The organism is Streptomyces exfoliatus, from assembly GCF_000725545.1.
GTDB classification, from domain to species: domain Bacteria; phylum Actinomycetota; class Actinomycetes; order Streptomycetales; family Streptomycetaceae; genus Streptomyces; species Streptomyces exfoliatus.
The window spans coordinates 57245-172587 of sequence record NZ_JNZP01000008.1 but is presented as its reverse complement, the minus strand read 5'-3'; the positions used below and the strand labels follow the sequence as shown (position 1 = coordinate 172587).

At 71.6% G+C, this 115343-nt stretch carries 101 protein-coding genes and 1 tRNA gene (2 of these 102 running past the window's edge); 56 read left to right on the top strand and 46 right to left on the bottom strand.

The genetic code is table 11. The features are described 5' to 3' along the window. Window positions 1–574, top strand: the final stretch of a protein-coding gene (locus tag IO20_RS0111785) for an MFS transporter (protein ID WP_030549390.1). It extends 977 nt beyond the left edge of the window; the window shows 574 of its 1551 coding nt (coding positions 978–1551); its start codon lies off the left edge, out of view; its stop codon occupies window positions 572–574. Window positions 575–670: 96 nt separating this feature from the next. Here the strand turns inward: IO20_RS0111785 and IO20_RS0111780 are convergent, their stop codons facing one another. Both IO20_RS0111780 and IO20_RS0111775 read right to left on the bottom strand, forming a co-directional pair. After that, window positions 671–1768, bottom strand: a complete 1098-nt coding sequence (locus IO20_RS0111780; RefSeq protein WP_030549391.1) for a CU044_5270 family protein — start codon at window positions 1766–1768, stop codon at window positions 671–673. Continuing rightward, a complete protein-coding gene (locus tag IO20_RS0111775) occupies window positions 1765–2397 on the bottom strand; it encodes an RNA polymerase sigma factor (protein ID WP_030549393.1) in 633 nt (210 codons plus the stop codon). Before IO20_RS0111775 ends, IO20_RS0111780 begins: the two co-directional genes overlap by 4 nt. Before the next feature lie 274 nt (window positions 2398–2671). Between IO20_RS0111775 and IO20_RS0111770 the strand changes: the two genes are divergently transcribed. The 5 genes from IO20_RS0111770 to IO20_RS0111750 all read left to right on the top strand — a co-directional run bounded on the left by IO20_RS0111770 (window position 2672) and on the right by IO20_RS0111750 (window position 12106). Then, complete coding sequence (locus IO20_RS0111770; RefSeq protein WP_106978569.1) at window positions 2672–4864, top strand: discoidin domain-containing protein; 2193 nt, start codon at window positions 2672–2674, stop codon at window positions 4862–4864. Between the two features lie 244 nt (window positions 4865–5108). Next, complete coding sequence (locus IO20_RS0111765) at window positions 5109–7235, top strand: discoidin domain-containing protein (protein ID WP_106978570.1); 2127 nt, start codon at window positions 5109–5111, stop codon at window positions 7233–7235. A gap of 139 nt (window positions 7236–7374) precedes the next feature. Further along, window positions 7375–8463, top strand: coding sequence for a DUF1996 domain-containing protein (locus IO20_RS0111760; RefSeq protein WP_030549397.1), 1089 nt, complete (start codon window positions 7375–7377; stop codon window positions 8461–8463). A gap of 101 nt (window positions 8464–8564) precedes the next feature. After that, window positions 8565–11021: a beta-glucosidase family protein gene (locus IO20_RS0111755; RefSeq protein WP_051874414.1), complete on the top strand. Its 2457-nt coding sequence runs from the start codon at window positions 8565–8567 to the stop codon at window positions 11019–11021. A gap of 65 nt (window positions 11022–11086) precedes the next feature. Further along, window positions 11087–12106: a LacI family DNA-binding transcriptional regulator gene (locus tag IO20_RS0111750; RefSeq protein WP_030549400.1), complete on the top strand. Its 1020-nt coding sequence runs from the start codon at window positions 11087–11089 to the stop codon at window positions 12104–12106. Window positions 12107–12140: 34 nt separating this feature from the next. Here IO20_RS0111750 and IO20_RS0111745 read toward each other — a convergent pair whose 3' ends face one another. After that, window positions 12141–13451 carry an ROK family protein gene (locus IO20_RS0111745; RefSeq protein ID WP_030549402.1) on the bottom strand — a complete coding sequence of 437 codons (1311 nt, stop codon included), beginning with the start codon at window positions 13449–13451 and terminating at the stop codon, window positions 12141–12143. 180 nt (window positions 13452–13631) lie between these two features. On the opposite strand from IO20_RS0111745, the gene IO20_RS0111740 reads away from it, so the two are divergent. From IO20_RS0111740 to IO20_RS0111725, 4 genes are read left to right on the top strand one after another with little or no spacing between them, the layout of a single operon-like run. Beyond that, window positions 13632–14948, top strand: a complete 1317-nt coding sequence (locus IO20_RS0111740; protein ID WP_030549403.1) for an extracellular solute-binding protein — start codon at window positions 13632–13634, stop codon at window positions 14946–14948. Between the two features lie 11 nt (window positions 14949–14959). Next, window positions 14960–15952 (top strand): carbohydrate ABC transporter permease, encoded by a 993-nt coding sequence (locus IO20_RS0111735; RefSeq protein ID WP_030549405.1) that lies wholly within the window; start codon window positions 14960–14962, stop codon window positions 15950–15952. A 28-nt stretch (window positions 15953–15980) separates the two neighbouring features. Next, entirely contained in the window at window positions 15981–16820 is an 840-nt protein-coding gene (locus tag IO20_RS0111730; protein ID WP_030549406.1) for an ABC transporter permease subunit, read from the top strand. Window positions 16821–16852: 32 nt separating this feature from the next. Beyond that, complete coding sequence (locus IO20_RS0111725; RefSeq protein ID WP_030549408.1) at window positions 16853–18241, top strand: GH1 family beta-glucosidase; 1389 nt, start codon at window positions 16853–16855, stop codon at window positions 18239–18241. A 72-nt stretch (window positions 18242–18313) separates the two neighbouring features. Here IO20_RS0111725 and IO20_RS0111720 read toward each other — a convergent pair whose 3' ends face one another. The 3 genes from IO20_RS0111720 to IO20_RS0111710 form a co-directional block, all read right to left on the bottom strand. After that, window positions 18314–19843 carry a helix-turn-helix domain-containing protein gene (locus IO20_RS0111720; RefSeq protein ID WP_030549409.1) on the bottom strand — a complete coding sequence of 510 codons (1530 nt, stop codon included), beginning with the start codon at window positions 19841–19843 and terminating at the stop codon, window positions 18314–18316. Between the two features lie 51 nt (window positions 19844–19894). After that, window positions 19895–20254: a VOC family protein gene (locus tag IO20_RS0111715; protein ID WP_030549410.1), complete on the bottom strand. Its 360-nt coding sequence runs from the start codon at window positions 20252–20254 to the stop codon at window positions 19895–19897. Between the two features lie 79 nt (window positions 20255–20333). Beyond that, complete coding sequence (locus tag IO20_RS0111710; RefSeq protein WP_030549412.1) at window positions 20334–21386, bottom strand: saccharopine dehydrogenase NADP-binding domain-containing protein; 1053 nt, start codon at window positions 21384–21386, stop codon at window positions 20334–20336. Between the two features lie 113 nt (window positions 21387–21499). Between IO20_RS0111710 and IO20_RS0111705 the strand changes: the two genes are divergently transcribed. The 3 genes from IO20_RS0111705 to acnA all read left to right on the top strand — a co-directional run bounded on the left by IO20_RS0111705 (window position 21500) and on the right by acnA (window position 26448). After that, window positions 21500–22441 (top strand): helix-turn-helix domain-containing protein, encoded by a 942-nt coding sequence (locus IO20_RS0111705; protein ID WP_031127155.1) that lies wholly within the window; start codon window positions 21500–21502, stop codon window positions 22439–22441. Window positions 22442–22480: 39 nt separating this feature from the next. Further along, on the top strand, window positions 22481–23440 hold the full coding sequence (locus tag IO20_RS0111700) for a threonine/serine dehydratase family protein (protein WP_030549415.1): 960 nt from the start codon (window positions 22481–22483) through the stop codon (window positions 23438–23440). Window positions 23441–23730: 290 nt separating this feature from the next. Further along, a complete protein-coding gene (gene acnA, locus IO20_RS0111695) occupies window positions 23731–26448 on the top strand; it encodes an aconitate hydratase AcnA (RefSeq protein ID WP_030549416.1) in 2718 nt (905 codons plus the stop codon). A gap of 95 nt (window positions 26449–26543) precedes the next feature. Here acnA and IO20_RS0111690 read toward each other — a convergent pair whose 3' ends face one another. Beyond that, entirely contained in the window at window positions 26544–27473 is a 930-nt protein-coding gene (locus tag IO20_RS0111690; RefSeq protein ID WP_030549417.1) for an FG-GAP repeat domain-containing protein, read from the bottom strand. 530 nt (window positions 27474–28003) lie between these two features. Here IO20_RS0111690 and ngcE point away from each other — a divergent pair. The 10 genes from ngcE to IO20_RS0111640 all read left to right on the top strand — a co-directional run bounded on the left by ngcE (window position 28004) and on the right by IO20_RS0111640 (window position 41355). Continuing rightward, window positions 28004–29449: an N-acetylglucosamine/diacetylchitobiose ABC transporter substrate-binding protein gene (gene ngcE, locus IO20_RS0111685; protein WP_030549419.1), complete on the top strand. Its 1446-nt coding sequence runs from the start codon at window positions 28004–28006 to the stop codon at window positions 29447–29449. A gap of 101 nt (window positions 29450–29550) precedes the next feature. Next, a complete protein-coding gene (locus tag IO20_RS0111680; protein ID WP_030549423.1) occupies window positions 29551–30480 on the top strand; it encodes a carbohydrate ABC transporter permease in 930 nt (309 codons plus the stop codon). Then, the gene (locus tag IO20_RS0111675; protein WP_030549424.1) at window positions 30480–31418 is read left to right on the top strand and encodes a carbohydrate ABC transporter permease; all 939 of its coding nucleotides are present in this window, start codon (window positions 30480–30482) and stop codon (window positions 31416–31418) included. The genes IO20_RS0111680 and IO20_RS0111675 overlap by 1 nt, the downstream gene beginning before the upstream one ends. 160 nt (window positions 31419–31578) lie before the next feature. Further along, the gene (locus IO20_RS0111670; protein ID WP_030549426.1) at window positions 31579–32799 is read left to right on the top strand and encodes an ROK family transcriptional regulator; all 1221 of its coding nucleotides are present in this window, start codon (window positions 31579–31581) and stop codon (window positions 32797–32799) included. A gap of 122 nt (window positions 32800–32921) precedes the next feature. After that, entirely contained in the window at window positions 32922–33986 is a 1065-nt protein-coding gene (locus IO20_RS0111665; protein WP_030549427.1) for a sugar ABC transporter substrate-binding protein, read from the top strand. A gap of 321 nt (window positions 33987–34307) precedes the next feature. Then, window positions 34308–35087 (top strand): ATP-binding cassette domain-containing protein, encoded by a 780-nt coding sequence (locus IO20_RS0111660; RefSeq protein WP_030549428.1) that lies wholly within the window; start codon window positions 34308–34310, stop codon window positions 35085–35087. After that, window positions 35084–36385, top strand: coding sequence for a sugar ABC transporter permease (locus tag IO20_RS0111655; protein ID WP_030146841.1), 1302 nt, complete (start codon window positions 35084–35086; stop codon window positions 36383–36385). Before IO20_RS0111660 ends, IO20_RS0111655 begins: the two co-directional genes overlap by 4 nt. A gap of 231 nt (window positions 36386–36616) precedes the next feature. Next, on the top strand, window positions 36617–38536 hold the full coding sequence (gene dxs / locus IO20_RS0111650) for a 1-deoxy-D-xylulose-5-phosphate synthase (RefSeq protein ID WP_030549431.1): 1920 nt from the start codon (window positions 36617–36619) through the stop codon (window positions 38534–38536). A 158-nt stretch (window positions 38537–38694) separates the two neighbouring features. Continuing rightward, a complete protein-coding gene (locus IO20_RS0111645) occupies window positions 38695–40173 on the top strand; it encodes an amino acid permease (RefSeq protein WP_037635241.1) in 1479 nt (492 codons plus the stop codon). A 99-nt stretch (window positions 40174–40272) separates the two neighbouring features. Further along, window positions 40273–41355 (top strand): PLL family lectin, encoded by a 1083-nt coding sequence (locus tag IO20_RS0111640; protein WP_030549433.1) that lies wholly within the window; start codon window positions 40273–40275, stop codon window positions 41353–41355. A gap of 73 nt (window positions 41356–41428) precedes the next feature. On the opposite strand, the gene IO20_RS0111635 is transcribed toward IO20_RS0111640, so the two are convergent. After that, complete coding sequence (locus IO20_RS0111635) at window positions 41429–43567, bottom strand: 3-hydroxyacyl-CoA dehydrogenase NAD-binding domain-containing protein (RefSeq protein WP_030549434.1); 2139 nt, start codon at window positions 43565–43567, stop codon at window positions 41429–41431. Beyond that, a complete protein-coding gene (locus IO20_RS0111630; RefSeq protein WP_030146836.1) occupies window positions 43564–44778 on the bottom strand; it encodes a thiolase family protein in 1215 nt (404 codons plus the stop codon). Before IO20_RS0111630 ends, IO20_RS0111635 begins: the two co-directional genes overlap by 4 nt. Before the next feature lie 309 nt (window positions 44779–45087). Here IO20_RS0111630 and IO20_RS0111620 point away from each other — a divergent pair, with 309 nt between their 5' ends. After that, complete coding sequence (locus IO20_RS0111620) at window positions 45088–46206, top strand: alpha/beta fold hydrolase (RefSeq protein WP_030549436.1); 1119 nt, start codon at window positions 45088–45090, stop codon at window positions 46204–46206. A gap of 76 nt (window positions 46207–46282) precedes the next feature. Here IO20_RS0111620 and IO20_RS0111615 read toward each other — a convergent pair whose 3' ends face one another. The 3 genes from IO20_RS0111615 to IO20_RS0111605 all read right to left on the bottom strand — a co-directional run bounded on the left by IO20_RS0111615 (window position 46283) and on the right by IO20_RS0111605 (window position 49276). Further along, entirely contained in the window at window positions 46283–47566 is a 1284-nt protein-coding gene (locus IO20_RS0111615; RefSeq protein ID WP_030549438.1) for a ribonuclease D, read from the bottom strand. A gap of 82 nt (window positions 47567–47648) precedes the next feature. Next, window positions 47649–48314 (bottom strand): response regulator transcription factor, encoded by a 666-nt coding sequence (locus IO20_RS0111610; protein WP_030146833.1) that lies wholly within the window; start codon window positions 48312–48314, stop codon window positions 47649–47651. A gap of 260 nt (window positions 48315–48574) precedes the next feature. Beyond that, complete coding sequence (locus IO20_RS0111605) at window positions 48575–49276, bottom strand: DUF3000 domain-containing protein (RefSeq protein ID WP_030549439.1); 702 nt, start codon at window positions 49274–49276, stop codon at window positions 48575–48577. Between the two features lie 91 nt (window positions 49277–49367). Here IO20_RS0111605 and hemE point away from each other — a divergent pair, with 91 nt between their 5' ends. Further along, window positions 49368–50444, top strand: a complete 1077-nt coding sequence (gene hemE / locus IO20_RS0111600) for a uroporphyrinogen decarboxylase (RefSeq protein WP_030549440.1) — start codon at window positions 49368–49370, stop codon at window positions 50442–50444. 28 nt (window positions 50445–50472) lie between these two features. Here the strand turns inward: hemE and IO20_RS0111595 are convergent, their stop codons facing one another. The 3 genes from IO20_RS0111595 to IO20_RS36415 form a co-directional block, all read right to left on the bottom strand. Beyond that, the gene (locus IO20_RS0111595; protein ID WP_030549441.1) at window positions 50473–50970 is read right to left on the bottom strand and encodes a hypothetical protein; all 498 of its coding nucleotides are present in this window, start codon (window positions 50968–50970) and stop codon (window positions 50473–50475) included. A gap of 66 nt (window positions 50971–51036) precedes the next feature. Beyond that, entirely contained in the window at window positions 51037–52410 is a 1374-nt protein-coding gene (locus IO20_RS0111590; RefSeq protein WP_030549443.1) for an FAD-dependent oxidoreductase, read from the bottom strand. A 9-nt stretch (window positions 52411–52419) separates the two neighbouring features. Beyond that, window positions 52420–53436, bottom strand: coding sequence for a DUF4349 domain-containing protein (locus IO20_RS36415; RefSeq protein WP_051874415.1), 1017 nt, complete (start codon window positions 53434–53436; stop codon window positions 52420–52422). A gap of 138 nt (window positions 53437–53574) precedes the next feature. Here IO20_RS36415 and hemG point away from each other — a divergent pair, with 138 nt between their 5' ends. Continuing rightward, window positions 53575–55026, top strand: a complete 1452-nt coding sequence (hemG, locus tag IO20_RS0111580; protein WP_031127150.1) for a protoporphyrinogen oxidase — start codon at window positions 53575–53577, stop codon at window positions 55024–55026. Between the two features lie 17 nt (window positions 55027–55043). Then, on the top strand, window positions 55044–55757 hold the full coding sequence (hemQ, locus tag IO20_RS0111575; protein WP_030549446.1) for a hydrogen peroxide-dependent heme synthase: 714 nt from the start codon (window positions 55044–55046) through the stop codon (window positions 55755–55757). Between the two features lie 153 nt (window positions 55758–55910). Here the strand turns inward: hemQ and IO20_RS0111570 are convergent, their stop codons facing one another. The 4 genes from IO20_RS0111570 to IO20_RS0111555 form a co-directional block, all read right to left on the bottom strand. After that, window positions 55911–56666, bottom strand: coding sequence for a TIGR04222 domain-containing membrane protein (locus IO20_RS0111570; RefSeq protein WP_030549448.1), 756 nt, complete (start codon window positions 56664–56666; stop codon window positions 55911–55913). Window positions 56667–56726: 60 nt separating this feature from the next. Further along, the gene (locus tag IO20_RS0111565) at window positions 56727–57803 is read right to left on the bottom strand and encodes a TIGR04222 domain-containing membrane protein (protein WP_078945954.1); all 1077 of its coding nucleotides are present in this window, start codon (window positions 57801–57803) and stop codon (window positions 56727–56729) included. A gap of 2 nt (window positions 57804–57805) precedes the next feature. Beyond that, complete coding sequence (locus IO20_RS0111560) at window positions 57806–59266, bottom strand: MbnB/TglH/ChrH family RiPP precursor modification enzyme (RefSeq protein WP_030549451.1); 1461 nt, start codon at window positions 59264–59266, stop codon at window positions 57806–57808. An 82-nt stretch (window positions 59267–59348) separates the two neighbouring features. Further along, complete coding sequence (locus IO20_RS0111555; RefSeq protein WP_030549453.1) at window positions 59349–60050, bottom strand: aminoacyl-tRNA hydrolase; 702 nt, start codon at window positions 60048–60050, stop codon at window positions 59349–59351. Between the two features lie 71 nt (window positions 60051–60121). On the opposite strand from IO20_RS0111555, the gene IO20_RS0111550 reads away from it, so the two are divergent. From IO20_RS0111550 to IO20_RS0111535, 4 genes are read left to right on the top strand one after another with little or no spacing between them, the layout of a single operon-like run. Continuing rightward, window positions 60122–60799, top strand: a complete 678-nt coding sequence (locus IO20_RS0111550) for an AIM24 family protein (RefSeq protein WP_030549454.1) — start codon at window positions 60122–60124, stop codon at window positions 60797–60799. Further along, entirely contained in the window at window positions 60796–61671 is an 876-nt protein-coding gene (locus IO20_RS40955; protein WP_030549455.1) for an ATP-binding cassette domain-containing protein, read from the top strand. Before IO20_RS0111550 ends, IO20_RS40955 begins: the two co-directional genes overlap by 4 nt. Then, window positions 61668–62318 (top strand): hypothetical protein, encoded by a 651-nt coding sequence (locus tag IO20_RS40950; protein ID WP_030549457.1) that lies wholly within the window; start codon window positions 61668–61670, stop codon window positions 62316–62318. Before IO20_RS40955 ends, IO20_RS40950 begins: the two co-directional genes overlap by 4 nt. A 14-nt stretch (window positions 62319–62332) precedes the next feature. After that, window positions 62333–62518 (top strand): hypothetical protein, encoded by a 186-nt coding sequence (locus IO20_RS0111535; RefSeq protein ID WP_030549459.1) that lies wholly within the window; start codon window positions 62333–62335, stop codon window positions 62516–62518. Between the two features lie 79 nt (window positions 62519–62597). Here the strand turns inward: IO20_RS0111535 and IO20_RS0111530 are convergent, their stop codons facing one another. Then, a complete protein-coding gene (locus tag IO20_RS0111530; RefSeq protein ID WP_030549460.1) occupies window positions 62598–63464 on the bottom strand; it encodes a polysaccharide deacetylase family protein in 867 nt (288 codons plus the stop codon). Between the two features lie 47 nt (window positions 63465–63511). Beyond that, window positions 63512–63709, bottom strand: coding sequence for a hypothetical protein (locus tag IO20_RS0111525; RefSeq protein WP_030549461.1), 198 nt, complete (start codon window positions 63707–63709; stop codon window positions 63512–63514). Between the two features lie 108 nt (window positions 63710–63817). On the opposite strand from IO20_RS0111525, the gene IO20_RS0111520 reads away from it, so the two are divergent. Beyond that, window positions 63818–64306: a hypothetical protein gene (locus IO20_RS0111520; RefSeq protein WP_030549462.1), complete on the top strand. Its 489-nt coding sequence runs from the start codon at window positions 63818–63820 to the stop codon at window positions 64304–64306. Here the strand turns inward: IO20_RS0111520 and IO20_RS0111515 are convergent. The 5 genes from IO20_RS0111515 to zapE all read right to left on the bottom strand — a co-directional run bounded on the left by IO20_RS0111515 (window position 64292) and on the right by zapE (window position 69742). Next, window positions 64292–65182 (bottom strand): PPK2 family polyphosphate kinase, encoded by an 891-nt coding sequence (locus tag IO20_RS0111515; RefSeq protein ID WP_030549463.1) that lies wholly within the window; start codon window positions 65180–65182, stop codon window positions 64292–64294. The two genes, IO20_RS0111520 and IO20_RS0111515, sit on opposite strands and share 15 nt — an antisense overlap. Further along, window positions 65115–66551 carry a nucleobase:cation symporter-2 family protein gene (locus IO20_RS0111510; protein ID WP_063761393.1) on the bottom strand — a complete coding sequence of 479 codons (1437 nt, stop codon included), beginning with the start codon at window positions 66549–66551 and terminating at the stop codon, window positions 65115–65117. The genes IO20_RS0111515 and IO20_RS0111510 overlap by 68 nt, the downstream gene beginning before the upstream one ends. A gap of 137 nt (window positions 66552–66688) precedes the next feature. Continuing rightward, window positions 66689–68050, bottom strand: coding sequence for an alkaline phosphatase PhoX (locus IO20_RS0111505; RefSeq protein ID WP_030549465.1), 1362 nt, complete (start codon window positions 68048–68050; stop codon window positions 66689–66691). A gap of 147 nt (window positions 68051–68197) precedes the next feature. Then, window positions 68198–68623 (bottom strand): OsmC family protein, encoded by a 426-nt coding sequence (locus tag IO20_RS0111500; protein ID WP_030549466.1) that lies wholly within the window; start codon window positions 68621–68623, stop codon window positions 68198–68200. 33 nt (window positions 68624–68656) lie between these two features. Further along, window positions 68657–69742, bottom strand: a complete 1086-nt coding sequence (zapE, locus tag IO20_RS0111495) for a cell division protein ZapE (protein WP_030549468.1) — start codon at window positions 69740–69742, stop codon at window positions 68657–68659. 36 nt (window positions 69743–69778) lie between these two features. Between zapE and IO20_RS0111490 the strand changes: the two genes are divergently transcribed. From IO20_RS0111490 to msrB, 4 genes are all read left to right on the top strand, one after another. Continuing rightward, complete coding sequence (locus tag IO20_RS0111490) at window positions 69779–70558, top strand: pyrimidine reductase family protein (RefSeq protein ID WP_030549469.1); 780 nt, start codon at window positions 69779–69781, stop codon at window positions 70556–70558. Between the two features lie 106 nt (window positions 70559–70664). Next, the gene (locus IO20_RS0111485; RefSeq protein WP_063761394.1) at window positions 70665–71135 is read left to right on the top strand and encodes a hypothetical protein; all 471 of its coding nucleotides are present in this window, start codon (window positions 70665–70667) and stop codon (window positions 71133–71135) included. Window positions 71136–71321: 186 nt separating this feature from the next. Then, a complete protein-coding gene (gene murC / locus IO20_RS0111480; RefSeq protein ID WP_030549473.1) occupies window positions 71322–72722 on the top strand; it encodes a UDP-N-acetylmuramate--L-alanine ligase in 1401 nt (466 codons plus the stop codon). A 10-nt stretch (window positions 72723–72732) separates the two neighbouring features. Further along, complete coding sequence (msrB, locus tag IO20_RS0111475; RefSeq protein WP_030549474.1) at window positions 72733–73140, top strand: peptide-methionine (R)-S-oxide reductase MsrB; 408 nt, start codon at window positions 72733–72735, stop codon at window positions 73138–73140. Window positions 73141–73158: 18 nt separating this feature from the next. Here the strand turns inward: msrB and IO20_RS0111470 are convergent, their stop codons facing one another. From IO20_RS0111470 to IO20_RS0111460, 3 genes are all read right to left on the bottom strand, one after another. Continuing rightward, window positions 73159–73353: a hypothetical protein gene (locus IO20_RS0111470; protein WP_030549475.1), complete on the bottom strand. Its 195-nt coding sequence runs from the start codon at window positions 73351–73353 to the stop codon at window positions 73159–73161. A gap of 163 nt (window positions 73354–73516) precedes the next feature. Beyond that, window positions 73517–73589 (bottom strand) — tRNA-Ser (locus IO20_RS0111465). A 60-nt stretch (window positions 73590–73649) separates the two neighbouring features. Continuing rightward, window positions 73650–75023, bottom strand: a complete 1374-nt coding sequence (locus tag IO20_RS0111460) for a hypothetical protein (RefSeq protein ID WP_030549476.1) — start codon at window positions 75021–75023, stop codon at window positions 73650–73652. 231 nt (window positions 75024–75254) lie between these two features. On the opposite strand from IO20_RS0111460, the gene IO20_RS0111455 reads away from it, so the two are divergent. Further along, window positions 75255–76154, top strand: coding sequence for a GNAT family N-acetyltransferase (locus IO20_RS0111455; RefSeq protein ID WP_030549478.1), 900 nt, complete (start codon window positions 75255–75257; stop codon window positions 76152–76154). A gap of 114 nt (window positions 76155–76268) precedes the next feature. On the opposite strand, the gene IO20_RS0111450 is transcribed toward IO20_RS0111455, so the two are convergent. Then, window positions 76269–76484 (bottom strand): DUF6243 family protein, encoded by a 216-nt coding sequence (locus IO20_RS0111450; RefSeq protein ID WP_030549479.1) that lies wholly within the window; start codon window positions 76482–76484, stop codon window positions 76269–76271. A gap of 108 nt (window positions 76485–76592) precedes the next feature. Continuing rightward, entirely contained in the window at window positions 76593–77051 is a 459-nt protein-coding gene (locus IO20_RS37540) for a hypothetical protein (protein WP_051874417.1), read from the bottom strand. A gap of 231 nt (window positions 77052–77282) precedes the next feature. Between IO20_RS37540 and IO20_RS0111440 the strand changes: the two genes are divergently transcribed. Beyond that, window positions 77283–78791, top strand: a complete 1509-nt coding sequence (locus IO20_RS0111440) for a DUF4246 domain-containing protein (protein WP_030549482.1) — start codon at window positions 77283–77285, stop codon at window positions 78789–78791. A 9-nt stretch (window positions 78792–78800) separates the two neighbouring features. On the opposite strand, the gene IO20_RS42150 is transcribed toward IO20_RS0111440, so the two are convergent. The 5 genes from IO20_RS42150 to IO20_RS0111410 all read right to left on the bottom strand — a co-directional run bounded on the left by IO20_RS42150 (window position 78801) and on the right by IO20_RS0111410 (window position 84725). Beyond that, window positions 78801–81584 carry an MFS transporter gene (locus IO20_RS42150; RefSeq protein WP_051874418.1) on the bottom strand — a complete coding sequence of 928 codons (2784 nt, stop codon included), beginning with the start codon at window positions 81582–81584 and terminating at the stop codon, window positions 78801–78803. Between the two features lie 306 nt (window positions 81585–81890). Then, window positions 81891–82676 carry an SDR family NAD(P)-dependent oxidoreductase gene (locus IO20_RS0111430; RefSeq protein WP_030549484.1) on the bottom strand — a complete coding sequence of 262 codons (786 nt, stop codon included), beginning with the start codon at window positions 82674–82676 and terminating at the stop codon, window positions 81891–81893. Between the two features lie 117 nt (window positions 82677–82793). Further along, window positions 82794–83504, bottom strand: coding sequence for a DUF4232 domain-containing protein (locus IO20_RS38420; protein ID WP_030549486.1), 711 nt, complete (start codon window positions 83502–83504; stop codon window positions 82794–82796). Window positions 83505–83643: 139 nt separating this feature from the next. Beyond that, window positions 83644–83883 carry a DUF397 domain-containing protein gene (locus tag IO20_RS0111415; protein ID WP_030549487.1) on the bottom strand — a complete coding sequence of 80 codons (240 nt, stop codon included), beginning with the start codon at window positions 83881–83883 and terminating at the stop codon, window positions 83644–83646. Continuing rightward, entirely contained in the window at window positions 83880–84725 is an 846-nt protein-coding gene (locus tag IO20_RS0111410) for a helix-turn-helix domain-containing protein (protein ID WP_030549489.1), read from the bottom strand. Before IO20_RS0111410 ends, IO20_RS0111415 begins: the two co-directional genes overlap by 4 nt. 152 nt (window positions 84726–84877) lie before the next feature. On the opposite strand from IO20_RS0111410, the gene IO20_RS0111405 reads away from it, so the two are divergent. Together IO20_RS0111405 and IO20_RS0111400 are read left to right on the top strand one after the other, a co-directional pair. Then, on the top strand, window positions 84878–85363 hold the full coding sequence (locus IO20_RS0111405; RefSeq protein WP_051874419.1) for an ATP-binding protein: 486 nt from the start codon (window positions 84878–84880) through the stop codon (window positions 85361–85363). A gap of 25 nt (window positions 85364–85388) precedes the next feature. Further along, window positions 85389–85823: a VOC family protein gene (locus tag IO20_RS0111400; RefSeq protein WP_030549492.1), complete on the top strand. Its 435-nt coding sequence runs from the start codon at window positions 85389–85391 to the stop codon at window positions 85821–85823. A gap of 65 nt (window positions 85824–85888) precedes the next feature. Here the strand turns inward: IO20_RS0111400 and IO20_RS0111395 are convergent, their stop codons facing one another. Beyond that, window positions 85889–87049 (bottom strand): endonuclease/exonuclease/phosphatase family protein, encoded by a 1161-nt coding sequence (locus IO20_RS0111395; RefSeq protein WP_051874420.1) that lies wholly within the window; start codon window positions 87047–87049, stop codon window positions 85889–85891. A 269-nt stretch (window positions 87050–87318) separates the two neighbouring features. Further along, a complete protein-coding gene (fusA, locus tag IO20_RS0111390; protein WP_030549495.1) occupies window positions 87319–89322 on the bottom strand; it encodes an elongation factor G in 2004 nt (667 codons plus the stop codon). A gap of 392 nt (window positions 89323–89714) precedes the next feature. On the opposite strand from fusA, the gene IO20_RS0111380 reads away from it, so the two are divergent. Next, window positions 89715–90569, top strand: a complete 855-nt coding sequence (locus tag IO20_RS0111380) for an aldo/keto reductase (protein WP_030549496.1) — start codon at window positions 89715–89717, stop codon at window positions 90567–90569. A gap of 17 nt (window positions 90570–90586) precedes the next feature. On the opposite strand, the gene IO20_RS0111375 is transcribed toward IO20_RS0111380, so the two are convergent. After that, a complete protein-coding gene (locus IO20_RS0111375; RefSeq protein ID WP_030549498.1) occupies window positions 90587–91009 on the bottom strand; it encodes a VOC family protein in 423 nt (140 codons plus the stop codon). Window positions 91010–91214: 205 nt separating this feature from the next. Here IO20_RS0111375 and IO20_RS0111370 point away from each other — a divergent pair, with 205 nt between their 5' ends. Further along, the gene (locus IO20_RS0111370) at window positions 91215–91850 is read left to right on the top strand and encodes a nucleoside/nucleotide kinase family protein (RefSeq protein ID WP_425423714.1); all 636 of its coding nucleotides are present in this window, start codon (window positions 91215–91217) and stop codon (window positions 91848–91850) included. On the opposite strand, the gene IO20_RS0111365 is transcribed toward IO20_RS0111370, so the two are convergent. Continuing rightward, window positions 91847–92608, bottom strand: coding sequence for a CTP synthase C-terminal region-related (seleno)protein (locus IO20_RS0111365; protein WP_031127132.1), 762 nt, complete (start codon window positions 92606–92608; stop codon window positions 91847–91849). The genes IO20_RS0111370 and IO20_RS0111365 overlap by 4 nt on opposite strands. Window positions 92609–92704: 96 nt before the next feature. Between IO20_RS0111365 and IO20_RS0111360 the strand changes: the two genes are divergently transcribed. The 4 genes from IO20_RS0111360 to IO20_RS0111345 all read left to right on the top strand — a co-directional run bounded on the left by IO20_RS0111360 (window position 92705) and on the right by IO20_RS0111345 (window position 96376). Beyond that, window positions 92705–93253, top strand: a complete 549-nt coding sequence (locus tag IO20_RS0111360; protein WP_030549501.1) for a tetratricopeptide repeat protein — start codon at window positions 92705–92707, stop codon at window positions 93251–93253. Between the two features lie 12 nt (window positions 93254–93265). Further along, entirely contained in the window at window positions 93266–94147 is an 882-nt protein-coding gene (locus tag IO20_RS0111355) for a LysR family transcriptional regulator (protein ID WP_031127129.1), read from the top strand. Window positions 94148–94196: 49 nt separating this feature from the next. Further along, window positions 94197–95156, top strand: coding sequence for a DUF1444 domain-containing protein (locus IO20_RS0111350; RefSeq protein WP_030549503.1), 960 nt, complete (start codon window positions 94197–94199; stop codon window positions 95154–95156). A gap of 77 nt (window positions 95157–95233) precedes the next feature. Beyond that, window positions 95234–96376: an aminopeptidase P family protein gene (locus IO20_RS0111345; protein ID WP_030549504.1), complete on the top strand. Its 1143-nt coding sequence runs from the start codon at window positions 95234–95236 to the stop codon at window positions 96374–96376. A gap of 17 nt (window positions 96377–96393) precedes the next feature. Here the strand turns inward: IO20_RS0111345 and treZ are convergent, their stop codons facing one another. Both treZ and IO20_RS0111335 read right to left on the bottom strand, forming a co-directional pair. Then, window positions 96394–98145, bottom strand: coding sequence for a malto-oligosyltrehalose trehalohydrolase (treZ, locus tag IO20_RS0111340; RefSeq protein WP_030549505.1), 1752 nt, complete (start codon window positions 98143–98145; stop codon window positions 96394–96396). An 80-nt stretch (window positions 98146–98225) separates the two neighbouring features. Further along, entirely contained in the window at window positions 98226–99212 is a 987-nt protein-coding gene (locus IO20_RS0111335) for a GNAT family N-acetyltransferase (protein WP_030549506.1), read from the bottom strand. 162 nt (window positions 99213–99374) lie between these two features. Here IO20_RS0111335 and IO20_RS0111330 point away from each other — a divergent pair, with 162 nt between their 5' ends. The 3 genes from IO20_RS0111330 to IO20_RS0111320 all read left to right on the top strand — a co-directional run bounded on the left by IO20_RS0111330 (window position 99375) and on the right by IO20_RS0111320 (window position 101879). Then, window positions 99375–99923 (top strand): FHA domain-containing protein, encoded by a 549-nt coding sequence (locus IO20_RS0111330; RefSeq protein ID WP_030549507.1) that lies wholly within the window; start codon window positions 99375–99377, stop codon window positions 99921–99923. A 247-nt stretch (window positions 99924–100170) separates the two neighbouring features. Continuing rightward, window positions 100171–101286, top strand: a complete 1116-nt coding sequence (locus tag IO20_RS0111325; RefSeq protein WP_030549508.1) for a cytochrome P450 — start codon at window positions 100171–100173, stop codon at window positions 101284–101286. 95 nt (window positions 101287–101381) lie between these two features. After that, window positions 101382–101879: a hypothetical protein gene (locus IO20_RS0111320; protein ID WP_030549510.1), complete on the top strand. Its 498-nt coding sequence runs from the start codon at window positions 101382–101384 to the stop codon at window positions 101877–101879. 30 nt (window positions 101880–101909) lie between these two features. Here IO20_RS0111320 and IO20_RS0111315 read toward each other — a convergent pair whose 3' ends face one another. From IO20_RS0111315 to glgX, 3 genes are all read right to left on the bottom strand, one after another. Beyond that, on the bottom strand, window positions 101910–102140 hold the full coding sequence (locus tag IO20_RS0111315) for a hypothetical protein (protein ID WP_030549511.1): 231 nt from the start codon (window positions 102138–102140) through the stop codon (window positions 101910–101912). A gap of 59 nt (window positions 102141–102199) precedes the next feature. After that, window positions 102200–104536 (bottom strand): malto-oligosyltrehalose synthase, encoded by a 2337-nt coding sequence (gene treY, locus IO20_RS0111310; RefSeq protein ID WP_030549513.1) that lies wholly within the window; start codon window positions 104534–104536, stop codon window positions 102200–102202. Window positions 104537–104838: 302 nt separating this feature from the next. Further along, the gene (gene glgX, locus IO20_RS0111305) at window positions 104839–106959 is read right to left on the bottom strand and encodes a glycogen debranching protein GlgX (RefSeq protein WP_030549514.1); all 2121 of its coding nucleotides are present in this window, start codon (window positions 106957–106959) and stop codon (window positions 104839–104841) included. Between the two features lie 138 nt (window positions 106960–107097). Here glgX and IO20_RS0111300 point away from each other — a divergent pair, with 138 nt between their 5' ends. The 4 genes from IO20_RS0111300 to IO20_RS0111285 all read left to right on the top strand — a co-directional run bounded on the left by IO20_RS0111300 (window position 107098) and on the right by IO20_RS0111285 (window position 111543). After that, complete coding sequence (locus tag IO20_RS0111300; RefSeq protein ID WP_030549515.1) at window positions 107098–107967, top strand: hypothetical protein; 870 nt, start codon at window positions 107098–107100, stop codon at window positions 107965–107967. 55 nt (window positions 107968–108022) lie between these two features. Beyond that, the gene (locus IO20_RS0111295; protein ID WP_030549516.1) at window positions 108023–109360 is read left to right on the top strand and encodes a copper amine oxidase; all 1338 of its coding nucleotides are present in this window, start codon (window positions 108023–108025) and stop codon (window positions 109358–109360) included. A 110-nt stretch (window positions 109361–109470) separates the two neighbouring features. Beyond that, window positions 109471–110754: a DUF5919 domain-containing protein gene (locus IO20_RS0111290; protein ID WP_030549517.1), complete on the top strand. Its 1284-nt coding sequence runs from the start codon at window positions 109471–109473 to the stop codon at window positions 110752–110754. A 66-nt stretch (window positions 110755–110820) separates the two neighbouring features. After that, window positions 110821–111543, top strand: a complete 723-nt coding sequence (locus tag IO20_RS0111285; protein ID WP_030549519.1) for a 3'-5' exonuclease — start codon at window positions 110821–110823, stop codon at window positions 111541–111543. A 67-nt stretch (window positions 111544–111610) separates the two neighbouring features. On the opposite strand, the gene IO20_RS0111280 is transcribed toward IO20_RS0111285, so the two are convergent. Continuing rightward, on the bottom strand, window positions 111611–112468 hold the full coding sequence (locus IO20_RS0111280) for a phosphotransferase enzyme family protein (protein WP_030549520.1): 858 nt from the start codon (window positions 112466–112468) through the stop codon (window positions 111611–111613). A 143-nt stretch (window positions 112469–112611) separates the two neighbouring features. Between IO20_RS0111280 and IO20_RS0111275 the strand changes: the two genes are divergently transcribed. The 3 genes in view from IO20_RS0111275 to IO20_RS0111265 are tightly spaced (each overlapping or abutting the next) and all read left to right on the top strand, a layout consistent with a single transcriptional unit that may run on beyond the window. Then, window positions 112612–113556 (top strand): carbohydrate ABC transporter permease, encoded by a 945-nt coding sequence (locus tag IO20_RS0111275; RefSeq protein ID WP_030549521.1) that lies wholly within the window; start codon window positions 112612–112614, stop codon window positions 113554–113556. Beyond that, complete coding sequence (locus IO20_RS0111270) at window positions 113553–114395, top strand: carbohydrate ABC transporter permease (RefSeq protein ID WP_030549522.1); 843 nt, start codon at window positions 113553–113555, stop codon at window positions 114393–114395. Before IO20_RS0111275 ends, IO20_RS0111270 begins: the two co-directional genes overlap by 4 nt. After that, window positions 114392–115343, top strand: partial view of an ABC transporter substrate-binding protein gene (locus IO20_RS0111265; protein ID WP_030549523.1) — the 5' portion only. 347 nt of this gene lie beyond the right edge of the window; the window shows 952 of its 1299 coding nt (coding positions 1–952); it begins with the start codon at window positions 114392–114394; its stop codon lies off the right edge, out of view. The genes IO20_RS0111270 and IO20_RS0111265 overlap by 4 nt, the downstream gene beginning before the upstream one ends.

Sequence of the window (115343 nt, the reverse complement as noted above, 5' to 3'; positions counted from 1 at the left end):
GGTCGGCGCGGGGCTCACGTCCAACCTGCTGCCCCGGTACGGGCCGAAACCGTTCATGGTGACGGGCTCGGTCCTCGCCGCGGCGGGCCTCTCCTGGCTGACCCTGACCGATGTGAACTCCACCTACCTGGGCAGCATCCTCGGGCCGATCCTCGTCTTCGGCTTCGGCATGGGCCTGATGTTCGTCTCGCTGACCATCATGGCGCTGTCGAACGTCGAGCCGAAGGACTCGGGCGCCGCGTCCGGCCTGCTCAACGCCACACAGCAGGTGGGCGGTTCGCTGGGTCTCTCGATCCTCGTCACCGTCTTCGGCACGGCCAGCCGCACCGAGGCGGACACACAGGTCCCGGCCTTCCTCTCCCAGGCGGGCCCGCTGGAGAAGGCGCAGTTCGCCAAGACCGGTGAGCTGCCGCCGCCCTGGGGTGACGAGGTCCTGACGGCAGGCGTGTCGGCGGGCTTCATCACGGCCGCGATCTTCGCCGTGGTCAGCGCCCTGATCGCCCTCTTCGTCATCCAGGTCCGCCCCTCCGACATCGAACGCCTCAAGGGCGGGGTGCCGCCGCCGGGAGCCTGAGACGAGACGCCTGCGGACCGTGGAGACGTGAGGACTCCACGGTCCGCAGGCGTCCGGGCCGATTCAGCGTCTGAGTCGATTCCGTGCCTGGTCGCTTCAGTTCGCGCGCTGGGAGGACTCCCCGGCCTTGTCGCTGATTCCGCGGTTCAGGACGGCGGTCGTCGCGGTGATCTGGCCGGCCTTGGCCCAGGCGGTGTCCTCGACCATCACGCCGCGCTCCCCGAGGAACTCCAGGGTGTTCTTGTCGAAGATCCACTCGGTGCGCTCGCCCGCGTGCGTACGGGCGACCGCGACGCCGTGGCGGCCGGCGGCGTCGACCGAGTCCTCGACGACGGTGACGCCCGGGATCCGGGCGGCGGCCCGGTACAGCGCGGCGCTGACCTCCGGCGGGGCGAGCTGCTCGCGCAGCAGGTCGCCGATGGTCACGAACGCCTGCTCGTCGGGCCCGGGTCCGCTGCCGGCGGTCTCCCGGTAGATCCGCTCCAGGAGCGCTTCCGGGTCGGTGGGCAGCGACTCCAGGTAGCGGTAGGTCGGACTGTTGAGGGTGGGGGAGGCGTTCTCGGGGCGGTGGTTCTTCCCGCCGCTCCGGCTCTGCGGGGGGAGGTCCTCCGGGTGGGTGACCAGCTCGACGTCCTGTCCCTTCACCCGCAGCAGCCCGGGCCGGCCGCCGTCGACGGAGTGCCAGATCTCCCGCCGGTGGGGCGCCTCCAGACGCATCACGGGGTCGGTGTCGCTCTGGGAGGAGTACGCGACGGTGCTGACGACGTACACGTACTGGCCGTCCCGTACGACGGGCGCCGGCCGGGACGCGGCGACGGTGGCGATGCGGTCCAGGAGCACGGTGGCGGGCGTCGACGCGGTGCCGCCGCCGGCCCGGCCGGAGGCGACGGCGTCGGGGGCCGCGGCGGCCGGGGACGCGACGGCCCTGGATGGCCGGTCGAGCAGACCGCCGGTCGCGACGGTCACGGCCGCCACGGCGCCCGCGGCCAGCGGAACGGCGGCGAGGACGAGGCGGCGGCGGGGGAGGGCACGGAGCCCGGCGCCTTCCCCGCCGGCCCGCCGGCTCTCGCGCAGCAGGTGGTCCTTCAGGATCTGGTGGCGGCGTCCGGGCAGGTCCCGTTCGGAGGGGACCCGGAGCAGTTGGACCAGCTCCTCGTGTTCGGCCGGGGTGGGCCGGGACTGCTTGGCGCTCATCGGGTTTCCTCCTGGACGGTGGGGACGGCGCGAACGTGGTCACCCTTTACCTGTCCGCGACCGGGGTCCGAGTTCCCGTCCCGGGCGGGCAGTTCGGTACCGACGTACGCGTGCAGCTTCTTGCGGGCGCGGAAGAGCCGGGAGCGGACGGTGCCGACCGGAATGCCCAGCGCCTCCGCCGCAGCCGCGTAGTCCAGACCGGACCAGACGCAGAGCGCGACCACCTCACGCTCCGGCCGACGCAGGGAGGCGAGCGCCGCCTGCAGCACGGCGATCCGGCCCGCGTCGTCGATCCGCTCGACCAGGTCCTCGGCGAAGTCCGGAAGCGCCTCCGCACGCGGCAGCCGGTTCACGGCCGCCTCGTGCCGCCGGCCCGCCCGGCGGGTGTTCCGCGCGACGTTCGTGGCGATCCCGAGGAGCCAGGGCCGCAGCGAACCCCCGTCGGGATCGACCGACCTCCGCAACCGCCAGGCCTCCAGAAAGGTCAGCTGGAGCACGTCCTCGGCCACCGACCAGTCCCCGGTCAGCCGGAAGGCGTGGTTGTACACCGCCCGGGCACTGTCGTCGAAGAGCGACCCGAACGCATCGGTGTCGCCCGCCCGTATCCGGGCACGCACACTCATCTCCATTCCCCGCACTGTCCGCCCACCCCGAACGAGTTCCCGGAACGTGACGCACGCCACAAGGCTCGCACGGCTGCGGACCGGTGCCCGGACGAGAACGCGCAGGTCGCGCGCCTTCTTGCGTCGGCTAGCGCGATCTGCCCCTGGAGGCACCTCCGTTGACACTTAAGTCAAGCAAAAAGAAAAGCCTTGTCCGAGATATTGACCGTGTCTGTGGGGGCGGGCATGGTTCCGGAGAGCGCTCTCCCGGGCGCCTTCCTCGCTTCAAGGAGACCCCTTTATGTCCACATTCGGCATGCCTCTGGCGGCCTCACCACCAGCCCGCGGACGCGTGCGGCGCGGTCTCGCGGCCGGCGTCGTCACCGCACTGGCCGCCACGCTCCTCGCGGTGGTCCCGACGACGGCGGCGCAGGCGGCACCGGTGCTCCTGTCCCAGGGGAAGCCGGTGACGGCCTCCAGTCAGGAGCACTACGGGACGCCGGCCGGCGACGCGGTCGACGGGAATCTCGGTACGCGCTGGTCGAGCGCCGCCTCGGACGGGCAGTGGCTGCAAGTGGACCTCGGCAGCTCCGTCGCGCTCAGCCAGGTGGTGCTGCGCTGGGAGACGGCTTACGCCAAGGCGTACCGGATCGAACTGTCGACGGACGGCACCACCTGGTCGACGGCCTACTCGACCGCGACCGGCGCGGGTGGCACCGAGACCATCGCCGTATCCGGCACGGCCCGGTACGTGCGCATGCAGGGCGTGACGCGAGCCACCGGCTACGGCTACTCCCTCTGGGAGTTCCAGGTGTACGGCGGTGGCGACAGCGGCCCGGCCCTGCCCGGCGGCGGCGACCTCGGCCCCAACGTCCACGTCATCGACCCTTCGACCCCGAACATCCAGGGCAAGCTGGACCAGGTCTTCCAGGAGCAGGAGTCGGCCCAGTTCGGCTCCGGCCGACACGCCTTCCTCTTCAAGCCCGGCACGTACGACAACCTCAACGCGCAGATCGGCTTCTACACCCAGATCGCCGGCCTTGGCCTGCGCCCCGGCGACACCACCATCAACGGTGACGTGACCGTCGACGCGGGCTGGTTCAACGGCAACGCCACCCAGAACTTCTGGCGCGGTGCGGAGGGTCTGACCCTCAACCCGGTCAACGGCACGAACCGGTGGGCGGTCTCGCAGGCGTCCTCCTTCCGCCGCATGCACGTCAAGGGCGGTCTCAACCTCGCGCCGAACGGCTACGGATGGGCCTCCGGCGGGTACATCGCCGACTCCAAGGTCGACGGCCAGATCGGCAACTACTCGCAGCAGCAGTGGTACACGCGGGACAGTTCCATCGGCGGCTGGTCCAACAGCGTCTGGAACCAGACCTTCTCAGGTGTGGAGGGCGCCCCGGCCACCTCCTTCCCGGAGCCCCGCTACACCACGCTCGACACGACGCCGATCTCCCGCGAGAAGCCCTACCTCTACCTCGACGGCGGCGAGTACAAGGTCTTCGCGCCCGCCAAGCGCGTCAACGCCCGCGGCACCAGTTGGGCGAACGGCACCCCTCAGGGGCAGTCCATCCCGCTCAGCCAGTTCTACGTGGTCAAGCCCGGCGCCACCGCCGCCACCATCAACCAGGCCCTCGCGCAGGGTCTGAACCTGCTCTTCACCCCGGGCGTCTACCACGTCGACCGGACGATCAACGTGAACCGCGCCAACACCATCGTGCTCGGCCTCGGCCTCGCGACGATCATCCCGGACAACGGCGTCACCGCGATGAGGGTCGCCGACGTCGACGGTGTCCGGCTCGCCGGCTTCCTGATCGACGCCGGTCCGGTCAACTCGCCGACGCTGCTCGAGATCGGGCCTCAGGGCGCCGGCGCCGACCACGCCGCCAACCCCACCACCGTGCAGGACGTGTACATCCGCATCGGCGGCGCCGGCGCCGGCAAGGCCACCACCAGCATGGTCGTGAACAGCGACGACGCGATCATCGACCACACCTGGGTCTGGCGCGCCGACCACGGCGAGGGCTGGGGCTGGGAGACCAACCGCGCCGACTACGGCGTCCGGGTCAACGGCGACGACGTGCTCGCCACCGGCCTGTTCGTCGAGCACTTCAACAAGTACGACGTGGAGTGGTACGGCGAGCGCGGCCGCACGATCTTCTACCAGAACGAGAAGGCGTACGACGCCCCCAACCAGGCCGCCATCCAGAACGGCACCACGAAGGGGTACGCCGCCTACCGCGTCGACGACTCGGTGAACGCCCACGAGGCATGGGGCCTCGGCAGCTACTGCAACTACAACGTGGACCCGACCATCGTCCAGGGCCACGGCTTCAAGGCACCCGTCAAGCCGGGGGTGAAGTTCCACAGCCTCCTGGTGGTGTCCCTCGGCGGCATGGGCCACTACAACCACGTCATCAACGACACCGGGGCGTCCACCATCCCTGCCGGCACCTCGACCGTGCCGTCCACCGTCGTCTCCTTCCCCTGAGGCGTCTCTTCTCGCCGCCGTACGGCGGTGAGGGCCTCGATTCCCTTCCGGGCCGGGTGACCACGTCCCCGCGCCCCGGCCCGGAAGGGCTCGTACGGCAGCACCGTGCATCCCCCTCCACGCGAAGCGCCGCACGCGAGCCGGCCCGACGGGACGGCCCCATGCGCCCGGCGTCATGAATCAGCCAGGAGCACACGTGTCCAGTCCCCCCTCCACGCCCCCTCGTTCCTCGGTCCGCAACGGAATGTCCCTCGTGACGCTCGGCGCCCTTCTGGCGTCCTCGCTCACCCTGAGCCTGGCCCCACGGGCGCAGGCCGCGGAAACACTTCTCTCCCAGGGCAGGACCGCCACCGCCTCGTCGATCGAGGGCGACGCCTACAGTGCGGCCGCCGCGTTCGACGGCAACCTGACCGGAACCCGCTGGGCGAGCCAGTGGACCGACGCCCAGTGGATCCAGGTCGACCTCGGCGCGAGCAAGGACCTGAGCCGCACCGTCCTGACCTGGGAAGGCGCCTACGGCAGGAACTACGAGATCCAGGCATCCGACAACGGCACCGACTGGCGCACCCTGAAGACCGTGACGGCCGGCGACGGCGGCACGGACGACCTCGCCGTCTCCGGCTCGGGTCGGTACGTCCGCATGCAGGGCCTCGCGCGCTCCGGCGGTTACGGCTACTCCCTGTGGGAGTTCCAGGTCTACGGCACCGACGGCGGAACCAATCCTCCACCGGCGGGCGCGGTCAGGGTCACCGGCTCGCAGGGCGACTGGCAGCTGACCGTCGGCGGGCGGCCGTACACGGTCAAGGGCCTCACCTGGGGCCCGGCGATGGCCGACGCCCCCCGCTACATGCCGGACCTCAAGTCCATGGGCGTCAACACCGTCAGGACCTGGGGGACGGACGCCTCCAGCAAGCCCCTGCTCGACGCCGCGGCCGCCCAGGGGCTGAAGGTCGTCAACGGCTTCTGGCTCCAGCCCGGCGGCGGCCCCGGCTCCGGCGGCTGCGTCAACTACGTCACCGACACGACGTACAAGAGCACCATGCTCACCGAGTTCGCCAAGTGGGTCGACACCTACAAGTCCCACCCGGCGACGCTGATGTGGAACGTCGGCAACGAGTCCGTCCTCGGCCTGCAGAACTGTTACGGCGGCACCGAGCTGGAGGCCCAGCGCAACGCCTACACGACCTTCGTCAACGACGTCGCCAAGAAGATCCACTCCATCGACCCCGACCACCCCGTGACCTCGACGGACGCGTGGACCGGCGCCTGGCCGTACTACAAGCGCAACGCCCCGGACCTCGACCTGTACTCGATGAACTCCTACGGCAACCTCTGCAAGGTGCGCCAGGACTGGATCGACGGAGGCTACGACAAGCCGTACATCATCACCGAGGGCGGCCCCGCCGGCGAGTGGGAGGTCCCCGACGACGTCAACGGCATCCCCGACGAGCCCACCGACGTCCAGAAGGCCGACGGCTACACCACGGCCTGGGGCTGCGTCACCGGCCATCGGGGCGTCGCCCTCGGCGCCACCCTCTTCCACTACGGCCTGGAGCACGACTTCGGCGGCGTCTGGTTCAACCTGCTGCCCGACGGTCTGAAGCGACTGTCGTACTACGCCGTGAAGAAGGCGTACACCGGCTCCACCACGGGCGACAACACTCCGCCGGTGATCACGAACATGACCGTCAGCCCGGCCTCCGCGGCCCCGGCGGGGCGTGAGTTCACCGTCCGCGCCGACATCCGCGACCCCGACGGCGACCCGATCACACCCAAGATCTACCTGAGCGGAAACCACGTCAACGGCGACAAGCGTCTCGTCGACGCGCAGTACCGCTCCCTGGGCGACAACACCTTCGCCGTCACCGCGCCCGAGAAGCTGGGCGTGTGGAAGGTCTACATCCAGGCCGAGGACGGCCGCGGCAACGCCGGCATCGAGACGAAGTCCCTCAAGGTCGTAGCCCCGCCCGTCAGCGGCACGAACATCGCCCTGAACAGGCCCGCCACCGCCTCCTCCGCCCAGGCCTCCTACGGCGACTGCCCCTGCCCCGCCGCCAACGCCTTCGACGGCGACACCGGGACGCGCTGGGCCAGCGACTGGAGCGACCCGCAGTGGATCCAGGTCGACCTGGGCTCGGCCAAGCCCATCCGCACGCTCCAGCTCGTCTGGGACCCCGCCTACGCCAAGTCCTACGAGGTTGTGGTCTCCGACAACGGCACGACCTGGCGGACCGTCCACACCACCACCACCGGCAACGGTGACATCGACACCATCGAGACCGCCACCACCGCCCGGTACGTCAAGCTCCAGCTCACCGCCCGCGGCACCGGATGGGGCTACTCCCTCCACGAGTTCGGCGTCCACAGCTGACGACGCCGGACCCCCATGACGGGAGGCGGGGCCTGCCGCTCGGCTCCGCCACCCCGGCACCACCGCACGGGAACCCAGCACACCAGTCGCGTGGCGTGTTCGCGTCCACGCGAACCACCCCCATGGGCAGGAGATCCCCATGAGATCGAGTCCTCAGCGGCTCCCCGCACTCCTCCTCGGCACGGCCCTCATCGCCGGCGTGCTCGGCATCGGCACCATCGCCTCCGCCGCGGACACGGACAACAGCCCCCCGCCCGCCGTCGCGGCCGACGCACACAGCGGACACGTCATGGCCGCCTCCACCCAGGCCTCGGGCGACGACGCCGACGGAGACGGCTACATCCCGGCCATACCCCAGGTCACCGGTGTGACACCGTCCACAGCCACCCCGCCCCCGGCCTACCACCACGAGTTCCAGGCCGGCTGCTCCGTCACCCACACAGCGCCGGACGACCCGATCGTCTACCCGGGCCAGTTCGGCAAGTCCCACGACCACACCTTCATGGGCAACACCTCCACCGACGCCGCCAGCACCACCGGATCGCTCTACGGCGGGAACACCACCTGCAAGGCGCCCGCGGACGCCTCCGCGTACTGGATGCCCTCGCTGTACAAGGGCGACCAGAAGATCCTGCCCGTGGGCCCGCAGGTCATCTACTACAAGGCGGGCGTGACCGACTACCGGAGCGTGCGACCCTTCCCCAAGGGTCTGCGGTTCGTCGTCGGCAACCCGATGCAGACCGCCGCGGAGTTCCGCGCCCACAAGGGCTTCGTCGAGGGCTGGGAATGCGGTGACAGCTTCTTCAACACCGACATCCCGGCGAGCTGTCCGAGCCGGCCCGACGTTCAGCTCAACCTGCGCATGCAGGCCCCCAGTTGCTGGAACGGCCTGTACCTCGACACTCCCGACCACAAGAGCCACATGGCCTACCCGGTGGTCAAGCCCGGCACCAACGACAACATGTGCCCGGCCTCCCACCCGGTCGCCCTGCCGATGATCGAGTTCAAGATGGCGTGGCCGGTCAACGGCGACATGTCCCAGGTCCGCCTGGCCAGCGGCCGCGGCTACTCCTTCCACTACGACTTCTTCAACGCGTGGGAGGAGCGCACCCTCAAGGCCCTGGTCGACCACTGCGTCGTCGACGGCCTGCAGTGCGACACACGGGGCTTCGACCTCTACCGCCCAGAACGCGGTGCCGTGCTGAACGCGGACCACCGACTGCCCTGACCGGGCCGACGTTTCCGCCGAGCCCGGCCGCCCCGCTCGTCCCGGGGGCGGCCGGGCCCTCGATGGAGAGCGCGCTCTCCCGGAGAGAAGCAGGGAAAGCCATGCGTGAAGACATGCTGGACCGGTTGGTCGAGAAGCTGAGCCTGGAGCAGAAGGTCCGCCTGCTCACCGGCTCCACGACCTGGAGGACAGCCGCCGAGAAGGCGATCGGACTCAGGGAGCTGGTCTGCTCCGACGGACCGGCGGGCGTGCGAGGGGAGGCATGGGACGAGCGGCGCACCTCCGCGCTGCTCCCCTCCGCCTCGGCCCTCGGCGCGGCCTGGGACGAACAGCTCCTGTCGGACCTGGGAGGACTGCTCGCCTCCGAGGCCGTCCGCAAAGGCGTCGACGTCGTCCTCGCACCCAATCTGAACCTGCACCGCACTCCGCTGGCCGGGCGCCACTTCGAGTGCTTCTCGGAAGACCCCGAGCTGACCGCCCGTACCGGAGCCGCGCTGATCAGAGGAATCCAGGACCACGGAGTAGCCGCCACCGCCAAACACTTCGTCGCCAACGACTCCGAGTCCGACAGGCTCCACGCCGACGTCCGCGTCTCCGAACGGGCCCTGCGCGAGGTCTACCTCGCGCCCTTCGAAGCAGCGGTGGAAGCCGGTGTCTGGCTGGTCATGGCCGGCTACAACGGCGTCGACGGCACGACGATGACGGCGCACCCCCTCTTGTCCGAACCGCTCAAGGGCGAATGGGGCTTCGACGGAGTCGCCGTCTCGGACTGGGCCGCCGTCCGTACCACCGAGGAGCCGGCCCGGGCGGCCCTCGACCTGGCGATGCCGGGGCCTCAGGGGCCCTGGGCCACAGGCCTCGTCCGAGCCGTGGACGACGGCCGTGTCCCTCTGGAGGCCATCGACGACAAGGTACGGCGACTCCTCCGGCTCGCGGCCCGCGTCGGCGCGTTCGAGGAGCACCGTCGCCGCCCTCCGGGGCCGCGGAACGACCGGCCGCTGCTGCGGCGTGCGGTCGTGGCGGGGACGGTGCTGGTGCGCAACGAGGGCATCCTGCCTCTCGACGTCGGCGCCCTCTCGACGGTCGCGGTCATCGGTGAACACGCCGCGTCACCCCGTGTACAGGGGGGCGGCAGTGCCGGTGTGTTCCCCTCGGCGGTGGTCACACCGCTCGACGGCATCCGCGCACGACTGCGCGGGCGGAGCCGTGTGGTGTACGCCCCGGGCCCCACCTCGAACGTGCCCCCGTCGCCGCTGGACACCGGTCGGTGCACCGATCCGAGGTCGGGGGAGCCCGGTGTGCTGCTGCGCTGTCTGGACGTCGAAGGACGTGAACTGTACGCCGAGCGGCGCCTGTCGGGCAGGCAGCTCGAACCCGAGGCGGTTCCCGGCGCGCACACGGTGGAGATCAGCGCGCTGCTCCAGCCCGAGACCACCGGAACGTGGACCTTCGGCATGGGCGGCTTCGGCCGGATGACGCTCACCGTCGACGGGCGTGCCGTCCTCGACGGAACCTACCCCTGTGAGACCGACGATCCGGCGATCGTGCATGTCACCCCGCCCCTGCACACCGCGCGGGCGCACCTGGAACGGACGCGCCCCGTTCTCCTCGTGGCACGTCGCGAACTCGCCTCCGGCACCGGCCGTGCCACGGTCGTCGCCGCCGCGCCACCGGCCCGCGACTCGGCGGCCGCCCTCGCCGAGGCCGTGGACGCGGCCCGCGGCGCGGACGCCGTGATCGTCTTCGTCGGCACGACCGAGCACAGCGAGACGGAAGGGTACGACCGCACGGACCTCTCCCTCGGCCGCCCTCAGGACGACCTCGTACGCGCGGTCGCCGCCGCCAACCCCCGAACCGTCGCGGTGGTCAACAGCGGAGGCCCGGTCGAACTGCCCTGGCGCAGCGAGGTGGGCGCGCTGCTGCTCGCCTGGTTCCCCGGCCAGGAGGCCGGTGCCGGCCTGGCCGACATCCTCTTCGGCCGCAGCGAGCCGGGCGGCAGGCTCCCCACCACGTGGGCGGCCTCCCTCGCAGACGCGCCCGTCACCCGCACCCGTCCCGTCGACGGCCGGCTCGACTACGCGGAGGGCCTGCACATCGGGTACCGCGCGTGGATCCGCGCAGCACGCGAACCCGCCTACTGGTTCGGGCACGGTCTGGGCTACACCACCTGGACCTACGAGCACGTGGAAGCACCGGCACGGGTCGAGATCGGAGCTCCGTTCACCGTCCGGGTCGGATTGCGCAACACCGGAAGGCGTCCCGGACGTGAGGTCGTCCAGGTGTACATGGCTCGACCGGAATCGAGCGTGGAGCGCCCCGCCCGATGGCTCGTCGGCTATGCGGCGGTCCACGCCGACGCGGACCGGACGGTGACGGCCGAGGTGACCGTCGGGCCGCGCGCGCTGCGGCACTGGTCTTCCGCGGAGCGGGCGTGGCGGACCGAATCGGGGCTTTACCAGATCATGGTGGGACGTTCGGCGGGAGCCATGGAGTGGAAGGCGGACATCATCGCGGGCGGCTCAGCGGTGGTCGGCGCCGAAGGTTCGCACCAGGAATAGCGGGGTGCGCCGGAACGGAACCGGGGAGCCGCCGGTGAGTGGGCACCGCACGTTACAGTGCCCGAATGACCAAGCGGGGGCCCACTCTGGAGGACGTCGCCCGGGAAGCAGGCGTCTCCCGGGCGACGGTGTCGCGAGTCGTGAACGGGGTCCGCAACGTGGATCCCGGGCTCCAGGACGTGGTCCGCCAGGCCATCGAAACCACCGGGTACAGCCCGAACGGCGCGGCGAGGTCCCTGGTGACGCGACGCGCGGAGACCGTGGCCCTGCTGGTCTCCGGCGCGGGAGACGGCTTCGCCGCCCGTGTCTTCGCCGACCCGTTCTTCGGCCGCATCGTCAGCGGCGCCGTGACGTACCTGCGGGGCCGGGCCATGCATCCGGTGCTGATGTTCGCCGAATCGGACGAGGCCAGAACGCAGGTGGTCGACTACCTCCGCCGGGGAAGCGCGGACGGTGCCCTCGTCGTCTCCCTCCAAGCCGATGACCCGCTGCCGCAGATGCTTCTCCACGCCCGGGTCCCGGTCGTGCTGTTCGCCCGCCCTCCGCAGCCGTTGCCGGTGAGCTACGTGGACATCGACCACTACCAGGGCGGCCGGCTGGCCGCCGAGCACCTGCTCGCGCGGGGGAGCCGCCGCCTCGCGGTGATCAGCGCGCCGCAGGACCTCCCGGCCGGCCGTGACCGACTCGCCGGCTTCCGTGACGCCCTCGATCACGCCGGCCGAGGCCCGGTGCCGGTCGTCGAGGGCGCCTTCACCCTGGACAGCGGCGCTGCGGCGATGATCCGCATCCTCGAGGAACATCCCGGGGTCGACGGTGTCTTCGCGGCCAATGACCTGATGGCCCAGGGCGCCTGCCAGATCCTGCGCGAGCAGGGGCGACGCGTACCCGATGACGTGGCCGTGGTGGGTTTCGACGATTCCAGCATCGCGGTCACGTGTCGGCCACCGCTGACGACGGTGCGTCAGCCGGTCGAGAAGATGGCCGCCGCGATGGCGGAGGCGCTGGCAGGCCATCTTCAGGGGTCGGCGAGCGGACGGACGTGCGTGGTCTTCGATCCTGAACTCGTCGTGCGTGAGTCGGCCTGAGAACGAGCTGTCACCACAGGGTCCTACGATTCCTTCACTGTGCCGCCCGTTCCCGGAGCGAGGTCTTCCACGCCGGCGTCGTCTCCTCGGGCTCCGCCGCCTCCCGGCGGCCTCCCTGGGCGAAGAAGTCGGCGAGCGGCAGGATCGCCGCGCCGACCGTGACGGCGTCCGGTCCGAGGGTGCCGAGTTCGATGCTCGCGTGGGAGGCGGGGTAGGAAAGGGCGCAGAGGGTGGCGTAGTCCCTGACGCTGTCGAGGAACCGGGTACCGAGCTGAAGGCCCGCCCATCCTCCGACGAGGATCCGCTCGGGTTGGAAGAGGTTGATCAGATCGGCGAACCCGGCGCCCAGGTACTCGGCGGTCTCGTCCAGGACGGCGAGTGCGGTCGTATCGGCCTCCGCCCCGGGGGCTGACGGGTGGGCGGCGGCGAGGAGCGCTGTCAGGGCCGTCTCCTCATCCGCGTCGATCGGAGGGCAGCCGCCTGCCTCGCGCCAGCGCTCCAGGAGCGCCTCCGCGCCCGCGTAGGCCTCCAGACAGCCCTGGGCGCCGCAGCGGCAACGGCGCCCCCGCACCTGGACCTTCAGGTGTCCCCACTCGACGGCCCGGGCGGAGCGCAGGTCGTCGCCGACGACGCACGCGCCGACCCCGGAGCCGAAGAGCACCACGACGGCGCTGCTCGCTCCGCGTCCGGCGCCGAACCACATCTCGGCCTGCCCGAGCGTCTTGGCCCCGTTGTCGATGAAGTACGGCACCTCCTGCGGCAGCGGCACGGACTCGCGCAACAACCGTTCCAGGGGCACGGCATCCCAACCGATCGTCTGCCCGTGGACCACCGCGCCGTCCTCCGGTGTCCTCGCGACGATGCCGGGGACGCCGACGCCCACGCCCAGCAGCTGCGCGGGTTCGATCCCCGCCCTCCGGACGACCTCCTCGACGGAGTCACGGACGTGCGCGACCACGACGGCGACGTCGTAACGGTCCTCTCGGCGCGGCCCGTTCGCGGCGAGCGGCTTCTCCACGCGCGCCAGTTCGGTGAGGGCCATGTCGAAGAGCTCGACCCGGACCCGCGTCTCACCGACATCGACGCCGATCATGTAGGCGCTGCCCTGGCGGATGCGCAGGAGCGTGCGGGGCCGGCCGCCGGCGGAGTCCACGCTGCCGGCCTCCTCCACCAGGCCGTCCGCGACCAGTTCCGCGACCACGTTGCTGACGGACCCCGAGCTGAGGCCCGTGACCGGCCCGAGTGAGAAGCGGCTCAGGGGTCCGTCGAAATACAACCGTTGCAGAACCGCCGTGCGGTTCTCCCTCCGCAGGTCACGCACGGTACGACCGCTGTGCACTCTCACCGGACACCCTCTTCCCTAGGCCCTATGCGCAACATACCTCTGCGGCACCCCTTGACGCGACCTTCTCCCGAGGTTTAACTCACATCCTAAATTAAGTCGAGAGGCCGGTAGGGGCCCCTGCGGGACGCGGCTTCCCCCTCCCTCGGCTTTCACCTTCCCCTGATAAGGACTCGAGGACCCATGCGCAGAATCAGAGTCGCAGCCGTCGGTGCCGTCACCCTCTCCCTCGTCCTCACGGCGGCTGCCTGCGGCGGCGGTTCGACCGGCGGATCGGGATCCAACGAGCAGCCCAGGACCCTCACCTACTGGGCCTCCAACCAGGGCGCCAGCATCGAGGTCGACAAGAAGGTCCTCCAGCCCGAACTCGACAAGTTCGAGAAGCAGACCGGCATCAAGGTGAAGCTCGAGGTCGTCCCCTGGGCGGACCTGCTCAACCGGATCCTCACCGCCACCACCTCCGGCCAGGGCCCCGACATCCTCAACATCGGCAACACCTGGAGCGCCTCGCTGCAGTCCACCGGCGCCCTGCTGCCCTGGGACGCGAAGAACCTCGAGGCCATCGGCGGCAAGGACCGCTTCGTCGAATCGGCCCTCGGCTCCACCGGGGCGCCCGGCCAGGACCCGGCCGCCGTGCCCCTCTACTCCATGGCCTACGCGCTCTACTACAACAAGAAGATGTTCAAGGACGCCGGCATCACGAAGCCGCCGGCCACCTGGGACGAGCTGATCGCCACCGGCAAGAAGATCAGCAAGGACGGGAAGTGGGGCATCGGCGTCGAGGGCTCCAACCTCTCCAACAACATCCACCAGGTTTTCGTCCTCGGCAAGCAGCACGGCGCCGACTTCTTCACCGCCGACGGCAAGGCGGACTTCACCTCCGACGGGGCCGTCGCCGCCGTCAAGCAGTACGTCGACCTCATGGCCGCGCAGAAGATCACCGGCCCCGGCAACGCCGAGTACGCCCAGAACCAGTCCCTCAGCGACTTCGCCAAGAACAAGACCGGCATGGTGCTGTGGCAGACCGCCTCCGCCACGTTCAAGGCACAGGGCATGAAGGACGACGAGTGGGGAGTCGCCCCCGCGCCGGTCCCGTCGGGCCAGCCCGGCGCGGGCAGGCAGACCAACTCCATGGTCGCCGGCATCAACCTGGCCGTCTTCAAGAACACCAAGAACATCGACGGCGCGCTGAAGTTCGTGAAGTTCATGACCAGCGACGACGAGCAGAAGACCCTCAACAAGGCCTACGGCTCCATCCCGCCGGTCAAGACCGCCCAGCAGGACCCCGCGTTCAGCGATCCGGCCCTGGCGGTCCTCCGCGACACGCTCGCCACCAGCGCCGCCGCGCTGCCGCAGGTCCCCGAGGAGTCGCAGTTCGAGACGGTCGTCGGCACCGCGGTCAAGGAGCTGTTCGCCGACGCCGCGGCCGGCCGCGCCGTCACCACCGAGTCCGTGCGGGCCAAGCTCGAAAAGGCCCAGCAGCAGATGCCCAAGAAGTAGGCCGCCCCACCATGACCGAGACCGTCCTCACTCCGCCGAGTGAGCGGGCGGCGCGCAAGGCCGCACCCGGAGAGGCGCGCGCACCACGCCGCTCCGGGCGTCGCCGCATCGCACTGCCGTACCTCCTGCTCCTGCCCGCCCTGCTCCTCGAACTCCTCGTCCACCTCGTCCCGATGCTCATGGGCATCACCATGAGCTTCCGCGAGCTCACCCAGTTCTACATCCGGAACTGGTCCGAGGCGCCCTGGTCGGGACTGGACAACTTCACCGTCGCCATCGACTTCGACGCCCCCGTCGGCCAGGCGCTGTTCAAGTCCTTCCTGACCACGTGCCTGTTCACCGTGCTCTCCGTGGGGCTGTGCTGGCTGCTCGGCACGGCCGCGGCGGTCTTCCTCCAGGAGAACTTCCGGGGCCGGGGCTTCCTCCGGACCCTGTTCCTCGTCCCGTACGCGCTGCCCGTCTACGCCGCCGTCATCACCTGGGCGTTCATGTTCCAGCGGGACAACGGCATCATCAACCACGTCCTGCACGACCAGCTCGGCATCGGCGACAGCCCCGCCTTCTGGCTCATCGGGGACAACAGTTTCTGGGCCCTGCTCGTCGTCTCCGTGTGGAAGGGCTGGCCGTTCGCCTTCCTCACCGTCATGGCGGGCCTCCAGAACATCCCCCGGGACATGTACGAGGCGGCCGCCCTCGACGGCGCCGGCGTGTGGAAGCAGATCCGCCACATCACCCTGCCGTCGCTGCGGCCGGTCAACCAGGTCCTCGTGCTCGTCCTCTTCCTCTGGACGTTCAACGACTTCAACACGCCGTTCGTGCTCTTCGGCAAGGCCGCGCCCGAAGCCGCCGACCTGATCTCCCTCCACATCTACCAGTCGTCCTTCCAGACGTGGAACTTCGGCACCGGCTCGGCCATGTCCGTGCTGCTCCTGCTCTTCCTCCTCGTCGTCACGGGCGTCTACCTGCTGCTCACCACCCGTGGAAGGAAGGCCACCGATGTCTAGGCACGTCCAGCCGGTTCCGCGCTCCCCGATGGCCGCGCCCCGGTCGTTCCTCTGGACCCGGCGGATCTTCCTCACCCTGCTCACCACCTTCGTGGTGCTGCCGGTGTACGTGATGATCTCCAGCTCCCTCAAGCCCCTCGAGGACGTCTCGGGGAAGTTCGAGTGGATCCCCAGCGCGATCACGCTGCGGCCGTACGTCGACATCTGGGAGACCGTCCCGCTCGCCGACTACTTCGTGAACTCGATCGTCGTCGCGGGCGCGGCCACGGTGTTCTCGGTGGCCGTGGCGATCTTCGCCGCGTACGCCGTCAGCCGCTACTCCTTCCGCGGCAAGCGGGTCTTCACGGTGACGGTCCTGTCGACGCAGATGTTCCCCGGCATCCTCTTCCTGCTGCCGCTCTTCCTCATCTACGTCAACCTCGGCAACGCCACCGGCATCGCGCTCTTCGGTTCCCGCGAGGGTCTGATCCTCACCTATCTGACCTTCTCGCTGCCGTTCTCCATCTGGATGCTGACCGGCTACTTCGACTCGATCCCGCGCGAACTCGACGAAGCGGCCAAGGTCGACGGCTGCGGGCCGGTCAAGGCGCTGTTCCGCGTGATCATCCCGGCCGCGAAGCCCGGCATCGTCGCCGTCGCGATCTACGCCTTCATGACGGCCTGGGGCGAGGTCCTCTTCGCCTCGGTCATGACCACCGACACCACCCGCACCCTCGCCGTCGGTCTCCAGGGGTACGCCACCCTGAACGACGTCTACTGGAACCAGGTGATGGCCGCCTCCCTCGTGGTGAGCGTCCCCGTCGTCGTCGGCTTCCTGCTCCTCCAGCGCTACCTCGTCGCCGGCCTCACCGCGGGTGCGGTCAAGTGACGCCCTCCCCACCGACAACGAAGAGGTTCTCCATGTCCGAATCCAACGACTGCCACCCGCTCGATCTGGAGGCGTTTCCCGCGGACTTCTCCTGGGGCACGGCCACCTCCGCCTACCAGATCGAGGGAGCCGTCGCCGAGGACGGCAGGGCTCCGTCCATCTGGGACACCTTCTCCCGCGTCCCCGGCGCGATCGACAACGGCGACCACGGCGACACCGCCTGTGACCACTACCACCGCTGGCCCGAGGACATCGCCCTGATGAAGGGCCTCGGCACCGACGCCTACCGGCTCTCCGTCGCCTGGCCGCGCGTCGTCCCCGGCGGCGAAGGGGCCGTCAACAAGGCCGGGCTCGACTTCTACGACCGGCTCGTCGACGGCCTCCTCGACGCCGGCATCGACCCGTCCGTCACCCTCTACCACTGGGACCTGCCGCAGGCCCTCCAGGACCGGGTCCAGGACAGTCACGGCGGCTGGACCGAGCGGGCCACCGCCGAACACCTCGCCGCCTACGCCTCCGCCGTCGCCGAACGCCTCGGCGACCGCGTCACCCGGTGGGCCACCCTCAACGAACCCCTCTGCTCCGGCTGGATCGGCCACCTGGAGGGCCGCATGGCCCCGGGCCTGACCGACCTCACGGCCGCCGTGCGCGCCTCCTACCACCTGCTCCTCGGCCACGGCCTCGCCACCCAGGCCATCCGCGCCGCCGTCCCCGGCGCCCAGGTCGGCCTGGTCACCAACCACTCGACCGTCGCGCCCGCCTCCACCCGGCCCGAGGACATCGCCGCCGCCGCCCGCATGGACGGCCACACCAACCGCTGGTGGCTGGACCCGGTGTACGGCCGCGGCTTCCCCACCGACATGCGCGAGCTGTACGGCGTCGAACTCCCGGAGCGCCAGGGGGACATGGAGGTCATCGCCGCCCCGCTCGACTGGCACGGCCTCAACTACTACTTCCCGGTCACGGTCGCCGACGACCCGGCCGGCCCCGTCCCGTACGCCCGCGAGGTCCGCCTCCCCGAGGTGCCCCGCACCGGCATGGACTGGCAGATCGACGCCGGCGGCCTGGAGGCCTTCCTGCTGCGGCTCACCGAGGACTACGGCATCCGGAAGCTGTACGTCACCGAGAACGGCTCGGCCTTCCCCGACACCGTCGGCCCCGACGGCGCGGTCCACGACCCGGAGCGCGCCCGCTACCTGGAACAGCACCTCGCGGCCTGCGCCCGCGCCCTGCGCAAGGGCGCCCCGCTCGCCGGGTACTACGCCTGGTCCCTGCTCGACAACTTCGAGTGGGCCTACGGCTACGACAAGCGCTTCGGCCTCGTCCACGTCGACTACACCACCCAGAAGCGGACCCTGAAGACGAGCGGCCGCCGATACGCGGACATCATCCGCACCCACCGCGAGCCGACCACGAACTGACCGCAAACCCCGTGATGAGCCGGAGGAAGGCCGCCCCGGCACGACCGGGGCGGCCTTCCTCCGGAGGGGACGTCAGATGTCCCGGAAGATCTCGATCTGTGCGCCGATCGAGTTCAGGCGCTCCGCGAGGTCCTCGTAACCGCGGTTGATGACGTACACGTTCCGGAGGACCGACGTGCCCTCGGCCGCCATCATCGCGAGGAGGACGACCACCGCGGGGCGCAGGGCCGGCGGGCACATCATCTCGGCGGCGCGCCAGCGGGTGGGGCCCTCCACCAGGACGCGGTGGGGGTCCAGGAGCTGGAGGCGACCGCCGAGGCGGTTGAGGTCCGTGAGGTAGATGGCGCGGTTGTCGTAGACCCAGTCGTGGATGAGGGTCTTGCCCTGGGCCGTGGCCGCGATGGCCGCGAAGAAGGGGACGTTGTCGATGTTCAGGCCCGGGAAGGGCATCGGGTGGATCTTGTCGATCGGCGCCTCCAGTTTGGAGGGACGGACCGTCAGGTCGACCAGGCGGGTGCGGCCGTTGTCCGCCGGGTACTCGGCCGAGCGGTCGTGGTCGAGGCCCATCTCCTCCAGGACCGCGAGCTCGATCTCCATGAACTCGATGGGGACCCGGCGGATCGTCAGCTCCGACTCGGTGACGACCGCGGCGGCGAGGAGGCTCATCGCCTCGACCGGGTCCTCGGAGGGGGAGTAGTCGACGTCCACGTCGATCTGCGGCACGCCGTGCACGGTCAGGGTGGTGGTGCCGACGCCGTCGACCCGCACCCCGAGGGCCTCCAGGAAGAAGCACAGGTCCTGGACCATGTAGTTGGAGGAGGCGTTGCGGATGACGGTGACGCCGTCGTGGCGGGCCGCGGCGAGGAGCGCGTTCTCCGTCACGGTGTCGCCGCGTTCGGTCAGTACGATCGGGCGGTCGGGGGAGACGGAGCGCTCGACCTGGGCGTGGTAGATGCCCTCGGTGGCCGTGATGTCGAGGCCGAAGCGGCGCAGCGCGATCATGTGCGGCTCGATCGTGCGCGTACCGAGGTCGCAGCCGCCGGCGTACGGCAGCTTGAAGCTGTCCATGCGGTGCAGCAGCGGGCCGAGGAACATGATGATCGAGCGGGTGCGGATCGCGGCCTCGGCGTCCATGGAGTCCATGTCGAGGTCGGCCGGCGGCACGATCTCCAGGTCGACGCCCTCGTTGATCCAGCGGGTGCGCACGCCGATGGAGTTGAGGACCTCCAGGAGCCGGAAGACCTCCTCGATGCGGGCGACCCGGCGCAGGACCGTGCGGCCCTTGTTGAGGAGGGAGGCGCAGAGCAGCGCGACGCAGGCGTTCTTGCTCGTCTTGACGTCGATGGCGCCGGACAGCCGGCGTCGGCCGACGACCCTGAGGTGCATCGGTCCCGCGTACCCCAGGGACACGATTTCGCTGTCGAGGGCTTCGCCGATCCGGGCGATCATCTCAAGGCTGATGTTCTGGTTGCCGCGCTCGATCCGGTTGACGGCGCTCTGGCTCGTGGCCAGTGCTTCGGCGAGCTGCGTCTGCGTCCAGCCGCGGTGCTGCCGGGCGTCACGGATGAGCTTGCCGATGCGTACGAGGTAGTCGTCTGCCATGGCGTCACGTTATCTCAGATATGAGATGTGGCCTGACGTGGGGGTGGGTCGTCAGGGTGAAAGGCCGCCGTGCGCGGTCGGGTGGCGCGGCTCGTAGAGGGGGAGTTCGGTGCCGCTCGGCAGCCGGACGGCGGCGAGCAGGCCCCAGCCCTGGTCGGTGATGGCGCGTGAGATCTCGGCGCCCCGGTCCTCCAGGGTCGTCAGGGTCTCGGTGAGGTCCTCGCACATGAGGTAGACCTCGTGTTTCGGCTCGTCCTCCGTGGGATGCACCGCGACCTCGGCGGGCGGCAGCTTGAAGATGAGCCAGCCGCCGCCGGCGTCCACGTGCTCGAAGCCGAACACGTCCTTGAGGAAGGCCCGGTCCGCCTCCGCGTCCCGGGTGTACAGAATCACATGCGCGCCGCTGAACATGGTCCGATCCTCGGCCCGCCGTGCGACCCGGGCAATCGGACCGCGCCCGTACGGGGTGCCCCGGAGTGCCCCGGAGCCGTTACGGCAATTCCACCGAAAGGTGGGCGGAAAGGGCGCGGAGGAAGTCCGGCGCGTCGAAGAGGGCGCCGGCGGAGGCGACCCCCACCGTCCTGGTCCGCCCCGTGAGGGCACGGTCGACGGCCTCCACCGCGAGCGGTGCGCTGACCGCGTAGATGTCCTGGCCGCTCGCCACGGCACGCCGCTCCTCCCCTCCGGAGCGCACGACGACGTCGACGAGGAAGGTCTGCGCGGACCGGCCGCGCTCGTCGACCGCGGCCGGTGCCGGGGTGTCCGACGAGGCCAGGTCCCGGGCCGCCGTGGCCGCCATGTAGGTGCGGACCTCCGGGATGGCGAGATGACTGGGGACGGTGACGACGTCGGCCATGGTGAAGTCGCCGATCACGGGGCTGACCCCCAGCGGCTCCGGGAAGGGCCACTTCTCGGTGCCGGACGGCGCCTCGTCGCGGTACTCCAGGCGTCCCCCGGTGAAGCGGACGTGCCTGCCGTCCCTGCGCTCCCGCGAGACCGCGCCCGCCGTGCGGGTGCCTGCCGTCGGGTGCCAACTGCTCAGCCCGTACGCCACATGAGCCTCGTCCGCCGCCGTCCAGTCGCCCATCGCCGCGGTGACGAGCAGGTCGCCGAGACCGCCGAAGAAGGCCATCGCCGGGACCACCACGGTGCCCGCCGCACGGGCCGGCTCCGCGAAGCGGGCGAACGTGTCGACGTTGGCCTCGATCTCGGCCGCCACGTCCACGTACGGGATCCGGGCGCGCAGCGCCGCCTCGATCACCGGGGCGGCCGTCGAGGCGAAGGGCCCGGCGGCGTTGACGACGGCGGCGGCGCCGGCCAGCGCGCGGTCCAGCGAGGCCGGATCGTCGACCGTGGCCGGCCGGACGTCGAGCCCGGAGAGCTCCGGACGGGACGCGGCGAACTCCGCCAGCTTTCCGGCGTCGCGTCCGGACAGCACGGGGACGAAGCCGCGCTCGAGCAACTCCGCCACCACGAAGCGCCCGGTGTGCCCGTAGGCGCCGAACACCGCGACGGTCCGTCCCGCAACCGATTCCGATCCCATGTTTTCCTCCGCCGTCCGCTGCTGCTCACTGCCCTGTTCCGATGCGAAGAGCCTGTCAGCGGCGGCCGGGCCGAGCCAGTGTCCGGAACGACATGCCCCGTACAATTACGGACATGGAATCCGTCGCACTGGCCGTCACCGACGGCATGCTGCACTTCGAACTCTCCGTGGCCTACGAGGTGTTCGGCGACACCGCGTACGACCTCACCGTCTGCGGTCCCGGCCCGGTGCGGTTCGGCAGGTTCGCCCTGGAGCCCGACGCGGGGCTCGACCGGCTCGCGCACGCCGACACGGTGATCGTCCCCGGATGGGCCGACGTCGACGTGGCCCCGCCCGCCGAACTGATCGACGCGGTGCGCGCCGCTCACGAGGCGGGCGCCCGGGTGGCCTCGCTGTGCACGGGCGCGTTCGTGCTGGCGGCCGCGGGGCTGCTCGACGGCCGGCGGGCGACCACGCACTGGGCGCACACCGACGACCTGGCGGCCCGTCACCCGCTGGTGGAGGTCGACCCGGACGTGCTCTACGTCGACAACGGCAGCGTGCTCACGTCCGCGGGCAAGGCCGCCGCGATGGACCTGTGCCTGCACCTCGTCCGCCTCGACCACGGCTCGGCGTACGCCAACACCATCGCCCGCCGCCTGGTCGTGCCCCCGCACCGGTCCGGCGGGCAGGCCCAGTTCGTCACCGCCCCCGTACCGGCCCAGGACGACCACCCGCTCGCCGACCTGTTCCCCTGGGCGATCGAGCGGCTCGACCAGGCGCTGACCGTGGAGGACCTGGCCCGGCGCGCGAACATGAGCTCGCGCCACCTCGGCCGCCACTTCCGGACGGTGACCGGGTCGACCCCGCTGCAGTGGCTCCTGATCCAGCGGATCCGGCGCGCCCAGGAACTCCTGGAGTCCAGCGGCGACAGCCTCGACACCATCGCCGCGGCCACCGGCATGGGAACGGCCACGACCCTGCGCCGTCACTTCAACCGCACCCTCGGCGTGCCCCCGGACACCTACCGCCGCACCTTCCGCCGCTCGACCGCGCGCCACCCGGCACCGGCATAGGATGATCGAACTGCTGAGCGAGCGACGGAGGCGAACGTGCTGATCACTGTCGAGGACGTGGAAGCCGCGGCCGAGCGGATCACCGGACATGTCATACGGACTCCGACGGTGCCGAGCCCCGGGCTCTCCGCGCTCCTGGGCGCGCCCGTCACCACGAAACTGGAGCTGCTGCAGCGCACCGGCTCCTTCAAGGCCCGCGGCGCGACGGCGAAACTGCTCGCGCTCGACGACGCCGAACGCGCCGCCGGGGTCGTGGCGGTCAGCGGTGGCAACCACGGCATCGCGGTCGCGGTCATGGCCGGCGCGCTGGGCATCAGGGCGACCGTCGTGATGCCGCGCTCCGCGCCCGGCCGCGCGGTGGAGATCGCCGAGGCCGCCGGGGCGAGCGTCGTCCTCGCCGACGGCATGGACGCCGCTTTCGCCCTCGTGGACGAACTCCGCCTCAAGGGGCTGACCCTGGTCCACCCCTTCGACGACCCCGTCGTCATCGCCGCCCAGGGCACGGTCGGCCTGGAGTTCGCCGAGGACGCGGGCGAGCTCACCGACGTCCTCGTCAGCATCGGCGGCGGAGGCCTGATCGCGGGCGTCGCCACCGCGCTCCGCGCCCGCCGTCCCGGGGTACGGATCTGGGGCGTGGAGACGGAGGGCGCGCATGCCATGTCGGCCGCCCTCGCCTCCGGCGGGCCCGTGCCGGTCGAGCTGTCCTCGATCGTCTCGACGCTGAGCGCCCCCAGCGCCTCGCCGCTCACCTACGAGCACGTCGGCGCGCTCGTGACCGATGTCCTCACGGTGACCGACGCGGAGGCGGTGCGGGGCACCCTCGACCTGGCCGAGCACGCGAAGGTCTGGGCCGAACCGGCCGCGGGCTGCCTGCTGCCCGCGGCGCGCCGGGTGCTGGAGCGGGTCGGCGCGGACGCCAGGCTCGGCCTGGTGGTGTGCGGCGGCAACGCGACGACCGCCGACGTGGCCGCCTGGGCGAAGGGCTTCGGGCTGCGCTGACCGCCCGGGGTGCTTCCCCGGTCGGCTTCGGCTCGAAAGGCGTGCGACGGCGCGTGAACGCACCGGAAGGCATGCGAAGGCATGCCGGGCATGACCGAGCGGCGGGGATGCACTAGAGTTATCTCGACATCGAGATAACTGCTTACGGCGCACCGTGGCCGCCCACCCGGTAAGGGTTACCTAACCAAGCCTTACCTTAGCGGATCGGCGGGGAGTCGGGCGGCACCACGCGGCGGCAGCCGCATATTGTCGCTGCGCGGTATACGCGCACACTGATGAAGGAGACTGTCGTGTCGGCGAACAGCTTCGACGCCCGCAGCACGCTGCGCGTGGGCGACGAGTCGTACGAGATCTTCAAGCTGGACAAGGTCGAGGGCTCCGCGCGCCTCCCTTACAGCCTGAAGGTCCTCCTGGAGAACCTGCTCCGCACCGAGGACGGCGCGAACATCACCGCCGACCACATCCGGGCCCTCGGTGGCTGGGACTCGCAGGCCCAGCCGAGCCAGGAGATCCAGTTCACGCCGGCCCGCGTGATCATGCAGGACTTCACCGGCGTTCCCTGTGTCGTCGACCTCGCCACCATGCGCGAGGCCGTCAAGGAGCTCGGCGGCGACCCGGCGAAGGTCAACCCGCTCTCCCCGGCCGAGCTGGTCATCGACCACTCGGTCATCGCCGACAAGTTCGGCACCGCGGACGCCTTCGGCCAGAACGTCGAGCTGGAGTACGGCCGCAACAAGGAGCGCTACCAGTTCCTGCGCTGGGGCCAGACCGCGTTCGACGACTTCAAGGTCGTCCCGCCGGGCACCGGCATCGTCCACCAGGTGAACATCGAGCACCTGGCGCGTACGGTCATGGTCCGCAACGGCCAGGCGTACCCCGACACCCTCGTCGGCACCGACTCCCACACCACCATGGTCAACGGCCTCGGTGTGCTCGGCTGGGGCGTCGGCGGCATCGAGGCCGAGGCCGCGATGCTCGGCCAGCCGGTCTCCATGCTCATCCCGCGCGTCGTGGGCTTCAAGCTGACCGGCGAGCTCCCGGCCGGCACCACCGCCACCGACCTGGTCCTCACGATCACCGAGATGCTGCGCAAGCACGGCGTCGTCGGCAAGTTCGTCGAGTTCTACGGTGAGGGCGTCGCCGCGACCTCCCTCGCGAACCGCGCCACCATCGGCAACATGTCGCCGGAGTTCGGCTCCACCGCCGCGATCTTCCCGATCGACGGCGAGACGCTGAAGTACCTCAAGCTCACCGGCCGCTCCGAGCAGCAGGTCGCGCTCGTCGAGGCGTACGCCAAGGAGCAGGGCCTCTGGCTCGACCCGGCCGCCGAGCCCGACTTCTCCGAGAAGCTGGAGCTCGACCTCTCCACGGTCGTCCCCTCCATCGCCGGCCCGAAGCGCCCGCAGGACCGCATCGTCCTCGCGAACGCCGCCCAGCAGTTCGCGCTCGACGTCCGCAACTACGTCGACGACGTCGACGAGGCGGGCAAGGAGTCCTTCCCGGCCTCCGACGCCCCGGCCAACACGCCGAACGGCGCCCCGTCGAAGCCGGTCCTCGTGACCGCCCCCGACGGCTCGACCTACGAGATCGACCACGGTGCGGTGACGGTCGCGGCCATCACCTCCTGCACCAACACCTCGAACCCGTACGTCATGGTCGCCGCCGCGCTCGTCGCGAAGAAGGCCGTGGAGAAGGGTCTGACCCGCAAGCCGTGGGTCAAGACCACCCTCGCCCCGGGCTCGAAGGTCGTCACCGACTACTTCGACAAGGCGGGTCTCACCCCGTACCTCGACAAGGTCGGCTTCAACCTCGTCGGCTACGGCTGCACCACCTGCATCGGCAACTCCGGCCCGCTGCCGGAGGAGGTCTCCAAGGCCGTCAACGAGCACGACCTGGCCGTGACCTCGGTGCTCTCGGGCAACCGCAACTTCGAGGGTCGCATCAACCCCGACGTCAAGATGAACTACCTGGCCTCGCCGCCGCTGGTCGTCGCGTACGCCCTCGCCGGCTCCATGAAGGTGGACATCACCAAGGACGCCCTCGGCGTCGACCAGGACGGCAAGCCCGTCTACCTGGCCGACATCTGGCCGACGGAGGCCGAGGTCAACGACGTCGTCGCCAACGCCATCGGCGAGGACATGTTCAACAAGTCCTACCAGGACGTCTTCGCGGGCGACGCCCAGTGGCAGGCGCTGCCGATCCCGACCGGCAACACCTTCGAGTGGGACACCGAGTCCACCTACGTCCGCAAGCCCCCGTACTTCGAGGGCATGACGATGGAGACCACCCCGGTCACCGACATCGTCGGCGCCCGCGTCCTGGCCAAGCTGGGCGACTCGGTCACCACCGACCACATCTCCCCGGCCGGCGCCATCAAGGCCGACACCCCGGCCGGCAAGTACCTCACCGAGCACGGTGTGGAGCGTCGTGACTTCAACTCCTACGGCTCGCGCCGAGGCAACCACGAGGTCATGATCCGCGGCACCTTCGCCAACATCCGCCTGCGCAACCAGATCGCGCCGGGCACCGAGGGCGGCTTCACCCGCGACTTCACCGTCGACGGCGCGCCGGTGTCGTTCATCTACGACGCCTCCCGCAACTACATCGAGCAGGGCATCCCGCTCGCGATCCTGGCGGGCAAGGAGTACGGCTCCGGCTCGTCCCGCGACTGGGCCGCCAAGGGCACCGCGCTGCTCGGCGTCAAGGCCGTCATCGCCGAGTCGTACGAGCGCATCCACCGCTCGAACCTCATCGGCATGGGCGTCCTGCCGCTCCAGTTCCCGGAGGGCCAGTCGGCCGCGACCCTGGGCCTGACCGGCGAGGAGACCTTCTCCTTCACCGGCGTCGAGGAGCTCAACAACGGCACGACCCCGCGGACGGTCAAGGTCACCACCGACACCGGTGTCGAGTTCGACGCGGTCGTCCGCATCGACACCCCCGGTGAGGCGGACTACTACCGCAACGGCGGCATCATGCAGTACGTGCTCCGCAACCTGATCCGCGGCTGACGCCACCGGATCCGGTAACGGCAAGGGCCCCGCTCCTCGGAAGAGGAGCGGGGCCCTTTCGTTCGTCACACGACCGTCCGGGGACGGGGCGTGGATCAGAACATGAGGCGGTAGGTGTTCCAGCCGCTGGTGCCGATCACGGCGCGCGGCTTGAAGGGCGCGGCGGCGACGCCGGTGCCCGAGTAGCGGTAGAGCTTGCCCGACGTGTCACGGGCGAGCAGGTCGCTGCGGCCGTCCCAGTCGAGGTCGCCGATGCCGAGGAGGGTGTTGTAGATGCCCCAGCCGCCACCGATCTTGGTGCGGCCGGTGAACGGGGCCTTGTAGTCGCCCGTGCCCTTGTACAGCCACAGGACGCCCGAGCCGTCGCGCGCGACGATGTCGGCCTTGCCGTCACCGCTCAGGTCGCCGACGCCGGCGATCTGGTTGTACGCGTTCCAGCCACCGCCGACCTTGTAGCGGCTGGTGACCTTGCCGTTGCCGTAGCCGAGGTAGATCCACAGGACGCCGGCCGAGTCGCGGGCGATGAGGTCCGCACCCGTGCCGCCGCCGAGCTGACCGGGCGAGATCACCTTGTTGTAGATGTTCCAGCCGGTGCCGACGGTGGTGAACTCGGAGGTCTCCGACTCGCCCGCGGCGTACGCCATGGTTCCGTCGGTGTACCAGATCCAGACGTCGTCGGCGATGCCGTCGACGTCGTTGTCCGCCTGCTGCGCGTTCTTGACGCTGCCCCAGGTGTTCGTGGCGTAGTTGCGCGCCTCGAAGCCGCCGGAGCCGTTCGGCTCGTACCAGTACAGCGTGGAGCTGGACACGCCGTTGAGGAAGCGGAGCTCGCCGTCGACCGAGGCGGCCGTGGTGCCCGCGTCGGCGGTGACCGATGCGGTGGCGGAGGGCTTCGCGGCGCGCGGGGCGACCGGCGCCTCGGCCGCCACGGCGGCGGTGGTGGTGCCCACGAGGGCGGCCGTTATCGCGGCGACCGTGACACGGGACAGGACGCCCGTGCGGTTCAGGCCAGAAGAGTTGGCCACGTAGTACTCCAGATTCGAGAGGAAAACAGTCAGACCCCGCGTCGGTCCGTCCGTGAGGACGGAGACGGCGGGACCCCCATGATCCCGGATCGTCCTTACGGAATCTTCACCGGACAGCGGGTTTGTGACACAACTGTTTCGATCCCGGCCTTATGTACCTTTTGCTCCTCGCTTGCTCGGGGTGGCGGCCGCAGGGCGGCGCGCCATCACCCCGGTACGGGCACCCCTGAGGCGCTGTCAAGGGTGTTACGCAGCCAATGGTTGGACGAAACGCCGCAGATCCAGCGTGCTTATCCCGGAGGTCTCAACTCGGGAAAGATGGCAGCCAAAACCTGCTTTCGATCTTGCTCCCACGAAGGGAAGTGGACTATACCTGTCGGCGTCCAGCCAGTCGTATCCATCACACGACGGCCCGACGCCTGCACGACCCGGCTGCAAATGACCGCGGTGGCGGGGCCCTTCGCCTGTGGCGAGTGAGTACGGGCGACCGGTACACCGCCTGAGTCCTGAATGAAGGCGAGGACTTGAGCATGGGATCCACCTCCGCACACGACAATGAGGGCCTTGGCCGTCGCGATCTGATCAAGCGTTCTGCCGCTATCGGTCTGATCTCCGTACCGACGATGGGCTTCCTCTCCGCCTGTGCGAGCAGTGACAGCGGCGGCAACGGAACGGTCGAGAAGGGCACGAAGTCCGAAAAGAACCCCCTCGCGGTGAACGAGTCGGCACCGCTCGATTTCGTCCTCTTCGACGGTGGATTCGGACAGCAGTACGCCAAGGACGCGGTCAAGATCTACGAGACCAATTTCCCCAAGGCGAAGGTCAAGTTCACCCCCACCCAGAAGATCACCACCACGCTCCAGCCGCGCTTCAACGGCGGCAACCCGCCGGACCTCATCGACAACTCCGGCGCCGAGCAGATGGACATGGGCGTCCTCGTCGGCCAGAAGCAGCTGGCGGACCTCACCCCGCTCCTCGACGCGCCCTCCATCGACGACCCGAGCAAGAAGGTCCGCGACACCCTGCGGCCCGGCATCGTCGAGATGGGCCAGTTCGACGGCGACCCGGTGTGGATCATGTACTACGCCTACACGATCTACGGCGTCTGGTACTCGCAGAAGCTGCTCGACTCGCTCGACGCGAAGTACCCCGAGACGTGGGACGAGATGCTGGCCGTCTGTGAGAAGGCCAAGAAGAAGGGCATCGCGGGCTGGACGTACGCCGGCAAGCACCCGTACTACGTCCCCTTCTCGCTCTACCCGATGATCGGCAAGGTCGGCGGCCGCGAGGTCCTGGACGCCATCGACAACCTCGAGCCCAAGGCGTGGGAGCACCCCGCGGTCAAGGCCTGCTTCGAGGCGTACTACGAGCTGGTCAGGAAGGGCTACATCCTCAAGGGCACGCCCGGCCTGGACCACATCCAGTCGCAGACCGCCTGGACCGAGGGCAAGGCGCTGTTCATCCCGAACGGCTCCTGGGTCGAGAACGAGGCCGCGAAGACCATGCCGGCCGACTTCGACCTGGCCGTCTCGGCCCCGACCGGCATCGACTCCTCGGACAAGATGCCGTTCGGCACCATCTGGGCCTCCGGCGGCGAGCCCTTCATCGTCCCGGCGAAGGCGACGAACCCCGCGGGCGGCATGGAGCAGCTGCGCATCATGCTCAGCGAGGCGTCCTCCAAGAACTTCACCCAGTCGGTGAAGTCCCTGACGGCCCTCAACGGCGGCACGGACGGCATCGACCTGACCCCGGGCCTCAAGTCCGGTGTCGCGGCTCTGGAGAAGGCCGGCCAGAACGTGGTCAACCCGCGCCTCCAGGACTGGTACGTCGCCCTCCAGAAGGAGAAGATCGGTGTCGCCGGCATCGGCGAGATGATGGCCGGCCGCGCGACCCCGGCCGAGACGATCAAGAAGATCCAGAAGTACGCCGACGAGGCGGCCAAGGACTCCTCGATCAAGCACTACAAGCACCAGTGAGCAGTGCCGGGGCCCCTTCCCGCCGACCGGGAGCGGGCCCCGGGCCCTTCGCGCGCCACAGCAGCGGCGCGCCTCCGCGGGAAGATCGGGGTCGGTAGGAAATGCAACACGGCAAGTACCGTTTCATCGTGGGGTTCCTGGCGGCCCCCCTCGCGCTCTACGCGCTGTTCGTCATCTGGCCGTTCATCCAGTCCATCTATTACTCGTTCACGGACTGGACGGGACTGAGCCCCGAATTCGGAATGGTCGGATTCGACAACTACAGCAGGATGCTGGACGACGAGATCTTCTGGAAGTCGCTCCAGCACAGCCTGACCTTCGCGGTGGTGCTGCCGCTGGTGACCGTCGGACTCGCGCTGTTCTTCGCTTTCATGCTGAACGTCGGCGGTCGGCGCCGTAGGGGCGCGGCCATCGCCGGTGTGCGCGGTTCGTCCTTCTACAAGATCGTCTATTTCTTCCCGCAGGTGCTGTCGATCGCGATCGTGGCGCTGCTCTTCCAGTTCGCGTACAACCCGAACAGCGGAGCCATCAATTCCGTTTTGAAGGGTGTCGGTCTCGGCAGCGTCCAGCCGGACTGGCTCGGCGATCCGGACCTCGCCCTCATCTGCGTGATGGTCGTCCTCGTCTGGTCCACCGTCGGATTCTTCGTCGTCCTCTTCTCGGCCGGCATGGCGTCCATTCCGCGGGACTTCTACGAGGCCGCCCTGCTCGACGGCGCGAACCGCTTCACCACCTTCTTCAAGATCACCCTGCCGCTGCTCTGGGACACCGTGCAGTCGGGCTGGATCTACATGGGCATCCTCGCGCTCGGCGCGGAGTCCTTCGCCGTCGTCCAGATCATGACCGTCGGCCCCAGTGGCGGAGGGCCCGACTACTCGACCATCGTCCTCCCCCTGTACGTGTACCAGAAGGCGTTCCGGGACGGTCAGGCCGCCTACGCCACGACCATCGGCGTCGCGCTCCTCCTCCTCACGCTGGCCTTCGCGGCCGTCGTGATGAAGGTCGGCCGGCGCGAGCGGCTGGAGTTCTGATGAAGACGACCGACACTGTCCCCACCGGCGTCGAGAACCCCGGCTCCCCGGGCGGCCCCGGTGCCGGGGTCACCAAGACGGCGCCGCCCGTGCCCCGGAGGACCGCCAAGGCCGAGGGCGCGACCCTCAACGTCTTCTCGCACGGCGTCCTGATCATCTGGGCGATCATGGTCGTGACGCCGCTGCTCTGGGCGGTCATGACCTCGTTCAAGACCGACCGGGCGATCTTCACCTCGCCGTGGGCGCTGCCCGACAAGCTGCACTTCGAGAACTGGTCGCGCGCCTGGACCGAAGCGCACATGAGCGACTACTTCCTGAACACCATCCTGGTGGTCGGCGGATCGCTCTTCGGGACCCTGCTCCTCGGCTCGATGGCGGCCTACGTCCTGGCCCGCTTCGACTTCCCGGGCAGCCGCTTCATCTACTTCCTCTTCATCGGCGGGATGAGCTTCCCGATCATCCTGGCGCTCGTGCCGCTGTTCTACGTGATGCAGAACATGGCCCTGCTCAACACGCTGCACGGCCTGATCCTCGTCTACATCGCGTACTCGCTGCCGTTCACCGTCTTCTTCCTCACCGCCTTCTTCCGCACCCTGCCGTCCTCGGTGGCGGAAGCGGCCTTCGTGGACGGCGCCTCGCACACCCGGACCTTCTTCCAGGTCATGCTGCCGATGGCCAAGCCCGGCCTCATCAGCGTCGGCATCTTCAACTTCCTCGGCCAGTGGAACCAGTACCTGCTGCCGACCGTGCTCAATACCGAGCCGGAGGGGAAGGTGCTCTCGCAGGGCCTCGTCCAGCTCGCCGTCAGCCAGGGCTACAAGGGCGACTGGTCCGGGCTCTTCGCCGGACTCGTCATGGCGATGCTCCCGGTCCTCGCCGCGTACATCATCTTCCAGCGGCAGGTGGTGGCCGGTCTGACCGCCGGCGCCGTGAAGTAGCCGCGACCCCCTCCGGAGGGCCCCCGACGCACCTCGCGTCGGGGGCCCTCCGTGTCGTGTGACGCGCACCCGCCGCCACTCAAGGTCTTGACGGGAGACGAGCCGAAAGCGTCCCCTTAGGGTTCACATGTTGGAGAAAACGGTGGGAGTGAGTGAGTCGATGGAGACTCCGGGGTCGCAGACGTCTCTGCACAGGGCCAATCTCGAACGGGTCGTCCGGGCGGTACGCATGGCCGGCTCGCTCACCCAGGCGGAGATCGCCCGGGCGACGGGCCTGTCCGCCGCCACGGTCTCCAACATCGTGAGAGAGCTGAAGGACGGCGGCACCGTCGACGTCACGCCCACCTCCGCCGGGGGCCGCAGGGCCCGCAGCGTCTCGCTCTCCGGCGACGCCGGCATCGTGATCGGCGTCGACTTCGGCCACACCCACCTCAGGGTCGCCGTGGGCAACCTCGCCCACCAGGTGCTCGCGGAGGAGGCCGAGCCGCTGGACGTGGACGCCTCCGCCGCCGAGGGCTTCGACCGGGCGGAACAGCTGGTAAAACGCCTGATCCGGGCCACCGGGATCGGCCAGGACAAGGTGATCGGCGTCGGGCTCGGCGTGCCGGGCCCCATCGACGTCTCCTCCGGGACCCTCGGATCGACCTCGATCCTGCCGGGCTGGAGCGGGATCAACCCCGCGGAGGAGCTCTCCGGCCGCCTCGGCGTCCCCGTGCACGTCGACAACGACGCCAACCTCGGCGCGCTCGGCGAGCTGGTCTGGGGCAGCGGGCGGGGCGTCAAGGACCTGGCGTACATCAAGGTGGCCAGCGGCGTCGGCGCCGGCCTCGTCATCGACGGGCGGGTCTACCGGGGGCCCGGCGGCACCGCGGGCGAGATCGGGCACATCACGCTCGACGAGTCGGGCCCGGTCTGCCGCTGCGGCAACCGGGGCTGCCTGGAGACCTTCACCGCCGCCCGGTACGTGCTGCCGCTGCTCCAGCCCAGCCACGGCCCGGATCTGACGATGGAGCGGGTGGTCCAGCTGGCCCGGGAGGGCGACCCCGGCTGCCGCCGGGTCATCGCCGACGTCGGTCGGCACATCGGCAGCGGCATCGCCAACCTCTGCAACCTCCTGAACCCCAGCCGGGTGGTGCTCGGCGGCGACCTCGCGGAGGCCGGTGAGCTGGTCCTGGCGCCCATCAGGGACTCCGTCTCGCGGTACGCGATCCCCAGTGCCGCCCGGCAGCTCTCGCTGACCCAGGGGGCCCTGGGCGGACGGGCGGAGGTGCTCGGCGCGCTCGCCCTCGCGCTGAACGAAATGGGTGATTCAACGCTTTTCCAGGGCTTTGAGAGTGCGCTGCCCGCAGCCGCTCCGGCGTCACGGCTTGCGTTCACTTAGATAACGAACACCACCGTTGTCATCTCGTTAAGAATTTACTTCTTGACGTCAACGTTTCGGCCGAGTTGACTTCGTGCAACCTCGGCCGCAACGTCGCGGCCTCGTCAGGGAGGCAACCCCACATGAACGCAGTGACGCGTCGTGCCGTCATAGCCACGGCCGCGGTCTCGATGGCCCTCTCGCTCGCCGCCTGCGGCCAGGCCGGCGGCGACGACAGCGCAGACAAGGGCAGCTCGACCAAGATCGGTCTGCTCCTTCCGGAGAACAAGACCTCGCGCTACGAGGCCCTGGACAAGCCCCAGTTCGAGAAGGCCGTCAAGGCCGCCTGCGGCGACTGCGAGGTCGTCTACAACAACGCGGTCTCCGACGTCGTCAAGCAGAAGCAGCAGTTCGACCAGCTGATCGCCGACGGCGTCAAGGTCATCGCGCTCGACCCGGTCGACGCCACCAAGGCCGAGGGCTGGATCGGCGAGGCCAAGGCCAAGGGCGTCAAGGTCGTCGCGTACGACCGTGCCGTCAAGGGTGCCGACGCCTACGTCAGCCACGACAACAACAAGGTCGGCGAGCTCCAGGGCCAGGCGCTCCTCGCCGCCCTCGGTGACAAGGCCGCCACCGCCAACGTCGTGATGATCAACGGCGACGAGAAGGACCCGAACGCCGGTCTCTTCAAGAAGGGCGCCCACACCGCGCTCGACGGCAAGGTCGGCAAGATCGCCTACGAGGCCTCCGGCGAGTGGGACCCGAAGATCGCCGGCGAGAAGATGTCCGCCGCGATCTCCTCGGTCGGCAAGGACAAGATCGGCGCGGTCTACTCCGCCAACGACGGCATGGCCGGCGGCGTGATCACCTCCCTCGAGAACGCCGGCATCAAGGGCATCCCGGTCGGCGGCCAGGACGCCGAGGTCGCGGGCATCCAGCGGATCATCGCCGGTACGCAGACCTTCACCATCTACAAGTCCCCGCTCCAGCTGGCCCCCGAGGCCGCCAAGTTCGCGGTGAACCTGCTCCAGGGCAAGGAGCTCGGCGCCCAGGGCAACACCGACGGCGTGCCGTCCACGCTGTTCGCCCCGGTCGTGGTCGACAAGACCAACATCCAGACCACGGTCATCAAGGACGGCATCTACAAGGCCGCCGACCTCTGCACCGCGGACCTCGCCGCCAAGTGCACCGAGCTGGGCGTCAAGTAACCCCTGCCCCACCCCCGCCGGGCTCCCTCAGGGGGCCCGGCCCACGGATCCCGCAGCCGACCGCGTACGCGGACGGTCGGCCCCCTCGGACGGGGCCGCCCCAGGGCCGCCGCCACGGCCCGCGTACAGAGGGTGAAGACCCCCGGTAACAACGGTCGGCGAACGACGACCGGATCCGTCCCCCCGCCCGTCCGGCCCCCGGCCGACCCAGACCCCGCTGTCGGTCCGGGGGCCGGACGAGCTCACCCCCCCCTCGAACTTTGGCGCTGCACCGGCGGCGCGACATGCCGCCGCCCGCGGGCGGCGAAGGAGTTGGTTCACGTGTCCCAGACGCCCGTGCTGGCGTTGCGCGGGATCTTCAAGCGGTTCGGAGCGGTTCAGGTCCTCTCCGGTGTCGATCTCGAAGTCCACGCAGGAGAGGTCGTCGCGCTCGTCGGCGACAACGGAGCGGGTAAGTCCACGCTCGTCAAGACGATCGCCGGTGTGCACCCCATCGACGAGGGCGTCATCGAGTGGGAGGGCGAGCAGGTCGAGATCAACCGCCCGCAGGACTCCCAGAGCCTCGGTGTCGCGACCGTCTACCAGGACCTCGCGCTCTGCGACAACCTCGACGTCGTCGCCAACCTGTTCCTCGGCCGCGAGATCAAGAAGGGCAGCGTCCTCGACGAGGTCGCCATGGAGAAGCGGGCCAAGGACCTCCTCTCCACGCTCTCCATCCGCATCCCCAGCGTCCGCATCCCCGTCGCCGCCCTCTCCGGCGGCCAGCGGCAGGTCGTCGCCATCGCGCGCGCCCTGGTCGGCAACCCCAAGATCGTGATCCTGGACGAGCCCACCGCTGCCCTCGGCGTCGAGCAGACCGCGCAGGTCCTCGACCTGGTCGAGCGGCTGCGCGAGCAGGGCCTCGGCGTCATCCTCATCAGCCACAACATGGCCGACGTGAAGGCCGTCGCCGACACCGTCGCGGTGCTGCGCCTCGGCCGCAACAACGGCACCTTCCCGGTCGCCACCACCACGCACGAAGAGATCATCGCCGCGATCACCGGAGCCACGGACAACGCCGTGACCCGCCGCCAGGCCCGCAACGCGGAGGTAGCGAAGTGAGCAACACCCCTTCCACCGCGAGCGACCAGGCCGCCGTGCCCGACCCGCGTACGAGCGAGGAAGCGCCGGCCGCCGCCGCGATCCCCGCCGTCGACCCCCGCCTCCTCGTGCGCGAGCAGGGCTTCAAGGGCTACGTCGACGAGTTCAAGCGCAAGATCCGCTCCGGCGAGATCGGCTCGCTGCCCGTCGTCGTCGGCCTCGTCGTCATCGGCATCGTCTTCCAGGCCCTGACCGGCAACTTCATCACCTCGTACAACCTCGACCAGATCACGCTGTACGCGGTCGGCCCCGGCATCATGGCCGTCGGCATCGTCTTCGTCCTGCTGCTCGGCGAGATCGACCTCGCCGTCGGCTCCGTGGCGGGTCTGGGCGGCTCGGTCTGGGGCGTCCTCGCCACCGACATGCCGGACTCCCTCGCCATCCTCCTCGGCATCCTGTCCGGCACCCTGCTCGGCGCCTTCCACGGCCTGGTCTTCGCCAAGATCGGCGTCCCCGCCTTCGTCGTCACCCTCGCGGGCTTCCTCGGCTGGGCCGGTCTGCAGACCTGGGTGATGGGCGAGCGGTCCACCATCCCCACCCCGATCGGCAGCTTCGTCGGCGACCTCACCAAGTACTACTTCTCCGACGTCGCCGCCGCCTACGGCCTCGCCGTGGCCGTCGTCGCCGCCTTCTACCTCGCCCAGCTGCGCGACGCCCGCCGCCGCAAGGCCGCCGAGCTGCCGCACCGCCCGCAGAGCGAGATCATCCTGCGCACCGCCGTCCTCGCGGTCCTGGTCCTCGTCGCCGCGTACGGCTTCAACCAGGAGCAGGGCCTGCCCCTCTCCCTGGTGATCTTCCTGGTGATCCTGCTCGTCACCGACTTCGTGCTGCGCCGCACCACCTACGGCCGTCAGGTCTTCGCGGTCGGCGGCGGCATCGAGGCCGCCCGCCGCGCGGGCATCAACGTCTCGTGGATCCGGATCTCGGTGTTCATGATCTCCGGCACCATGGGCGCGATCGGCGGCCTGTTCCTCGCCTCCGCGACCGGCGGCGCCGACCGCTCCCTCGGTGGCGGCAACCAGCTGATGATGTGCATCGCGGCGGCGGTCATCGGCGGTACGTCCCTGTTCGGCGGCCGCGGCAAGGTCTGGTCGGCGCTCCTCGGCATCCTGGTCATCCAGTCGATCGTCCAGGGCCTGAACCAGATGAACCTGTCCTCGAACGCCATCCAGTACATGATCACCGGAGCCGTGCTGCTCATCGCGGTGATCATCGACTCGGTCTCCCGCAAGACGCAGAAGACGGCCGGACGCGCCTAGCGTGCTCCACGCGCGCGCGTAACGCCCGCCACACCGCCCGGCGCCGTGAAACCGGCGCCGGGCACTGCTGCGTCCGGACCAGTGTCCGGGCCGTACAGAGCCGTACAGATCAGCGGGATGTAGGCCGTGCGGGTGACGCCTCATCCACCGGCCCGATGCCCACGATCCAAGACGGAACATTAGACTCGACAAATCGGCAAGCTCGACCAGCTCAAACGCAAGGAGGAACGGGTGGCTCTGCTGACCCGTATCAGGGGACCGCGAGATCTGGACCGGCTCTCCCCGGAACAGCTGGACCAGCTGGCCGACGAGATCAGGACGTTCCTCGTGGACGCCGTCTCCAAGACCGGCGGGCACCTCGGGCCCAACCTCGGTGTGGTCGAGCTGACCATCGCCCTGCACCGGGTGTTCGACTCCCCGAAGGACAAGGTCCTCTGGGACACCGGCCACCAGAGCTACGTCCACAAGCTCCTCACCGGACGCCAGGACTTCTCGAAGCTCAAGATGAAGGGCGGCCTCTCCGGCTACCCCTCGCAGGCCGAGTCCGAGCACGACGTCATCGAGAACTCGCACGCCTCCACGGTCCTCGGCTGGGCCGACGGCCTCGCCAAGGCCAACGAGGTCCTGAAGAAGGACGACCACGTCGTCGCCGTCATCGGCGACGGGGCGCTCACCGGCGGCATGGCCTGGGAGGCGCTGAACAACATCGCCGCCGCCAAGGACCGCCCGCTCGTCATCGTCGTCAACGACAACGAGCGCTCCTACGCGCCCACCATCGGCGGCCTCGCCAACCACCTGGCGACCCTGCGCACCACCGACGGCTACGAGCGCTTCCTCGCCCGCGGCAAGGACATCCTGGAGCGCACCCCCGTCGTCGGGAAGCCGCTCTACGAGACCCTGCACGGCGCCAAGAAGGGCCTCAAGGACTTCATCGCCCCGCAGGGCATGTTCGAGGACCTCGGCCTCAAGTACGTCGGCCCCATCGACGGCCACGACATCGAGGCCCTGGAGTCCGCCCTGACGCGCGCCAAGCGCTTCGGCGGCCCCGTGATCGTCCACTGCCTCACCGAGAAGGGCCGCGGCTACCAGCCCGCCCTCCAGGACGAGGCCGACCGCTTCCACGCCGTCGGCAAGATCCACCCCGACACGGGTCTGCCCATCGCCTCCTCCGGCGCCGACTGGACCTCGGTCTTCGGCGAGGAGATGGTGAAGCTCGGCAAGGAGCGCGAGGACATCGTCGCGATCACCGCGGCCATGCTCCAGCCCGTCGGCCTCGACAAGTTCGCCAAGGCCTTCCCCGAGCGGGTGTACGACGTCGGCATCGCCGAGCAGCACGCCGCCGTCTCCGCCGCCGGCCTCGCCACCGGCGGAGTACACCCCGTCTTCGCCGTCTACGCGACCTTCCTCAACCGCGCCTTCGACCAGGTCCTCATGGACGTGGCCCTGCACAAGTGCGGGGTCACCTTCGTCCTGGACCGGGCCGGCGTCACCGGCACCGACGGCGCCTCCCACAACGGCATGTGGGACATGTCGATCCTCCAGGTCGTCCCCGGCCTGCGGCTCGCCGCGCCGCGCGACGCCGACCAGGTCCGCGCCCAGCTGCGCGAGGCCGTCGAGGTCACCGACGCCCCGACCGTGGTCCGCTTCTCCAAGGGCGCGGTCGGCCCGGCCGTCCCCGCCCTGCGCAGGGTCGGCGGCATGGACGTGCTCCGCGAGCCCGGCTCCGACCGGCCGGACGTCCTCCTGGTCTCCGTGGGTGCCCTCGCGCCCATGTGCCTGGAGATCGCGAACCTCCTCGACAACCACGGCATCTCCACCACCGTCGTCGACCCCCGCTGGGTCAAGCCCGTCGACGAGGCCCTCGCCCCGCTCGCCGAGCGCCACCGGGTCGTCGTCACCGTCGAGGACAACAGCCGCGTCGGCGGCGTCGGCTCGGCCGTCGCCCAGGCGCTTCGCGACGCCGGCGTCGACGTGCCGCTGCGTGACTTCGGCATCCCGCCGCGCTTCCTCGACCACGCCTCGCGCGCCGAGGTCATGGCCGAGATCGGGCTGACCGCCCCGGACATCGCCCGCCAGGTCACCGGTCTGGTCTCACGGCTCGACGGCAGGTTCGAGAGCAGCGCGCAGGCCGTGGAGCCTGCCCGCGACTGACGATCCACCGTCACCCGGCGTCACCCTTGGGCCGGTCGGCTCACTCTTCGGAGTGCCGACCGGCCCTTTCGCGTGCATCCTGTCGACAGGGCGGGCAGCCCTATGCCAGGGAGGTTACGACGGTGAGCACGGACCAGCAGCCACGGGCGAACTCCGGTTTGTTCCGCACCAAAACGGTCGAGCAGTCGATCCGCGACACGGAGGAACCGGAGCACGCGCTCCGGAAATCCCTGTCGGCCTGGGATCTGACGGTCTTCGGCGTCGGTGTCATCATCGGCACCGGCATCTTCGTCCTGACGGGCAAGGTCGCCAAGGAGAACGCGGGCCCGGCCACCGCCCTCGCGTTCGTCGCGGCGGGCATCGTCTGCGCCCTCGCCGCCCTGTGCTACGCCGAGTTCGCCTCGACGGTACCGGTGGCGGGATCGGCGTACACCTTCGCGTACGCCTCGATCGGCGAGCTGCCGGCCTGGATCATCGGCTGGGACCTCGTCCTGGAGTTCGCCCTCGGTACGGCGGTGGTGGCGGTCGGCTGGTCCGGCTACGTCCGCTCGCTGATGGACAACGTCGACTGGCATCTACCCGCGGCGCTGCAAGGACCGGACGCGCCCGGCGGCACCTTCGACGTCCTGGCGTTCCTCCTCGTCCTGGTGCTGACCGTCGTCCTCGTCCTCGGCATGAAGCTCTCCGCCCGGATCACCGCGGTCGTCGTGGCCATCAAGGTGACCGTGGTCATGATCGTGATCGTCGCGGGCCTGTTCTTCATCGTCGGCGACAACTACAAGCCCTTCATCCCGCCGGCCGTCACCCCCGAGGGCGGCGGCTCCAGTTGGGACTCCCCGCTGGTCCAGACGATCTTCGGCTACGAGCCGACCAACTTCGGCGTCATGGGCATCTTCACCGCCGCCTCGGTCGTCTTCTTCGCCTTCATCGGCTTCGACGTGGTCGCCACCGCGGCCGAGGAGACCAAGCTGCCGCAGCGGGACATGCCCCGCGGCATCCTGGGCTCGCTCCTCATCTGCACCGTGCTCTACGTGGCCGTCGCGCTGGTCGTCACCGGCATGCAGCACTACAGCGAGCTGTCCGTGAGCGCCCCGCTCGCCGACGCCTTCAAAGCCGCCGGACATCCCTTCTACGCGGGCGTGATCAGCTTCGGCGCCGCCGTCGGCCTCACCACGGTCTGTCTCATCCTGCTCCTCGGCCAGACCCGGGTGTTCTTCGCGATGAGCCGCGACGGCCTGCTGCCGCGCTTCTTCTCCGTCACCCACCCGCGCTTCAGGACCCCGTACCGGCCCACCATCCTGCTCGGTGTGGTCATCGCCATCGTCGCCGGCTTCACCAGCATCAACGAGCTCGCGACCCTGGTGAACATCGGCACCCTCTTCGCCTTCGTCGTGGTCGCCGTCGGCGTCATGGTGCTCCGCAGGACCCGCCCCGACCTGCCCCGCGCCTTCCGCACGCCCTGGGTGCCGGTGCTGCCGATCCTCTCCATCGCCGCCTCGTTCTGGCTGATGCTCAACCTGCCGGGCGAGACCTGGTTCCGGTTCGCCGTGTGGATGGCGATCGGCGTCGTCGTGTACTTCCTGTACGGGCGCGGTCACAGTCGGCTCGGGCGGGAGGGTCAGAGCGCCCGCTACTGAGCGGACGATCCCGCAGCCGCGGAAAGGGCCCTCGGGCAGGGCGACTACAGTCGGTTCGTACCCGAACTCCTTCCGACGACCGGAGTGCTGGATCCCCCCATGGCGAATCGATCCCAGGCCCCCACTGACCGTTCTCCCGGCTCCACCACCGCCCCCGTGCTCCAGGGCGGCTGGCTGACCAGAGGGGTGGAGGGCCGGTTCAGCGCCTATCTCCCCAGGGACGGAGAGGTGGTGCGCTGGACCGAGGAGCCCGACGGCCGCTGGAGCGGGCCCGTGTCGCTCGGCGGCGACGGTCTGACGCCCTTCCTCGCGGTCGGCCAGGGCGCCGACCGGTACGTCCACCTCGTCGGCCTGCGGCCGTCGAAGGGCGGAGAGGGACACGTCGAGCTGGTTCACAGCGTCCAGTTCCAGACGGGCCGCCCGGCCGTCGCCTGGCGGCCGATCGGGCACTCCAACGGCAAGGGGCCCTGGACCGGCAACCCGGCCGTCACGGTGGACGCCCAGGGCCGCGCGTACGTCTTCATGCGCAACGGCGGCGGCGGGCTGAGCGTACGGGCGCAGAAGGACGCCGGCGGCTGGCACCCCTGGTGGGACCTGCACGGCTGGGGCACCGACCCCTCGCCGGTCGCCGTCTGCAACGGCGAGGGGCGTGTCGAACTCCTCACGGCGACCGACAAGGGCCTGCTGCGCTACGTCCAGGAGGAGGCGGGAGGCCGTCCGGTCCGCAAGGACGTCCTGCCCGCCGAGGTGACCTTCGGCACCCTCGCGGCGGTCACCGGCCCCTCCGGTCACGTGACCCTGTTCTACGTAGACAAGGCGGGACAGGTCCGCGCCTGGTCGCAGGGCCGCGACCTGGAGCCGACGGTCCTCGGCGAGGCGGTCGGCACCGGACGGCTCGCCGCCACCCGCTGTCTCATCGACGGCTACGACTGCACGGTCCTCGCACAGCAGTCCGCCGACGGCCGGCTCGCCCTCGCCGCCTACCCGAGCGAGCAGGAGACCGAGGGCATCCAGTGGTCGGAGACCGGGGACGCGCAGGGCGACCTCGACACCGTCCTCACCCGGGGACTCGACGGGCGTCTCGTCGTGATGTCCCGGCTCGGCGGCGGCTCGCTGCTCACCACCCGTCAGAAGGCGGCCGCGGACGGACTCCTTCTGGAGGGCTGGCGCTCCATAGGGTGACGCCCGCCCCGTGACACGACGAACGGCCCCGGCACCTGGAGAAGGTGCCGGGGCCGTCACACGTGCCGGGGTGTTACGCCGGGACGCTCGCCACGCCCTGCGCCAGGAAACGCTTGCCGTTGACGCGCTCGGACACGCCCTCACGGTCCAGGTACGGCGTGATGCCGCCCAGGTGGAAGGGCCAGCCCGCGCCGGTGATCAGGCAGAGGTCGATGTCCTGCGCCTCGGCGACGACACCCTCCTCCAGCATCAGGCCGATCTCCTGCGCGACCGCGTCCAGGACACGGTCGCGGACCTGCTCCTCGGTCAGGACGGAGTCGCCCTGGACGAGGAGGGCGGCGACCTCCGGGTCGAGCTCCGGCTTGAAGCCGTTCTCGGGCTTGTAGACGTAGAAGCCGCGCTTGCCGGCCTCGACGACGGCCTTCAGGTTGGGGGAGACCGTGAAGCGCTCCGGGAAGGCGCGGTTCAGGGTCTCGGAGACGTGCAGACCGATGGCCGGGCCGACGAGCTCCAGGAGGACCAGCGGGGACATCGGCAGACCGAGCGGCTCGATGGCCTTCTCGGCCGTCTCGACCGAGGTGCCCTCGTCGATGACGTTCTGGATCTCGCCCATGAAGCGGGTCAGGATGCGGTTCACGACGAACGCCGGGGCGTCCTTCGTGAGGACCGCGGTCTTCTTCAGCTTCTTCGCCACGCCGAAGGCGGTGGCGAGGGAGGCGTCGTCCGTCTGCTCGCCGCGGACGATCTCCAGGAGCGGGAGGATCGCGACCGGGTTGAAGAAGTGGAAGCCGACCACGCGCTCCGGGTGCTGGAGCTTCGACGCCATCTCGGAGACCGAGAGCGAGGAGGTGTTGGTGGCGAGGATCGCGTGCGCCGGGGCGACCGCCTCGACCTCCGCGAACACCTTCTGCTTGACCGACATCTCCTCGAACACGGCCTCGATGATGAAGTCCGCGTCGGCGAAGCCCGCGGCCTTGTCGAGGACACCGGAGACCAGGCCCTTGAGGCGGTTGGCCTTGTCCTGGTTGATGCGGCCCTTGCCGAGCAGCTTCTCGATCTCGGCGTGGACGTAGCCCACGCCCTTGTCGACGCGCTCCTGGTCGATGTCGGTCAGGACGACCGGCACCTCCAGGCGGCGCAGGAAGAGCAGGGCCAGCTGGGAGGCCATCAGACCGGCGCCGACGACACCGACCTTGGTGACCGGGCGGGCCAGCGACTTGTCCGGGGCACCGGCGGGGCGCTTGGCGCGCTTCTGCACCAGGTTGAAGGCGTAGATGCCGGAGCGCAGCTCGCCGCCCATGATCAGGTCCGCGAGGGCCTGGTCCTCGGCGTCGAAGCCCTTCTGCAGGTCCCCGTCCTTGGCGGCCTCGATGATGTCGAGGGCGCGGTAGGCGGCCGGGGCGGCGCCGTGCACCTTGGAGTCGGCGATGGCACGGCCCTTGGCGACGGCCTGGTCCCAGCTCTCGCCGCGGTCGATCTCGGGGCGCTCCACGGTCAGCGAGCCGTTCAGGACGGAGGCCGTCCAGATCAGCGACTGCTCCAGGAAGTCGGCGCCCTCGAAGAGCGCGTCGGCGATGCCGAGCTCGAAGACCTGCTTGCCCTTGAGCTGGCGGTTCTGGTTCAGCGAGTTCTCGATGATGACCGAGACGGCCTTCTCGGCGCCGATCAGGTTCGGCAGGATGGCGCAGCCGCCCCAGCCGGGCACCAGGCCGAGGAAGACCTCGGGCAGCGAGAAGGCCGGCAGGGCCTTCGACACGGTGCGGTAGGTGCAGTGCAGACCGACCTCGACGCCGCCGCCCATGGCCGCGCCGTTGTAGTACGCGAAGGTCGGCACGGCGAGCGCGGACAGACGCTTGAAGACGTCGTGGCCGCCCTTGCCGATGGCGAGCGCCTCGTCGTGCTTCTTCAGCAGTTCGACGCCCTTGAGATCGGCGCCGACGGCGAAGATGAACGGCTTGCCGGTGATGCCGACGCCGGTGATCTCACCGTTGGCGGCCTCCGCCTCGACCTGGTCGATCGCCGTGTTCAGGTTGGCGAGCGACTGCGGGCCGAAGGTGGTCGGCTTCGTGTGGTCGAAGCCGTTGTCCAGCGTGATCAGCGCGAACCGGCCCGCACCCGCGGGAAGTTCGAAGTGGCGGACGTGGGCGCTGGTGACGACCTCGTCCGGGAAGAGCTCCGCGGCGCCCTTCAGAAGCTCGGCGGTGGTGCTCACTTGCCCTCCCAGTGGGGGTTTTCCCAGATGACCGTGGCGCCCATGCCGAAGCCGACGCACATCGTGTTGAGGCCGTAGCGGACCTGCGGGTTCTCCTCGAACTGGCGGGCCAGCTGCGTCATGAGACGGACGCCGGAGGAGGCGAGCGGGTGACCGTAGGCGATGGCGCCGCCGTACTGGTTGACGCGGGCGTCGTCGTCGGCGATGCCGTAGTGCTCCAGGAAGGCGAGGACCTGGACCGCGAAGGCCTCGTTGATCTCGAAGAGGTCGATGTCCTCGATCGAGAGACCGGCCTTGGCCAGCGCCTTCTCGGTCGCGGGGATCGGGCCGTAGCCCATGACCTCGGGCTCGACGCCGGCGAAGGCGTACGAGACCAGGCGCATCTTCACCGGGAGGTCGTGCTCGCGGGCGAAGTCCTCGGAGGCGATGATCGAGGCGGTGGCGCCGTCGTTGAGACCGGCCGCGTTGCCCGCGGTCACGTTGCCGTGGACGCGGAACGGCGTCTTCAGGTTGGCGAGCGACTCCAGGGTGGTGCCCGGACGCATCGGCTCGTCGGCGGTGACCAGGCCCCAGCCCGTCTCGCCGGTGGAGGCGTCGGTGCGGCGCACCGAGATCGGCACCAGGTCCTGCTGGATCTTGCCGTCGGCGTACGCCTTGGCGGCCTTCTCCTGCGAGCGCACGGCGTACTCGTCGGCGCGCTGCTTGGTGATGCTCGGGTAGCGGTCGTGCAGGTTCTCGGCGGTCATGCCCATGAACAGGGCGGACTCGTCGACGAGCTTCTCCGACACGAAGCGCGGGTTCGGGTCGACGCCCTCGCCCATGGGGTGACGGCCCATGTGCTCGACGCCACCGGCGATGACGGCGTCGTACGCGCCGAACGCGATGGAGCCGGCGACGCTCGTCACGGCGGTGAGGGCACCGGCGCACATGCGGTCGATCGAGTAGCCCGGCACCGACTGCGGCAGCCCGGCCAGGATGCCCGCCGTGCGGCCGAGGGTCAGACCCTGGTCACCGATCTGCGTGGTCGCGGCGATGGCGACCTCGTCGATCTTCGCGGGGTCGAGGCCGGGGTTGCGGCGCAGCAGCTCCCGGATGGCCTTGACGACGAGGTCGTCGGCGCGGGTCTCGTGGTAGATGCCCTTCGGGCCCGCCTTGCCGAACGGGGTGCGGACGCCGTCGACGAAGACGACGTCCCTGACGCTACGAGGCACGATGGCTCTCCTCCAGGGTGCGGGGTGGCACTGCTGCTGCGGCACACGCCTAAGCGTGCGCTTGCTTCTCCCATGCTACTTGTGAGTAACCGGGCTGCCCAGCCCCTGAGGGGCAAGCGGCGAAGGTCACACCCCGAGGATCCCACCGGCCGGGCCGCGCGCCCCCCGCGTACGCCCGACCGTTGGAACGGTCCCGCCCGCCGATGGCCCAGAGCGGCGGCCGCGTCGCGGTGTCGGCCCGCACCGGTGGGCGCAGTCTGGCCGGGCCGGGGCGCGAGGTCCCGGCCCCAGCGCGCAGAAGGGATCCCCGTGCCGATCGTCACCACCGATCACCAGGTCACCCATACATCCACAGTGCCGGCGAACAAGGACGAGGTCGTCAAGCTCTTCGTACGGGAGCGGAACGGCACGCCACCGGGACAGCCGCGCAAGCCGGTCCTGATGCTCCACGGCCGGAGCGTCCCGGTGCTCCCGGGCTTCGACCTCCAGTACAAGTCGTACAGCTGGGCCGAGGAACTGGCGAAGGCCGGCTACGACGTCTTCCTCATGGACCTCCAGGGCTCGGGACTCTCGCCGCGCCCCAAGATGGACGACCCCCACAACGTCAACCCCGCCCAGCAGCACCTGCTGACCCCGAGGCCGCCGGGATTCGTGCCGGGCCCGCCGAGCTACCCGTACCAGCTGACCAACTCGAACAGCGACCGCGACGAGCTGAACACCGTCGTGGAGTTCGTCCTGAACGAGTGCGGGACGGCGAAGCTCGCCTTCGTCGGCTGGTCCGCCGCCGCCTTCCACATGGGGCCGTACGCGATCGACAACCCCGGCAAGGTCGAGAGCCTGTTCCTGCTGGCCCCGATCTTCCCGGCCAACGGCTCCTCCACCCCGCCGTCCCCGCTGCCGCAGCCGGGCTTCCCGACCTTCATCGGGGGGAAGACGGGGTTCGTCAGGGGCATGGACAACGAGACGCACTGCGTGGACCAGCGCGAACCCGGCATCACCGACGTGGCCTGGGACGCGATCATGAAGTGCGACCCGATCGGCAGCGCCTGGGGGCCGCCCACCGGGTTCAACAGGATCAGGAACTTCGTCCGGTGGGGATGGAACAAGACCACGGCGCAGAGCGGAGTGCTCGGCGGAAGCGTGCCGGTGCTCATCGTGTACGGGGACAGCGACACCCAGGTGAACACCTCACCGCCCAACCCCGACCCGGAACTCAACTTCTCGGTCCTCGAGCTCTACGACGCCATCGCGGGCCCCCACAAGCTCATGGTCAAGCTGGCCTGCGCGGGGCACTCGGTGGTGTGGGAGGCGCAGCACAAGAACGTGCACCACCTCTCGAAGCACTGGCTGAAGCACCTCAAGGTCGACGGCAAGACCCAGGGCGTCTTCGACATGGACACCGACGGCATCCTCAGTCCGGCCCCGTAGGGCCGGTCCGACAAGCCCTGGGACCGACGGAAGCCCCCGGCGCCCTCTCGGGCGTCGGGGGCTTCTCCGGACGGGCTCACGCCGTCACTGTCAGCGCTTCCACCAGCAGGGGGGTCACCAGTTCGACCTGCCACGGGCGGGCACCGTGGCCCGCCAGGGCCTCGGCCACACCCGCCGCGTCGGCCGGAACCGGCGGCTCCCAGCAGACCCGCCGCACCGTGTCCGGCGTGATCAGGTTCTCCTGCGGAAGGTTCAGCTCCTCGGCGAGCGCCGAGACCGCCGCACGGGCCGCCGACAGACGGGCCGCCGCGACCGGGTCCTTGTCCGCCCAGGCGCGCGGCGGGGGAGGCCCCGCCACCTGCTGGCCGGGCTGCGGCAGCTCGTTCTCCGGCAGGGCCCTGGCCCGGTCCACCGCCGCCTGCCACTGCTCCAGCTGACGGCGGCCCATCCGGTGGCCGAAACCGGGCAGCGCCGTGAGCGCTGCCAGGTTCACCGGCACCGCGAGCGCCGCCTCCACGATCGCCGCGTCGCTCAGCACCTTGCCGGGGGAGACGTCCCGCCGCTGGGCGACCTGGTCACGGGCCGTCCACAGCTCCCGTACGACCGCCATCTGCCGCCGGCGCCGCACCTTGTGCATGCCGGAGGTCCGCCGCCAGGGGTCCTTGCGCGGCGGGGCGGGCGGGGCGGAGGCGATGGCGTCGAACTCCTGGTGCGCCCACTCCAGCTTCCCCTGGCGGTCGAGCTCCTTCTCCAGGGCGTCCCGCAGGTCGACGAGGAGTTCGACGTCGAGGGCCGCGTACCGCAGCCAGGGCTCGGGCAGCGGGCGGGTGGACCAGTCCACCGCGGAGTGGCCCTTCTCCAGGGCGTAGCCGAGGACGGACTCGACCATCGCGCCGAGGCCGACCCGCGGGAAGCCCGCGAGGCGCCCGGCCAGCTCGGTGTCGAACAGCGAGGTCGGCAGCATGCCTATGTCGCGCAGGCACGGCAGGTCCTGGGTCGCGGCGTGCAGGATCCACTCGGTTCCGGCGAGCGCCTCGCCGAGCCCCGAGAGGTCGGGGCAGCCCACCGGGTCGATGAGCGCGGTGCCCGCGCCCTCGCGGCGGAGCTGGACGAGATAGGCGCGCTGCCCGTAGCGGTAGCCGGAGGCGCGCTCGGCGTCCACGGCGACGGGGCCGCTGCCGGCGGCGAAGGCGGCGATCACCTCGGCGAGGGCGTCCTCGGTCTCGACTACGGGCGGAATCCCCTCGCGGGGCTCCAGCAACGGGATCGGAAGCCCATTCGCAGGGACATCGTCGTCCGGGGGGCCGCCCCCGGTGGTGCGCAGTGCTGTGTCTGCTGCGGTCTCTTGGGCGTCGGTCACCTGTCAAGGGTATCGGTCAACGGCAAGCGCCTGTCGACGGAACGTTCCGTCGACAGGCGCTCGCCGTTCGTCAACCCGTCTGTCAGTGGATGATCCCCGTCCGCAGGGCCACCGCGACCATGCCGGCGCGGTCGCCGGTGCCCAGCTTGCGGGCGATGCGGGCGAGGTGGCTCTTCACGGTGAGGGCCGAGAGGCCCATGGAGACGCCGATCGCCTTGTTCGACTGGCCCTCCGCGACGAGCCGGAGCACCTCGACCTCTCGGCCGGAGAGCTCGCGGTAGCCGCCCGGGTGGCTCGGGGCACCCGGGGGGCGGCGGTGGCCGAGACGGGAGGCCGCGGCGCCGATGGGGGCTGCGCCGGGCCGGGTCGGGTGACCGATGTTGTTCCGGGTGCCGGTGACGACATAGCCCTTCACACCGCCGGCCAGGGCGTTGCGCACGGCGCCGATGTCGTCGGCGGCCGAGAGGGCGAGGCCGTTGGGCCAGCCCGCGGCGCGGGTCTCGGACAGCAGGGTCAGACCACTGCCGTCGGGCAGGTGGACGTCGGCAACGCAGATGTCGCGCGGGTTGCCGACGCGGGGACGTGCCTCCGCGATGGACGAAGCCTCGATCACGTCGCGTACTCCGAGGGCCCACAGGTGGCGGGTCACGGTGGAGCGGACGCGCGGGTCGGCCACGACAACCATGGCCGTCGGCTTGTTCGGGCGGTAGGCGACCAGGCTTGCGGGCTGCTCGAGGAGAACGGACACCAGGCCTCCTGGGGGGAAGGGTGCGGGACGGAGCCGGCTCGGGGAAGAAGCCGGGGGCGAACCCGTGCTGAGAAGGGGTCACTGACTCCTTCGGCAGCTGGGCCGCCCGCCTTTAGGGAAAGATCACGATTTGGTGAGTAACAATTAGGGCAATTCGGACGCGTGATCGATCATCCTACGAGTGGCCCCCGCTCCGTCACCCCTGCGAGCGAGCGTCGGAGCCCCGTTCGGACCCCGCGGAAGTGGCCTGATCTCGTCCCTCAGGGCTGCTGGGGCCCCCGCCGCTGAGGCAACGAGACGATCCCCGCACCGGACACCGTGCCGGCCGCTCCCGCCGTCGGCTCGGCCGGCGCGGGCGGCAGCCCCGCGATCTGGCAGAGCAGATCGCACCAGGCCGCCAGATGCGCCCCCGTGTCCGGCACCCCGCCCAGACCCTCACGCGGTGTCCAGGACGCCCGGATCTCGATCTGGGTCGCCGGCCTGCGGTCCGCGAGCCCGCCGAAGTAGTGCGAGCCCGCCATCGTGACGGTCCCGCTCGCCTCCCCGTACGCGAGCCCCCGCGCCTCCATCGCCCCGGTCAGCCAGGACCAGCAGACCTCCGGCAGCAGCGGATCCGCCGCCATCTCCGGCTCCAGCTCCGCCCTCACCAGCGTCACGAGCCGGAACGTGCCCTTCCAGGCCTCGTGACCGTCCGGATCGTGCAGCAGCACGAGACGGCCGTCCGCCAGGTCCTCCTCACCGTCCACGACGGCCGCCTCCACCGCGTACGCGTACGGGGCGAGGCGCTGCGGGGGCCTCGTCGGATCGATCTCGATCTCGGGCCGCAACCGCGCCGAGCGCAACGCCTCGACCGCCCGCCGGAACGCCGGTGGCACCGGGTTCGACTCCGTACTGTCCGCCGTTTCGTCCGTCCCTCGATCGCCGTCGGAATGATCGGAAAAATGTCCCTGAGCCGCAGCCATGCGGGGAAGAGTAGGCGGAACGGGGCCTTCGCGCAGGGAGGGACACCCGGCCCGGACGAGCGGCTTCCCGCCACATGCGAAGATTCTGGGCGTGAGTGCCAATGACCGCCCGCAGGGCCAGCAGACGAAGCAGCAGTCGCGGACGTACGACTCCGCGTTCCTCAAGGCATGCAGGCGCGAGCCGGTGCCGCACACGCCCGTCTGGTTCATGCGGCAGGCCGGGCGCTCCCTCCCCGAGTACCTGAAGGTCCGCGAGGGCATCCCCATGCTCGAGTCGTGCATGCGCCCCGAGCTGGTCAAGGAGATCACGCTCCAGCCGGTACGGCGCCACAAGGTCGACGCCGCCATCTACTTCAGCGACATCGTCGTCCCCCTCAAGGCCATCGGGATCGACCTCGACATCAAGCCCGGCGTCGGCCCGGTCGTCGCCGACCCGATCCGCACCCGCGCCGACCTGGCCCGGCTGCGCGACCTGACCCCCGAGGACGTCCACTACGTCACCGAGGCCATCGGCATGCTCACCGAGGAGCTCGGCGAGACCCCGCTCATCGGCTTCGCGGGCGCGCCCTTCACCCTCGCGAGCTACCTCGTCGAGGGCGGCCCCTCGCGCAGCCACGAGCACACCAAGGCGCTCATGTACGGCGACCCGCAGCTCTGGGCCGACCTGCTCGACCGCCTCGCCGAGATCACCTCGGCCTTCCTCAAGGTCCAGATCGAGGCCGGCGCCTCCGCCGTCCAGCTCTTCGACTCCTGGGTCGGCGCCCTCGCCCCCGCCGACTACCGCCGCTCGGTGATGCCGGCCTCCGTGAAGGTCTTCGACGCCGTCGCGGGCTACGGCGTCCCGCGCATCCACTTCGGCGTGGGTACGGGCGAGCTGCTCGGCCTCATGGGCGAGGCCGGCGCGGACGTCGTCGGCGTCGACTGGCGCGTCCCGCTCGACGAGGCCGCCCGCCGCGTCGGCCCCGGCAAGGCGCTCCAGGGCAACCTGGACCCCGCCGTGCTCTTCGCCTCGCGGGAGGTCGTGGAGGCCAAGACGGACGAGGTCCTGGCCGCCGCGCGCGATCTCGAGGGGCACGTCTTCAACCTGGGCCACGGCGTCATGCCGGCGATGGACCCGGACGCCCTGAGCCGCCTCGTCGAGTACGTGCACACGCGGACGGCCGTCTGAGAGCCGTCCGCGTGCGCGGCGGGCGAGGTCAGTACTCGCAGTTGACCGGCGGGTTGCCCGTGTTCACCTGGCAGGCGTCGAAGCCGTCGCCGCCGTTGGCGGTGCCGTTGTTGACGTTGACCCTGAGGTAGTCGTTGCCGGCGTTGCCGCGGACGGCGCCGCTCGAGGTGAGCAGGCCGTCGACGACGAGGTAGTCCGACTCCTCGTTGCCCGCGATGACACCGCTGACCACGACGTTCGAGCGCGACGTGATGTAGTCGCGGCCCAGGCCGCCGGTGACGGTGCCGGCGGTCGGGCCGGTCAGGACGATGTAGTCGTTGCCGCCGAGACCGTTGACCTGGTGGCCGGGGTCGACCGACGAACACACGATGTAGTCGCTGCCCGGTGTGCCGTTCACGACCGGTCCCGACCGCGGGATCCCGTTGACGCTGCAGGAGGTCACCGCGTGCGCGGGGGCTGCGGACAGGGCGAGCGGGGCGATGACGAGGGAGGCGGCGCAGAGCGCACGCGCGGTGTGTCTGATCATGTGACCAGACACTCACGGTGACGAGGAACGTGCAAATCGTCACCACCCGTCACGCCGCCGCTCGGGTCATCCCGCCGCCCGAACGGCCGCCGTCGCCTTCCGCGCCGCGACCAGGACCGGGTCCCACACCGGCGAGAACGGCGGCGCGTACCCCAGGTCCAGGGCCGTCATCGCGTCCACCGTCATCCCCGCCGTCAGCGCCACCGCCGCGATGTCCACCCGCTTCGCCGCGCCCTCACGGCCCACGATCTGCACCCCCAGCAGCCGTCCCGTACGCCGCTCGGCCAGCATCTTCACCGTCATCGGCGCGGCCCCCGGGTAGTACCCCGCCCGGCTCGTCGACTCGATCGTCACCGTCACGTACCGCAGCCCCACCTCCCGGGCGTCCTTCTCCCGCAGGCCCGTCCGCGCGATCTCCAGGTCGCACACCTTCGACACCGCCGTCCCCACCACCCCCGGGAACGTCGCGTAGTCACCGCCCACGTTCGTGCCGATGACCTGGCCGTGCTTGTTCGCGTGCGTCCCCAGCGGCACGTACCGCTCCCGGCCCGAGACCAGGTCCAGGACCTCCACGCAGTCGCCGCCCGCCCAGATGTTCCCCTGCCCCCTGACCCGCATCGCCAGATCCGTGAGCAGTCCGCCGTGCGCCCCGAGCGGCAGCCCCGCCGCCCGCGCGAGCGAGGTCTCCGGCACCACACCCATACCGAGGACCACCACGTCCGCCGGATACTCGGCGTCCTCCGTCGCCACCGCAAGGACCCGGCCGTCCTCCCCGGTCAGGATCTTCGTGACCTCCGCGGAGGCGACCGTCGTGATCCCCAGGCCGTCCATCGCCCGGTGCACCAGACGGCCCATGTCCGGGTCCAGCGTCGCCATCGGCTGCTCGCCCCGGTGCAGGACCGTCACCTCGTAGCCCCGGCCGAGCAGCGCCTCCGCCATCTCCACGCCGATGTAACCCGCGCCGACCACGACCGCCCGCCGCCCCGGAGTCCGGTCGAGCGTGTCGAGCAGCGCCTGCCCGTCGTCCAGGGTCTGCACCCCGTGCACCCCCGGCGCGTCGATCCCCGGCAGCGCCGGGCGCTTCGGCCGCGCCCCCGTCGCGATCACCAGCTTGTCGAAACCCGTCCAGGCCTCCGTACCCGCCTCCAGATCCCGCGCACGGACCCGCTGACCGGGCACGTCGATCGCCGTCACCTCCGTCCGCATCCGCAGATCGATCGCACGCTCCCGGTGCTCACCGGGGGAACGGGCGATCAGCTCGTCGAGGGCGGAGACGTCGCCACCGACCCAGTACGGGATGCCACAGGCCGAGTACGAGGAGAAGTGACCGCGCTCGAAGGCGACGATCTCCAACTCCTCGGGGCCCTTGAGCCTGCGCGCCTGCGACGCGGCGGACATCCCCGCCGCGTCGCCACCGATGACCACCAGTCGTTCGCTCATGAGAAGAAACTACTTCTCGGGGGTCTCCGTGGGCTCGGAAGCCGTGGGAGCCCCTGCGGCGTTGCGGGCGACGGCCGGCAGGTCGGACGCGGCCGTCGTCCGGACGGTGCCGGCCGCGCGGCGCGGGCGGATGAGACGGGCCCAGAGCACGTAGCCGATCAACGCCACCGCGAGCCACGGGGCCAGGGCCGCCAGGACCACGCCGATCCAGGCCACCGCGCCGACCAGCGCGTTCCACCCGCCGCTCAGGGCGTCGCCGAAACCGGGACGGCCGTCCTCGGGCTTCTCCTCGGCGAGCGGCTTCTCCTTCTGCGTCAGTTCGAGGGTGATCGTCGCCAGGGACGTCTTGTCCTTCAGCGAGGACTGCTGGGCGAGCAGCGCCTCCAGATCCGCCTGACGACGGCTCAGCTCGCCCTCCAGGGTCACGATGTCGGCCAGCTTCTCCGCCCGCTGCATCAGCGCCCGCACCCGCGCCACGCTCGCGCGCTGGGTGGCGATCCGGCTCTCCACGTCCACCACCTGCTCGGTGACGTCCTTGGCGTCCGCCTTGCGGGCGAGCAGCTTCCCGGTCCCCGCGAGGTCGTTCAGGACGGAGTCGTACCGCTCCTGCGGCACCCGCAGCACGAGGTGGGAGGTGACGTGGTGATCGTCGACCCGTTCCGTCGTCTCGTTCTCCACGCGCCCGCCCGCCGTCGCCGCCACCCGGCGGGCCGTGGCCAGGGCCTTCGTGACGTCGCCGACCTCCACGGTGAGGGAGGCGGTACGGATGACGTGCTGCTGCTGTGCGGGGGCCTTCGACTGCGACCCGGCCTGCTCGCTCCCCGAGGAACCGTCGGCGGCGCCCTGGCCCGGGGCCTCCGCCATGCCGCCCTTGTCCGCGTCGGCGGGCCCCGCCGCGCTCAGGCCGGACTTCCCCGAGCCCGCGTCCGCGCCTCCGGCGCCGCAGCCGGTCAGGACCAGTGCGGCCGTCAGCAGTGCCGCGGCCGCCGCGGCCCGCGTTCTCGCCGGCGTTCGTGCGTTTCGCATCGCGTCCCCCCCAGGGGTGGTGGTGAGTGTCGCTCCTTCGACGAACGGGCCCCCGGGCGGGTTGCCGTCCGGCGGTAGCGATGCGGTCACGGTCAGGCCTCGAAACGGGAGGCGCGGGCGATTTGAGAGAGTGGTCCCATGAACGCGGACACCACGGGACCCCATGTCGTCGTCGCCGGAGGCGGGATCGCCGGGCTCGCGGCCGCCCACCGGCTGGCGCTCGCCGGCCACCGGGTGACCCTCCTCGAAGCGGGACCCCGGCTCGGCGGCAAGCTCCTCGCAGGGGAGATCGCGGGCGCACCCGTCGACCTCGGCGCCGAGTCGCTGCTCGCCCGCCGCCCCGAGGCGGTCGCCCTCGCCAGGGCCGTCGGCCTCGGCGACCGGCTCCAGGCGCCCGTCACGACCACCGCGTCCGTCTGGTCCAGGGGCTCACTCGTCCCCATGCCCAAGGGGCACGTCATGGGCGTCCCGGCCGACGCCCACGCGGTCGCCGGGCTCCTCTCAGAGGAGGGCGTGCGCCGCATCGGCCGCGACGGCGAGCTGCCCCCGGCCGACATCGGCGAGGACATCGCCATCGGCGCGTACGTCGCCGACCGCATGGGCCACGAGGTCGTCGACCGGCTCGTGGAGCCCCTCCTCGGCGGGGTGTACGCCGGTGACGCCTACCGCATCTCGATGCGGGCCGCCGTTCCCGCCCTCTTCGAGGCCGCCCGCCGCCACCCCACGCTCACCGCCGCCGTCCGCGCCGTCCAGCAGGCCGGGGCGACCGTCCCCGCCGACACGGCGGGCGCCGCCACCGGCCTCGGCGGCTCCGTCTTCCTCGGCATCGACGGCGGCGTCGGCACCCTGCCCGGTGCGGTCGCCGACGCGATCCGTACCGCGGGCGGCACGATCCTGACCGACGCCCCCGTGACGGAACTGCGCCGCACCGGCCCCACCGGCTGGCAGGTGGTGAGCGGCGACCGGGTCCTCACCGCCGACGCCGTCGTCCTCGCCACCCCCGCGGGACCCGCGGCGGCGCTCCTCGCCCCGCACGCGCCCGCCGCGTCCGCGGAGCTCGACACGGTCGCGTACGCCTCCATGGCCCTGGTCACCCTCGCCTTCCGCCGCTCCGACATGCCCGCCCTGCCGGGCTCCGGGTTCCTCGTGCCGCCCGTCGACGGGCACACGATCAAGGCCTCCACCTTCTCCTCGCAGAAGTGGGGCTGGGTCGCCGACGGCGCCCCCGACCTGTTCGTGCTGCGCACCTCCGTCGGCCGCCACGGCGAGGAGGAGCAGGTCCACCGCGAGGACGCCGACCTCGTCGCCGCCTCCCTGAAGGACCTCGCCGCCGCCACCGGGCTCGCCGTCCGCCCCGTGGCCACCACGGTCACCCGCTGGACGGGCGGCCTGCCCCAGTACCCCGTCGGCCATCTCGACCGGGTCGCGCGGGTCCGCGAGGCCGTCGCCGCCCTTCCCGGACTGCGGGTCGCGGGCGCCGCGTACGACGGTGTCGGCATCCCCGCGTGCGTCGCCTCGGCCCATCGGGCGGCCGACGAGATCATCACCACGTCGAAAAGGACCGACCCCGGTGCGGGGCACTCCCTGTGACGGGCGAGAATAGGCGTATGAGTGCGCCCGAAAAGATCCCGAACGCCGGTAAGAAGGCGAAGGACCTCAACGAGGTCATCCGCTACACCCTGTGGTCCGTGTTCAAGCTGCGCGATGTTCTGCCCGAGGACCGGAGCGGCTACGCCGACGAGGTCCAGGAGCTGTTCGACCAGCTCGCGGCCAAGGACATCACCGTCCGCGGCACGTACGACCTGTCCGGTCTGCGCGCCGACGCCGACGTCATGATCTGGTGGCACGCCGAGACGAGCGACGAGCTCCAGGAGGCGTACAACCTCTTCCGCCGTACCCGCCTGGGCCGCGCCCTCGTGCCGGTCTGGTCGAACATGGCGCTGCACCGCCCCGCCGAGTTCAACAAGTCGCACATCCCGGCCTTCCTGGCCGACGAGAACCCCCGCGACTACGTCTCGGTCTACCCCTTCGTGCGCTCCTACGACTGGTACCTGCTGCCGGACGAGGACCGCCGCCGGATGCTCGCCGACCACGGCAAGATGGCCCGCGGCTACCCGGACGTGCGCGCCAACACGGTCGCGTCCTTCTCGCTCGGCGACTACGAGTGGCTCCTCGCCTTCGAGGCCGACGAGCTGCACCGCATCGTGGACCTCATGCGTCACCTGCGTGCCTCCGAGGCGCGGATGCACGTCCGCGAGGAGGTCCCGTTCTACACCGGTCGTCGCAAGAGCGTCGCCGAGCTGGTGGCGGGCCTGGCCTGACGGCCTTGCGAAACCTGGTGGCGGCCCGGCTCCGGCCGGGCACGCCACCCCTCGACCCGGAAGATCAGACGGCAGGCGGGAACATCGCCTGCCGCTCCAGCGACACCGGGTCCGGCTCCGGGTGCGGCGCGCGTGATGCGCGCCGCACCGGCGTCATTTCCGGGCCCTTCCCACTCCCAGGGCCGCCCGCAGCTCGGGCTCCAGGACCACCGGCCCGCGCGTCGCGAAGGCCGTCAGCGGGTCGGTGGGCGAGAGTCCCGCGAGCAGCCGCTGCCCGGCGGGGGACGCCCAGCGGGTGTACGGGTAGACCTCGATCCGCCCGATCAGCAGACACAGCCCCGACGCGACCAGCGGCAGGGTGAACCCGGCGATGACCGGGGCCCGTTCGGCGGCGGGCACCAGAAGGGCCGACACCGTGCCGAGCGCGAGACTCAGCAGCAGTCCGGCCCGTACCGTCCGCAGCCCCGCGTCGATCTCCCGGCGGCCCGACTCCGGCACGGCGAGCCCCCGTTCGACGAGCCGCTCCGCGAGGACGCGTACGCAGTCCGCCGCGGCGACCGCCGGCCGTACGGCGGGAATCGGCGACTGCCCGCCCGGCCCGATGGCGCCGATCACGGCCCGCTCCACGCCGTCCCCGTCCGCCGGGTGCGCGACGTCCACGACCGTGGCCCACCCGGTGTGGGCGAGCAGCAGCCGGCGCTCCCGGTGCATCGACACGAGGGTCAGATCGGTGACCCGCAGCGGGCCGCCGGCGAGGTAGGCCGCCTCGCCGACGGTGAGTTCCGGCGTGGTTCCGGCGGGCAGGCCACCGAGGCCCGGCCGGGCGGCGGTCAGCGTGGCCCGACAGAGCCGCGCACAGCCGACACCGGCCACGGCGCACGCCACGAGCAGCAGGGGAACCCAGATCATCCCCGAGTTGTACGGGAGGCGGGGCGCGCCCGCCACCCGAATCCGTCAGCCGCCGCCCGGTCAGCCGCTGGAGCTGGAGCACGAACTCCCGCTGGAACTGGAGCTGGAGCACGAGCTGCCGCTGGAGCTGGAGCACGAACTGCCGCCGGAGCCGGAGCCGGAGCACGAGCTGCCTCCCCAGCCCCCGCCGCCGCCCCCGCAGGCGGACCCTCCGCCGGAGCAGGACCCGGAGGAACAGGAACCACCGGAACCAACGGAACCACCGGAACCGCCCGACCCGCCTCCGCCGTAGGAGGGGCTGTCCCACGCGCACCACACGGCCGCCGCTCCGAGGGCCGCCCCCGAGGAGGAGTGCGTGGAGACGTGCGACGAAGGACGTCTGCCGCGTCCGGGCGCCGGCCGGTAGACCCGGGCGGCGGCGAGGAGTTGCTCCCGCAGCACCGGGTCCGGCAGGGCCCGCAGCCCGTACAGGGCCACGAGATGGCCGGCGTCCGCGAGATGGCCGTACGCCCGCCCGTACGCGGCGACCGCGTTCCGGCCGGCGCCGGTGAGCTGCCCGGAGGCGATCGAGCCGCAGACGGCGCCGGTGATGCCCGCGGCGAACAGCACCGGCAGCACCGTGATGACGAAGGGGAGCGCGAACTCCGCGTCCGAGGCGAGGTCGATCATCGTGAGGAGCACCGAGACGGGGAAGAGGAGAAGGGCCGTGAGGCCGAGGGCGGCACACCAGCGGACCGTGGTCCGCCGCGTCGCGGGGTCGACGACGAGCCCGCGCGCCGCGAGGCCGTCGCCGATCTCCTGCACCGCCGGGTGCTGCATCACGGAGAGCCGCAGGTGGTGCAGGGCCCCGTGCGGGGCGGCGGCGCACTCCTGGAGCACGGCGCGCTCCACCGGGTCGTGCGCGGTGGGGCGGACGACGGCCACGATCCCGGGGCCGCCGACGGCGAGCCTGCCGTCCGCCTGGAGGGCGGCGAGGGCGGTGTCGACGACCCTGGCGGGCCCTCCGTTGAGGAACGCGACCTCGTACCGGTCGTGGACGGGCCCACCGGGGCCGCGGCGGGTCCGGACGACCCGGGTGATGACCAGGGCGATGCCCGCGGCGCCCGCGAGGTAGTAGACGACGGTCAGGACGTTCATGGTCATCTCCTCACCAGGGCGTGGCGGGCGGCCCGCGCGAGCCGGGTGGCGCGGTTCGGCGGGCGACTGCCGGAACGGTCCTGCCACCACTCCGTGAGCCCGCGCCGTGCCACCGGATCCTCCGGCCGCCCCGCCAGCAGCAGGTGCTCGGCGAAGTCGAGGGCGTCCCGGCGGTAACCGCCGGTCATGGGGCGGGTCCTCGCGTACGCGAGGAACGCGGGCCGGAAGCCCGTACCGAGGATCTCCGGCAGCTCGGGCGCGACCTTCGCGACGACCCCGGCCCGCTTGGCCGCGAGGGCCCGGCTCTGCACCCCGAGCCGTCGACTGTCGAACCCCTCGGGCGCGGGCGTCCCGGCGACGAGCGCGGAGAGGAGCGAGGCCTGCGCGAGGCCGAGGCGCTGACGGGCGCCGTCGCGCGATTCCTGCTCGGGGGCGGGGGCGGGGACGGGGACGGCGACCGGGACGGGGACCGGGACCGGGACGGGGCCGCTGGGCATAGGGCCCCCCGAGACGCGGGCCCCGGCACCGATCAGCAAGGGCCGCGCCGGGTCGGCGACGGCCCGACGGCGCGCGGGCCCGAGCGAACGGGCACCGTGCTGGTGAGCCGTAGCCACCTCTTCCGTACCGGCGGAACGTACGCCCGCGGCCGCCACCGTCGAACGGATCACGTCCAGCTCGACGGACAGCTCCTCCGCCGGAGGGAAGTCGTCGTCCCGCTCAAGCAGCACTCCCGGCGGCGACACCCGTGACGCCAGATCCGCCAGAACGTCGAGGACCGCCCGTGACACGGGATGCGCGTGCGTGTCGTGCCAGACCCCGTCCCGCTCGACACCCCCCGCCACATGCACGTACGCGATGGCCTCGACCGGCAGTTCGGACAGCGCCCGCGCCGGGTCCTCGCCCCGGTTGACGTGGTTGGTGTGCAGATTGGCGACGTCGATGAGAAGCCGTACCCCCGTACGCTCCACCAGCTCCGCCAGGAACCGCCCCTCCGACATCTCCTCGCCCGGCCAGGCGACGAGCGCCGCGATGTTCTCCAGGGCGAGCGGCACGGGCAGCGCGTCCTGGGCGATCCGCACGTTCTCGCAGAGCACGTCGAGGGCGTCCCGGGTGCGGGGCACCGGAAGCAGATGGCCCGCTTCCAGCAGCGGGGACGCCGTGAGCGGGCCCCCGGCCCGTACGAACGCGATGTGCTCCGTGACCAGCGGCGCGCCGAGCGCCACCGCCTTCTCGCCGAGCGCCGCGAGCCGCGCCGGGTCGGGCCGGTCCGCGCCCCCGAGCCCCAGCGAGACGCCGTGCGGGACGACCGTGACGCCGCGCTCGCGCAGCCCGGTCAGTGAGTCGGGCAGATGGTCCGCGCAGATGTTCTCCGCGACGACCTCCACCCAGTCGACGCCGGACAGTCCCTCCACCGCCTCAGCGATCTCGGGGCGCCAGCCGATGCCGATGCCGAGTTCCGTCATGTCCCCCTCCTTCGGTCCTCAGTTCCCCACGTGATGACCCGGAAGGAAACGGTCGAACCCCGAGAGGGGAACGTTCAGAGCTTCATTTGAGGTTCGGGAACGCCGACACCACCGTGCACGAGCCCGGTGCGATCTCCGTGAACCCCGCGTCCCGCACCACCGGAAGACCGCTCTCCGTCAGGGCGGCCCAGTCGCCCGTCGGCGCCGTCCGTACCGCGAGCGGGAACCCGGCCTCGCGCCAGGCCTCGCGCTCGTCCTCCGTCATCGCCCACCACAGCAGCTGCGCCCCGTGTCCGGTCTGCGCCATCGCCTTGCCCGCCGACATGTCGAGCGCGGGACTGAGCCACAGCACCGCCGCCCCCTCGGGGACGGGTCCCGGCGCTGTCGGGTCGTCGAGGTCGGTGCCGGAGACCTGGAGCTTCGCCAGCTCCTTGGGCCAGCCGTCGAGCGGGACCGGCGGGAAGACGCGTACCTCCGCCTCCTTGCCGGTGACCGTGATCCCCGGGAGGGCCTCCGCCCGCCGCCACTCCCCGCCGCGCGCCCGCCGCACCACCTTGCGGATCCTGGCGTCCTGCCAGTCGGTCATCACCCGCGCCCACTCGCCCTCGCCGAGGGAGCGGTCGTCGGTCAGGATCTCCAGGACCGCGCGGGCGGCGGTCTCCAGGGCGTCGGTACGGGCCGGCGGGGCGTCCCGCTCGATGCGGACGACCAGGGGGAGGACGAACTGGGGCTTCTCGTCGCGGAGATCGGCGGGGGCGCGGGGATCGGTCACGTTGCTGCTCACCCGGCAAGTCTGCCACTGCCCTGACGAGCCGTTCTTGTGGGAATCGTCCCTTCCGGGCCAGGATGCCCCCTATGAAGAGCGATCTTTTTGCCGGCGAGCACCTCGCGGAGGCCGCCACGTTCCCGGGCATGACCCTGCAGAACTCCAAGTCGGTCAAGTACACGGTCAACGGCGAGATGCACGCCCGGCAGGGCTCGATGATCGCCTTCCGCGGCGACCTGCAGTTCGAGCGCAAGGGCCAGGGCATCGGCGGCCTGCTCAAGCGGGCCGTGACCGGCGAGGGCCTGGCGCTGATGGCCGTGCGCGGCCAGGGCGAGGCGTGGTTCGCGCACGAGGCGCAGAACTGCTTCATCGTCGAGATCGAGCAGGGCGACGCGTTCTCGGTCAACGGCCGCAACGTGCTCTGCTTCGACGCCACCCTCCACTACGAGATCAAGACGGTGAAGGGCGCCGGCATGACCGGCGGAGGCCTCTTCAACTCCGTCTTCTCCGGCTACGGGAACGTGGCGCTGATCTGCGAGGGCAGCCCGATCGTCATCCCCGTCACCCCGCATGCCCCGGTCTTCGTCGACACGGACGCCGTCGTCGGCTGGAGCGAGCAGCTGCACACCTCGCTGCACCGCTCGCAGTCGATCGGCTCCATGATCCGCGGCGGTTCGGGCGAGGCGGTGCAGCTGAAGCTGGAGGGCCAGGGCTTCGTCGTCGTCCGCCCGAGCGAGCTCACCCCGCAGAAGAACACGTCCAGTTGAGGCTGGAGCACGTCGGGCGGCGGCACGGCCTCCGGGGGCCGTGGGTCCTGCGTGCGGTCGCCCTCGACCTGCCCGCCGGGACCCTCGTGCGGATCCTCGGCACCAACGGCACCGGAAAGTCCACCCTGCTCCGGCTCGTCGCGGGCGTCGACGCGCCCACCGAGGGCCGTGTCACGGACCGCCCGGCCCGCACCGCGTACGTCCCCGAACGCTTCCCGGTCGCCCTGCCGTTCACGGCCGGCGACTACCTGGTCCACCTGGGACGGGTCCAGGGCCTCGACCGGGCCGCCGCGCGGGCCGGGGCGGGGGAGTGGCTGGAGCGCTTCGGGGCCGCCGAGCACGCCCGTACGGACATGGCGGAGCTCTCCAAGGGCACCAGCCAGAAGGTCGCCGTGGCCCAGGCACTCCTCGCCGACCCCGACCTGCTCGTCCTCGACGAGGCTTGGACGGGCCTCGACGCGGGGGCGCGCGCGGAGCTGGACGCGGCGGTCCGCGAACGCCGTGCGGCGGGCGCGACGGTCGTCTTCGTCGATCACGACCCACGGCGGCTCGCGGGCGAGGCGGACGCGGTGTACGAGGTGGCGTCGGGGCGGGTGCGGGAGAAGGCGCCGCCGGAGAGGGCGCGTGCGGGGGCGCCGGCGGAGGCGTACGAGGAGGCCACGCCCGGCCCCCGTGTCCGGATCGCCGTCTCCGGGGGCCGCGGGCCCCTGCCCGGCCGGCTGCCCGGGACCCCCGTCGTCACCGCGCCGGGACCCGGCGACACCACGACCGTCCTCACCGTGGACGCCGCCCACTCCGACGCCCTCCTGGCGGCGCTGCTCGCCGCCTCCTGGCACATCGACCACCTCACCACCGAAGGCGTACGGGTATGACGGCGCTGCTGCGCTACCAGACGGGCCTGCTGCTCCGCTCGCAGCGGTGGCTGGCACCGCTGCTCCTGTACGCGGCCGTGCTCGGGGTCGGCGTCACCATGGGAGAGCCGGTGCTCGGCGCCCTCGGCGTCACCGCGGCCGCCCTGCTCCCGGTGACCGCCTGGTCCGTACGGATCTGCCTGACGCACGAGCCGTCCGCCGCCCGGAGCGTGGTCGCGGCGGCCGCCGGCCGGGGCCGGGCGCATCTCGCCGCGCTGCTCACCGGCACCGGCCTGTCCGCGCTCGTCGGTGGGGTCGCCGTCCTCGTGGTGACGGCGTTCTCCGACCGGCGCGGGGTCACGGCGCTCGCCGCCTCGACCTCCGGTCTCCTCGCGGCACTGGCCTGCGCGTTGACGGGCGCCGCCGTCGGCGCGCTGGCCTCCCGGCCGTTCGTCCCGGCGCCCGGCTGGTCGCTCGCGGCCCTCGTCCTCGGCTCGCTGCTGGCCCTCGTGACCACCGGTTCCCCGGCGAAGCACGCGGTGACGGCCCTGATCACCGGCGCCCGCACGGTGACGGCGACCCCGCCGTGGCTCGCCTGTGCGGCCGCCGTGGTCCTCGCGGCGGCGGTGGCGCTGTGCGCCTGCCGGGCCTCGGCGCGCCTGGAGTGAGTACGCTCGAAGGCATGAGCGAGTCCACGTTCTCCTGTGTCCCCGAGCCCGCCCCGAGGCCCGAACCCGCTGCCGAGGGACCGTTCGCCGCGTGCGTCCTGTGCCAGGAGCCGACCGAGTACCCGGAGTCGACGAAGGGCATCACCCTGTGCCCGGTCTGCGAGTGGCGGGAGGCCGAGCGGACGGCCTGCTCCGGGTGAGAAGCGCCGACGGCTGGCCGGCCGCTTGCCGGCCGCTCGTCTGCCGGAGGTCACCCCCGGGCCGCTGGGCAGCCGCTCATCAGCTGCTCATCAGCTCCGAGACCTTCACGAAGCGGTAGCCGCGGGCCCGCAGCTCCGGGACGATGCGGCGGATCGCCTGCTCGGTGACCGGGGCGGCGCTGCGCGTGCAGTGCATGACGACGAGGGAGCCGGGCTTCACCCCGTCGAGGACCTGCTCGGCGACCGCGTCCGGGTCCTTCGCGAAGGCGTCTCCGCTGACCACGTCCCACTGGACCGCCGTCACCCCGGCCGGGCCGAGCGCGCGGAGGGCGGCGTCGTCGTAGCAGCCGCCGGGGAAGCGGAAGTACGGGACGACGTTGACGGCCCCGGCGTCGCGGAAGGCGTCGAAGGCGCGCTGCACGTCGGCCGTCATGTCGGGACCGGGGACGGTCGGCAGGCCGTAGCAGGGGGACGCGAAGGCGTAGTGGCTGTAGGAGTGGTTCGCGATCTCGAAGCGCGGATCGCCTCCGATGGACCTGGCCTGGTCGGGGTACTCCTCTGCCCAGCGGCCCGTCATGAACACGGTCGCGTCCACCTGGAGCCGGCGCAGGGTGGCGATGAGCTGCGGATTGTCGAAGCGTTCGCCCCGCGCGGCCCGGGGGCCCTGGTCGGCCGTCATGTCGGCGTCGAAGGTGAGGGCGACGACCTTCTCGGCGCTCTTCGGCGAGTCAGCCGCCCGGCGCGCGTACACGGGGGTGAGCCCGCCGGGTCCCGGCGCCATGGTGGGTGGCGCCGCGGGCGCGCGCGCGGGCTTCGGACCGGCCGCCGCCGCGCTCGGCCGGGCCGACGGGCTCGCGGCGGCGGCGGGCTCCTTCGAAGGCGCGGTCTCCCCGGCTTGGCCGCCGCAACCGACGAGGACGGCGCCCAGAAGACCGAGCGCCGCCATCTTTCGTACAGAAGTGTTCACGATCGGAAGTTAACCGATCAAAGTGGCTAACGCTCGCGACTCGACAGCAGCAGCACCCGAGTCCACGCACTGAGCTGACGCACCATCGCCTGGGCATGCGCGGCACGCTCCCGGCGGAAGGGCAGGACGAGCAGCGCGGGCACGAAGGCGAGCGTCACGAGCAGCAGGGGCAGCGTCGCCACCAGAACGATCAGGGCGCGCCGCGCCCAGCGGAGAGTACGCACGGGGGTTCCTCGGGGCGGAACGCGGCCGTCGTCTTCTAGGGGCTGCGGGACGCCGGGACCCGTTCCGACTCCGAGGCCGACCGCGTCCTCGCCGAGGCGGTGCGCCGCGTGCGGAGCGACGCGGAGGCGGTCACCCTGGTGACGGCCGCACTTGCGGGCACGGCGACCCCGGCCCGTCTGACGCGGCTGGCGGAGCAGCTCGCCAACGGGAGCCGGCTCGACCGGTTCGGCCTGCGGGTCTCGATCGGGCTCGCGGAGGCGGGAAGGTTCGACGTGGCGGCGCTCGTCCTCGCCACAGCGGCCGGCCGCGCGCCCGACCGGCTGGGCGACAACATCGACGCCCTGCGGCTCGGCCGCGCTGTCAGGGAGCTCGACGACACCGGGATCGACGCCCTGTTCGATCTGGTGGCGTGGCTGGACGACACGACGGTGATGACGACCTTCACCGGCCGACTGGCCCACGCCGACGAGACGGCACTTCTCGACCGGCTGCTGACCACCCTGGTGAAGCACGGCAGGCTGGAGCTCCTCGACCTCCAGTGGTCCCCGACCCTGAAGCGCGCCGTCCGGGACTGGCGCCGCTCACGTCATCAGTAGCCGCCGCCTGCACTCGTCCACGTCGAAGTCCGCCGGGGGGTAGCGCGGGTCCAGCGCCTCCAGGTGTTCGAGCAGCAGCTCGCTGATCGCCCAGTTCCGGTACCACTTGCGGTCCGCCGGGACCAGGTACCACGGGGCCTCGTCCGTCGCGCAGCGGTCGAGCGCGATCTCGTACGCCTCCCGGTACGCCGGCCACGCCGCCCGCTCCTCGATGTCGCCCGGGCTGAACTTCCAGTGCTTCTCGGGGTTGTCCAGGCGTTCGAGGAGCCGGTTGCGCTGTTCCTCGTACGAGAGGTGCAGGAAGACCTTGACGACCGTCACGCCGTCCTCGGCGAGGGACTTCTCGAAGCGGTTGATCTCGTCGTACCGGCGGTCGAGCCGCTCGCGCGGGACGAGGTCGCGGACGCGTGCGATGAGGACGTCCTCGTAGTGCGAGCGGTCGAAGATGCCGATCTCGCCCGGCTCGGGGAGCGCCTTCTCGATCCTCCAGAGGAAGGGGTGGGCCCGTTCCTCCGGAGTCGGCGCCTTGAAGGCGCGCACCCGGCAGCCGGAGGGGTTGAGGAAGCCGATGACGTGCTTGACCGTGCCGCCCTTGCCGCTGGTGTCCATGCCCTGGAGGACCAGCAGCAGCCGTCGCCGGTCGCCCGCCGTGCTCGACGCGTACAGGCGTTCCTGGAGGGCCGCGAGGCGCGGCCCCAGGGCTGCGGTGGCGGCCAGGCCGGCCGCCTTGTCGGCGGGGCCGGCCGGGATCGCCGAGGCGTCGTACGCCGTGAGGTCGGGCCGTCGGCCCCCGGGGACGCGCAGCGCGTCACGCAGGGGTGTGTCCCGCCGGTTCCGCCGCCTCTTCGTCCGGTCGTCGTCCCGTTTCTCCGCCACCGCGTGGCCCTTCCGTCGTGTTCCCGGTGCTCCCCGTGCTCCCCGTGTTCCCCCGATCCTGCGACGGAACCGGGCCGCCCGCGAGCGCGCGCCGCCCCGGCGTGTGGTGGAAGAGGAGGTTCAGCAGGAAGGCGGCGAGGGCCGCGCTCGTGATGCCGCTGCCCAGGATGATGCGGGACCAGGCGGGGAAGCCGTCGTAGATCCCCTCCGCGACCTCCGGCAGCAGCCCGACGCCCAGCGCGACCGCCGCGATCGTCAGATGGTGTCCCTGGTCGAGGTCGACCCGGCGCAGCGTGTTCACGCCGACCATGGTGACCGTCGCGAAGAGGACGAGGCCCGCCGCGCCGACGACCGGGCCGGGGAGCGCGGCGACGACCGCGCCGAGGCGGGGGACGAGGCCGAGGACGACGAGGATGCCGCCGGCGACGGCGGTGACGTACCGGCTGGCGACCTTGGTGATGCCGATCAGGCCGACGTTCTGGGAGAAGACGGTGTCCATGAAGGAGTTCATGGCGCCGCCGAGGACGCCGGAGACGCCGTCCGCCGCCAGACCGCGCGCCAGGTCCTTGTCGGTGACCGGGCGGCCGGTGGCCTCGCCGACCGCGAGCATCGCGGCCGTCGACTCCGTGAAGATCACCAGCATCACCACGCACATCGCGATGACGGCGGTCGGCGGGAACTGCGGCGCCCCGAAGTGGAAGGGCGCGGCGAGGCCGATCCAGTCGGTGCCGGGGACCCGGGAGAAGTCCGTGAGGCCCATGGGCACGGCGGCGAGCGTGCCGAGCACCAGGGCGATCAGGATGCCGATCTGGCCGAGGAAGCCCCGGGCGAACCGGGTGAAGAGGACGATGAAGAGGAGGACGCCCGCGGCCAGGGCCAGCCGCTCGCCGGAGGCGTGGTCGGCGGCCTCGGGGTCGTTGCCGGTGATGAGTCCGGCCCCGACGCCGATCAGGGACAGTCCGACGACGGTGATGACCGTGCCGCTCACGAGCGGCGGGAAGAAGCGCGCGAGCCGGGCGAAGGGCACCGCCACGAGCAGTCCGAACAGTCCGGCCGCCAGCATCGAGCCGTACACGGCCGGCATGCCGTACTCCTGCTCGATCAGGATCATCGGGGTCACGCCCGCGAAGGTCGCGCCCGTGACGATCGGCAGCCGGATGCCGAGGACCTTCCCGACGCCGAGGCTCTGGATCAGGGTGACGAGCCCAGCGATCAGCAGGTCGGCGTTGATGAGGAGGGCGATGGCCGCCGGATCGAGGCCGGCGGCCGCGCCGAAGACGAGCGGGACGGTGACGCACCCGGTGTACATGATGAGCACGTGCTGCGCGCCGAGCGCGGCGAGCCGCCCGAACGGCGGTCTCCGATCCACAGGATGAAGGGTCACGAGCGCATTCACGCAAGCGTTCGTTTTCGGTGCGGGGCGGTCGCGCTACGAGCGCGTTACGCGCGCGACGCGCGTAGCGCGACCACCCGTCACCGGACCGGCTCGGCTCGACTCAGCTCAGCTCAGCACCAGGGTCCCGTCACCGCGAACGTCGTACCCGGGGTGTAGCAGTTCACGTACATCGTCCGCAGGTCGGGGGAGAAGGTGACGCCCGCGAACTCGCCCCACTCCGGGGCCTCCGGGGTGCCGATGTTCCGTGCGCCCCGGGCGACCGCGTACACCTCGCCCTTCCTGTTCACCCCGTAGACGTGCTGCGCCCCGTCGCCGTCCTCGCAGACCATCAGGCCCCCGGTCGGCGCCAGACAGATGTTGTCCGGTGACTCGCCCGGCAGCTGGATGTCGGTGCTCGGGCCGAAGACGACGACGAGGGTGAGGCGGCGCCGGTGCGGCTCGTACTTCCAGACCTGTCCGAAGTGGGTGGCGCCCGAGCCGTCCTTGACGCGTGCGAAGGAGGACACGAAGTACACGGCGTTCCCGCCCCAGTAGCAGCCCTCCAGCTTCTGCGCGTGGGTGATGCCCTTCGGCCCGAAGTCCTGGAGTCTGATGGGGGTTTCCACCGCCTGCGGATCCGGTACGGGGACCCATTCGACGCCCTCGAAGCGGGCGCCGGTCTCCTGGATCACCGAGAGGTCGGGCACGCCCGGCACCCGCATGGCCTCCAGGGCGCCGCCCGCGCGCAGCGAGCCGGTGCCGCCGAGCGGCCGCTCGGGGAGGAAGCGGTAGAAGAGGCCGAAGGGCTGCTGGAAGGCGTCCTCCGTCTCGTACACGATGCCGTTCGCCGGGTCGACGGCGATGGCCTCGTGCTGGAAGCGGCCCATCGCGGTGAGCGGGACGGCTCCGGTGCGGTGCGGGTCGGCGCCGTCGACCTCGAAGACGAAGCCGTGGTCCTTGGCGTAGCCGTTGGTGCCGGCCTTGTCCTCGGTCTCCTCGCAGGTGAGCCAGGTGCCCCACGGGGTGGGCCCGCCGGCGCAGTTGACGGCCGTACCGGCGATGCCGACGCGCTCGTCGAGGACGTTGTTCCGCCCGTCGAGCGTGAGCACCGTGCAACCGCCCTTGGCGGCCGGGTCGTACGTCAGACCGGGGACGGTCGGGACGCCGATCTTCCCGGTGACCCGGTTCTCGTGGTTGCGGACGAGGTGCGTCCTGCCGCGGCGGCCGGCGAAGGCGGCCATGCCGTCGGGATTGCTGGGGACGAGGCCCTCGCCGGAGCGGAGCGGTTCGCCCTGCCGGGAGAGGACCGTGTAGCGGAAACCCGCCGGGAGGTCGAGGAGTCCGGCCGGGTCGGGGACGAGGGGGCCGTAGCCGCCCCGGCTCCCTGCGGCGACGGCGCTGCCGGCGAAGAGTTCGGAGACGGCGCCGGTGAAGGCGATCCCGGCGGCGGCCGCGCCGGTGCGGGAGAGGATCTGACGTCGTGTCGCGGACATGAGGCAACCCACTTTTCCTGTTGGCGGACAGGTGTGTGCTGTGCTGTGACGTGTGACCCGCATGTGTGTATCACGCACTGTGGTGACACGTGAACCATGCGGGCCACAACGGCCTCATGTGGCGCGTGTTCTGACCTGGGGTCAGATTCAGACCAGTTCGGCGGTGAGGGTGATCGTCGTGCCCGTGAGCGCCTGGCTGACCGGGCAGTTCTTCTTCGCGTCCTCGGCGAGCGACTGGAACTGGTCCGCGTCCAGGCCCGGCACCTCGCCGCGCGTGGTCAGGTGGACGCCCGTGATGCCCTCGCCCGGCTGGAAGGTGACGTCGGCCTTGGTCTCCAGGCGGGTCGGCGGGTTGCCGGCCTTGGCCAGGATGTTGGAGAAGGCCATCGAGAAGCAGGAGGAGTGCGCGGCGGCGATGAGCTCCTCGGGGCTGGTCTTCCCGTTCGGCTCCTCCGTGCGGGCCGGCCAGGAGACGTCGTACGAGCCGAGACCGGAGGAGTCGAGGGTGACGACCCCGGAACCCTTGAGGAGGTCGCCCTGCCAGACGGTGTGTGCGTGGCGCACGGTGGCCATGGTGGATCCCTTTCGATCGGGTACGGCCCCAAGTTACTGCGCCACGAGGCTCTTCGCGTCGCGGGCGAGCGCGGTGAGCCGGGAGATCGCCCGGAAGTACTTCTTCCGGTAGCCGCCGTTCAGCATCTCGTCGCTGAACAGCCTGTCGAAGGGGAGACCGGAGGCGAGGACGGGTATCTCGCGGTCGTAGAGCCGGTCGGCGAGGACGACGAGCCGCAGCGCCGTCGACTGGTCGGGGACCGGCCGCACGTCGGTGAGGCAGACGGCGCTGAGGTCGTCGGTGAGCGCGCCGTACCTGCTCGGGTGGACCCTGGCCAGGTGTTCGAGCAGGTGCGGGAAGTCGTCGAGCGAGGCGCCCGGCGTCGCGTACGCGGTCTCCGTGACGATCTGGTCGGAGTACGGGGCCGGGGCCTCGGGCAGGCCGCGGTGGCGGTAGTCCTCGCCGTCGATCCGCAGCGGCATGAAGTGGGCCGAGAGGCCCTGGATCTCGCGGAGGAAGTCGGCGGCGGCGAAGCGGCCCTCGCCGAGCTTGCCCGGGAGGGTGTTGGAGGTCGCGGCGAGCGCCACGCCGGATTCGACGAGCTTGCCGAGCAGGCTGGAGACGAGGACCGTGTCGCCCGGGTCGTCGAGCTCGAACTCGTCGATGCAGAGGAGACGGTGCTCGCCGAGCGTCTTCACCGTCTGCTGGAAGCCGAGCGCGCCGACCAGGTTGGTCAGCTCGACGAAGGTGCCGAAGGCCTTGAGCGCGGGCTCGGCGGGGGTCGCGTGCCAGAGCGAGGCCAGGAGGTGGGTCTTGCCGACGCCGTAGCCGCCGTCCAGGTAGACCCCGCGCGGGCCGGTCGGGGCGGCCGGCTTCCTGGCGAACCAGCGGCGCTTCCCCGCGCCGGTGGCGTGCGCTCCGCCCAGGCCCTCGGCGAACTGGCTCAGCGCCTTGACGGCGTCCGTCTGGCTGGGCTGGCGGGGGTCCGGGAGGTACGTGTCGAACCGTACGGAGTCGAAGCGCGGCGGCGGCACCATCTCCGCGACGAGGCGGTCGGCGGGGACGTGGGGCTCTCGGGAGCACAGCGAGAGCGGGGCCGCTGAGGCGGAAGCGGCTTCGGTGAGGGCACGGGTCGACACAGTTCCCCACTGTAAGCGCCATGTCAGACTGCCAGGATGCGACGCCTGCTCCCTGTGACGGACATGACAGCCCACGAGACCGAGGCAGGGGGCGAGGACTGGTCCCTCGATCGGCTCGCCGACGCCTACGCCTATCCCGAGCTGCCCGCCGGGGCCACCTGGCTGCGGGCCAACATGGTCTCGTCCCTCGACGGGGCCGGTCAGCACGACGGCCGCTCCCAGCCGCTCTCCTCCGACGCGGACATGCGGATCTTCGGCACCCTGCGGGGTCTGGCCGATGTCGTCGTGGTCGGTGCGGAAACGGTACGCCTGGAGGGTTACCGTCCGGCACGCGCGCGTGAGGCCTTCGCCGCCCGCCGCGCCGCCGCGGGGCAGGGCCCGGCGCCGGCCATCGCCGTGGTGAGCGCCTCGCTCGACCTGGACTTCTCGCTTCCGCTCTTCACCGGGCCCCTGGTGCCGACCCTGATCCTCACGGGGGCCGCCGCGCCCGCCGAGCGGGTACGGGCGGCCAGGGACGCGGGCGCCGAGGTGCTGGTCGCGGGCGACGGGGCGGGCGTGGAGCCGGCCCGGGCGAAGGAGGTGCTCGCGGAGCGCGGGCTGCGGCGGCAGCTGACCGAGGGCGGCCCCCGGCTGCTCGGCCAGTTCGTGGCCGCGGGAGTCCTCGACGAGCTGTGTCTGACCCTCTCGCCGACGATGACGGCGGGTGACGCCCAGCGGATCGCCGGGGGCCCTTCGGTGGCCGTCCCGACACGCTTCCAGGTGGCTTCTCTGCTGGAGCAGGACGGGTTCCTCTTCACCCGCTACCGTCGGATCTGACAATCGGCGGAATTTGTCGTTCCGCTTACCGTCCGCTGGGCACACTTACTGTCGCAGACCCCGTGCGGGCACGGGGAAGGATGGTTTCCGCAGAAGGGCTCCTGAGGTGTTCACAAGCGTTCTGATGATCGAGAAGCCCCTGACGTCCGTCGACGTGGAGTTCGTCACCACGCTGCACGGCGACGAGGGCGTGTCGTTCATCGTTCTGATGCAGCCGCGTGGTGACCAGGCCGATGTACTGCTGCGTGCCATCGACGACGTGGCCATGGGCGAACTGAAGGAAGCCGCCCGCGAGGGCGACGAACCGGAGGGCAAGGAGGCCCGGATCCCCGCCGAGCAGGCCCTGGAGCACTCGCTCCAGGCCCTGAGAGACGCCGGCTGTGAAGCGGTCGGGCAGGTCGTCGAGGACCACCCGCTCAACAAGATGAAGGCGGTGGTCGACGAATCGGAGGCGGACGAGGTGATCGTGCTCACCGCTCCGCACTACGTGGAGGAGTTCTTCCACCGGGACTGGGCCTCCCGGGCCCGCCACAAGGTCGGGGTCCCCGTCCTGAAGCTCTTCGCCCACAGCGAGTAACGGGCGGGCCGGGTCCGCGCCCCGTGCAGGGGGCGCGGACCCGGCGGACCCGATGCGCCCCGGGCCGCACCACGGCAGCCACTAGGCTGGGGGCTTCCACGCTTCATGCGGGCATGCACACGCACGACCGCACGACCCGCATGAGACGTGTGTCCACGCACGAAACGCACCCGGGGAGAGATCCGCATGGCACCCGCCATCCCTACCGCCATGGAACGGCCGCACTTCATCGGCATCGGCGGTGCCGGAATGTCGGGCATCGCGAAGATCCTCGCCCAGCGCGGCGCCAAGGTCGCAGGCAGCGACGCCAAGGAGTCCGCGACCGCCGAGTCGCTGCGCGCCCTCGGCGCCACGGTGCACATCGGCCACGCCGCCGAGCACCTCGCCGACGACGCCTCGGCCGTCGTCGTCTCCAGCGCCATCCGCGCCGACAACCCCGAGCTGGCGCGCGCCGCCGAACTCGGCATCCCCGTCGTCCACCGCTCGGACGCGCTGGCCTCCCTCATGGACGGACTGCGCGCCATCGCCGTCGCCGGCACGCACGGCAAGACGACGACCACCTCCATGCTGGCCGTCGCCCTCACCGAACTGGGCCTCGACCCCTCGTACGCCATCGGCGGCGACCTCGCGGGCCCCGGCACCAACGCCCTCCACGGCGCGGGCGAGGTCTTCGTCGCCGAGGCCGACGAGAGCGACCGCAGCTTCCAGAAGTACGACCCCGAGGTCGCGATCGTTCTCAACGTCGAGCTGGACCACCACGCGAACTACGCCTCCATGGACGAGATCTACGAGTCCTTCGAGGCCTTCACCGCCAAGATCCGCCCCGGCGGCACCCTGGTCGTCGGCGAGCACGCGGGCGCCCGCGAGCTCGCCCGCCGGGTCGCGGACCGCGAGGGCCTGGAGATCGTCACGGTCGGCGAGACCGAGGACTCCGACGCCCGCATCCTCAAGATCGTCCCCAACGGGATGAAGAGCGAGGTGACGGTCGCCCTCGACGGCGTCGAGCACACCTTCACCGTCTCCGTCCCCGGCCGCCACTACGCCCACAACGCCGCCGCGGCCCTCGCCGCGGGCGCCCGCGTCGGCATCGACCCGGCCGAGCTGGCCCAGGCCCTCACCGCCTACACCGGCGTCGGCCGCCGCCTGCAGCTCAAGGGCGAGGCCAAGGGCGTCCAGGTCATCGACTCGTACGCGCACCACCCCACCGAGATGACCGCCGACCTGGAGGCCATGCGGGGCGCAGCCGGAGCCTCCCGGCTCCTCGTCGTCTTCCAGCCGCACCTCTTCTCCCGCACCCAGGAGCTGGGCAAGGAGATGGGCGACGCGCTGGCCCTCGCCGACGCGTCCGTCGTCCTCGACATCTACCCGGCCCGTGAGGACCCGATCCCCGGCATCACCAGCGAGCTGATCATCGCCGCCGCGCGGACGGCGGGCGCCGACGTGACGGCCGTGTCCTCCGCCGACGCGGCCACGGTGCCGCAGGTCGTGGCGGGAATGGCCGGCCCCGGCGATCTCGTTCTCACGATGGGCGCGGGAGACGTCACGGACCTTGGTCCGAAGATCCTCGCCCACATCGAGGCGAACTGAGGAGCGAACGATGTCGTACGAGGTCGAGAAGCCGGACGAGCAGTGGCGCGCCGAGCTGACCCCGGCGGAGTACCAGGTCCTGCGCCAGGCCGGCACCGAGCCCGCCTTCCGCGGTGAGTACACCGACACGAAGACCAAGGGCGTCTACTCCTGCCGGGCCTGCGGCGCGGAGCTGTTCACGTCGAACGAGAAGTTCGAGTCCCACTGCGGCTGGCCGTCCTTCTTCGACCCGAAGGACAGCTCCGCCGTCGAACTGATCGAGGACCGCTCCCACGGCATGCTCCGCACCGAGGTCCGCTGCTCCCGCTGCGGCTCGCACCTCGGCCACGTCTTCGAGGGCGAGGGCTACCCCACCCCGACGGACCAGCGGTACTGCATCAACTCGATCTCGCTGCGGCTGGAGCCGCAGGAGAACTGAGGGCGACGGGCGGGGAGCCTACGCTTCCCCGCCCGTACCCCCGCCGACAGCCACGGCCTCGGGTCGCACCCGGGGGAGCCCCCAGGGTTGAAGGGCGCCGGAGATCAGGTCCGCCGTGAACTGGACCGCTCCGGCGTCGTAGTGCCACCAGTCCCCGTTGTGGGAGCCGACGGTGACCTTCCACTCCTCGGGCCGTACCCCTGCGCAGCGCACGCAGCCCGGGCACGGCATCCTCCAGAGCCGCGAGCGCCTCATAGGGATCACCCGGCCGCACCACGGGCGCCTGCACACCCATCTCGTCACCGTTCACGGGTGCAGCGTCACACGACGGTGCTGCACGTCAGGAGGCGGGCGAAGAAGCCGCGAAAGGCAGCGGCGACAAGGGCAGGATTCGAACCTACGTCCACCCGGAGATCGAGCCGGGCGCTCCTCCGCAGAGCTTCCTTGGCGCCGTCGTGATTCTCCGACGGCCGTGTCGTCCCGGGCAATCGATTTATCCGGCGGGTCCCTCACAGCCATTCGGCCGCCGCGGCCCGCTGTCCCTTCCCCGAGAACACGCCCGCGGACCGCAGCGCGCTCGCCATCAGCGGGTCGGCCACCGCCACGCCGTGCACCAGTTCCGGTGTACGGCGGAACCCGACGGCCTCCGCCGTCGGCCGCGGCGCCGTCCAGCCGCCCGCCACCGGATCCACGCCGTACCGCTTGCAGACCGACGCGACCAGCGAGCGCGGGCACTCCGCCTCCCCGCGCAGGACCTCCCACGGCCGGGGCAGGTCCGACCACACGTACGTGTCGGGGTGCAGACCCCCGCCGCTCCTGCGGTGCCAGTACGCCACGTCCGCCGCCATCAGCCGCGGCACCTTGCCCGGACACACCCGGTCCAGGACCTCCTGCTGGCCCAGCTCGGTCATCAGGGCGAACCAGTGGGCCCGGGCGGTGCTCCAGGCCTGCGCCGCCTGGTTCCAGGTCGACGAGTCGTCGCCGCGCCGCACGATCATGCTCGCGGCCTCGATGGAGGAGCGGTTCCAGGCGTCTTCGAGCAGCTCGGCGACCTCGCGCAGGAACCGGTTCCAGCGGACGAGGAGCCGGACCAGCTCGTCGTCCGAGAGGTGCCCGAGGACCTCGGCCGTCGGATGCACGTGCGCCACCGCGTACCAGTTCGTCCGTTCCTCCGCCGCGCGCAGCCGCTGGAAGAGCGCGTCCGCGACCTCGTCGTACGGCCGGCGCTGCCTGCCGTTCGTGAAGACGCTCCGCATGTGCGCGCGGGCGGTGAGATACGCGACGAAGGCCGCCGTGTCAGGGTCCTCGGCGAACAGCTCGTACGGCAGGGCGTGCGCGAGCGCGCCCTTTCCGGTGACGACGACCTCGTACCGGCGCTGCTCGTGGAGGAGCCGGGCCAGCTTGGCCTCCATCCGCCGCAGCAGCCGGAACCGCTTGTTGTACTGGCGCTTGGAGAGGTCACCGATGCCGGCCTCGGCCCGCTCCTCCCGGTTCAGCCGGTCGAGACCGAAGTCGTTCTCGCCGTACTGCCGCCGGATCTCCTCGCCGGCCCGCCGGATCACCGCCTCGATTTCTGCGGGGTCCTCGCCCGCCGCCTCGGGGAGGTCGGGCACGGTGGCGAACAGGCTCGCGGCCCGCCCGAGCTGGCGTTGCGCGCCGACGGGCCGCGCGAAGTCCTCCAGCATGGAGGTGTACCCGTGCCACGTCCGGCTCAGCGAGTGCGCGGCGGCCTTCTCGAGCGCGGCCGCGGTCGCCGCGTCGGGCGTGATCCCACGGGCGGTGTACAGGTCCTGGATCAGCTGGGCGGTGTCCTCGGGGCGCTTGCGGAGCCGGAGCGAGGCGTACAACTGGCGCAGTGGTTCCTCCATGGGGTGCGACGGCATGCGCCTCACCCTGGCAGCACGCCGGCGGCGGCTCCATCGATTAACCCGAAACCCGTGGACGGGCCCGCGGAAGATCACCTACTGTGTGGCTCCACGCCCTGAGACGGATGGAAGGAGGCGAGTGCCGTGCGGTTCACACCTTTCCAGCGCTCCCTTTTCCGCTGTCCCGGCGTGCTTCGCGAGTTCTGACCGGGGGCGCTTCCAGCAGCAGCCTGTATCCCGGAGGAATCCATGACCGATCCGGTCATCCGCGCGCTCTCCGCGAGCGACGCCCATCTCTTCGACGCACTTCCCGACCCCCTGGGCGCCGGTGAAGGCCATCGGCGCACCCGGTTCCGCCCCGACTGGAAGCGCGTCGCCCTGCGCGACGGCGAGGTCGTCGCACGCGGCGCCTGGTGGGGCGGCCCCGACGACTCGGAGCCCGTCAACATCAACTGGTTCGACGTGGCCGAGGGCGAGGAGGAGGCCGGGGCCGTGCTCCTGCGCTCCGCCCCCTGGCAGGTCGAACTCGAGATCAACCTGCCCGGCGGCTGGCGGGAGCAGGCCGCGCAGCGCGCCGCCGCCGAGGCGCGCTTCGCCGCCGCGCGAGCCGCGGGGTACGAGCTCCTGGTGGAACGCTTCCTGTACCGCTGGACCCCGGAGCGCGGCCTGCCCGAGAGGCCCGGACGCCTGCGGTTCGGCGCCGAGGCCGACGACGGCGTCTTCTTCGACGCGCTGCGCCGCATCCACTCCGTCACCCTGGACGCCCACGCGCTCAGGGCCATCGAGGAGGGCGGCCTCGACAAGGCCGCCCAGGAGGAGCTCGACTTCTTCCACTGGTGCCCGTCCCCACGGGAGTGGTGGCAGACGGCGCACACGCCGGAGGGCGACCTCGTCGGCATCCACATCCCGGCCCACAACCCCTCGGGCCCGACCATCGGCTTCATCGGGGTCGTACCGGAACAGCGCGGTCGCGGTTACGCCTACGACCTCCTCGCGGAGTGCACCCACCGCCTGGTCGAGGAGGGCGCGGAGTTCGTCACCGCGGCGACGGACCAGGGCAACTTCCCCATGGCCGCGAACTTCGCCAGGGCCGGGTTCCCCGTCGTCAGGGAACGCCTCAACTTCCACCCGGCGGCCCGATCGGCCTGAATCGCATCGCTCTGACCGGTGCGGGATCACCCCCGTACGGCAGCAGGGCCCGGGCCGCGTGTCGCGGTCCGGGCCCTGCCCCGTACGGTGCCGCCGCCCTGCGGCGGCGGTGCGTCAGCTCTGTGCGGTGTCGTCGTCCGCCTGCCCGGCGCCCCCGGCAGCGGCCGCCTTCTCGCGCATCTTGCGCACCAGCTCCGCCTTCCGGTCGGCGGCGTTCTGGCGGTCGAGGTTGCGGTGCGGACCGTTGTTCTGCCGCTCGGCGCGGGACAGCTTCTTGCGCTGTCCGCCGCCCTGGCCCACGGGGTTGTTGATGTTCTTGCTGTCGGTCACGACAAAGACGTTACCCGGTCCCGCAAGCCCCACACGCCACCCCATTCGCCGCCCCGGCGCCGACGGCGCCTCCGGCGAGCGCCCGGGGGCAGCCGTGGCCGCTCCTCGTCAGGACTGGAACGAGTCGCGGTTGAAGACGATGAAGCCGTCTTCGGCCAGGCAGGGCGCGTTCATTCCGACGCCTTCCGTCCTCTTGTCGCCGGCCTCCCAGTGGCTTCCCGCCGCGACGATGCTGTCGCCTTCCGAGATGGTCCCGAAACCCGGGACGCTCACCCCGCGCCTTCCGTCGGAGAGTGTCGGCTCGGCGCCCTTGGGCCAGAGGGGAGACGCCGTGAACTTCTCGCCCGCGCGTTCGCCCGTGACGACCAGGCACGAGCCGTCCGGCGGGGAGGCCAGACGCCCCTTCAGCGTCATGCCGGGAGCCACCGACAGGTCATGGACGATGATCTTCGGGTCGGTTCCGATGGTGGAGATCTCCTCCGCGCCGCCGCCGGAAGCGCCCCCGCATCCGGACAGCGTCAGGATGCCCCACGCTGTGACCAGAGCCGCGATCTTCGTTGACTTCATGGAGCACCCTTCCGGAGTTGGGCGGTTCGGGCGCGTGTCGCCGCATCCATCACGCCGGGCGTCTCGCGCGCGGGACCGCCGCCTCGTCCCTGCCCCGCAACCCTCGCATCCCCCTCGTCCTCCCCGGCCTCCGACGGGCGGGAACCGGACACCGCGTGGACCCCGGACGCGGTGTCAGTCCGCTCCCGTAGTCTTCCCGCCACCGCACACCGACTGTGAGGATCAAGAGAATTGACCGGCCTGTCTGCCTTCCCGCTGCCGTTTCGCGCCACCCGTTCCATATCGCTCGCGACACCCCGGACGCTGCGGGAACTCGAGATGATCCAGTGCAGCTCTGTCATTCGGGCGAAGCCCGGGTGGTTCGACAAGATGAACGACGCCGACATCGTCGCCAGGTGGACGCAGGAGGCGGTCGCCCAGGGCCTCACCGAGGCGCAGGTCCGCTACGTGCTCGACGAACTCGTGCACTATGCCGGACTGCGTGACGGACGGACCGGCGTCGAGGTGTCCGCCGTCGACGGGGTGTGGCAGTCGGACTCGCTGGTCGACGACAAGCTCAGGTCCCGGCTGCGCGACGCGGTCCGGGTCCTGGAAGAGGTCCCCGAAGCGGAGCGGGACTGGCATCCCGGATCCGACGGCCAGGTGCTGGATCTGGTGCATCCCTCACTGTTCTGCCTGGTGAAGGGCGTGAGCGGGGTGTCCGACGAGGCGTGGAAGAACCCGACGGACCGCTACTCGGCGTACGAGTTCTCGGAGAAGTTCCAGTGGCTGCCCACGGACGTCGACGTCAGTGACGACGGCGACGTCGCCTTCCGCTCGTACGTCAACAACGTCCACCCCGAGGACCACCACGAACTGGCCGCCGTTCTCCCGGACTTGTTCGCGCGCATGCGTCCCCTGCTGGAGAACGTGCTCACCGATCTGCGCCATCCGCGGCCCGTGCGGATCGAGACCGATCCTTACGGGTGGTACGACTCGGAGCCGGAGGAGCCGGACGAAGACTCCTTCAGCGACGTCGACGCCTACGAGGAAGCCTTCAGCGCCTGGGAGGACGCCATGGACACGTGGTGGGAGGACCGCGTTCCGGTCATCCCGGACGCCCCGGCCTTCACCGCGCCCGAGCTGCCCGACGCGTCCGCCCGCGTCGACCTGCGCGGCCGCCGGCTCCAGGTCATCGTCAAGCTCGCCACCATCCATCTCACCCCGGAGGACCCCGAGTACCCGGGCGGTTCCTGGCACGTCGAGGGCATGGTGAACGAGCGGATCGTCTCGACCGGCCTCTACTACTACGACAGCGAGAACATCACCGAGAGCCTGCTGAGTTTCCGGACGGCCGTCGACGACCCGCGCTACGAGCAGAACGACGACAACGGCATGCGCGAGGTCTACGGCCTGGAGAACGAGGACGCGCTGAACCAGGTGCTGGGATCGGCAGCGACCCCGGAGGGCCGCTGCCTGGCCTTCCCGAACGTCCTGCAGCACCGCGTCGGCTCGTTCCGCCTCGCGGACCCCACCCGCCCGGGACACCGCAAGATCCTCGCGTTCTTCCTGGTCGACCCGTCGGAGACGATCGTCTCGACCTCCGACGTGCCGCCGCAGCAGCCCTGGTCCGACACCTCGACCATGACGCTCGAGCAGGCCAAGGAGTACCGCGAACAGCTCATGCAGGAACGCAAGTTCTTCGTCGACGAACACAACGAGCAGATCTACGAACGAGAGTTCTCCCTCTGCGAGCACTGAGCCGGACGGCTACTGATCCAGACGGAGTGCGAGGCCCTCGGCAGCATCGCTGCCCAGCGGGAACGGCATGTGGCCGATCAAGGGCCCGGCCACGACCGCGGCCCCGGTGACCGGCTCGAAGCCGTACCCGGCCATGAGGCGGCTCGCGACCGGATTGGGCGTCCCGGCGCCCTCGACGTGCCAGAGGGTCAGGTCCGTGCCGAGCTTCGTCATCGTGACGTTCTCGGACCGGAGCAGACGGCTGATCTCCTGGAGCAGCTCCAGCCCGCGGAGCTCCGCCGGTACGCGTGTGACGCGGCCGTCCTCCACGAGCAGCAGTCCGTTGTCCGCGGCGAGGCCTCGCTCCGTCGGCCTCGCCCTGACCGTCAGCCCTCCGATCAGCGCCGCGACCAGCAGGGACGCGGCCCCCAGCTCGAATCTGTACCCGGCCGCTCCGACGAGCAGCGCGAAACCGAGCTCGGCGCCCACGTGCTGGTTCACCATGACGAGACCGGCCCGTCCGCCCGTGTCCTGCGCGCCGATGCCGTCCATGACGGTCGAGTAGAGCACCGTGCCGGCCGTACCGAGACCGAGGCCGAGGCAGATCACGGTGGGGTAGGTGCCGGGGAGGGAGTCACCCGTGGCCAGCTGGATGAGCGGCCCGACCGCCGCGACGAGCAGACCCGACACCAGCAGGGCGCGCGGCCCGATCCGAGGCAGCAGCCCGGCGGCGACCGGCCAGGAGCCGACGAGGAACGAGGCGGTCAGCAGTACGAAGACCGCGACCGTGGGCACCGGTCCGACGTTGGCGTACAGGAGATCGACGAGGGGCGCGATCACGGTCGACAGGGCGAGCCCGATCATGAACAAGGTGAACGACGCGCCGAGACCGTCGCGGGTCCTGGTCGGGTAGGTCGGCAGGATCGAGCTCCGGGCCTTCGACTGCCACCGGGCGAAGGCTGCGATCAGGAGGATGCCGCACGCGAGGGACACGGACGGGAGGGGAGCTCCCCATCCGGCCGCCGCGGACTCCGCGAAGCCGAAGACGAGGGCAGCGACGCCGAACGCGCTCAACAGCGCGCCGAGCCCGTCGAAGCGGGTGGGAGTGCGGCGGCCGGACCGGTCACGGACCAGGGTGGCAGTGCCGATGAGGGCGATGAGAGCCAGCAGGACGGTGATGTACATGGACACGCGCCAGGAGAACAGCGCATAGGTGAGCGGCACGGTCAGCACGGAACCGCCGAGGCCGATCACGGTGTAGAGCCCGATGGCCTTCCTGCGTGCCCTCGGCTCGGTGAACTGGGCGGCGATGAGACCGAGGGAGGCCGGGGTGATCAGGGCGGCGAAGAGGCCCTTCAGGACCTGGCTCCAGACCAGTGCGGCGGGCCCGGGGGCCAACGCGCCGACCGCTGTGCTCACCGCGAAACCGGTCAGGCCGATGAGCAGGGTCGGCTTGCGGCCGATGAGGTCGGCGACGTGCCCGCCGACGAGCAGGAGCGCACCGAAGGCCAGGGCATAGCCGACGAACATCCACTGCTCGGAGAAGTGGTCCATGCCCACGTCGGCGCTGATCTCGTGCAGCAGATGGGGCAGTGTCGACGTCGACACGTCGAACAGCACGACCAGTTGCGCGAGCATGCCCATCGCAAGGCCCCACCCGCGCCTGCTACCAGGGCCCCCGTCAACGCCCGCCGTAGCGAAGGACGCGGGCGCCGGCCGGGGGCCGGGCAGCGGGGCCACCGGCGGTCCGAATCCCGCCGCGGGGGTGGAGTTCGCCGGGGCGGCCGTCGGAGCGTGCGGGTTCGGGGTGTACGGAGCCGGTGACGAAGCCGGCGGCAGGGGGTACGAGGTCGGCTGGGGCTGAGCGGCCGAGGAAGCGACCTGGACCCGTGGGTCCGGCTGCGCGCCCCGAGCCTGCGGGGCGAAGTCCAGCAACTCCGCCGCACGGCGCCCCAGGTGGGCCAGGACCGACCCGGGCAGCCACTCCTCGTCCCGGTCCGTGGCCGTGCGCTCGATCACCTGCGCGGGCGTGGGCCGCTTCGCCGGGTCCTTCTCCAGACACGCCCGGACGAGGGGGACGAGCGAATCGGGTACGCCGGTGAGGTCCGCCTCCTCTTCGGCGATCCGGAAGAGATGCGCGTTCAGCCCGGTGTCCGCGGCGCCGAAGAGAAGACGTCCGGTGGCGGCGTACACGAGGACCGCGCCCAGGCAGAAGACGTCGTTGGCCGGAGTGAGTTCGTGGCCCCGGACCTGCTCCGGAGACATGAAGCCGGGGGAGCCGATCAGCATGCCGGTGCGGGTGAGCAGACTGTCCCCGCCGATGCTGTCGAGTGCGCGGGCGATCCCGAAGTCGATGACCCGAGGGCCGTCGACGGTCACCAGCACGTTCGAGGGCTTCAGGTCGCGGTGGATCAAACCGGCCTCGTGCACCGCCCGCAGGGCGAGGGCGAGACGGTTGGCGAGGGTGTGGACCGAGTGCTCGGGCAGTGGACCGAACGTCTTGCCGACCACGGTGGTCAGGTCGGGGCCGGGTATGTACTGGGTCGCCACCCAGGGCACGGCCGCCTCGGTGTCCGCGTCCAGGACGGCAGCCGTCCAGTCGCCGCCCACCCGTCTGGCCGCGGCGACCTCGCGAGCGAACCGCTTGCGGAATTCGGGGTGCTGGGCGTGGTCGGCCTGCACGACCTTCACCGCGACGGTACGGCCGAGCTCGGACCGGCCCAGGTAGACCAGGCCCATCCCGCCCTCGCCGAGGCGGGCGATCAGACGGTACGGGCCGATGTGTGTGGGGTCCTGCTCCGTCAGCTGCTCCACGGTGAAGAGGTCAGCCCTTCACGTGAGGGCTCAGCCGGTGGCCGAACCCTGTGGTCAGTGCGGTTGCGGTCCCCAGGCCTTCTGCGGAGAAGTCGGGAGCGGCTGCGGGCGGCGTGGGTGGCCGCCCGGTGCGGATGCGCGCGGTCTCGTCCTCGGTCATGTGGCAATCCCCCGTCGATCGGCTGAGCGGATCCAACGTAGAGCAACTACCCGTGGCGCTGCCCTGGGTTGCCGGAAAGACCAGAAGTGACGGGGGCGGGTCGTGCCGTGCTCGCGCCCCCGGTCGGCAAGGTCGTGCGGCGGCCCTCAGTGGACGGAGAGGCCGCCGTCCACGAAGAGGGACTGGCCCGTGACGTACGCGGACGAGGTGCTCGCCAGGAAGACGGCCGCGCCCGCGAAGTCCTCGGCGAGGCCGTTGCGCCCCACCATCGTGCGGGCGGCCAGGGCCGCCACCTTGTCCGGGTCGGAGGACAGGCGCTGGTTGAGCGGCGTCATCACGAAACCCGGGACCAGGGTGTTGGCGGTGACGCCGTACGGCGACCAGGCCTCGGCCTGCGAACGGGCCAGGGACTCGAGCGCGCCCTTGGACACCCCGTACGCGCCGCTCTGCACGAACGCGCGGTGCGCCTGCTGCGAGGTGACGTGGATGATCCGGCCGAAGCCGCGCTCGGCCATCCCGGGGCCGAAACGCTGACCGAGGAGGAACGGCGCCTCCAGGTTCACGGTCATCGTCGTGTCCCAGACCTCCTCGCCGAGCTCGCCGAGCGGGGGGCGGAGGTTGACGCCGGCGGAGTTCACCAGGATGTCGGGCTCCCCGAAGACGGCCGCCGCCTCCTCCGCCCCCGCCCTGATCCCCGCGCGCGTACTCAGGTCCGCGCTGACCCAGGCGGCCCGGCACCCGTCGCCCGTCAGCTCGTCCACGGTCGCGACCAGCTCGGCCTCCTTGCGGGCCAGCACCACCAGCCTCGCTCCGGCGCGGGCCAGGGCCCCGGCGATGGCGCGCCCGATGCCGGAGCTGCCGCCGGTGACGAGGGCGGTGCGCCCTTCGAGGGAGAACAGGCCGGAGAGGTAGTCGCCGGGGGTGGTGCTCATGCGTGTGTCGCTCCTCGGGTCGTCGTACGGCACCGGCACCCCTCCGCGCGGGAAGGAGGGCCGGTACACGCATCCTGGCAGACGCCCTTCGCGGACCCGCCGACCCGACTACCTACGTCACCTGGCCTTGAACACGTACTTCTCGACCTCGCTGCGGTCGCGGTTCCAGAACGTGACCGACGGGTTGGGGCCGACGGTCACGAAATCGACCTCACCGGACAGGGACACGTCGACCGGCGAACCGTCGTTGTTGTTGTTCGGGTCGTGGTAGCCGAGGCCGAACGAGGTGTACGTCGTCGTCTTCTCGCCCCCGAGGAACAGCTTCACGCCCGCGTACGCCTTCTCCTTCGGCCCGATCACCGCGATGGCCGTCGGCTTCGACTCCATCGGGCCGAGAGGGCTGTCGTTGTCCTGGCCGAAGTAGACGAACGGGTAGTGGTACAGCGTGCAGGGCTTGTCGGTGACGTTGGTGGCCGTGATGAGCATGTGCTGACCGTTGTCCCTCGGCCAGTACGACGTGGCGATCGACAGGTCCGGGTCGGCGCAGGCCTTGGCGGTGCCGTCGCTGACGCTGCCGGAGCCGGTCGCGGTCGGGGTGCCGGGCGCCGTGGAGTCGCTCGCGGTCGGGGCCCCCGGCGCCGTCGAGTCGGTCGCACTCGGCGTGCCCGGCTTCGCGGAGCCGGTCGCGCTCGGCGTACCCGAGGGTTTCGTGCCCGTCGCCCCGTCGTCCGTGCCGCCGCCCGGCTGGCAGGCCGTGGACGAGAGGAGCGCGGCGACGGCCGTTGCTCCCAGGGCGTAGGTCTTCCAACTCTGCCGGGCAGCGCGCATGGTGATCCCCCGTGTACTTCACATGGCTTGAACGGTGTGGTTGACGAGCCGATTCTGCCCAGGCGTCGACACCATGTGCCGTTTCACTCCCGCTCGTTACGAACCGGGGACATGGAGGTGATGCTTCCTCTTCGCCGTGTCAGCGCAGCTGGTCGAGGAACTCCTTCCAGGCGACGGACGCCACGGCGAAGTTGGGGCCCTCCGGGACCTTGGAGTCGCGGACGTGAACGGTGGAGGGGCAGGCGGCGACCTCGACGCAGTCACCGCCGTCACCGCTGCTGTAGCTCGACTTGTGCCAGGCCAGGGCGACTTCGACGCAGTCGTCTCCGCTGCTGCCGCTGTAGCTGCTCTTGAACCAGGCCAGGTCTGTGGTGCTCATAGCGCTCCTCGGATCTCCCGCAACAGGCTCACGGAGTCCTCGACGGAGAGAGCCTGTGCTCGCATCCTGGCATATCGCTTCTGGAGGATGCTGACCACTTTGGGGTCGGGGATGAGGAGGCCGTTCTCCTGGCCCTCGCTGTAGGCGTACCACCTGTTCTCCGGGGTCTCCAGGAGACGCATGGGGCCGTCGAGGCCCGCGTGGTGGCCGCGTGTCTGCGGCATGATCTGGAGGTCGATGTTGCGCCGGGCGCAGATGTCGAGGATGTGGTCGATCTGGTCCCGCATGGCCTCCGGACCGCCCGTCTGACGGCGCAGGACATGCTCCTCGATGATGAAACTGAAGATCGTGTGGGGGCGATCCGTGAGCAGTTCCTTCCGCTCGGCGCGGGCGGCGATCCGTGTCTCCACCTCATCGTCGTCCAGTGCCGGGATCCGCTCGCCGAAGATCGTCCTCGCGTACTCCGGCGTCTGGAGCAAGCCCGGCACCAGGCGGTTCTCGTACGTGTACAGCGTCACCGCCTGGAGCTCCAGCCGCGCCCACTGGCGGAACCAGCTCGCGAGCCCCGGCTTCCGCGCCAAGTGTTTCGCCGCCGCCCGGATCACCCCGAACGCGTCGAGCACCTCCTCCGCCCGCTCCACGAAATCGGCGGAAGGTAAACGTCGGCCCTGTTCGATCGAGGCGATCGTCGGCACCGAGTAGCCGACCAGCGGCGCGAACTGTTCCTGCGTAAGGCCGGCCCTTTTCCGGAAGGTCTTGACCACCTCCCCGAACGCCCTCAGGCTGTCCGACGCCTCCGGTTCGTTTCCTCCCGGACCCTCGCCCGGCACCTCGTCCGTCACTCCGGCCACCTCCCGCACCCGTGCGCTCGTGTTGAACCGCACCCATGCTCACGGGTAGTGACCGGTACCGTCCAGAGTGTGAACCCGTACGCTGTCGCAGCGTACGAGTTTCTGACCTGGTAACTGGTGCCGTGCGGCGCCACATTGGCCCCATGACCTCCCCCGTGACCCGCGAAGCCGCCGTCACCGTACGTGTGTTCACCCAGCGCTTCAGCTCGACCCCGCGCGGCGCGCGACTCGCCCGCCGACTCGCTCTGCACCAACTCGACCGCTGGGGCGTTCCGTACGGCTCCGAGACCGCCGACACCGTCGGACAGCTCGTCGCCGAACTCGCCGCCAACGCCGTCACCCACGGACGGGTGCCCGGGCGCGACTTCGAGCTGAGGCTCTCGTACGACTCGGGGCAACGGCTCCGGGTCGACGTCTCCGACACCCGGGGCGAGCGGCGGCCGACCGCGCCGGCGGCGCCCCGCCCCCTCGACGAGGGCGGGCGCGGCCTGCTGCTCGTCGAGGCGCTGGCCTCGCGGTGGGCGGTGCTCGACCGTGTCCCGGTCGGGAAGACCGTACGGGCGGAACTCGACCTCACCGGCCCCTATGCCGGCCCCGATCGGAGCTGTGGAAATCCGGAGGCGTCCTAAGATCATCGCGCGATATGTTGGCGCGATGTCGTCCGTAAAGCAGTTCCAAGTCACCTTCGACTGTGCGAATCCCGAGCGTGTCGCTCGGTTCTGGTGCGAGGTCCTCGGGTACGTCGTACCGCCGCCGCCGGAGGGGTTCGCCACGTGGGCCGAGTACGACCTCTCGCTGCCGCCCGAGAGCCGGGGCGCGTGGTTCGCCTGCCAGGACCCCACGGGCGTGGGACCGCGCATGTACTTTCAGCGCGTTCCCGAGGGGAAGGTCGCCAAGAACCGGCTGCATCTCGACGTGCGGGTCGGTACCGGGCTCGTGGGTGAGGAGCGCCTCGCGACGCTGCAGGCGGAGTGCGACCGGCTGGTCGCGCTCGGCGCGGTGTGCACGAAGGTGCTGCTCGCCGACGAGGAGAACGAGTCCTGCATCAACATGCAGGACGTCGAGGGCAACGAGTTCTGCATCGACTGAGCGGGTGGCGCCGCGCACGCGTCAGGCGCGGCGCGGCGCCTCCCGATTCGCCCGTACGGTCTCCGTCAGCGGCGCGGCAGCCTGAGCGCGGCCACCACGCCCGCGTGGTCGGAGGGCCACAGACCCGACGGAGTGCGGTCGCCCGGCTCCTCGCCCACGCGCTCGGCCCGCACGGGCTCGAAGCCGTTGCGGAACAGCACGTAGTCGACGCGCTGACTGAGGGCCGACGGGAGATTGCGCAGGTCGGGGGCCTGGCAGCAGGTGAAGCCGGGGTCCCTGCGGCGGGTTTCCGTCCACACGTCGCGGAACCCGGCGGCCAGGAAGTTCGCGTAGGTCGGCGTGTCGCTCATGCCGGGGACCGCCCCGACGCCACCGGCGGCCGAGTTGAGGTCGCCGAGGAGCACGGTGGGCAGGTCGGTGTCGAGCGGGCCGGCGAGCAGCTCGGCGCCCTGCCGCACCTGGACGGCGGGGCTGAGGGCTTCGAGGTGGGTGTTGACCACGCGCATGGTGCGGCCGCCCAGGGTGGCGTCGACGGAGGTCCAGCCCTGCGTGAAGGGGATGCTCCCGAGCACCGGGTGGGGGATCGTCAGACGAGCCGCGAAGGCGCCCTGACGCGGGTTGGCGACGGAGAACCGCCTCGTGGGCAGGTCGGTGCGGGCCAGGATCACGTCCTGGTCGGTGAGGCGGACGTCCTGGAGGCCGGTGGGCGTGGACCGGGGGACCTCGCGGTCACTGTTGGTGATGGTCGCCACCGCGGCGTAGTGCTTGCCGCGCTCGGCGAGCTCGGCGAGCAGGGTCCGCAGGAAGTCGTACTCGACGACGGTGGCGTTGGGTGTGGAACTGAAGTCGGCCGGGGTCTGGCTGCGCCACAGCTTCACCTCCTGAAGGCCCACGACGTGGGGGTCGGCGTCGGCGATCTCGTCGGCCATGGCCTCGGCACGCTCGGGGAAGTTCGTTGCTTGGACCTGTGCGTACACCCGGGTGACGGCCGCGATGAGCGAAGCGGTGTCGGTGGCGGCGAGGACGGGCCGGAGATCGGCGCCCAGGTACATGTTCTGGGTCATGACCCTCAGCTGGACCGTGGGCTCATGGGCCGTTGCCGCCGCGAAGGACCCGGGGAGCACGAGCAGGAACGTGCACAGGGCGGTGAAGAACGCGGCGCGGGTCCGGCGGCGGCGGATGCGGCCGGCCGACGGCGGCGCGCCGGGCAGGGCGTTTTCGGGCACGACAGTGCGACCTTTCGGCAGGGAGGGGGAGCGGAGTCCAGGGAGGCCGGAGCCGGGGAATCCCGAGGCTGTGGCGCACGCGCCACAGCCTCTTCCGTTCGTCCCCCGCGAGCGTAGAAGGAAGCCGAAGGGACAGCCTCAGGCCCGCCGGGCCGGTCGCCCCCGACAACCCGATCGGCTGCCAGGCCAGCCAGGCCTGTGGGCCTGAAGCCGCCGCGCGTCCGGCCCGCACCACTGGTGCGGACCGGACGCCCGGCGTTCAGATGGCCCTACGGCGCCGGGGCGTACCCCGCCGGACGGGTCGTGAACGTGCCACGGCCCTGCGTGCGGCCCCGCAGACGGGACGCGTAGCCGAAGAGTTCGGCCAGCGGGACCGTCGCCGCCACCACCGCCGTACCCGAGCGGGTCGTCGAGTCCGTGACCCGGCCGCGGCGGGCCGCGAGGTCGCCGAGGACCGAGCCGACGGACTCCGCGGGGACGGTGACCGTCACGTCGGCCACCGGCTCCAGGAGCGTCATCGCGCTCGCGCGGAGCGCCTCGCGGAGCGCGAAGCGGCCCGCCGCGCGGAACGCCATCTCCGAGGAGTCCTTCGGATGCGTCGCCCCGTCCGTGAGCGTGACCCGGACACCCGTCACCGGGTGGCCGCCGAGCGGACCCTCGACGAGGGCGTCCCGGCAGCCGGCCTCGACCGCGCGGACGTACTCCTGCGGCACCCGGCCGCCCGTGACCGTGGACACGAACACGAACTCCTCACCTTCCGCCGCCGGTTCGACGTCGACGACGACATGGGCGAACTGGCCCGCGCCGCCGTCCTGCTTCACATGGCGGTAGAGGAGGCCGGTGACGCCCTTCGCCACCGTCTCCCGGTACGCCACCTGCGGACGCCCGACCGTCACCTCAAGGCCCCGGTCGCGCCGGAGCTTCTCCACCGCGACCTCCAGGTGCAGTTCGCCGAGCCCGGACAGTACGGTCTGGCCCGTCTCCGGGTCGGACCGCACGACGAGCGACGGGTCCTCCTCGGAGAGCCGCGCGAGGGCCGTCGCCAGGCGGCCGGTGTCCGTGCCGCGGCGGGCCTCCACCGCGACCGAGACCACCGGGTCGGCGGTCGTCGGCGGTTCGAGGACGACCGGCGCGGACGGATCGCACAGTGTCGAACCGGCGCGGGCGGCCTTCGGCCCGACGACGGCGACGATGTCGCCCGCGCGCGCCGCGTCGACCTCGGTCGCCCGGTCGGCCTGGACCCGCAGGATGCGGGCGATCCGCTCGGCGCGGCCGGTGACGGCGTCCAGCACGGTGTCCCCCTTTCCGATAGTGCCCGCGTAGACGCGGACGTAGGTCATGCGGCCGGTGGCGGTCGCGCTCACCTTGAAGGCGAGCGCGGTGAACGGCGCCTCCGGATCCGCCGCGACCTCGCCGCGCACCGGCGGCATGTCGGAGGGAGCCGGGAGGTACGCGACGACGGCGTCGAGCAGCGGCTCGATGCCCCGGTCGCGGTACGCCGAGCCGCACAGGACGACCACGGCCTCGCCGGAGAGGGTGAGGTCGCGGAGCGCGTCCGTCAGCGTCCCCGCCGACAGCGCGCCGTCGGCGCAGAACTCCTCAAGGGCGCCGGGATGCAGCTCCGCCACCGTCTCCTCCAGGTGTCGCCTGCGCCGCCGGGCCTCGTCCCGCAGCTCGTCGGGGACGGGCCGCTCGGTGTACGCGCCGGTGCCTTCGGGCCACACGTACGCCCGCATCCGGACCAGGTCCACGACGCCGGTGAAACCGTCCTCGCGCCCGATGGGGAGCTGGACGGGGAGCGGGACGGCGCCGAGGCGGGTACGGATCGACTCGACGGCCGCGTCGAGCTCGGCGCCCGCGCGGTCCATCTTGTTGACGAACGCCAGGCGCGGAACGCCGTGCCGGTCCGCCTGCCGCCACACCGTCTCGCTCTGCGGTTCGACGCCCGCGACGGCGTCGAAGACGGCGACGGCGCCGTCGAGGACGCGCAGCGAGCGCTCGACCTCGTCGGAGAAGTCGACGTGGCCGGGGGTGTCGATCAGGTTGATCCGGTGTCCGGCCCAGTCGCAGCTGACGGCCGCGGCGAAGATCGTGATGCCCCGGTCCCGCTCCTGCGGGTCGAAGTCGGTGACGGTGGTGCCGTCGTGGACCTCGCCGCGCTTGTGGGTGGCGCCGGTGAGGAACAGGAACCGCTCGGTGACGGTGGTCTTGCCCGCGTCGACGTGGGCCAGGATGCCGAGGTTGCGGACGCGGTCGGTGAGGTGGGTACGCACGGTGTCGTGCCTTTCGCTGCTGCGTGGAGAACAGGGCAGCGCGATTCCCGTACGACGGTCAGGTCAGGGAGCCGACGTCGTCACGGGCGGCGATGGCGGGCGCGCAGCCGCCACCGCTCGGCGGAGGAGGCGAGGATCACGTCGTACCGGGCACGGGAGGAGGACACGGCGACGGCGGAACGGCTGCCGCGCATGGTCTTCTCCCCTCGGACGGTCGCTCGGAACGTACGGTCGCACGGGCGTACGGTCGTACGGCCCGGCGGCGCACCCATCGGTGCGCCGAGACGCGAGTGTAGGGAGCCGAACCTGCCGGGCGACAGCGATTTATCGCCCCTCGGGCCCGCCAACCGCCTTGTTAGCCTGGCGGTTTGATCGAGAGGCGGAGACGAGAGATGACGACATCGACCACGTTTCGCATCGGCGGGGAGCTGGACGTGCGGCGGCTCGGATTCGGAGCCATGCGCCTGCCGACCGGACCGGGCCCCGCGCGCGAGGCCTCCCTCCAGGTGGCCCGGCGGGCCGTCGAGCTGGGTGTCACCCTGATCGACACCGCGCACATGTACGGCTGGGGTGCCAACGAAGAACTCCTCGCCGAAGCCCTTCACCCCTACGCCGACGGGCTGCTCATCGCCACCAAGGTCGGCATCGTCCGCTCGTCGGGGCCGGACGGGTGGAGGCACGACGCGCGGCCGGACTCCCTGCGCCGTCAGGTCGAGGACGCGCTCCGCCGGCTCCGGGTCGAGCGGATCGAGCTGCTCCAGCTGCACCGCATCGATCCGGGGACGCCGCTCCCGGACCAGCTCGGGGCGCTGCGGGAACTCCAGGAGGAGGGCAAGGTCGGGCGGATCGGTCTTTCCGAGGTCACCGTCGACGAACTCGACCGGGCCAGGGAGATCGTCGACGTCGTCAGCGTGCAGAACCGGTACAGCCTGTTCGACCGCGAGCACGAGCCGGTGCTCGCGGCCTGCGAGGCGGCGGGCATCGCGTTCCTGCCGTGGCGGCCCGTCGCCGGAGGCGCGCCGGGCGCGTCGGCCGAGCTCACCGCCGCCGTCGCCGCTGTCGCCTCCGAACTCGACGCCACCCCCGCGCAGGTCTCCCTCGCGTGGCTCCTCCACCGCTCGCCGGTCATCCTCCCGATCCCGGGCACGGCCCGGACGGCCCACCTGGAGGAGAACGTCGCCGCGGCGGACCTCCGCCTGACACCGGGCCGGCGCGAGCGGCTCGACGGGTTCACCGGGCAGGCGTAGGCGGGGCCGCCGGGGGCTTACGCGAGGGGATCGGCGTCCGCCGGCTGGAGGAGGTCCCAGCGGTTGCCGTACAGGTCCTCGAAGACGGCGACCGAGCCGTACGGCTCGTGGCGCGGTTCCTCCAGGAACTTCACCCCGGCCTCCGACATCCGGGCGTGGTCGCGGGCGAAGTCCTCGGTGTGGAGGAAGAACCCGACACGGCCGCCGGTCTGGTTGCCGACGGCGGCCTCCTCCTCCTCGTTCTTGGCGCGGGCCAGGAGCAGCCCGGCATTGCCCAGGCCGCCGACGCCCGCGGCGCCGTGCGGACGGACCACGACCCAGCGGGTGCCGTTGCCCCGATCGGTGTCCTCGACGAGGGCGAACCCGAGGGCGTCGGTGTAGAAGGCGATGGCTTCGTCGTAGTCACGGACGACGAGGGTGACGAGTGCGATGGACGGCATTACTACAACGTAATACGCGGAAGCGGCAGGAATCTATCCGCGTCGACCCGCGTCGACCCCGCAGATACCCTCGCCGTACCGAGGGTACGAACGAGGGACGGGGGAGGGTCCGGGCAAGGGTTCGGACGAGGGGTGCGGGGTGTCCAGGGGGCGAGGACAGGGTCATGGCCGCAGGCAGCCCCCGTATCCGCCCCGGTGCGCGACAATGCCCCTCATGGACGCGCAGGAGTTCGACCGGCTCGCCGCCCGTGCGCGGCGGCTCGCCGTGCCGGGGCGCCGTCGCGTCCTCGGGCTCGCCGGTGCGCCCGGCGTCGGGAAGTCCACGCTCGCCGCGCGGCTCGTCGCCCGCCTCGACGGGCTCGCCGTCCTCGTCCCGATGGACGGCTTCCATCTGGCCCAGGCCGAACTGGAACGCCTCGGCCGGGCCGGCCGCAAGGGCGCGCCCGACACCTTCGACGCCGCCGGGTACACCGCGCTCCTCGCCCGGCTGCGCGCCCCCGAGCCCGGCACCACCGTCTACGCGCCCGCCTTCGACCGCTCCCTGGAGGAGCCGGTCGCCGGGTCGATACCCGTCGGGCCCGACGTCCCGCTCGTCGTCACCGAGGGGAACTACCTCCTGCACGACGAGGGCGCCTGGGCCGGGGTCCTGCCCCTCCTCGACGAGGCCTGGTACCTGGAGCTCGACGACGCGCGCCGCGTTCCCCGGCTCGTGGAGCGGCACGTCCGCTTCGGCAAGGACAGGGACCGTGCCGAGCGCTGGGTCCTCGACTCCGACGAGCCCAACGCCCGTCTCGTGGCCCCGGGCCGCGACCGCGCGCACCTCGTGGTGACCATGGACTAGGGCTGCCGGTCCTCCTCGGAGCCCCGGCCCGCGTGTTCCGTCGCCGCCGTCGCCAGCGCCCGGACCAGGGGGTGCGGGCGGGTGCCGTCGCCCGAAAGCTCGGGCTGGAAGAGGGTCGCGAGGAAGAACGGGTGCGAGGGCAGCTCGGCGATCCGTACCCCGCCCTCCTCGTCCGCGCCCGTGAACCGCAGGCCGTGCGCCCGCAGCGTGTCCAGGTGGCGGCTGTCCGGGCCGTAGTCGCAGTGGTACCGCTCCGTCGTGCGCTCCGAGCCCAGGGCCTTCTCGGCCAGCGAACCCGGGGTGACCCGTACGGGACCCTCGTGACCCGCCAGCGAGCAGGCGAGCGGCGCGATCAGCAGGTCGTCCGGGTCGGCCGCCGGGTCGTTCTCGGCGTGCGCCGCCCGCTCCAGACCGCAGACGTCCCTCGCGAACTCGATCAGGGCGTGCTGGAAGCCGCCGCAGGTGCCGAGGAAGGGGATGTTTTCCTCGCGGGCGGTCCGGATCGCCGCGAGCGCCCCCGCCTCGCTCGCGTACGGGCTCCCCGGCAGCACCCACACCGCGTCGAAGCCCCGCACCGCGCCCGGCGCCTCCGCGTCCCCGGTGGGGATCCAGTACGCGTCGAGGACGAGCCCGTCCCGCTCGGCGAGCGCGTCGAGGAGGACGGGGACGCGGACGTGCGAGCGGACGTGAGGCGAGCGGTCGCCCACCAGAGCGATACGGGGGATCCGGGAGGGGCCGGGAAGGCCGGTGCTGTTCATGCCGTCATCCTTCGCGGCGCTCCCCGTTCACGTCCAACGATGATTCCTGCACGCTCCATCACGAACGCTTATGCGCCGACGGATACGCTGAACCGCATGACGAACGACCGTGACCACGACCAGGACCACGACCACGACTGGGAGCGCCGCGTCACCGCCCTCTGGGAGCGGATCGACACCCACGAACCCGCCGACTTCCGCGCCCGCGTCGCCGAACTCGCCGCCGAGCGGCCCGCCGACGACCCCGCCGCCCTCTTCGAACAGGGCGCCGCCCACGACTCCACAGGACAGCCGGAGGAGGCCGTCCGGCTCTACCGACGCGCCCTCGACCAGGGCCTCACCGGGCTGCGCCGCCGCCGGGCCGTGATCCAGCTCGCCAGCAGCCTGCGCAACCTCGGGCGGCCCGACCGCGCCGTCGAACTCCTCACCGCCGAGCGGGACATGCCCGCCGACCGGCTCGACGCCGACGAACAGGCCCTCGGCACAGCCGTCGACGCCTTCCTCGCCCTCGCCCTCGCCGACACCGGGCGCGACCGCGAGGCCGCCGCCCTCGCCCTCGGCGCCCTCGCCCCCCTGCTGCCCCGCTACAACCGCTCCCTCGCCCACTACGCCCGCGCCCTCCTCACCGCCCCCGACGGGTCCTGAGCCGACGACTCCATGGACCCGCACCTCCTCAGGACGTACGTCACCGTCGCCCGCCTCGCCTCCTTCTCCGAGGCCGCGCGCGCCCTCGGCTACACCCAGTCCGCCGTCTCCCAGCACATCGCCGCCCTGGAGACCGACCTCGGCCTCCCGCTGCTCACCCGGCGGCCCGTCGCCCCCACCCCGGCCGGGGAGCGGCTCCTCGAACACGCCGGGCCGCTCCTCCTGCGTCTCGACGCGGCCCGCGCCGACCTCGACCGGTTCGCCGCCGCTCCCCGCGCCACCCTGCGCGTCGCCGCCTCCCCGCTCGCCCTGCACGCCCGCACCCTCGCGGCGCTCCCCGCCACCGGCGTCACCCTGCGCGGTCTGCCCCCGGATCGGGTGCCCGTCGCCGTCGCCACCGGAGAGGCCGACGCCGGCCTCGTCGACGGCATCGCCGCCCCCAGCGACCCGCTCCCGCCGCCCGACGTCGCCCCGCTCGCCTCGACCGGCGTCGCCGAGGAGCCGCTCGCCGTCCTCCTGTCCTCGGGCCATCCGCTCGCCGGACGGTCCGGGCTCCGCCTCGACGACCTCGCCGACGCCCGCTGGCTGGACGCGCCCGCCGCGGGCGTCCCGCTCGACCGGCTGCGGGCCGTGCACGGCGGGCCCGCGGGCGGGGGCTTCCGTACCGCCCTGCGCTACGAGGGCACCGACACCCGCACCCTCCTCGCCCTGGCCGCCGCGGGCCACGGCCTGACCCTGCTGCCCTCGCCCCTCGCGGCATCCGTGCCCGGCGCCGTCGCCGTCCCCCTGGTGGCACCCCGGCTCGTCCACCGCACCGAACTCCTCCTGCCGCCCGGCGCGCCCGCCGAACCGAACTGCCCGGTCGCCGAGTTCACCCGTCGGCTCCGGGGCTGACACGCGCAGTCGCTACGCTGGGCGCAACGGCGACGGAAGGCGGGCGGGCGTGGGGTGGCTGCGACGAGGACCCAGGCGGGACGGCGACGACGCACCGAGGGACCCCGAGTTCGCGTACTTCTCCGAACGCGAGGCCGCGCTCTTCCGCGGCCGGGTCCGCGCCACCTTCGCCGAACTCGGCCTTGAGGTCACCGTCTACGCCGACCACGTCATCGACGACAAGGGACGCCGCTTCGGCCTCGGCAACCTCGCCGCCGTCTGCCACCAGGACCCCCGCGGCCCCCGGGTCTGGCCCGGCGTGATCCACCGGCACATCGATCTCGTGGTCCGCGCCATGGACGGCCCCTCCGCCCTCGACACCCTGCCGCCCGAGCAGATCCGCTCCCAGCTCTACCCCCGGGTCGTCAGCGGCGACGGCATCGACGCCGCCGCCTTCGGCTACGCCAGGACCGTCGCTCCCGGCCTCTACGAGATCCTCGCCCTCGACCTGCCCGAGAGCGTCATGATGCTCACCGACGAGGCCCTCGAACGGCTCGGGGACCACGCCCAGCTGCGCGACCGGGCCCTGCGCAACCTGCGCGGGCTGCCCGTCGAGGAGCACGAGACCGTCCGGGACGCCGACGGCATGTGCTTCGAGATCATCCTCGGCGACTCCTTCTACACCGCGAGCCGGGTCCTCGACCTGGACGGCGTGGTCCAGCGGGTCACCGGCCGGCCGATCGGCGAGCACGGCGCCCTGGTCGCGCTTCCCTTCCGGCACCAGCTCGCCTTCCACCCCATCAGGGACACCTCGATCATCCCGGCCCTCGGCGCGATGGCCTCGTTCGCCGCCTCCGGGTACGAGGACGTGCCGGGCGCCATCAGCCCGTACGTCTTCTGGTGGCAGGGCGGCAGGCTCACCCAGCTCAGCGAGCACGACGGGGAGCGGGGGGAGCTGCGGATCGTCGTCGGCGACGACTTCCAGGAGCTTCTGGAACGGCTCATCGCCCAGGGCCCCGACCGCCGCTGACCGCCGCCGACCGGTCGCGGGTGGAGGCGCCGCCCGGCAGGATGCTGTACGTCGAGGAAGCCGAGAAGGAGTCCCCCATGCCGAGCACGGAAGCCCCCGAAGAGGTCGTTCCCTTCACCGCGGACGACTACCGGGCCCGGATGGCCCGCGCCGCCGAGTCCGCCGCCGACGCCGGGCTCGCGGGCGTCATCGTCGCCCCCGGACCCGACCTCGTCTACCTCACCGGCTACCGGCCCACCGCGATCACCGAGCGCCTCACCGTCCTCGTCCTCGCCGCGGGACAGGAACCCGTCCTCGTCGTCCCCACCCTGGAGGCCCCCGACGCGGAGAAGGCCGCGGGGGCCGCCGCGCTCACCCTGCGCGACTGGACCGACGGCAAGGACCCGTACGCCGTCACCGCGCCCCTGCTCGACGTCGACGGACGGTTCGGCGTCAGCGACAACGCCTGGGCCATGCACCTGCTCGGCCTCCAGCGGGCCCTGCCCGGCACCTCGTACGTCTCCCTCACCGAGGCCCTGCCGATGCTCCGGGGCGTCAAGGACGCCCACGAGCTGGCCAGGATCGCCGCCGCCGGGGCCGCCGCCGACCGGGCGTACGGCGAGATCCTGAAGGTCCCGTTCGCGGGCCGCAAGGAGACCGACGTCGCCGCCGACCTCGCCGCCCTCCTCATGCGCTTCGGCCACTCCCAGGTCGACTTCACGGTCGTCGGCTCCGGCCCCAACGGCGCCAACCCGCACCACGAGGCCGGCGACCGGGTCATCGAACGCGGGGACATGGTCGTCCTCGACTTCGGCGGCCTCAAGCACGGCTACGGCTCCGACACCACCCGTACCGTCCACGTCGGCGAACCCACCGACGAGGAGCGGCGGATCCACGACCTCGTACGGGAGGCCCAGCAGGCCGGCTTCGAGGCGGTGCGCCCCGGGGTGGCCTGCCAGGACGTCGACCGGGCGGCCCGCAAGGTCATCACGGACGCCGGCTACGGCGCGTACTTCATCCACCGCACCGGACACGGCATCGGTGTGACCACGCACGAGCCGCCGTACATGATCGAGGGCGAGGAGCTGCCGATCGTCCCCGGCATGTGCTTCTCGATCGAGCCGGGCGTCTACCTCCCGGGCCGCTTCGGCGTCCGCATCGAGGACATCGTCACGGCGACCGAGGACGGCGGCGGGCGCCGCTTCAACAACACCCCGCACGAGATGGCGATCGTCGAGTAGACACCGGAGAGGGAGCCTCAGCCGTCCGTGAGGACGACCGCCGACTCGCCGGGGAGCCGCAGGGCCCCGTCCGCCGCCGGGGTCTCGACCGGCTCCCAGGCCGCCAGGACCCGGTCGCGGCCGTTGGTGCCGAGCGGGATCACCGCCGGCTCCTTGCCCAGGTTGACGGCCACCCGCAGGACCCCGCGCCGGAAGACCAGCCAGCGGGCCTCCTCGTCGAAGGCCGCCTTCACGCCCGCGAGGTCCGGGTCCGTCAGATCCGGCAGGGTGCGGCGCAGCGCGATCAGCTCGCGGTGCCACGCGAGCAGCCGCCTGTGCGGGTCCCGTTCGCGCTCCGCGCGGTCGAGGACCGAACGGTCGCGGGTGGCGGCCTCCTGGGGGTCGGGGACGTCGTTCTCGGACCAGCCGTGCGCCGCGAACTCCTTCCGCCTGCCCCGCCGTACGGCCTCCGCGAGCTCGGGATCGGTGTGGTCGGTGAAGTACTGCCAGGGCGTGCCCGCCCCCCACTCCTCGCCCATGAAGAGCATCGGCACCGAAGGCCCGGTGAGGACCAGGGTCGCCGCACAGGCGAGCAGTCCGGGGGAGAGGGAGGCCGAAAGACGGTCGCCGAGGGCCCTGTTGCCGATCTGGTCGTGGGTCTGGGCGTAGCCGAGGAAGCGGTGGGCGGGGGTGCGCTCGCGGTCCACCTGGCGCCCGTGGTGCCGGCCCCGGAAGCTGGAGTACGTCCCGTCGTGGAAGAAGACGCGGGTGAGCGTCTTGGCGAGCGCCGCCATCGGGGCCCGCGCGAAGTCGCCGTAGTAGCCCTGGGACTCACCGGTCAGGGCGGTGTGCAGGGCGTGGTGGAAGTCGTCGTTCCACTGGGCGTGGACACCGAGGCCGCCGAGGCTGCGCGGGGTGGTCGTGCGCGGGTCGGCGGCATCGGACTCGGCGATCAGGAAGTGCGTACGGCCCTGCTCCTTCGCCAGCTCGTCGACGGCCGCCGACAGCTCCTCCAGGAAGGTCAGCGCCCGGGTGTCGGCCAGCGCGTGCACGGCGTCGAGCCGCAGCCCGTCGATCCGGTAGTCGCGCAGCCAGGCGAGCGCGCTGCCCTGGAAGTACGCCCGGACCTCGTCCGAGCCCGGCGCGTCCAGGTTCACCGCCGCGCCCCACGGCGTGTGGTGGGTGTCCGTGAAGTACGGTCCGTAGGAAGGCAGATGGTTGCCGGACGGGCCCAGGTGGTTGTGGACCACGTCGAGGACCACGCCCATGCCGAGCCCGTGGGCCGTGTCCACGAACCGCTTCAGCGCCTCGGGGCCGCCGTACGGCTCGTGCACCGCCCACGGCGCCACACCGTCGTATCCCCAGCCCCGCACCCCGGGGAACGGGCACAGCGGCATCAGCTCCACATGGGTGATGCCGAGGCCCGCGAGCTCCCCGAGGCGCGCCGCCGCCGCGTCGAGCGTCCCCTCCGGGGTGAAGGTGCCGATGTGCAGCTCGTACAGGACGGCCCCGCGCAGCCGCAGGCGCGGCGACTCGTGGCGCCAGGTGTACGCCGAGTGGTCGACGACCGCGCTCAGGCCGTCGGGCCCGTCGGGCAGCCGACGCGAGCGCGGGTCGGGCAGCACGGGCCGGTGGTCGAGGGCGAAGCCGTAGCGGTCGCCGTCCTCGGCGGGTACGACACCGGTCCACCAGCCGTCCCGTTCGGCGTCCCTTTCCAGGGGGTGGTCGATGCCGTTCAGCGACAGCATCACCCGGTCACGGGCGCTCGGCGCCCACACCTCGAAGAGCACGGGAATCCCCTCGTCGACGGACCAGCCACTCGGCGGACACTCGGTGGATCAACGCGTGACCACCGCGACCATCCTGGCAGTCAGGACCCCGACGCGCCCGGCGCGTCCCACACGTAGTTGATCGCGCGCTCGAACGTGTCGTAGCCCGTACGGGCGAAGGACGCCGCCATCGGCACGTTCCCCAGGTCCGTCGCGGCCCGAATGCGGGGCACGTCGACGGCGGCCAGGATCCGCGTCCCCTCCGCCAGGATGTCGTCGATGTATCCGTGCCCCCGGTGGGCGGGCAGCACACCGATGTACGCGATCGTGTGGTGGTAGTTGTTGCGCGCGGGGACGACGAAGCCGACCGGCTCGCCGCTCTCCGGAAGCTGGGCCACCTGCCACCACTCGCGCGGGGAGGAGTAGTGGGCGAACTCCTCGTCGAAGTGCTGCTCCGCAGCCTCCCGCGCGGTGAGCCCGGAGGCCAGCTCGGCCTGGCCGTGCGCGTCGAGGGTGCCCTCCATCACCGGCGTCATCAGGGTGACGAGGTCCTCCCGGTCCCGCACGGGACGGAACTCCAGACGGCCCTTCGGCTCCGGTACGGGGGTGCCGGGCCGCCATTCCAGACGGAGCCGCTCGACCAGCGGACGCGCCCCCGCGCGCTCCAGGACGGAGAAGACGGACTCCAGGTGGGAGCGGGTCTCCGGCAGTTCGCGCCAGTCCGCCGGCATGAACCGCCCGAACTCGGGGCGCTGCGTCCCGGCCGGGATGACGGCGGCCGTCGCGGTCTCCAGGAGCCGCAGACCGATCTCCTCGCGCGCGGCGGCCGGCAGCTCGGGGGAGAGGTCGAAGAAGTCGAGGGCCTGCGGGTCGCCGCCGGCCTTGTTCGTCCACCAGGCGATCCGGCCGACGAGCCGGTCGCCGTCGAGCGCCACCCACATCCACTCCGGGACCCGGCGGCCGGTGGCGAGGTCGTCGGCGAGTTCGTGGTCGAGCGAGTAGGTGAGGCCGAGGAACAGGTCGAGTTCCTCCGGCCCGGCGAGCGGACGTATGGCGAGGCCGTGCGTGGTCGAGGCAGACGCGGTCACGTGGTGTTTCCCCCTGGGGGTCTCGGGCGTGGAGACCGCAGACCGTAGCAGCGATCTTGTGGAGCCGGTACGGAGTTACCCGGCCCGCAGAGACGGGCCCTGGACGCCGTCGGCGGGGGCCCTTCTGGACACTTCGGGCCCGACGGGCCGACAATCACGGGTGTGACGACCCCTTTCGAGCTTCCGGCGAACTCACCTCGGCTGACCGACGCCGAGCGGGACCGCGCGCTGGGGCTGCTCCGTGAGGGCGCCGCTCAGGGCCGCCTCTCGCACGACACGTTCCTCTTCCGGATGGAGCGCGCGCTCCAGGCGCGGCGGCCGGACGAACTCGACCTGCTCACCGCCGACCTGAGGACCGAGGGCACCTGGACCCGGCGGGTGGTGGGCGCGGTCGAGCGGATGTCCGCGTTCACGGCGAAGCTGGGGCGCGCGTGGCACGCGGAGCGGCTGCCGAAGCTGCTGCTTCCGCTGCCCGGTCCGTACCCGCTGCGGATAGGGCGCGACCCGGTGAACGGACTGCGGCTCAGCCACGAGACGGCGTCCCGGCTGCACGCCGAACTCTCGCTGCAGAGCGGGATGTGGGTGCTGCGCGACCTCGGTTCGACGAACGGCACGACGGTCAACGGGCGGCGGGTCACGGGCGCGGTGGTCGTGCGCCCCGGGGACGTCGTCGGCTTCGGCCAGATGACGTTCCGGCTGTCGCACGGCTGAGGCGGACCCGCAAGGCCCCCAGGACCACAGGCCCCCAGGCCCCCCAGGCCCCCAAGGCCCCCCAGGCCCCCCAGGCCCCCAAGGCCCCCAGGGACCGAGGGCCCCCGGGGCGGCAGGGCCCGCGCGCGAGTGCGTTCACCCGTTCGGCGGTATGGGGCGGGCGGTGCGGCGCGCGCGGTGATGGGCTGTGGGGACGCGCGCCACGATCTCCGGCCGCGGCACCCACCGCCGATCGACAGGGGGCGCCATGAGCGACGAGCCGAAGCACGGCATAGGGAGCGACCGGTCGGAGCCGCCCGAGGGCGGCGACCCCTGGACGCGACTGCCGGCCATGGCCCCCGCGGCCCCCCGGCGGGTCGGTCCCGTTCCGGTGCCGGGCAGCGTGCGGACCGTGGCCGATCCGACGGCCACGGGGCCCGAGGGGTCGGCGGGAGCCTTCCGGCCGGGCTCCAGGACCGTCGCGCCGAGCCCGCTCGATCCGGGGGCCTCGCGCGATCCGCACGGCATCCACCGCACCCTGCGCGAGGAGTTCCCGCTCACCTACGACCCGCTGCTGCGGGCCTGGGTGCTCTCCCGGTACGCGGACGTGGCCACCGCCCTCACCGACAGCCGCTTCACCCACGGGCACCGGCCCGGCGACCCGCCGTGCGAGCGGGCCCATGTCGACGTCGACGTCGAGGCCCTGCGGTCGTTCGCCGAACGCACCGCGTACGTCCTGGCCCGCCGGCTCGCCGAGCGGCCCCAGGTCGACCTGGTCGCCGACTTCTGCCACTGGCTGCCCGCCGGAACCGTCGCCGCCGCCGTCGGTGTGCCGTACCGCGACATGATGCGGCTCGTACGCGGCCGGGCGGCCGGGGCGCTCGGCGGGGAGTGCGGCGGGCAGATCGCCGTACGGGAGAAGGCGCTCGCGTCCTTCCTCGGCAACGTCCTGGCCGATCCCGATCAGGTCGCCGCCCTCCGTGACGCCCCCGCCGGGCTGGTGGGCCGGGCCTGGACCGAGTCGTTGCGCCGGGATCCGCCGGTCCAGATCGCCGTGCGGCGAACCAGTGCCGAGGTCCCGGTCAGCGGTGGCGTGATCCCGGCGGGCGCGTCAGTCGCCCTTCTCGTCGGTGCGGCGGGCCGGGACCCGGAGCGCTTCCGGGAGCCCGACCGCTTCGACCCGCTGCGCGACGACCCGGGTCAGCTCACGTACGGCTCCGGCTTCTGCCCGGCCGTCGTCCTCGCCGGACTCGAAGCCGAGTACGCCCTGCGCGCCCTCTTCGCGGCCATGCCCCGGCTGCGGCTCGCCGACGGCTTCCGGCCCACTTGGGCGGGACTGATCACCCGGGCGCCGCGCAGTCTGATCGTCCGTCCGGCGGGCTGATCGGGGGTGTCGGCGAGCTGTCCCCGACCGCTGCTAGGGTGACGTGCGCTCGTCAAGGAGCCCTTTTTAGTACCACTTTCAACGGGGATTGAAACATGAAGATGCGTCATGTCCGCGGAATCGCCGTCGCCGCCGTCGCGGTCGTCGCCCTCACCGGTGCCCGCGGCTCCGGCGGAGGCGGCTGCGACAACAACAGCAGCGGCAGCTCCGGCAGCTCCAGCGGCAGCAACCACAACGACAGCGACAGCACCTCCGGCGGCACGTCCGGCGGCTCCCTGCCCGGCGGCTCCAGCAGCGCCGACAAGGCGGCCCGCGACGTGACCATCGACGAGTGCAAGTACGACCCGGCCACCAAGAACCTCGTCGCCCGGGTCACCGTGAAGAACGACAGCACGATGGACTACGACTACAACGTCACCATGAAGTTCACGGGTGCCGCGGGCGGCGACGTCATCCCGAGGACCGCCTTCAAGGCCGGTATCGCGGTCACGGCGGGCGCCTCCCAGAGCGCCGAGATCACCACCCCGTACATCGGCACCGGCGACGGCTCCGAGTACACCAAGTGCGAGGTCTCCCGCGCCTCCCGCTTCTGACCGCCCGAAGGCCCAGCGGAACGCGGGGCCTCAGGGACGGTGACGGTTGTGGATGTCCTTGTAGCTGATCGGGGCGTCGTGCACGGCCAGGGGGTGATAGGTCACCCGGTCCTCGGCGGCCTGCTCCCTGGCCCGCTGCTCGATGAGCAGCCCCTCGGCCCCCTCGGTCCTGCTGTGCCCGCGACTGCGCCGCGCGTGCACCAGGACCAGCAGCCCGACGAGACCCCAGAGGACCCCGAACAACACCCACAGTGAGCTCATCGCCCTGACCTCTCCCCGTTCGACCGCCCGTCCGGCGGCACGGTGCGGCAGCGCGTGCCTCACCCGTGGATCCGGGCGAGCAGGGCCACCGGCCGCTCCGCGAAGAGCTCCGCCGCCTTCGTCTCGGAGGCGGGCCCTCCCGTGAACTCCCTCACCCCGTCAAGGAGATCCTCCCACCTGCCGTCCGGCAGGACCAGCTCCGTGTCCTGCCAGCCACCGGCCCGCGCGAGCCGCAGCGGCAGCCGGGTCACCGCCGTCACCACCTCGCCCGAGCGGGCGAAGGCCAGGCAGTGGGCGGCGGCCGGACCCTCGGCCCTCAGCGGCGTGTACGTGCCCCCGGCACCGAAGGCCTCCGGGCGCTCGCGGCGCAGCCGGAGGGCCGCGCGCACCAGAGCCGTACGGTCGTCGTCCGCCCCGACCGCGAACGGAGCCCGGTTGTCCGGGTCGACGAGGGCCCGGTACTCCCGCTCCGTGTTCTGGTACAGCTCCGGCACCCCCGGCATCGTCAGCTGCGCCAGGAGCACCCCGAGCGCGTGCGCCCGGATGTGCGGCTCCAGGGCGAAGGCCGCCTCCGACGCCGCCCGCAGCGGGATGCGGCCGGGACCGGCCGCCGCGAACTCGGCCACCGCGCGCTCGTACTCGGCATCGGGTTCGGTCCAGCTGGTCCGCAGACCCGCCTCCCGTACCGACTTGAGGATCGCGGGGGTCAGCCGGTCCGCGTCCGGGGCCCCGAAGCCGAAGGCGGTCTGCCAGGCCGTCCACGCCACGTGCGCGTCGGGCGCCGGCACCCCGGCCACCTCCCCGAGCAGCTCCGCCCACACCTCCGGGCACTGCGAGAGCACCGCGATCGCCGCCCGGACGTCGGCGCTGCGCTTGGTGTCGTGCGTGGACAGCACGGTGCCGGTGCCCGGCCAGTCCCGGGCGATCCGCAGGCAGTACGCGTGGAACTCCTCCACCGGCAGGGCCGGGCGGCCCGCGTCGCCGCCCACCTCGTTCGCCGAGAGCAGCGGCGTGTACCGGTAGAAGGCCCTGTCCTCCACCGACTTGGCCCGCAGGGCGGAGGAGGTCTGAGCGAACCGGGCGCGGAACGCCCGGTGTTCGGGCCCGTCGCCGAGCGCGCCCAGCGCCAGGTCCCGTACGACGTCGACCGCCGCGGCCTCCTCCGGCACCGCGAACGCGGCCTTCGCGCCCCGCGCGGCCTCCGGGGTCAGCACCTCCTCGCCACCGGTCCGGTAGGGGCGGTACACCGGGACCCGGACAAGGAGTTCACGGATCGCGGTGCGCAGCGCCCAGGGGGCGTGGTCCCGCAGCGCAGGGTCCGCGGCGCAGATCCGCTCCGCGATCCGGGTGAGCGCGGCCGTCTCGGCCGCCAGGTCGTGGCCGACCACCTCGTACGCGGCCCGCCGCTCGGTCGCCTCCCAGTGCCCGCCCCTGTCCGCCGCCTTGCCGACGAACTCGCGATACGCGTCGGCCAGTTCGGCGGCGCCTTCGGGGTCCGTGAACACCCCGTCGAGGTGCCGCAGGGCGTCGTACCCCGTGGTGCCGGCGACCGGCCAGGCGGCCGGCAGCGCCTCGGGACCCGTGAGGATCTTCTCCACCACCGTCCAGCAGCGCCCGCCGGTCGCCTCCGCCAGGTCCTCCAGGTAGCCCTGCGGGTCGGCGAGGCCGTCCGGGTGGTCGATGCGCAGCCCCTCGATCACCCCGTCCCGTACCAGCTCGACGATCTTCGCGTGGCTCGCCGCGAACACCTCCGGGTCCTCCACCCGCACCCCGATCAGCTCCGAGACGGTGAAGAACCGGCGGTAGCCGAGCTCGGTCCTGGCGAGACGCCACCAGCCGAGCCGGTACCACTGGGCGTCGAGCAGCTCGTCGAGCGGCAGCCCCTCCGTGCCGGGGCGCAACGGGAACTCCTGCCCGTCCAGGTGCAGCGCCCCGCCGGAGACCCGCAGCCGGTCCCGCACCTCGGGGAGCCGCGCGGGCAGCACCGGAAGCAGCAGACGGCCGTCCCCCGCCCGCCAGTCGATGTCGAACCAGCGGGCGTACGGCGAGTCCGGGCCGTCGCGGAGGACGGCGCGCAGCGCGTGGTTGTGCCGGGGGGAGGCCGCCATGTGGTTGGGCACCAGGTCGACGACGAGCCCGAGCCCGTGCGCCCGCGCGGTCGCCGCGAGGGCCCGCAGCCCGTCCTCGCCGCCGAGTTCGGCCCGTACGGAACGGTGGTCGGTGACGTCGTACCCGTGGTTCGAGCCGGGGACCGCCTCCAGGACCGGGGAGAGGTGGAGGTGCGAGACCCCGAGGCCGGCGAGGTGGGGCACGGCCCGCTCGGCGGCGGCGAACGGGAACTCCGGCTGGAGCTGGAGGCGGTAGGTGGCGGTGGGGGCGACGAAGGAGGAGGTCATGCGAACGTACGTACCCGGCCGGAGGGCTTCTGTGTCATCGCCCCTGCACCCGTTCGGGTGCGTCGCGTCGCCGGCGCCGTCACCGCCCTCCGGAACCCTCCAGGTCCACCCGATCGGGTGCCGCCGAACGGACGCGCCTGCCCGGATCGGCGTACGCCATACGCGGCCCGACGGCCAGGCCGTCTCAGGGTGCCTCGCCGAACAGCACGGCGCCCCCGCCGCCTTCGCGGTGGCGGTGGGGGCGGCCGTGGCCTGCGCGCCGCTGTCCTGGTCGGTACGGGTGAGCACTCCCGTACGGGAGCTCAGGCTGGCCGGCGCAACACGGTCAGGCTGAGCGGCGCGAGGGTCAGCCGCTCCCCGCCCGCCAGCTGCGGGCCCTCCTGCGGCGGCATGCCCTCCGGGTCGGAGGTGTCCACCACCGTGCGCCAGCAGGCCCCGTGGCTGTCCGGCACCGAGAACTCCAGCTCCTTCGCCGAGGCGTTGAACATCAGCAGGAAGGAGTCGTCGGCGATCCGCTCGCCCTGGGTGCCCGGCTCCGAGATGGCGTTGCCGTTGAGGAAGACGGTGAGCGCCTGGGCGTGCGCCGCCTGCCAGTCGCGGGCCTTCATCTCCTCGCCCTCGGGCGTGAACCACGCGATGTCCGTCAGCTCGTCGTGGGTGCCCTCCACGGGCCGCCCGTGGAAGAACCGGCGGCGCCGGAAGACCGGATGGTCGCGGCGCAGCCGCACCATCGCCCGGGTGAACCGGAGCAGTGTGGTCTCCGCCTCGCTGTCCGGCTTCGGCCAGCGCACCCAGGACACCTCGTTGTCCTGGCAGTAGGCGTTGTTGTTGCCGCCCTGCGTCCGCCCGAACTCGTCGCCGTGGCTGAGCATCGGCACGCCCTGCGACAGCATCAGGGTGGCGAGGAAGTTGCGCGTCTGGCGGGCGCGCAGCTCGGCGATCCCCACGTCCTCGGTCTCGCCCTCGGCGCCGCAGTTCCAGGACCGGTTGTGGCTCTCGCCATCCCGGTTGCCCTCGCCGTTGGCCTCGTTGTGCTTGTCGTTGTACGAGACGAGGTCCCGCAGGGTGAAGCCGTCGTGGCAGGTCACGAAGTTGACCGAGGCGAGCGGCCGGCGCCCGTCGTCCTGGTAGAGGTCGGAGGAGCCGGTCAGCCGGGAGGCGAACTCGGCCAGGGTGCGCGGCTCGCCCCGCCACAGGTCGCGCACGCAGTCGCGGTACTTGCCGTTCCACTCCGTCCACAGCGGCGGGAAGTTGCCCACCTGGTAGCCGCCCTCGCCGACGTCCCACGGCTCGGCGATCAGCTTGACCTGGCTCACCACCGGGTCCTGCTGCACCAGGTCGAAGAACGAGGACAGCCGGTCCACCTCGTGGAACTGGCGGGCCAGGGTGGCCGCCAGGTCGAAGCGGAAGCCGTCCACGTGCATCTCGGTCACCCAGTACCGCAGACTGTCCATGATCATCTGGAGCACGTGCGGGGACCTCATCAGCAGCGAGTTGCCGGTGCCGGTGGTGTCGTAGTAGTAGCGGGGGTCGTCGTCGAGCCGGTAGTACGAGGGGTTGTCCAGGCCTCGGAAGGACAGCGTCGGGCCCATGTGGTTGCCCTCGGCGGTGTGGTTGTAGACCACGTCGAGGATGACCTCGATGCCCGCCTGGTGCAGGGCGCGGACCGCCGACTTGAACTCCAGGACCTGCTGACCCCGGTCGCCCCAGGACGCGTAGGCGTTGTGCGGGGCGAAGAAGCCGATCGTGTTGTAGCCCCAGTAGTTGGTGAGCCCGGCGTCCACGAGCCGGTGGTCGTTCACGAACTGGTGCACGGGCATCAGTTCGAGCGCGGTCACGCCCAGTTCCTTCAGGTGCCCGATCACCGACGGGTGCGCGAGCCCCGCGTACGTCCCGCGCAGCTCCTCCGGAAGGTCCGGATGGAGCATCGTCAGGCCCTTCACGTGGGCCTCGTAGATCACCGTGTGGTGGTACTCGGTGCGCGGACGCCGGTCGTCGCCCCAGTCGAAGTACGGGTTCACCACGACCGAGGTCATGGTGTGCGGGCCCGAGTCGAGGTCGTTGCGCGCGTCCGGCCGCCCGAAGGGATAGCCGTACACCGCCTCGCCCCACTGGACCTGCCCCGACACCGCGCGCGCGTACGGGTCCAGCAGCAGCTTCGCCGCGTTGCAGCGCAGCCCGCGCTCCGGCGCGTACGGGCCGTGCACCCGGAACCCGTACCGCTGGCCGGGCATCACGCCCGGCAGGTAGGCGTGCCGCACGAAGGCGTCGGTCTCGCGCAGCTCCACCGCCGTCTCCGAGCCGTCGTCATGGAGCAGACACAGCTCGATCCTGTGGGCGGCCTCCGAGAAGACCGCGAAGTTGGTTCCCGCTCCGTCATAGGTGGCGCCCAGGGGGTACGCCTGTCCCGGCCAGACCTGCATGGATACGACTCTTCCTCTTCTGTCCGGGTTTTGGTGGTGTTCTTCGGCCAGATCCTGCCCGAAAGAGGGGCAACCTCCTAGGACTTCGCCCCGTCCTACCGGGTGACCGCAGACCAAGAGGGGGAAAGAGGGGGAAGTGTGTACGAAATAGCGCGTCGCCACCTGGGGAAGGTGGTGGCCGGAGCGGCCATGGCGGTGACGGGGACCGCCGTCGCCGTCGCGATCAGCCTGCCGGGCCCCGCGGGAGCGAACGGGGCCGCCGGACCGGCCGGAACCGCCGGAACCACGGGGGCGGCCGGAGCCGCGGGGGCCGCCGGTACGTCGGCGGGGGGCACGTCGGCCGGCGCGACCGGCCAGGGGGAGGCCGGAGCCGCGGCCACCGGCGCCGCACCGCCACCGGCGACCGTGGTCCCCGCGGCGGCCGAGGGGGAGAAGGGAGTGGGCAGCGACCCGCTCACCGACGACGAGCTCGCACGGGCCGGGACGCTGGCGCTGACCCCGCCCGCCGCCACCGCCCAGCAGGACGTCGAGGGCGGCCGGGGGCCGCAGCACCTGGGCACCGACCTCGCGGACCCGGTGGAAGGCGATCCGACACGCCGTGCGGAGGTCCGCCTCTACGACTACGCGCGGGACGAGCTGATCATCCGGACCGTCAACCTCGACACCGGGAAGGTCGAGAAGTCGGGCTCGCAGCGCGGGGTCCAGCCCTCCGCCCACCCCGAGGAGCTGCGCGAGGCCCTGGAGCTCATCCTCGCGAGCCCGCTCGGCAAGGGCGTCAAGGAGGACTACCAGGACGCCACCGGCAACGAGCTCACCTCCACCGCGCAGCTGTGGTTCAACGGCGACGTCTACCGCACCTACCGCGAGAAGAACGTGCCCGGACAGCTCACCCGCTGCGGCGAGCACCGCTGCGTCCGGCTCGTCACCAAGGTCCTCAACGGGGCCTGGATCGACACCCGGAACCTGATCGTCGACCTCTCCGCGAGGACCGTCACCCGCGTCGGCTGACCACCGCCGCCACCGGTCCTCTCCTGCCACACTCCGTACGAGGGAGTACGTACACATGCCCATCCAGCTGCACCGGCGTGCCCGCAGGCGGGGCGCCGTCCTGACCGCGGCCGCCCTCCTCGGCACCGCCACGGCCGCCGCCGGCCCCGCGACCGGGGCCACCGCCGCCCCCTCCGTGCCCCGCCCGCCGACCCCGACACGACCGGTGGTCCAGGCGCCGCCGGACTGTTCCCCCGCGCACCGCATCACGCAGAAGCTCGACGGCGGCACGACCTGGCGCATGTGCTGGCGCTACGACACCGACGCCGGGCTCACGCTCGACAAGGTCACCTTCCAGCCGCGCGGCGCCGCGGCCCCCATCAAGGTCCTCGCCAGCGCCCGGCTCGCCCAGATCCACGTCCCCTACGACGACGGCGCCGCGGAGTACGACGACCTCACCGGCGCGGGCTTCGGCTGGGGCCTGCAGAACCTCAAGCCCGCCGAGTGCCCCGGCGGCACCGTCACCACCGTCAAGGTGCCCGAGGTCGGCCAGATCAAGGGCCTCTGCACCACCACCCGGGCGCGTGGCCACGCGTACCGCATGGCCAGCGACAACGGCACCAAGGTCTGGCAGGCCCAGGGCAAGGACCTGCTCGTCTACACCGTCAACAAGGTCGGCTGGTACGAGTACATCACCGAGTGGCGGTTCTCCGCCGACGGCACCATAGGCGCCAACGTCGGAGCCACCGGCAGCCTCTCGCCCGTCGACTACAACGCCACCGACGGCCGCGGCTGGCCCATCGGCAAGGGCGCCCGCGCCTACGCCACCAGCCACGCCCACAACGTCTTCTGGAAGCTCGACTTCGGCCTCGACGGCTCCACCAAGGACCGGATCGAGCAGTTCGACTCCACCGTCACCGCGCCGCCCGCCAACGGCGGCGGACCGACCGTGAAGACCAAGCGCACCGTCGTCACCAAGGAACTCGCCGGAGACGCGAAGAACATGCGCTGGTGGCGGGTGGTCAGCGGCACCGGCAAGAACGCCGACGGCCACGCCCGCTCGTACGAGATCGCCCCCGGCCACACCGACACCCACGCCGGGCGCGGCTTCACCAAGCACGACGTGTACTTCACCCAGGCCCGCGCCTGCGAGAAGTTCGCCAGCAACAACATCGGCGACTGCGCCCCCAACGCCGGTGACAGCGTGGACAAGTGGGTCAACGGCGAGACCCTGACCAAGCCTTCGGTGTGGGTCAACATCGGGTTCCACCACATCGCCCGGGACGAGGACCAGCAGCCCATGCCGGTCCACTGGCAGGGCTTCCAGCTCGCGCCCAGGGACGTAACCGCTATGAATCCGCTCACTCCGCCCGATCTCGCCTCCCAGAACGGGCAGCCCGATCTGGGCAGTTGAGCAAGCAGCCTGACGATCCTGCTGCACCGCCTCCCGCTCGCGGAGTACCCTTCCTTGATCGTTGTCGGACCGGTCGACACGGGCGTCCAGGAGCAGAAGGCGGTGCGCGGGTGAGCTCGGGAGGTCTGGAGCTGCCCCCAGGGGATGCGGGCCGTGAGGGGGGCCCGGCGGACTCCGCCGAGGCGCCGCCCGGCGCGGTCGCCCCGCCGGGCGCCGTGCCGCCGGGCACGGTCACCGTCGCCCGCCCTGTGGAGATCGGGGCCGAGCTCGACTGGGGTGCCGAGGCCTGGAGCGAGGTCCGCACCCGCGCCCAGCGCGCCGGGCGGGCCTACATCTGGCTGAACCTCGTCGAACAGCGGCTCCGCGCCGTGGTCGCCGCCGTCCTGCGGCCCGTGTACGAACCGGTGCACGGCGAGGAGTGGGTGGTGGCCGCGGCCGGCCCGGCGGGCCAGGAGTGGGTGCAGCGAGCCGTCGCCGTGCGCGAGGTGTCGCGCCGCAAGGGCTACCTCCTCGACCCGGCCGACGACAACGTGCTGAGTTTCCTCACCCTCCCGCAGCTACGGGAGCTGATGGTCCAGCACTGGCCCTGCTTCGAGCCCTACTTCGACGACCGGCGCGAGGTCGAGCTCGCCCTCGACGAACTGGAGGTCACGCGGAACGTGGTCTCCCGCAACCGGGCCCTCTCGCTGACCGTGCTCGCCCAGTCCGAGCGGGCCTCCGCCCGCATCCTGGAGATCCTCGGCAGCGGCGCCGGGGTGCCGTCCGCCGACCGGCTGCCCGTGGACGCGGTCGAGGACCTCGTCGGCGACCGGTACGCGGACGTGGTCTCCGTCCATCCCGACCGGGTGCGGCTCCAGCGACAGCTGCCCGCCGAGGACCTCTTCGGCGGCGCGCGCCGCCTCGACGCCACCGGCATAGGTCTCAATCTGCTCGTGCAGAACTTCTCCGGCCGGCGCATGGTCCGGCTCGCCGAGTCCGGCTGCAGGACCCGGCTCCTGTTCCTCAACCCGGCGAGCAGCGCGGTCAAGCGCCGCGAGCGGGAACTCGGCCTCCGGAAGGGCGAGCTGAGCCGCTCCGTCGAGATGAACATCCTGCACATGCGCCGGGTCCGCTCCAAGCTCCGCGACCCGGGCGCCTTCCAGATCCACGTCTTCGACGAGACCCCCCGCTTCACCGCCTACCTGGTGGACGGTGACGGACCGGACGGGGTCGGCGTCGTCCAGTCCTACCTGCGCCGGGCCCGGGGCATGGAGGCCCCCGTCCTCGTGCTGCGCGGCGGCGGGCGGAACGTGGTGCGGCACGGTCAGGGCAGCCATGACGGCGATCACGGACTTTTCCAGACATACCGGGAGGAGTTCGAATCCGTCTGGCTCGACTCCCGACCCGTCTCCTGAACCCGATGTCAGTGGCCCGTGCGAGGGTGGTCAGCACCACGGGGGAGATCACGTAAGGAGGACCCGATGGCTTGGCATGGGGAGACACTGGTCGGCTTCGACCTGGAGACCACCGGCACCGATCCGCTGGAGGCCCGGATCGTGACGGCCTCGATCGTCGCCGTCCACGAGGGACGGGTCGTCCGGCAGCGCGACTGGCTCGCCGACCCCGGCATCCGCATCCCCGAACAGGCCTCCGCCATCCACGGCATCAGCAGCGAGCGGGCCGCCGCCGAGGGCCGCCCGGTCCGGGAGGTCGCCGACGAGATCGCGGAGACCCTGACCGGGTACTGGAAGCAGGGCGTGCCGGTCGTGGCGTACAACGCCTCCTTCGACCTGACGCTCCTCTCCGCCGAGCTGCGCCGCCACGGACTGCCCTCGCTGAGCGAGCGGCTCGGCGGCACCGGCATCGGACCCGTCGTCGACCCGTACACCATCGACCGGGCGGTCGACCGCTACCGGCGCGGCAAGCGGACCCTGGAAGCGGTCTGCGGCGAGTACGGGGTGGTCCTCGAAGCCGCCCACCAGGCCGCCGCCGACGCGCTCGCCGCCGTCCGGGTCGCCGTCGCGATAGCCGAGCGGCACCCCGAGGTCGCCGCGATGCACCCGGCCGAACTCCACGAGCGGCAGATCGTCTGGTACCGCGCCTGGGCCGAGAACTTCCAGGCTTTCCTGCGCCGCAAGGGCGACACGGAGGCGGTCGTCGACCCGGTTTGGCCCCTGCGCGACGCCGTCGCGTTGATCTTGTAGACCTGCCGGTCCGCAGGCGAAGTGAGTCAGGAATCCCCCTCCTTCAGAAGGGGGAGCAGTCAAGATGTCAGAACGGGTACCAGCGCACCTCGGGATCGCCGTCCCGCAGCGAGGACACCCGCCGCTCGAATTCGGCCAGTGCCTTCGGGTTCGCCGGTGCGTGCTGCGCCACCCACGCACAGCTCGCCGTCTCCCGCGCCCCCCGCAGCACCGCACACCCCTCCCACTCCCGGACGTCCCAGCCGTACGCCTCCGTGAACGCCTCGTACGCGGCCGGATCGAGGCCGTACCGGTCACGCGAGAGCGCGAGCACCACCAGATCGTGCTCACGCAGGTCCGAGGAGAAGGTCTCCAGGTCCACCAGGACCGGCCCCTCAGGACCGACGTGGACGTTCCGCGGGAGGGCGTCACCGTGGATCGGGCCCGGCGGCAGATGCGGGGTCAGGGCGGCGGCCGCCGGGGCGAAGGAGTCGCGCCTCTCCCGCAGGAAGGCCGCGTCCGCCGGGTCGATCGCGTCCCCCGCGAGCCGCAGCCACCGCTCCACCCCGCCGAGCAGCTCACGGCGGGGCAGTGTGAACCCCACCGGCTCCGGCAGGGCGTGCACGGCCCGCAGCAGCGGGGCGAGATCACGGGGCTCCGTGGGCCGCACCGCCTCGGGCAGCCGGTGCCAGAGGGTCACCGGATGCCCCTCGACCAGACGCGGCTTCCCCTCGGCGGCCCGCACCGCCGGGACCCCGGCCTCGGCGAGCCAGCCGGCGAGGGCCAGTTCCCGCTCGGCCCGCCCGAACAGCTCCGCGTCCCTGCCCACCTTCACCGCGAGACCGCCCACGGCGAAGACGGCGTTCTCCCCGAGGGCGAGCAGTCGCGCCTCCCCGACCGGCAGCCCCGCCGCCGCCAGGATCTCCCGCGCCCGCGCCTCGTCCATCGACCTCTCCCTCACCTGTGCGTTTGAGCCAAAGTCTCGCATCCACGCAGCTCACCGCGCAGGCCGCCTTGACGGCCCGACGACCCGTCAGGACCATGACGGGGTTCCCACGGCGGCGGAGGCAGCGGACGGGGGTCGGATCGATGAGCTCGGCGACCGCGACGAAGCGGCCGGACGGGGCGCGGACACCGCGCACCGTCCGCCCGGCACGACCCCGGGGCCCCGACTTCGGCGCGTGGTTCCTGGTGCTCCCCGCGCTCCTGCCCATCCTGGTGCTCAGCGTCGGCCCGCTGCTCTACGGCATCGCGCTCGCCTTCACCGACGCCCAGTCGGGCCGCACCCAGGCCACCCGGTGGACGGGCACGCTCAACTTCCAGGACCTGCTGCACGACACCCTCTTCTGGGACTCGTTCCGCATCGGGGTGGTCTGGGCCGTCGGGGTGACCGTCCCGCAGTTCCTCCTCGCCCTCGGCCTGGCCCTCCTGCTCAACCAGAAGCTCCGCTTCCGCTGGCTGGCACGCGCTCTCGCGATCGTCCCCTGGGCGATGCCCGAGGTCGTCGTCGGCATCATGTGGCGGCTGGTCTACAACCCCGACGCCGGCATCCTCAACGAGACCCTCCGGAACCTCGGCCTCGGTGAGGGCCACGACTGGCTGTCCGGGCTCGCCACCGCACTCCCCGCCGTCATCGTCGTCGGCGTCTGGGCCGGCATGCCGCAGACCACCGTCGCCCTGCTCGCCGGCCTCCAGAACACCCCGCGCGAACTCCACGAGGCCGCCGCTCTCGACGGCGCCGGAGCCTGGCGCCGCTTCCGCACCGTCACCTGGCCCGCACTCCGACCGGTCGCCCTCGCCATCACCGCCCTCAACCTCATCTGGAACTTCAACTCCTTCGCCCTGGTCTACGTGCTCACCAGCGGCGGACCCGGCGGCCGCACCCGGCTCCCCATGCTCTTCGCCTACGAAGAGGCCTTCCGCTACGGACAGTTCGGCTACGCCGCCGCGATGGGCTGCGTGATGATCGCCGCCGTCTCGGTGCTCATCGCCCTCTCCCTCGTACGCCGGCTGAAAGGGGACCAGGACCGGTGAGCGCCCTCCGGACGAGCGGACCCGCGCGGGTCGGCCAGTACCTCGCCCTCCTCGCGTACCTGGTCTTCCTCGCCTTCCCCTTCCTCTGGCTCGTCTCCACCGCCTTCAAGCCCGCGCCCGAGCTGGCCTCGCTCCACCCCACCTGGATCCCCGAGGACCCCACGCTCGGCAACTTCCGGCAGGCCTTCGACGAACAGCCCCTGCTCAGGGCCGCCGTGAACAGCCTGATCGCCGCCGTCTCCGCCGCCCTCATCGCGGTCGCCGTCGCCACCCCGCTCGCCTACGTCACGGCCCGCCACCGGGGCAGGCTCGCCTCGGCCGCCACCGGCTGGGTCGTGATCAGCCAGGCCTTCCCCTTCGTCCTGGTGATCATCCCGCTCTTCCTGATCCTCAAGAACCTCCACCTCGTCAACAGCGTCCTCGGCCTCGTCCTGGTCTACGTGGTCTGGTCGCTGCCCTTCGCCCTCTGGATGCTCATGGGATACGTCAGGGCCGTCCCCGCCGAGCTCGAAGAGGCCGCCGCCGTCGACGGCGCGGGGCGGCTGCGCACCCTCGTCTCCGTCACCGCACCGCTGCTCGCCCCCGGCATCGTCGCCACCGCCCTCTTCGCCTTCGTCACCGCGTGGAACGAGTTCTTCTTCGCGCTCGTCCTGCTCAAGACCCCGGAGAAGCAGACCCTGCCGGTCGTCCTCACCCACTTCCTCGGAGCCGAGGGCGTCGCCGACCTCGGCCCGCTCGCCGCGGCGGCGTTCCTCGCGACGCTGCCCTCCCTCGTCGTCTTCGCCCTCCTCCAGCGACGCATCACCGGCGGGATGATGGCCGGGGCGGTGAAGTCATGAGGAGGATCCTCACCGCCGCCGCCGCGCTCGCCCTGCTCCTCACCGGATGCACGGCCGGCGACAAGGGCCCCGACGACGGAGTCGTACGGCTCCGCTTCCAGTCCCTCGCCTGGCAGAAGGAGTCCGTCGACGCCAACCGGCAGCTCGTGGACGAATGGAACGCCACCCACCCCCGCGTCCAGATCGACTACGTCCAGGGCAGCTGGGACTCCGTCCACGACCAGCTCCTCACCTCCTTCGAGGGCGGCGAGGCCCCCGACCTCATCCACGACGCCTCCGACGACCTGGCCGACTTCGCCTACGGCGGCCACCTCGCCGACCTGCGCCCACTGCTGTCCGAGCGGCTGCGCGCCGACATCCCCGCCCGCAGTTGGGAGACCACCACCTTCGGCCCCGACAAGGGCGTCTACGGCGTGCCGTTCCTCCAGGAACCGCGCGTGATCATCGCCAACCGGAAGATCCTGCAATCCTCCGGCGTCCGCGTCCCCACGCCGGAGAAGCCCTGGAGCTGGCCCGAGTTCCGGCAGATCGCCCAGGACCTCACCCGCACCATGGGCCCCGGCGGGTACGCCGTCGCCTGGCCCCTCAAGGAACCGGTCTCCGTCAGCCTCAACCTCGGGCTCTCCGCGGGCGGCCGGCTCTTCCACCGCGAAGCCGACGGACGGGTCACCATCCGCTTCACGGAGTCCGACGCCGTCGTCCCCGGCACCATCCACGACCTGGTCGTCACCGACCGCACCGCCCCGCGCACCACCCTCGGCAGCGGCGGCTCCGACACCCTGCCCGGCTTCTTCGCCGGCAAGTACGCCATGGTCCCGCTCGGCTTCGCCTACCGGCAGCAGATCGCCCAACAGGCCCCGAAGGGCTTCGAGTGGACCGTGCTGCCCGCCCCCGCCGGGGACGCCGGGCTCGCCCAGGGCGTCTCCCCGCAGACCCTGTCGATCGCCG

Coding starts and splice junctions, on each gene's coding strand:
- IO20_RS0111560 (WP_030549451.1), bottom strand. CDS start 59,266: ATGACGGAACTCGGCATCGGCATCGGCTGGCGCCCCGAGATCGCTGAG.
- IO20_RS0111705 (WP_031127155.1), top strand. CDS start 21,500: ATGGAATCCGTCGCACTGGCCGTCACCGACGGCATGCTGCACTTCGAA.
- IO20_RS0111370 (WP_425423714.1), top strand. CDS start 91,215: ATGCCCCTCATGGACGCGCAGGAGTTCGACCGGCTCGCCGCCCGTGCG.
- IO20_RS0111735 (WP_030549405.1), top strand. CDS start 14,960: ATGACCGAGACCGTCCTCACTCCGCCGAGTGAGCGGGCGGCGCGCAAG.
- IO20_RS0111430 (WP_030549484.1), bottom strand. CDS start 82,676: ATGAGCACCACCCCCGGCGACTACCTCTCCGGCCTGTTCTCCCTCGAA.
- IO20_RS0111355 (WP_031127129.1), top strand. CDS start 93,266: ATGGACCCGCACCTCCTCAGGACGTACGTCACCGTCGCCCGCCTCGCC.
- IO20_RS0111590 (WP_030549443.1), bottom strand. CDS start 52,410: ATGAGCGAACGACTGGTGGTCATCGGTGGCGACGCGGCGGGGATGTCC.
- IO20_RS0111780 (WP_030549391.1), bottom strand. CDS start 1,768: ATGAGCGCCAAGCAGTCCCGGCCCACCCCGGCCGAACACGAGGAGCTG.
- IO20_RS0111570 (WP_030549448.1), bottom strand. CDS start 56,666: ATGATCTGGGTTCCCCTGCTGCTCGTGGCGTGCGCCGTGGCCGGTGTC.
- msrB (WP_030549474.1), top strand. CDS start 72,733: ATGTCGTACGAGGTCGAGAAGCCGGACGAGCAGTGGCGCGCCGAGCTG.
- IO20_RS0111380 (WP_030549496.1), top strand. CDS start 89,715: ATGACGACATCGACCACGTTTCGCATCGGCGGGGAGCTGGACGTGCGG.
- IO20_RS0111775 (WP_030549393.1), bottom strand. CDS start 2,397: ATGGAGATGAGTGTGCGTGCCCGGATACGGGCGGGCGACACCGATGCG.
- IO20_RS0111670 (WP_030549426.1), top strand. CDS start 31,579: ATGGAGACTCCGGGGTCGCAGACGTCTCTGCACAGGGCCAATCTCGAA.
- IO20_RS0111375 (WP_030549498.1), bottom strand. CDS start 91,009: ATGCCGTCCATCGCACTCGTCACCCTCGTCGTCCGTGACTACGACGAA.
- IO20_RS0111400 (WP_030549492.1), top strand. CDS start 85,389: ATGTCGTCCGTAAAGCAGTTCCAAGTCACCTTCGACTGTGCGAATCCC.
- IO20_RS0111325 (WP_030549508.1), top strand. CDS start 100,171: ATGAGCGACGAGCCGAAGCACGGCATAGGGAGCGACCGGTCGGAGCCG.
- IO20_RS0111460 (WP_030549476.1), bottom strand. CDS start 75,023: ATGCCGTCGCACCCCATGGAGGAACCACTGCGCCAGTTGTACGCCTCG.
- IO20_RS0111755 (WP_051874414.1), top strand. CDS start 8,565: ATGCGTGAAGACATGCTGGACCGGTTGGTCGAGAAGCTGAGCCTGGAG.
- IO20_RS0111770 (WP_106978569.1), top strand. CDS start 2,672: ATGTCCACATTCGGCATGCCTCTGGCGGCCTCACCACCAGCCCGCGGA.
- IO20_RS0111720 (WP_030549409.1), bottom strand. CDS start 19,843: ATGGCAGACGACTACCTCGTACGCATCGGCAAGCTCATCCGTGACGCC.
- IO20_RS0111280 (WP_030549520.1), bottom strand. CDS start 112,468: ATGGACGAGGCGCGGGCGCGGGAGATCCTGGCGGCGGCGGGGCTGCCG.
- IO20_RS0111640 (WP_030549433.1), top strand. CDS start 40,273: ATGGCGAATCGATCCCAGGCCCCCACTGACCGTTCTCCCGGCTCCACC.
- IO20_RS0111500 (WP_030549466.1), bottom strand. CDS start 68,623: ATGGCCACCGTGCGCCACGCACACACCGTCTGGCAGGGCGACCTCCTC.
- IO20_RS40950 (WP_030549457.1), top strand. CDS start 61,668: ATGACGGCGCTGCTGCGCTACCAGACGGGCCTGCTGCTCCGCTCGCAG.
- IO20_RS0111530 (WP_030549460.1), bottom strand. CDS start 63,464: ATGGCGGCGCTCGGTCTTCTGGGCGCCGTCCTCGTCGGTTGCGGCGGC.
- IO20_RS0111730 (WP_030549406.1), top strand. CDS start 15,981: ATGGCCGCGCCCCGGTCGTTCCTCTGGACCCGGCGGATCTTCCTCACC.
- IO20_RS0111750 (WP_030549400.1), top strand. CDS start 11,087: ATGACCAAGCGGGGGCCCACTCTGGAGGACGTCGCCCGGGAAGCAGGC.
- IO20_RS0111295 (WP_030549516.1), top strand. CDS start 108,023: ATGCCCATCCAGCTGCACCGGCGTGCCCGCAGGCGGGGCGCCGTCCTG.
- IO20_RS0111405 (WP_051874419.1), top strand. CDS start 84,878: ATGACCTCCCCCGTGACCCGCGAAGCCGCCGTCACCGTACGTGTGTTC.
- IO20_RS0111565 (WP_078945954.1), bottom strand. CDS start 57,803: ATGAACGTCCTGACCGTCGTCTACTACCTCGCGGGCGCCGCGGGCATC.
- IO20_RS37540 (WP_051874417.1), bottom strand. CDS start 77,051: ATGAAGTCAACGAAGATCGCGGCTCTGGTCACAGCGTGGGGCATCCTG.
- hemG (WP_031127150.1), top strand. CDS start 53,575: ATGAACGCGGACACCACGGGACCCCATGTCGTCGTCGCCGGAGGCGGG.
- ngcE (WP_030549419.1), top strand. CDS start 28,004: ATGGGATCCACCTCCGCACACGACAATGAGGGCCTTGGCCGTCGCGAT.
- IO20_RS0111505 (WP_030549465.1), bottom strand. CDS start 68,050: ATGTCCGCGACACGACGTCAGATCCTCTCCCGCACCGGCGCGGCCGCC.
- IO20_RS0111345 (WP_030549504.1), top strand. CDS start 95,234: ATGCCGAGCACGGAAGCCCCCGAAGAGGTCGTTCCCTTCACCGCGGAC.
- IO20_RS0111740 (WP_030549403.1), top strand. CDS start 13,632: ATGCGCAGAATCAGAGTCGCAGCCGTCGGTGCCGTCACCCTCTCCCTC.
- IO20_RS0111320 (WP_030549510.1), top strand. CDS start 101,382: ATGAAGATGCGTCATGTCCGCGGAATCGCCGTCGCCGCCGTCGCGGTC.
- hemQ (WP_030549446.1), top strand. CDS start 55,044: ATGAGTGCGCCCGAAAAGATCCCGAACGCCGGTAAGAAGGCGAAGGAC.
- IO20_RS0111285 (WP_030549519.1), top strand. CDS start 110,821: ATGGCTTGGCATGGGGAGACACTGGTCGGCTTCGACCTGGAGACCACC.
- IO20_RS0111710 (WP_030549412.1), bottom strand. CDS start 21,386: ATGGGATCGGAATCGGTTGCGGGACGGACCGTCGCGGTGTTCGGCGCC.
- glgX (WP_030549514.1), bottom strand. CDS start 106,959: ATGCAGGTCTGGCCGGGACAGGCGTACCCCCTGGGCGCCACCTATGAC.
- IO20_RS0111765 (WP_106978570.1), top strand. CDS start 5,109: ATGTCCCTCGTGACGCTCGGCGCCCTTCTGGCGTCCTCGCTCACCCTG.
- IO20_RS0111535 (WP_030549459.1), top strand. CDS start 62,333: ATGAGCGAGTCCACGTTCTCCTGTGTCCCCGAGCCCGCCCCGAGGCCC.
- IO20_RS0111680 (WP_030549423.1), top strand. CDS start 29,551: ATGCAACACGGCAAGTACCGTTTCATCGTGGGGTTCCTGGCGGCCCCC.
- IO20_RS0111360 (WP_030549501.1), top strand. CDS start 92,705: ATGACGAACGACCGTGACCACGACCAGGACCACGACCACGACTGGGAG.
- IO20_RS0111715 (WP_030549410.1), bottom strand. CDS start 20,254: ATGTTCAGCGGCGCGCATGTGATTCTGTACACCCGGGACGCGGAGGCG.
- IO20_RS0111455 (WP_030549478.1), top strand. CDS start 75,255: ATGACCGATCCGGTCATCCGCGCGCTCTCCGCGAGCGACGCCCATCTC.
- IO20_RS0111760 (WP_030549397.1), top strand. CDS start 7,375: ATGAGATCGAGTCCTCAGCGGCTCCCCGCACTCCTCCTCGGCACGGCC.
- IO20_RS0111275 (WP_030549521.1), top strand. CDS start 112,612: ATGAGCTCGGCGACCGCGACGAAGCGGCCGGACGGGGCGCGGACACCG.
- IO20_RS0111595 (WP_030549441.1), bottom strand. CDS start 50,970: ATGATCAGACACACCGCGCGTGCGCTCTGCGCCGCCTCCCTCGTCATC.
- IO20_RS0111365 (WP_031127132.1), bottom strand. CDS start 92,608: ATGAACAGCACCGGCCTTCCCGGCCCCTCCCGGATCCCCCGTATCGCT.
- treY (WP_030549513.1), bottom strand. CDS start 104,536: ATGACCTCCTCCTTCGTCGCCCCCACCGCCACCTACCGCCTCCAGCTC.
- IO20_RS0111490 (WP_030549469.1), top strand. CDS start 69,779: ATGCGACGCCTGCTCCCTGTGACGGACATGACAGCCCACGAGACCGAG.
- IO20_RS0111675 (WP_030549424.1), top strand. CDS start 30,480: ATGAAGACGACCGACACTGTCCCCACCGGCGTCGAGAACCCCGGCTCC.
- IO20_RS0111315 (WP_030549511.1), bottom strand. CDS start 102,140: ATGAGCTCACTGTGGGTGTTGTTCGGGGTCCTCTGGGGTCTCGTCGGG.
- IO20_RS38420 (WP_030549486.1), bottom strand. CDS start 83,504: ATGCGCGCTGCCCGGCAGAGTTGGAAGACCTACGCCCTGGGAGCAACG.
- IO20_RS36415 (WP_051874415.1), bottom strand. CDS start 53,436: ATGCGAAACGCACGAACGCCGGCGAGAACGCGGGCCGCGGCGGCCGCG.
- IO20_RS0111665 (WP_030549427.1), top strand. CDS start 32,922: ATGAACGCAGTGACGCGTCGTGCCGTCATAGCCACGGCCGCGGTCTCG.
- murC (WP_030549473.1), top strand. CDS start 71,322: ATGGCACCCGCCATCCCTACCGCCATGGAACGGCCGCACTTCATCGGC.
- IO20_RS0111415 (WP_030549487.1), bottom strand. CDS start 83,883: ATGAGCACCACAGACCTGGCCTGGTTCAAGAGCAGCTACAGCGGCAGC.
- IO20_RS0111550 (WP_030549454.1), top strand. CDS start 60,122: ATGAAGAGCGATCTTTTTGCCGGCGAGCACCTCGCGGAGGCCGCCACG.
- IO20_RS0111725 (WP_030549408.1), top strand. CDS start 16,853: ATGTCCGAATCCAACGACTGCCACCCGCTCGATCTGGAGGCGTTTCCC.
- IO20_RS0111605 (WP_030549439.1), bottom strand. CDS start 49,276: ATGGCTGCGGCTCAGGGACATTTTTCCGATCATTCCGACGGCGATCGA.